Source organism: Nocardia fodinahabitans (genome assembly GCF_052983615.1).
This window is the reverse complement of sequence record NZ_JBRJJC010000002.1, coordinates 1-107,103: the sequence shown is the minus strand read 5'-3', so window position 1 is coordinate 107,103 and position 107,103 is coordinate 1. Positions and strand designations below refer to the sequence as shown.

General features: G+C 65.8%; 118 protein-coding genes and 2 pseudogenes. 81 read left to right on the top strand and 39 right to left on the bottom strand.

Annotation, left to right across the window (positions count from 1 at the left end; all coding sequences use genetic code 11):
* The first annotated feature begins 411 nt into the window (after positions 1 to 411).
* Positions 412 to 834 carry a hypothetical protein gene (locus NV348_RS36485; protein WP_447151322.1) on the top strand — a complete coding sequence of 141 codons (423 nt, stop codon included), beginning with the start codon at positions 412 to 414 and terminating at the stop codon, positions 832 to 834.
* Here NV348_RS36485 and NV348_RS36480 read toward each other — a convergent pair.
* Positions 788 to 1,036: a hypothetical protein gene (locus tag NV348_RS36480; protein WP_447151321.1), complete on the bottom strand. Its 249-nt coding sequence runs from the start codon at positions 1,034 to 1,036 to the stop codon at positions 788 to 790. The genes NV348_RS36485 and NV348_RS36480 overlap by 47 nt on opposite strands.
* 68 nt (positions 1,037 to 1,104) lie before the next feature.
* On the bottom strand, positions 1,105 to 1,236 hold the full coding sequence (locus tag NV348_RS36475; protein WP_447151320.1) for a hypothetical protein: 132 nt from the start codon (positions 1,234 to 1,236) through the stop codon (positions 1,105 to 1,107).
* 563 nt (positions 1,237 to 1,799) lie between these two features.
* On the opposite strand from NV348_RS36475, the gene NV348_RS36530 reads away from it, so the two are divergent.
* The gene (locus NV348_RS36530; RefSeq protein WP_495885086.1) at positions 1,800 to 1,904 is read left to right on the top strand and encodes a DUF8176 domain-containing protein; all 105 of its coding nucleotides are present in this window, start codon (positions 1,800 to 1,802) and stop codon (positions 1,902 to 1,904) included.
* A 958-nt stretch (positions 1,905 to 2,862) separates the two neighbouring features.
* Here NV348_RS36530 and NV348_RS36470 read toward each other — a convergent pair.
* A complete protein-coding gene (locus tag NV348_RS36470) occupies positions 2,863 to 3,090 on the bottom strand; it encodes a hypothetical protein (protein WP_447151319.1) in 228 nt (75 codons plus the stop codon).
* Between the two features lie 14 nt (positions 3,091 to 3,104).
* On the opposite strand from NV348_RS36470, the gene NV348_RS36465 reads away from it, so the two are divergent.
* The 28 genes from NV348_RS36465 to NV348_RS36330 all read left to right on the top strand — a co-directional run bounded on the left by NV348_RS36465 (position 3,105) and on the right by NV348_RS36330 (position 31,396).
* Positions 3,105 to 3,848, top strand: coding sequence for an alpha/beta fold hydrolase (locus tag NV348_RS36465; RefSeq protein WP_447151262.1), 744 nt, complete (start codon positions 3,105 to 3,107; stop codon positions 3,846 to 3,848).
* 447 nt (positions 3,849 to 4,295) lie between these two features.
* Positions 4,296 to 4,856: a DUF8175 domain-containg protein gene (locus NV348_RS36460; RefSeq protein ID WP_447151318.1), complete on the top strand. Its 561-nt coding sequence runs from the start codon at positions 4,296 to 4,298 to the stop codon at positions 4,854 to 4,856.
* Between the two features lie 12 nt (positions 4,857 to 4,868).
* Complete coding sequence (locus NV348_RS36455; protein ID WP_357370154.1) at positions 4,869 to 5,666, top strand: DUF8175 domain-containg protein; 798 nt, start codon at positions 4,869 to 4,871, stop codon at positions 5,664 to 5,666.
* Positions 5,663 to 6,070 (top strand): hypothetical protein, encoded by a 408-nt coding sequence (locus NV348_RS36450; RefSeq protein ID WP_447151317.1) that lies wholly within the window; start codon positions 5,663 to 5,665, stop codon positions 6,068 to 6,070. The genes NV348_RS36455 and NV348_RS36450 overlap by 4 nt, the downstream gene beginning before the upstream one ends.
* Complete coding sequence (locus tag NV348_RS36445) at positions 6,070 to 6,972, top strand: TrbL/VirB6 family protein (RefSeq protein WP_447151316.1); 903 nt, start codon at positions 6,070 to 6,072, stop codon at positions 6,970 to 6,972. Before NV348_RS36450 ends, NV348_RS36445 begins: the two co-directional genes overlap by 1 nt.
* Positions 6,973 to 7,087: 115 nt before the next feature.
* The gene (locus tag NV348_RS36440) at positions 7,088 to 8,044 is read left to right on the top strand and encodes an SCO6880 family protein (RefSeq protein WP_447151315.1); all 957 of its coding nucleotides are present in this window, start codon (positions 7,088 to 7,090) and stop codon (positions 8,042 to 8,044) included.
* Entirely contained in the window at positions 7,929 to 8,561 is a 633-nt protein-coding gene (locus tag NV348_RS36435; protein ID WP_447151324.1) for an SCO6880 family protein, read from the top strand. The genes NV348_RS36440 and NV348_RS36435 overlap by 116 nt, the downstream gene beginning before the upstream one ends.
* A complete protein-coding gene (locus NV348_RS36430; RefSeq protein WP_447151314.1) occupies positions 8,558 to 8,710 on the top strand; it encodes a hypothetical protein in 153 nt (50 codons plus the stop codon). Before NV348_RS36435 ends, NV348_RS36430 begins: the two co-directional genes overlap by 4 nt.
* Positions 8,707 to 10,287: a putative type IV secretion/conjugal transfer ATPase gene (locus NV348_RS36425; protein ID WP_447151313.1), complete on the top strand. Its 1,581-nt coding sequence runs from the start codon at positions 8,707 to 8,709 to the stop codon at positions 10,285 to 10,287. The genes NV348_RS36430 and NV348_RS36425 overlap by 4 nt, the downstream gene beginning before the upstream one ends.
* A 115-nt stretch (positions 10,288 to 10,402) precedes the next feature.
* The gene (locus tag NV348_RS36420; RefSeq protein ID WP_447151312.1) at positions 10,403 to 12,037 is read left to right on the top strand and encodes a VldE C-terminal domain-containing protein; all 1,635 of its coding nucleotides are present in this window, start codon (positions 10,403 to 10,405) and stop codon (positions 12,035 to 12,037) included.
* Complete coding sequence (locus NV348_RS36415; protein ID WP_447145077.1) at positions 12,034 to 12,594, top strand: hypothetical protein; 561 nt, start codon at positions 12,034 to 12,036, stop codon at positions 12,592 to 12,594. The genes NV348_RS36420 and NV348_RS36415 overlap by 4 nt, the downstream gene beginning before the upstream one ends.
* Positions 12,595 to 12,672: 78 nt before the next feature.
* Positions 12,673 to 14,187 (top strand): hypothetical protein, encoded by a 1,515-nt coding sequence (locus NV348_RS36410; protein ID WP_447151311.1) that lies wholly within the window; start codon positions 12,673 to 12,675, stop codon positions 14,185 to 14,187.
* A gap of 170 nt (positions 14,188 to 14,357) precedes the next feature.
* A complete protein-coding gene (locus NV348_RS36405; RefSeq protein WP_447145075.1) occupies positions 14,358 to 14,717 on the top strand; it encodes a hypothetical protein in 360 nt (119 codons plus the stop codon).
* Positions 14,717 to 15,739: a hypothetical protein gene (locus tag NV348_RS36400; protein ID WP_447151310.1), complete on the top strand. Its 1,023-nt coding sequence runs from the start codon at positions 14,717 to 14,719 to the stop codon at positions 15,737 to 15,739. The genes NV348_RS36405 and NV348_RS36400 overlap by 1 nt, the downstream gene beginning before the upstream one ends.
* Positions 15,720 to 16,610, top strand: a complete 891-nt coding sequence (locus NV348_RS36395) for a hypothetical protein (protein WP_447151250.1) — start codon at positions 15,720 to 15,722, stop codon at positions 16,608 to 16,610. The genes NV348_RS36400 and NV348_RS36395 overlap by 20 nt, the downstream gene beginning before the upstream one ends.
* An 81-nt stretch (positions 16,611 to 16,691) precedes the next feature.
* Complete coding sequence (locus tag NV348_RS36390; RefSeq protein ID WP_447151309.1) at positions 16,692 to 17,636, top strand: hypothetical protein; 945 nt, start codon at positions 16,692 to 16,694, stop codon at positions 17,634 to 17,636.
* Positions 17,633 to 18,619 carry a hypothetical protein gene (locus NV348_RS36385; RefSeq protein WP_447151308.1) on the top strand — a complete coding sequence of 329 codons (987 nt, stop codon included), beginning with the start codon at positions 17,633 to 17,635 and terminating at the stop codon, positions 18,617 to 18,619. The genes NV348_RS36390 and NV348_RS36385 overlap by 4 nt, the downstream gene beginning before the upstream one ends.
* The gene (locus NV348_RS36380) at positions 18,616 to 19,572 is read left to right on the top strand and encodes a hypothetical protein (RefSeq protein WP_447151307.1); all 957 of its coding nucleotides are present in this window, start codon (positions 18,616 to 18,618) and stop codon (positions 19,570 to 19,572) included. The genes NV348_RS36385 and NV348_RS36380 overlap by 4 nt, the downstream gene beginning before the upstream one ends.
* A 215-nt stretch (positions 19,573 to 19,787) precedes the next feature.
* Positions 19,788 to 21,044 carry a hypothetical protein gene (locus tag NV348_RS36375; protein WP_447151306.1) on the top strand — a complete coding sequence of 419 codons (1,257 nt, stop codon included), beginning with the start codon at positions 19,788 to 19,790 and terminating at the stop codon, positions 21,042 to 21,044.
* A gap of 76 nt (positions 21,045 to 21,120) precedes the next feature.
* The gene (locus tag NV348_RS36370) at positions 21,121 to 22,956 is read left to right on the top strand and encodes a type IV secretory system conjugative DNA transfer family protein (protein WP_447151305.1); all 1,836 of its coding nucleotides are present in this window, start codon (positions 21,121 to 21,123) and stop codon (positions 22,954 to 22,956) included.
* Between the two features lie 41 nt (positions 22,957 to 22,997).
* The gene (locus NV348_RS36365) at positions 22,998 to 23,807 is read left to right on the top strand and encodes a DUF4913 domain-containing protein (RefSeq protein ID WP_447151304.1); all 810 of its coding nucleotides are present in this window, start codon (positions 22,998 to 23,000) and stop codon (positions 23,805 to 23,807) included.
* Between the two features lie 2 nt (positions 23,808 to 23,809).
* Entirely contained in the window at positions 23,810 to 24,130 is a 321-nt protein-coding gene (locus NV348_RS36360; RefSeq protein WP_447151303.1) for a hypothetical protein, read from the top strand.
* 75 nt (positions 24,131 to 24,205) lie between these two features.
* Positions 24,206 to 24,664, top strand: coding sequence for a hypothetical protein (locus NV348_RS36355; RefSeq protein WP_447151302.1), 459 nt, complete (start codon positions 24,206 to 24,208; stop codon positions 24,662 to 24,664).
* A complete protein-coding gene (locus tag NV348_RS36350) occupies positions 24,661 to 25,572 on the top strand; it encodes a hypothetical protein (RefSeq protein ID WP_447151301.1) in 912 nt (303 codons plus the stop codon). Before NV348_RS36355 ends, NV348_RS36350 begins: the two co-directional genes overlap by 4 nt.
* Before the next feature lie 379 nt (positions 25,573 to 25,951).
* Positions 25,952 to 26,359 (top strand): hypothetical protein, encoded by a 408-nt coding sequence (locus NV348_RS36345; protein WP_447151300.1) that lies wholly within the window; start codon positions 25,952 to 25,954, stop codon positions 26,357 to 26,359.
* Complete coding sequence (locus tag NV348_RS36340; protein ID WP_447151299.1) at positions 26,334 to 28,217, top strand: CHAT domain-containing protein; 1,884 nt, start codon at positions 26,334 to 26,336, stop codon at positions 28,215 to 28,217. Before NV348_RS36345 ends, NV348_RS36340 begins: the two co-directional genes overlap by 26 nt.
* A 171-nt stretch (positions 28,218 to 28,388) precedes the next feature.
* Positions 28,389 to 29,123 carry a transposase gene (locus NV348_RS36335; RefSeq protein WP_357214212.1) on the top strand — a complete coding sequence of 245 codons (735 nt, stop codon included), beginning with the start codon at positions 28,389 to 28,391 and terminating at the stop codon, positions 29,121 to 29,123.
* A gap of 1,140 nt (positions 29,124 to 30,263) precedes the next feature.
* Positions 30,264 to 31,396, top strand: a protein-coding gene (locus NV348_RS36330) for an IS3 family transposase (RefSeq protein ID WP_447145096.1) whose coding sequence is annotated in 2 segments (ribosomal slippage) — positions 30,264 to 30,525 and positions 30,525 to 31,396 — 1,134 coding nt in all. Because the reading frame shifts where the segments join, the coding sequence is not laid out codon by codon here.
* On the opposite strand, the gene NV348_RS36325 is transcribed toward NV348_RS36330, so the two are convergent.
* The 3 genes from NV348_RS36325 to NV348_RS36315 form a co-directional block, all read right to left on the bottom strand.
* Positions 31,329 to 32,036: a hypothetical protein gene (locus tag NV348_RS36325; protein ID WP_447151298.1), complete on the bottom strand. Its 708-nt coding sequence runs from the start codon at positions 32,034 to 32,036 to the stop codon at positions 31,329 to 31,331. The two genes, NV348_RS36330 and NV348_RS36325, sit on opposite strands and share 68 nt — an antisense overlap.
* A 66-nt stretch (positions 32,037 to 32,102) precedes the next feature.
* Positions 32,103 to 33,116, bottom strand: a complete 1,014-nt coding sequence (locus NV348_RS36320) for a hypothetical protein (protein ID WP_447151297.1) — start codon at positions 33,114 to 33,116, stop codon at positions 32,103 to 32,105.
* Between the two features lie 631 nt (positions 33,117 to 33,747).
* The gene (locus NV348_RS36315; RefSeq protein WP_447151296.1) at positions 33,748 to 34,557 is read right to left on the bottom strand and encodes a hypothetical protein; all 810 of its coding nucleotides are present in this window, start codon (positions 34,555 to 34,557) and stop codon (positions 33,748 to 33,750) included.
* Between the two features lie 132 nt (positions 34,558 to 34,689).
* On the opposite strand from NV348_RS36315, the gene NV348_RS36310 reads away from it, so the two are divergent.
* From NV348_RS36310 to NV348_RS36300, 3 genes are all read left to right on the top strand, one after another.
* Complete coding sequence (locus tag NV348_RS36310) at positions 34,690 to 34,968, top strand: hypothetical protein (RefSeq protein ID WP_447151295.1); 279 nt, start codon at positions 34,690 to 34,692, stop codon at positions 34,966 to 34,968.
* Between the two features lie 291 nt (positions 34,969 to 35,259).
* Positions 35,260 to 36,549, top strand: coding sequence for a hypothetical protein (locus tag NV348_RS36305; protein ID WP_447151294.1), 1,290 nt, complete (start codon positions 35,260 to 35,262; stop codon positions 36,547 to 36,549).
* Positions 36,546 to 37,199 (top strand): GDSL-type esterase/lipase family protein, encoded by a 654-nt coding sequence (locus NV348_RS36300; protein WP_447151293.1) that lies wholly within the window; start codon positions 36,546 to 36,548, stop codon positions 37,197 to 37,199. The genes NV348_RS36305 and NV348_RS36300 overlap by 4 nt, the downstream gene beginning before the upstream one ends.
* 110 nt (positions 37,200 to 37,309) lie before the next feature.
* Here the strand turns inward: NV348_RS36300 and NV348_RS36295 are convergent, their stop codons facing one another.
* The 12 genes from NV348_RS36295 to NV348_RS36240 all read right to left on the bottom strand — a co-directional run bounded on the left by NV348_RS36295 (position 37,310) and on the right by NV348_RS36240 (position 48,177).
* Positions 37,310 to 38,008, bottom strand: coding sequence for a phosphotransferase (locus NV348_RS36295; RefSeq protein WP_447151292.1), 699 nt, complete (start codon positions 38,006 to 38,008; stop codon positions 37,310 to 37,312).
* Positions 38,005 to 38,826, bottom strand: coding sequence for a class I SAM-dependent methyltransferase (locus NV348_RS36290; protein ID WP_447151291.1), 822 nt, complete (start codon positions 38,824 to 38,826; stop codon positions 38,005 to 38,007). Before NV348_RS36290 ends, NV348_RS36295 begins: the two co-directional genes overlap by 4 nt.
* 29 nt (positions 38,827 to 38,855) lie before the next feature.
* On the bottom strand, positions 38,856 to 39,377 hold the full coding sequence (locus NV348_RS36285) for a P-loop NTPase family protein (RefSeq protein ID WP_447151290.1): 522 nt from the start codon (positions 39,375 to 39,377) through the stop codon (positions 38,856 to 38,858).
* Between the two features lie 50 nt (positions 39,378 to 39,427).
* Positions 39,428 to 40,462, bottom strand: coding sequence for a hypothetical protein (locus NV348_RS36280; protein ID WP_447151289.1), 1,035 nt, complete (start codon positions 40,460 to 40,462; stop codon positions 39,428 to 39,430).
* Positions 40,459 to 42,177, bottom strand: coding sequence for a carbamoyltransferase family protein (locus NV348_RS36275; RefSeq protein WP_447151288.1), 1,719 nt, complete (start codon positions 42,175 to 42,177; stop codon positions 40,459 to 40,461). The genes NV348_RS36280 and NV348_RS36275 overlap by 4 nt, the downstream gene beginning before the upstream one ends.
* Positions 42,174 to 43,127, bottom strand: coding sequence for a thymidylate synthase (locus NV348_RS36270; protein WP_447151287.1), 954 nt, complete (start codon positions 43,125 to 43,127; stop codon positions 42,174 to 42,176). Before NV348_RS36270 ends, NV348_RS36275 begins: the two co-directional genes overlap by 4 nt.
* Entirely contained in the window at positions 43,124 to 44,140 is a 1,017-nt protein-coding gene (locus tag NV348_RS36265) for an NAD-dependent epimerase/dehydratase family protein (RefSeq protein ID WP_447151286.1), read from the bottom strand. The genes NV348_RS36270 and NV348_RS36265 overlap by 4 nt, the downstream gene beginning before the upstream one ends.
* A gap of 188 nt (positions 44,141 to 44,328) precedes the next feature.
* Entirely contained in the window at positions 44,329 to 44,691 is a 363-nt protein-coding gene (locus NV348_RS36260; RefSeq protein ID WP_447151285.1) for a hypothetical protein, read from the bottom strand.
* Positions 44,681 to 45,577, bottom strand: coding sequence for an SAM-dependent methyltransferase (locus NV348_RS36255; protein ID WP_447151284.1), 897 nt, complete (start codon positions 45,575 to 45,577; stop codon positions 44,681 to 44,683). Before NV348_RS36255 ends, NV348_RS36260 begins: the two co-directional genes overlap by 11 nt.
* A gap of 108 nt (positions 45,578 to 45,685) precedes the next feature.
* Entirely contained in the window at positions 45,686 to 46,297 is a 612-nt protein-coding gene (locus NV348_RS36250) for a Scr1 family TA system antitoxin-like transcriptional regulator (RefSeq protein WP_447151283.1), read from the bottom strand.
* A 228-nt stretch (positions 46,298 to 46,525) separates the two neighbouring features.
* Positions 46,526 to 46,978 carry a DUF8176 domain-containing protein gene (locus tag NV348_RS36245; RefSeq protein WP_447151282.1) on the bottom strand — a complete coding sequence of 151 codons (453 nt, stop codon included), beginning with the start codon at positions 46,976 to 46,978 and terminating at the stop codon, positions 46,526 to 46,528.
* A gap of 938 nt (positions 46,979 to 47,916) precedes the next feature.
* Positions 47,917 to 48,177, bottom strand: a complete 261-nt coding sequence (locus NV348_RS36240; RefSeq protein WP_447151281.1) for a hypothetical protein — start codon at positions 48,175 to 48,177, stop codon at positions 47,917 to 47,919.
* 452 nt (positions 48,178 to 48,629) lie between these two features.
* Between NV348_RS36240 and NV348_RS36235 the strand changes: the two genes are divergently transcribed.
* From NV348_RS36235 to NV348_RS36225, 3 genes are all read left to right on the top strand, one after another.
* Positions 48,630 to 50,042: an NsdA family TPR-like regulatory protein gene (locus tag NV348_RS36235; protein WP_447151280.1), complete on the top strand. Its 1,413-nt coding sequence runs from the start codon at positions 48,630 to 48,632 to the stop codon at positions 50,040 to 50,042.
* 7 nt (positions 50,043 to 50,049) lie between these two features.
* Entirely contained in the window at positions 50,050 to 50,520 is a 471-nt protein-coding gene (locus NV348_RS36230; RefSeq protein ID WP_447151279.1) for a hypothetical protein, read from the top strand.
* Between the two features lie 477 nt (positions 50,521 to 50,997).
* A complete protein-coding gene (locus tag NV348_RS36225) occupies positions 50,998 to 51,360 on the top strand; it encodes a VOC family protein (protein WP_447151278.1) in 363 nt (120 codons plus the stop codon).
* 201 nt (positions 51,361 to 51,561) lie between these two features.
* Here the strand turns inward: NV348_RS36225 and mobF are convergent, their stop codons facing one another.
* The 16 genes from mobF to NV348_RS36145 form a co-directional block, all read right to left on the bottom strand.
* Positions 51,562 to 57,462 (bottom strand): MobF family relaxase, encoded by a 5,901-nt coding sequence (mobF, locus tag NV348_RS36220; RefSeq protein WP_447151277.1) that lies wholly within the window; start codon positions 57,460 to 57,462, stop codon positions 51,562 to 51,564.
* A 488-nt stretch (positions 57,463 to 57,950) separates the two neighbouring features.
* Positions 57,951 to 58,607: a hypothetical protein gene (locus tag NV348_RS36215; protein ID WP_447150881.1), complete on the bottom strand. Its 657-nt coding sequence runs from the start codon at positions 58,605 to 58,607 to the stop codon at positions 57,951 to 57,953.
* A gap of 216 nt (positions 58,608 to 58,823) precedes the next feature.
* Complete coding sequence (locus tag NV348_RS36210) at positions 58,824 to 59,165, bottom strand: hypothetical protein (protein WP_447150880.1); 342 nt, start codon at positions 59,163 to 59,165, stop codon at positions 58,824 to 58,826.
* A 253-nt stretch (positions 59,166 to 59,418) separates the two neighbouring features.
* Positions 59,419 to 59,688: a hypothetical protein gene (locus tag NV348_RS36205; RefSeq protein WP_447151276.1), complete on the bottom strand. Its 270-nt coding sequence runs from the start codon at positions 59,686 to 59,688 to the stop codon at positions 59,419 to 59,421.
* A gap of 553 nt (positions 59,689 to 60,241) precedes the next feature.
* Positions 60,242 to 61,819, bottom strand: a complete 1,578-nt coding sequence (locus tag NV348_RS36200) for a hypothetical protein (protein WP_447151275.1) — start codon at positions 61,817 to 61,819, stop codon at positions 60,242 to 60,244.
* Positions 61,820 to 62,192: 373 nt separating this feature from the next.
* Positions 62,193 to 62,765, bottom strand: coding sequence for a single-stranded DNA-binding protein (locus NV348_RS36195; RefSeq protein WP_447150878.1), 573 nt, complete (start codon positions 62,763 to 62,765; stop codon positions 62,193 to 62,195).
* 227 nt (positions 62,766 to 62,992) lie between these two features.
* Positions 62,993 to 64,138, bottom strand: a complete 1,146-nt coding sequence (locus NV348_RS36190) for a DUF4192 domain-containing protein (protein WP_447150877.1) — start codon at positions 64,136 to 64,138, stop codon at positions 62,993 to 62,995.
* 560 nt (positions 64,139 to 64,698) lie between these two features.
* Positions 64,699 to 65,010, bottom strand: a complete 312-nt coding sequence (locus NV348_RS36185; protein WP_447150876.1) for a hypothetical protein — start codon at positions 65,008 to 65,010, stop codon at positions 64,699 to 64,701.
* Positions 65,011 to 65,142: 132 nt separating this feature from the next.
* Positions 65,143 to 65,373 carry a hypothetical protein gene (locus tag NV348_RS36180; RefSeq protein WP_447151274.1) on the bottom strand — a complete coding sequence of 77 codons (231 nt, stop codon included), beginning with the start codon at positions 65,371 to 65,373 and terminating at the stop codon, positions 65,143 to 65,145.
* 173 nt (positions 65,374 to 65,546) lie between these two features.
* Entirely contained in the window at positions 65,547 to 66,128 is a 582-nt protein-coding gene (locus NV348_RS36175) for a hypothetical protein (protein WP_447150874.1), read from the bottom strand.
* 45 nt (positions 66,129 to 66,173) lie between these two features.
* Complete coding sequence (locus NV348_RS36170) at positions 66,174 to 66,995, bottom strand: class I SAM-dependent methyltransferase (protein WP_447150873.1); 822 nt, start codon at positions 66,993 to 66,995, stop codon at positions 66,174 to 66,176.
* A 140-nt stretch (positions 66,996 to 67,135) separates the two neighbouring features.
* Positions 67,136 to 68,551 (bottom strand): DUF3560 domain-containing protein, encoded by a 1,416-nt coding sequence (locus NV348_RS36165; protein WP_447151273.1) that lies wholly within the window; start codon positions 68,549 to 68,551, stop codon positions 67,136 to 67,138.
* A 124-nt stretch (positions 68,552 to 68,675) separates the two neighbouring features.
* Positions 68,676 to 69,236 carry a hypothetical protein gene (locus NV348_RS36160; RefSeq protein WP_447151272.1) on the bottom strand — a complete coding sequence of 187 codons (561 nt, stop codon included), beginning with the start codon at positions 69,234 to 69,236 and terminating at the stop codon, positions 68,676 to 68,678.
* Between the two features lie 73 nt (positions 69,237 to 69,309).
* A complete protein-coding gene (locus tag NV348_RS36155) occupies positions 69,310 to 69,618 on the bottom strand; it encodes a hypothetical protein (RefSeq protein ID WP_447151271.1) in 309 nt (102 codons plus the stop codon).
* A 133-nt stretch (positions 69,619 to 69,751) separates the two neighbouring features.
* On the bottom strand, positions 69,752 to 69,910 hold the full coding sequence (locus NV348_RS36150) for a hypothetical protein (RefSeq protein WP_447150870.1): 159 nt from the start codon (positions 69,908 to 69,910) through the stop codon (positions 69,752 to 69,754).
* 189 nt (positions 69,911 to 70,099) lie between these two features.
* Positions 70,100 to 71,232 (bottom strand): IS3 family transposase gene (locus NV348_RS36145; protein ID WP_447145096.1). Its coding sequence is split into 2 segments (ribosomal slippage): positions 70,100 to 70,971 and positions 70,971 to 71,232, totalling 1,134 coding nucleotides; the frame shifts between segments, so codons are not numbered across the junction.
* 102 nt (positions 71,233 to 71,334) lie between these two features.
* Here NV348_RS36145 and NV348_RS36140 point away from each other — a divergent pair.
* From NV348_RS36140 to NV348_RS36130, 3 genes are read left to right on the top strand one after another with little or no spacing between them, the layout of a single operon-like run.
* The gene (locus NV348_RS36140; protein WP_447145095.1) at positions 71,335 to 72,534 is read left to right on the top strand and encodes a hypothetical protein; all 1,200 of its coding nucleotides are present in this window, start codon (positions 71,335 to 71,337) and stop codon (positions 72,532 to 72,534) included.
* Between the two features lie 6 nt (positions 72,535 to 72,540).
* Positions 72,541 to 73,284 (top strand): IS630 family transposase, encoded by a 744-nt coding sequence (locus NV348_RS36135; RefSeq protein ID WP_447151270.1) that lies wholly within the window; start codon positions 72,541 to 72,543, stop codon positions 73,282 to 73,284.
* Between the two features lie 13 nt (positions 73,285 to 73,297).
* On the top strand, positions 73,298 to 73,594 hold the full coding sequence (locus NV348_RS36130) for a transposase (RefSeq protein ID WP_447151269.1): 297 nt from the start codon (positions 73,298 to 73,300) through the stop codon (positions 73,592 to 73,594).
* A gap of 165 nt (positions 73,595 to 73,759) precedes the next feature.
* Here NV348_RS36130 and NV348_RS36125 read toward each other — a convergent pair whose 3' ends face one another.
* The 5 genes and pseudogenes from NV348_RS36125 to NV348_RS36105 all read right to left on the bottom strand — a co-directional run bounded on the left by NV348_RS36125 (position 73,760) and on the right by NV348_RS36105 (position 76,811).
* Positions 73,760 to 74,023 (bottom strand): hypothetical protein, encoded by a 264-nt coding sequence (locus NV348_RS36125; protein ID WP_447151223.1) that lies wholly within the window; start codon positions 74,021 to 74,023, stop codon positions 73,760 to 73,762.
* A 33-nt stretch (positions 74,024 to 74,056) separates the two neighbouring features.
* Positions 74,057 to 74,218, bottom strand: a pseudogene (locus NV348_RS36120) (tyrosine-type recombinase/integrase); the annotation flags it as partial.
* A 444-nt stretch (positions 74,219 to 74,662) separates the two neighbouring features.
* The gene (locus tag NV348_RS36115; RefSeq protein WP_447151268.1) at positions 74,663 to 75,166 is read right to left on the bottom strand and encodes a hypothetical protein; all 504 of its coding nucleotides are present in this window, start codon (positions 75,164 to 75,166) and stop codon (positions 74,663 to 74,665) included.
* A gap of 78 nt (positions 75,167 to 75,244) precedes the next feature.
* On the bottom strand, positions 75,245 to 75,493 hold the full coding sequence (locus NV348_RS36110) for a hypothetical protein (RefSeq protein ID WP_447145092.1): 249 nt from the start codon (positions 75,491 to 75,493) through the stop codon (positions 75,245 to 75,247).
* Between the two features lie 499 nt (positions 75,494 to 75,992).
* On the bottom strand, positions 75,993 to 76,811 hold the full coding sequence (locus NV348_RS36105) for a helix-turn-helix domain-containing protein (RefSeq protein WP_447145091.1): 819 nt from the start codon (positions 76,809 to 76,811) through the stop codon (positions 75,993 to 75,995).
* 389 nt (positions 76,812 to 77,200) lie between these two features.
* Here NV348_RS36105 and NV348_RS36100 point away from each other — a divergent pair, with 389 nt between their 5' ends.
* From NV348_RS36100 to NV348_RS35900, 42 genes and pseudogenes are all read left to right on the top strand, one after another.
* Positions 77,201 to 77,323, top strand: coding sequence for a hypothetical protein (locus NV348_RS36100; RefSeq protein WP_447151267.1), 123 nt, complete (start codon positions 77,201 to 77,203; stop codon positions 77,321 to 77,323).
* Between the two features lie 404 nt (positions 77,324 to 77,727).
* Complete coding sequence (locus NV348_RS36095) at positions 77,728 to 78,351, top strand: hypothetical protein (protein WP_328715463.1); 624 nt, start codon at positions 77,728 to 77,730, stop codon at positions 78,349 to 78,351.
* Positions 78,348 to 79,130: a cutinase family protein gene (locus NV348_RS36090; protein ID WP_447151266.1), complete on the top strand. Its 783-nt coding sequence runs from the start codon at positions 78,348 to 78,350 to the stop codon at positions 79,128 to 79,130. The genes NV348_RS36095 and NV348_RS36090 overlap by 4 nt, the downstream gene beginning before the upstream one ends.
* Complete coding sequence (locus NV348_RS36085) at positions 79,097 to 79,579, top strand: hypothetical protein (protein WP_447151265.1); 483 nt, start codon at positions 79,097 to 79,099, stop codon at positions 79,577 to 79,579. The genes NV348_RS36090 and NV348_RS36085 overlap by 34 nt, the downstream gene beginning before the upstream one ends.
* Positions 79,576 to 80,697 (top strand): lipase family protein, encoded by a 1,122-nt coding sequence (locus NV348_RS36080; protein ID WP_447145089.1) that lies wholly within the window; start codon positions 79,576 to 79,578, stop codon positions 80,695 to 80,697. The genes NV348_RS36085 and NV348_RS36080 overlap by 4 nt, the downstream gene beginning before the upstream one ends.
* 77 nt (positions 80,698 to 80,774) lie before the next feature.
* The gene (locus NV348_RS36075; protein WP_447151264.1) at positions 80,775 to 82,316 is read left to right on the top strand and encodes a cutinase family protein; all 1,542 of its coding nucleotides are present in this window, start codon (positions 80,775 to 80,777) and stop codon (positions 82,314 to 82,316) included.
* Positions 82,317 to 82,430: 114 nt separating this feature from the next.
* Positions 82,431 to 83,111 (top strand): DUF8176 domain-containing protein, encoded by a 681-nt coding sequence (locus tag NV348_RS36070; protein ID WP_447145086.1) that lies wholly within the window; start codon positions 82,431 to 82,433, stop codon positions 83,109 to 83,111.
* Between the two features lie 419 nt (positions 83,112 to 83,530).
* Positions 83,531 to 83,761, top strand: a complete 231-nt coding sequence (locus tag NV348_RS36065; RefSeq protein WP_447145085.1) for a hypothetical protein — start codon at positions 83,531 to 83,533, stop codon at positions 83,759 to 83,761.
* Positions 83,762 to 83,763: 2 nt separating this feature from the next.
* Positions 83,764 to 84,036 carry a hypothetical protein gene (locus NV348_RS36060; protein WP_447151263.1) on the top strand — a complete coding sequence of 91 codons (273 nt, stop codon included), beginning with the start codon at positions 83,764 to 83,766 and terminating at the stop codon, positions 84,034 to 84,036.
* 27 nt (positions 84,037 to 84,063) lie between these two features.
* Complete coding sequence (locus NV348_RS36055; protein WP_447151262.1) at positions 84,064 to 84,807, top strand: alpha/beta fold hydrolase; 744 nt, start codon at positions 84,064 to 84,066, stop codon at positions 84,805 to 84,807.
* A gap of 115 nt (positions 84,808 to 84,922) precedes the next feature.
* Positions 84,923 to 85,153: a hypothetical protein gene (locus tag NV348_RS36050; RefSeq protein WP_301903560.1), complete on the top strand. Its 231-nt coding sequence runs from the start codon at positions 84,923 to 84,925 to the stop codon at positions 85,151 to 85,153.
* Positions 85,154 to 85,170: 17 nt separating this feature from the next.
* Positions 85,171 to 85,815: a DUF8175 domain-containg protein gene (locus NV348_RS36045; RefSeq protein WP_447145083.1), complete on the top strand. Its 645-nt coding sequence runs from the start codon at positions 85,171 to 85,173 to the stop codon at positions 85,813 to 85,815.
* Positions 85,816 to 85,827: 12 nt separating this feature from the next.
* On the top strand, positions 85,828 to 86,625 hold the full coding sequence (locus NV348_RS36040; RefSeq protein WP_357370154.1) for a DUF8175 domain-containg protein: 798 nt from the start codon (positions 85,828 to 85,830) through the stop codon (positions 86,623 to 86,625).
* Positions 86,622 to 88,052: a TrbL/VirB6 family protein gene (locus tag NV348_RS36035; protein WP_447151261.1), complete on the top strand. Its 1,431-nt coding sequence runs from the start codon at positions 86,622 to 86,624 to the stop codon at positions 88,050 to 88,052. Before NV348_RS36040 ends, NV348_RS36035 begins: the two co-directional genes overlap by 4 nt.
* On the top strand, positions 88,049 to 89,521 hold the full coding sequence (locus NV348_RS36030) for an SCO6880 family protein (protein WP_447151260.1): 1,473 nt from the start codon (positions 88,049 to 88,051) through the stop codon (positions 89,519 to 89,521). Before NV348_RS36035 ends, NV348_RS36030 begins: the two co-directional genes overlap by 4 nt.
* On the top strand, positions 89,518 to 89,688 hold the full coding sequence (locus NV348_RS36025; protein WP_447151259.1) for a hypothetical protein: 171 nt from the start codon (positions 89,518 to 89,520) through the stop codon (positions 89,686 to 89,688). The genes NV348_RS36030 and NV348_RS36025 overlap by 4 nt, the downstream gene beginning before the upstream one ends.
* On the top strand, positions 89,685 to 90,287 hold the full coding sequence (locus tag NV348_RS36020) for a putative type IV secretion/conjugal transfer ATPase (protein WP_447151258.1): 603 nt from the start codon (positions 89,685 to 89,687) through the stop codon (positions 90,285 to 90,287). Before NV348_RS36025 ends, NV348_RS36020 begins: the two co-directional genes overlap by 4 nt.
* Before the next feature lie 154 nt (positions 90,288 to 90,441).
* A complete protein-coding gene (locus NV348_RS36015) occupies positions 90,442 to 91,248 on the top strand; it encodes a putative type IV secretion/conjugal transfer ATPase (RefSeq protein WP_447151257.1) in 807 nt (268 codons plus the stop codon).
* Between the two features lie 237 nt (positions 91,249 to 91,485).
* Complete coding sequence (locus NV348_RS36010; protein WP_447151256.1) at positions 91,486 to 92,133, top strand: M23 family metallopeptidase; 648 nt, start codon at positions 91,486 to 91,488, stop codon at positions 92,131 to 92,133.
* Positions 92,102 to 92,170, top strand: a pseudogene (locus NV348_RS36525) (hypothetical protein); the annotation flags it as partial. The gene NV348_RS36010 and the pseudogene NV348_RS36525, both read left to right, overlap by 32 nt.
* Before the next feature lie 40 nt (positions 92,171 to 92,210).
* On the top strand, positions 92,211 to 92,987 hold the full coding sequence (locus NV348_RS36005) for a lytic transglycosylase domain-containing protein (RefSeq protein ID WP_447151255.1): 777 nt from the start codon (positions 92,211 to 92,213) through the stop codon (positions 92,985 to 92,987).
* Positions 92,988 to 92,997: 10 nt separating this feature from the next.
* Complete coding sequence (locus NV348_RS36000) at positions 92,998 to 93,558, top strand: hypothetical protein (protein ID WP_447145077.1); 561 nt, start codon at positions 92,998 to 93,000, stop codon at positions 93,556 to 93,558.
* A gap of 75 nt (positions 93,559 to 93,633) precedes the next feature.
* Positions 93,634 to 95,148 (top strand): hypothetical protein, encoded by a 1,515-nt coding sequence (locus NV348_RS35995; protein WP_447151254.1) that lies wholly within the window; start codon positions 93,634 to 93,636, stop codon positions 95,146 to 95,148.
* A gap of 170 nt (positions 95,149 to 95,318) precedes the next feature.
* On the top strand, positions 95,319 to 95,678 hold the full coding sequence (locus tag NV348_RS35990) for a hypothetical protein (RefSeq protein ID WP_447145075.1): 360 nt from the start codon (positions 95,319 to 95,321) through the stop codon (positions 95,676 to 95,678).
* Positions 95,678 to 96,151 carry a hypothetical protein gene (locus NV348_RS35985; protein WP_447151253.1) on the top strand — a complete coding sequence of 158 codons (474 nt, stop codon included), beginning with the start codon at positions 95,678 to 95,680 and terminating at the stop codon, positions 96,149 to 96,151. The genes NV348_RS35990 and NV348_RS35985 overlap by 1 nt, the downstream gene beginning before the upstream one ends.
* Entirely contained in the window at positions 96,112 to 96,399 is a 288-nt protein-coding gene (locus tag NV348_RS35980; RefSeq protein WP_447151252.1) for a hypothetical protein, read from the top strand. Before NV348_RS35985 ends, NV348_RS35980 begins: the two co-directional genes overlap by 40 nt.
* Positions 96,400 to 96,404: 5 nt before the next feature.
* Positions 96,405 to 96,701: a hypothetical protein gene (locus NV348_RS35975; protein ID WP_447151251.1), complete on the top strand. Its 297-nt coding sequence runs from the start codon at positions 96,405 to 96,407 to the stop codon at positions 96,699 to 96,701.
* Complete coding sequence (locus NV348_RS35970; protein ID WP_447151250.1) at positions 96,682 to 97,572, top strand: hypothetical protein; 891 nt, start codon at positions 96,682 to 96,684, stop codon at positions 97,570 to 97,572. Before NV348_RS35975 ends, NV348_RS35970 begins: the two co-directional genes overlap by 20 nt.
* A gap of 119 nt (positions 97,573 to 97,691) precedes the next feature.
* Positions 97,692 to 98,030, top strand: a complete 339-nt coding sequence (locus NV348_RS35965) for a hypothetical protein (RefSeq protein WP_447151249.1) — start codon at positions 97,692 to 97,694, stop codon at positions 98,028 to 98,030.
* Complete coding sequence (locus tag NV348_RS35960; protein WP_447151248.1) at positions 97,972 to 98,601, top strand: hypothetical protein; 630 nt, start codon at positions 97,972 to 97,974, stop codon at positions 98,599 to 98,601. The genes NV348_RS35965 and NV348_RS35960 overlap by 59 nt, the downstream gene beginning before the upstream one ends.
* 981 nt (positions 98,602 to 99,582) lie before the next feature.
* Positions 99,583 to 99,933, top strand: a complete 351-nt coding sequence (locus NV348_RS35955; RefSeq protein ID WP_447151247.1) for a hypothetical protein — start codon at positions 99,583 to 99,585, stop codon at positions 99,931 to 99,933.
* On the top strand, positions 99,921 to 100,538 hold the full coding sequence (locus NV348_RS35950; RefSeq protein WP_447151246.1) for a hypothetical protein: 618 nt from the start codon (positions 99,921 to 99,923) through the stop codon (positions 100,536 to 100,538). The genes NV348_RS35955 and NV348_RS35950 overlap by 13 nt, the downstream gene beginning before the upstream one ends.
* A 133-nt stretch (positions 100,539 to 100,671) precedes the next feature.
* Positions 100,672 to 101,130 (top strand): hypothetical protein, encoded by a 459-nt coding sequence (locus NV348_RS35945; protein ID WP_447151245.1) that lies wholly within the window; start codon positions 100,672 to 100,674, stop codon positions 101,128 to 101,130.
* A gap of 65 nt (positions 101,131 to 101,195) precedes the next feature.
* Complete coding sequence (locus NV348_RS35940) at positions 101,196 to 101,492, top strand: hypothetical protein (RefSeq protein ID WP_447151244.1); 297 nt, start codon at positions 101,196 to 101,198, stop codon at positions 101,490 to 101,492.
* The gene (locus NV348_RS35935) at positions 101,471 to 101,842 is read left to right on the top strand and encodes a hypothetical protein (protein WP_447151243.1); all 372 of its coding nucleotides are present in this window, start codon (positions 101,471 to 101,473) and stop codon (positions 101,840 to 101,842) included. Before NV348_RS35940 ends, NV348_RS35935 begins: the two co-directional genes overlap by 22 nt.
* Positions 101,843 to 101,883: 41 nt before the next feature.
* Complete coding sequence (locus NV348_RS35930) at positions 101,884 to 102,021, top strand: hypothetical protein (RefSeq protein ID WP_447151242.1); 138 nt, start codon at positions 101,884 to 101,886, stop codon at positions 102,019 to 102,021.
* Positions 102,022 to 102,081: 60 nt separating this feature from the next.
* Positions 102,082 to 102,663 (top strand): hypothetical protein, encoded by a 582-nt coding sequence (locus NV348_RS35925; RefSeq protein ID WP_447151241.1) that lies wholly within the window; start codon positions 102,082 to 102,084, stop codon positions 102,661 to 102,663.
* A gap of 720 nt (positions 102,664 to 103,383) precedes the next feature.
* Positions 103,384 to 103,995, top strand: coding sequence for a TraM recognition domain-containing protein (locus NV348_RS35920; protein WP_447151240.1), 612 nt, complete (start codon positions 103,384 to 103,386; stop codon positions 103,993 to 103,995).
* Positions 103,908 to 104,744 (top strand): DUF4913 domain-containing protein, encoded by an 837-nt coding sequence (locus tag NV348_RS35915; RefSeq protein WP_447151323.1) that lies wholly within the window; start codon positions 103,908 to 103,910, stop codon positions 104,742 to 104,744. The genes NV348_RS35920 and NV348_RS35915 overlap by 88 nt, the downstream gene beginning before the upstream one ends.
* 201 nt (positions 104,745 to 104,945) lie before the next feature.
* Positions 104,946 to 105,068, top strand: coding sequence for a hypothetical protein (locus NV348_RS35910; RefSeq protein ID WP_447151239.1), 123 nt, complete (start codon positions 104,946 to 104,948; stop codon positions 105,066 to 105,068).
* A gap of 724 nt (positions 105,069 to 105,792) precedes the next feature.
* Positions 105,793 to 106,080 carry a hypothetical protein gene (locus tag NV348_RS35905; RefSeq protein WP_447151238.1) on the top strand — a complete coding sequence of 96 codons (288 nt, stop codon included), beginning with the start codon at positions 105,793 to 105,795 and terminating at the stop codon, positions 106,078 to 106,080.
* A 797-nt stretch (positions 106,081 to 106,877) separates the two neighbouring features.
* The coding region (locus NV348_RS35900) for a hypothetical protein (RefSeq protein ID WP_447151237.1) at positions 106,878 to 107,103 on the top strand (226 nt) is incomplete at its 3' end.

Here is a 107,103-nt window from a genome sequence, read left to right as displayed (position 1 = left end):
GGCGCCGCCACCACCGTCGAGACCGGCGACAAGGGAGTGCTGGGCGAACCATCGAACCGGATGGTCACAAATCAGGCACGGTGGTCAAAGGCGGTCCTCGTCGTCGTCGGAGACGCGGTATGAACGACGAACTGCCCGCGGCGGTGACCGCAGCGGCCGATCAGATCAGACAACGGCGTTGAGGTGATCGAGCCAGTGCTCCATCGACCCAGATCACTGGTCGCCAAGCTACGCCAAGCGCCGCTGCGGCAGCAATTTTCGCCGAAGAGCCGGGAGACCGGTCACGAGTCCCCGCGGAAGGTGTTCGGGGATCGCGTTGCTGGCTAACCATGCGACGAGCCGCAACTGGTTCTCTGCCCGGCGCACCGACAAAGCGGAAGTTCCGTCGTCAATCGGTACGGACAGCACGCGGTGTCGAAGGTCAAGCTGACCAACATCGGATTGTCTGGCGCCGGGATCGCCGCCGGCCCTATACCGACCAGCTACGGCTCGCTGGTCAGCCGTGTAACTGATCTGTGTGTGGCTGGTGACGCCACCTGCGATGTTCAGTCCGCGAGCCCGCTGCTGGCCGCGGTCAACAACATCACCGGACAAACCGAGGGCAGGACCCGGTCGCCGCGATCATACCGTCGCCCAAGCGCTGGCCTCACCGCATTCACCACCGCGGTCAGCGTCGTCAACGACGACATCACCGGCACCAGCCTGGACCAGCTCTCCTACGCGAACCAAACTCTCGGCCAGCGCATCGCGACCGCATCCTCACCGACTGCCACCCACAACCACCGAATCAAACGCCACCTTCGGCGCGCGACAAGATCGGCACGATCAGCTTGAGCGCCGTGGTGTCGGTGGCACAGAAGGTCTTCACCGCCACGACCATCGCCGAACTTGCCGCTGTCGGGCTGTCCAACCCCGCCGCCGCCCGGTCGCGGTGCTCGGCACGAAAGTCGCTGAAGGCGGCGGTGGATCTGGCGCCACCCCAGTCGATCAGTAGCTGGGTCAACGCGGCGTTCGAACCGATCACCTCCACGATCACCGACCCCCCGACCTATACACGACCTCAGCGACCGCCCAATACAGCAACTCCACCGGGCGACGCAGCAGCTACAGCACCGTCTCGGTGACGACCAGCGGCGACACCCCACTGGCCGCGACCACCGCCTGGTTCACCGCCATCGCCCACGACCTCGCCTCCACAGACACGCCATCGAAGCAGTCGACGACGTCGAGCAGCACGACGGATTCCAGCCCACACCCAGTCCCGTCCGCAACAAAAACCCTGCCACGCAACCCGTTTTGCCTGCGGCACCGACCAGTCCGGCGGTGGCACACCCCTAGAGCCCTCTTCGGAGCACGACGGGGGCACTCGTCATCCCCCTGATCAGTGGCTCTTTCAGCGGCGTGCTCCGAAGGGCCCCAACCACCACCCAGCCAATCGAGGAGGTGAACAACATGCCCACCGACGACCTGAGCCCCCACCATGGTGCCGCCTGGCTACACAAACCCGACAGCCCAGAACCACATTCAGACGACCCCCAGCGAGTCGACCCACACGTCGACAGCCAAGCAGGACTGGGCACAACCGGGGGCTCAGCACCGCTTCCGCATCGTCGCGATCAGCGCGGCTGTCTTGAGCGTTGTCACCGGATTGGCTGCGGCCCTCGCGGTGAGCATGTCGGGCGAAAGCCGGGACCGTGCCGCCACCTCCCGACCACCTCGGCCCCCGTCGACGGGCACCACCACCACCTCTGTCGTAGTTGCCACAGAGCGGGCCTGTGCAGGGTTGGCCCGCTCAGACCGTGACGGCCGGTGCCGGTGATACCGCCGTGACCGCCGCGGGCGTGATCGCGGCGTTCGAACACGCCTACTACGTGACCCGCAGTGCTGAAAAGTCCTGCGGTTGACGAGTCCGGGGAGGCTGAGCTCGCACACGAGCCGCTGGCCGCCGCGATCACCCGCGCTGCCGATCGGCACCACCCACTGTGTCGGCGTCACCTCCATCGCGGAGAACACCGCCGAGGTCCACCAGGTGGAACTGCGTCCACGACGGCCGCCGCTTCGACTACCTGCAGGTGATCAACGTATCCGCCGTCGCCCCCGCCGGATTGGTCATCACCAACATTCAGGAAGCGAGGCAGCTGATGCATGCCTTGACCTTGCGCCAGCACCCCTCAAGCTGGGATCGGTGGTCGCCGTTTGGATCCGCCACTGTGAGCGCTCCAGATCGCGTCGCCAGTATCCGGACCGAGCCCCTGCCGACGACCCGAGCGCATCCACCGGTGAGGTCGCGATTGTCGGCGCGCACGGCGGATTGGCTTACTCGACGCTCGCTCCGGTGGTGGGCGCCAGCGGCGGACTGGTGGCAGTCCTGGCCTGGGTCCGGCGCAGACGACGCAGCGGGTCGTCGTGGCGGCGCGGCTGTGTCTGCCGGGGTTGGTCGCGTGTGCAGATCGACCACGTGAATGGCATGTCGGTACCGCTCCTGGCGGTGTCGAGATCGTCGGTGTCGTACTCAGTGCTGCCCGGCCGGGGGCGAGTACCGGCGCCGGTACCGCCGTTATCGCGCCGTGGTCGAGGACACGGCCGAACAGGTGTGGGACATCGGCTGGCACATGGCGAAGCTCATCGAACGTGAACTGGCCGAGCTCGCCGAGTTCAGCCCGTTCGACCCAGTCCCGCAACGGCGCGCCCGCCCTGACTCAAGCGGTGCCCCTCGATGTTCATCACGTCGGCAGCGAGCTCATCGACGCTCTCGCGCGCACAGCGAAAAACCCTATCGAACAACAGGATTCGGAGAGATAACCATGTCCGTTCTATCCGTGGTGGGTGACAGCGTGTCTGCGCTGGCTCAAGAGATCAAGGTCAACCCGACCATCCCGCCGGGCGGGAGACAAACTGACCAATCTGGTGGGGTACTTGTCGTGGCTGGTCATCTTGGCCGGGGTCGCAGCGCTGATCTGTGCCGGTGGCAAGTTCGGCGTGGAGCGCTGGCACGGCGGCGCGGTCGAATCCCCCCAAGATCGTGTTCGCGGCCATGGTCGGCGGCATCATCGCGACCTCCGCCATCACCATCATGAACGCCGCCGTCACCGGAGGTTCCTGACATGCAGGCACCTCAGTTCAGCCACGAATCCCCCAGCAGCGCACCAGATCCGCGCACCGTGACTATCACCGCGGCCGACGGCACAGCGTTGACGGCGACCCGCTTCGGGAAACCGGACGCCGTTTTGACCGTCGTCTACCTGCCCGCACCGCTGGCCAGCGCAGCGCACTTCTCGCCCATGATCGCGCTGATCGCCAGACATTTCAGCGCAGACATCGCGCAGTTGGTCTACGACCAGCGGGGCCACGGCAACGACCTGCCGCTGCGTCCGGGCCGGGCGGGGATGGCCCAACTGGTCGAGGACCTGAACACGGTGATCTCCCACATCGATGGTCGTGTGGTGTTGGTGGTGCATTCGCTGGCAGCGATTGTGCTGCAGGAGTGGCTCTACCGCCATCGACGAGACGAGACCCGCATCGTGGCGATCGTGGCGATCGCACCGGTCACCGAACTTCCAGACCACGCTGGGACGCTGACGGCACGCTCGACGGGGCTGCCCGCCGAGACGGCACCCGTCTCATCCACGAACTTTCCACGGCGCTGGGTGAGCACCGCCTTCGTACCGAGGCCGAGATCGAATCCGCCCGCCGCATCTTGCGTGCGTATCGGCGATGCAGGGCCGACCTGTCAGCAGTCGAAGACCTCCTGCGCGCAACGCCGACCTGGATCGTGGCCGGGCGAGCGGACCCGGTGGCTGTTTACGAGCGGGTCAAGGTGCAGGCCGAGACTGTGTGGGCCGAGATGAGCAGCGTGCGCGACGGCAGGCATGACCTCGCCCGTGCCTTTCCTTGGCTGCCAGCTGCGGCGGTGTCATCCGCGATCCAGGTCGCCCGCGACGCCGACAGGTTCGGGGGCGGCTGGTGATCGCCGAACCGCTGCCCGCGCAGGTGTTGGCGCCGCTGACACAGCTGGTGAATTGGCTGGCCTGGTTCGTGCTGCTGCTGTGCGTGGGACGCGCGACCTTCGTCGGCGGCCAACTCGCCTCCGGATCTACCGAGAAGAAGCGATCGAAGGCTTCATCGGATCCCTCGCCGCCGCCGCACTCCTCGGCTCGGCCAGTGCCCTGGCAATCGCCATCCTTCCCACCTGAAAACACAGGACATCCCTATGTCACAGAAACTTTCGGCACGCGCCCACCGGACGATCACCGTGTGGATCGTGCTCGCCATGGCGGCCATCGCCGCCACGGGCTGTGGGTGACACCGACGCCGACGAGGACCCGCGCGCACCTGCCACCACCGACGCTGCACAGCTGATCCCGAGTGGGCTGAGCTGGCGGACCTACCAAGGCATCGACCTGCCGATCGCAGTGCAAGGTCCCCGCGTGATCGATGGTGTGGTCGCCACGGACTGTGACCGGTCCCCGGTCGGAGCCGCTCTGGCCGCGATCCACGCGACCGTGCGCATGTCGGTCGCACCGGACGGTCAGTGGGCCTCGGTCGGGCAACGAATGATCGCCCCTGGCCGAGGACGCGACACCTGGGCGACAGCTCGCGCCCAGATCTCGATCACCACCCCGGCCACCGACATGGTGCCCAGGATCCTCGGCTACCTCGTCACGGCCTACGCCGACACCGAAGCGCAGGTCCAGACCTACTCGACCTATCCGGACCGCTCGATCACCCGCAACACCGCCACCGTCATCTGGGCCACCGACGGGTGGCGACTGCGACTGCCCGACACCGTCACCGAAAGCCCGGTCACCGCAGTGGATTCGGTGCCCAACGACATGGTCGCCCTGCCGAAACCGTGAGGACCAACTCTGATGCGTTCGACTCGAACCCTGCTCCTTGTGCTCAGCATCATCGCCGCTGTGGTGATCGTCGTGTTCGTCCTGACCGTCACCGGCGACGACCAGCCTGACACCGCCCAACCCTCAGTGCAGAGCGGACAGCCCACGACGACCGCCACGCCGCCGCCGACACCGTCATCAGCGCGTCCGCCAACAGTCGACATGTTCGGCAACCGTCTCGAAGTCCCAGTTGAGGAAGCCGGTGCGGCGCTGCCGCAGATCGCCGAGGATCGGATCGAAGCGACGCGATCGGATTTCCTGACCGCGGCACCGGCTCGATTGCAGTGGCAGCGAATCTGGGACGGCGCGGCCGTGCCGGTCTCAGGCAGCGACGGCCCCGCACGCATCGACGCCGGTGTGGCGGAAGGATTCGCCCACACACCCCAAGGTGCTGCATTGGCGGCGATGGACGCGATCGGGCGGGTCTACGCCGCACCGGAACCGATCTGGCGAAATGTAGTTCGGGACCGCTTTTACGGTGGCGGCGATACGTTGATCGACCAGTTCGCCCGTTCCCGGGCCAGCGCCCCGGATATGGCTCGCTACGTCACCGTCCCCGAAGGGGTGCGGGTACAGCCCGGCTACCGCGATGACCTAGCCGTGGTTCAGCTCGCGGTCCGTTCCACGAGCGGGTACGCGATCGCGACCTGGCCCATGGTCTGGGTCGAGGGCGATTGGCGCATCCGCACTCCCGACGACATTGAAACTCTCTGGCGCCCAGCCACACCCACCGCCTCAACGGCTGGATTCGGCCGCTGGAGGCAGTCGTGACCAGCATCCTCGCCGCGCCGGTCGCACCGGGAGATGGTGTCCACGCCCAACTCCCCGATCTCGCCTGTGTCGCGGTGCCCGGGATAAAGGAAGCGTGCCAACTCGCAGATGCGGCAGGGGGCGTGGCTGAGATGGCGAGCGACTCGGTGATCGGCGGCATCGCAGCCGATCTCATCGACAGCCTCGTGACGGCGCTGCGGTTGGTGATGGCCTGGTGGACGACCTTTCCGTCGCCGGAACTAACCACCTCCCAGGGCCAGCCCGCCCCGGTACTCGCCCAGATCCGCGAATACACCAGCGGCCTGCAGGTGGTGCTGTTGACGGCCGGGATCATATTCGCGGCCGCACGTCTGGCATTGGCCAAGCGGGGTGCCGCGGCGGGGAAGCTCAGGAGAGCTTTCTGATGTTGGCGCGGGCAACGTTCGGCGCGATGACGTTCGGTGTGTTGATCACCGTCGCGACTACGGCTGGCGACGAGTTCGCATCATGGGTTGTCTTCGACGCGGCCCGCGGTGACCTCGATACCGCCGTCGGTCGCATCGCCGATCCGCGGATCACGGGCAACCTCGGCTCCGGAATCCTGCTCGTTCTCAGCGTGCTCGGCTTGATCAGCTTGTTGGTTCAGCTGGTCATGCTGGTGGTTCGACAGGCTCTGCTGGTTGTGGTTGTCGCGGTGATTCCGATGGCGGCAGCAGCGTCGGGGACCGGGCCCGGTTCGCAAGCCTACAAGCGCCTGGTGGCGTGGTCGCTGGCGTTCGTGCTGTGGAAGCCGGTCGGAGCGTTGGTCTATGCGATCGCGTTCACCGTCACCGGCAGTGGTGACGAACCAGATCCCCAGATGATCTTGCTGGGGGTGATCTTGATGGTGATGAGCGTGATCGTGCTACCAGCGCTGATCCGCTTGATCGCACCAGCGGCATCCACGCTCGGAGGCGGAGGCGGAGCGGCATCAGCGCTGGTAGCGCTGGCGCGGGTATCGCCATGTCGGCTGTCGGCAGCGGCGGATCGCAGGCCAGAAAGATGTCTGAGGCTCAAAACTCTGGTCCATCGGCCGGATCATCGAGCCGGGCAGGCTCACCGCCTTCTGGGCCGAGTGGCGCTGGTGGGGCGCGGCCGATGGCAGCGAGTTCGGGATCGCCGTCTGGCGGGACAGGCTCGGCGCCGGGTGGCGGCGGGTCTGTGTCAGCAGGTCCGGTTGGGGGTGGTTCGCGTGCTGGCGGGGCTTCTGCCGCGGGTGCCGGTGGTTCGGGCAATGCGGCCGCTGCCGGTGCGATGGGCGCGGGCCCTGCGGGGGCGGCGATGTTAGGCGCCCAACTCGCAGGCGGCGCGCTGCGAGGCACTGCTTCGGCCGCTCAAAGCTCTATTCCGGAGTCGTCGCCACAGATGGATCCCGATGCACTCGGTCCCGGGGAGGTCCGGCGATGAGCACACGGATGTATGGGCGCTGGGAGCAGCCGCGCTCAGCCGGGTTCTTCGGCCTGACCTGGGGCGTTTCGCTGCTCGGTCTCGGCTTGATCATCACGGTGATGGTGTCGTTCATGATCACCCGCTCGCTGGAATTCGCAGGCGCTGTCCTGCTCGGTGCGGCAGTGGTGTTCGTCCCGCTGGCGGTGACGCGCAACGGGCGCACCGGTTGGGAACTGTTGCTGCTTCGGGTTCAGTTCGCTCGCGCTCGTTCTCGCGGCGAGCTGACCTACCGGTCCGGGCGGTTCTCCCGGCTTCCGGGTTTGGCGAAACTGCCTGGGTTGCTGGCTGATTCGCGCTTGACCGAGTACGAGACGTCGGGTGGGAAGCGGTTCGCGATGCTGCATATCCGGCGTAGCGATCACTACACGGTGATCGTGCGGGTGATCCCGCGCGGCAAGGAACTCGTTGACCAGGCCCAAATCGATTCCTGGGTTGATGGATTCGGTCAGTTCCTGGCCTCGCAAAGCCGTGGTGGAGAAGTCGTCGCGGTGACTGCGGTGTTGGACAACACCGTCGAGACCAGGTTGAAGCAAACTCGGGAAGTCGCCCGGCTGATCCGACCGAACGCCCCTGACTTCGCCAAGTCGGTGATGAGGGAAGCCGCCGCTGACAGCGGTGGGGTCGGGGTGCGGATCGAAGCTCGTATCGCGATCACCTACCGAGCGATCGGCAAAGGCCGCATCCGCCGTGACCAAGCCGAGCAAGCCCGCGAGATCGGGCAACGACTGCAATCGGTGCTATCGCAGCTCGCCCGCGCCAAGCCTACCCGCCACACCCCTATATGCGTGGGAAGTACTGGGCCTGGTCCGGAGCCGATTCGACCTCGCCTCCCAACGCGATGTCGAGGCGGCCGGGGCGCAGATCGTGGAGTCGCAGTCGTGGGATTCGGTCGGACCGCTCGCCCATCATGATCGGTGGGATCACTACGTCCACGACGGCGCCCGCTCGATCACCTGGGAAATGGACGGTGCACCCCGCGGGGCGGTGATGGAAACCGTCCTCGAAGAGCTGTTGCGTCCACGCCCGGATATCCCGCGCAAACGGGTCGCGATCGTCTACCGCCTGCATTCAGCCGCTGAAGCGACGTCGTTGGTGGACTCGGACTTCCGCGACGCGGTCGCCGCCGAACAAACCGAACGAGGGATCTCATCGGCGGCGGCGCGGATCCGGGTCGGGAACACCTCGGCCGCGCGGGAGGAGCAAGCGCGCGGGGCGGGGTTGACCCGGTTCGGGGTGTTGGTGACGGTGACCGATCACCTCGATGCAGACCTGCCCGGAATCGAAGCGTCGGTCAAAGGGATGGCGGCGGCGTCGCGGTTGACGGTGCGCCGCTGCTACGGCTACCAGGCCGCGGGGTTCGCTGCCTCCCTCGGGATCGGGCTGATCTTGCCTGAACACGCTTCCATCTCCGATCGGGTGTCGGGATGAACGCGCGCGCGGGGAGCTTCCGTCGCCGAGGCAAGCCCGCGAAAACCGAGATCGTCGAGGGCATCAGGATCCTGACCACCCTCCATCGTGGTCAGGTCGAGATGACGGCCCTGACCAGGGTGGCCTGCGCGGTTGGCGGGCACGAATGATGCTCTCGAGCGATGACCATCGACGTGCGACCGCAGCGCGCCGCCGCGACGGCGCCGCCGGTGACGGGTTCGACCTCACCGCCCCGGCGTTCACCGACCGCGGCTATACCGGTGCGGGCGGTGGCCGGGCGTCGGTGGTCCCGCGTACCCCGGAGTGGCGTGCGACGACCGTGCAGGTGGCTGGGTTGTGGCCGTTCTGCGTCGGCGCGAGCGCCCCGACCGCGGGGGTGCCGGTAGGTAGCCACTACATCACCGGCGCCCCGGTGCATTTCGACCCGATGTCGTGGTTTCTGCGGGGGTTCATCACCGCGCCGATCGCGTTCGTGTTGGCGCTCAACGGCTTCGGCAAGTCCTCGCTGATCCGACGCATCGTCGCGGGTGCGGTTGCGGCGGGGGAGACCGTGCTGTGCATGGGCGACACCAAAGGCGAATACCGCGACCTGGTCGAGCGCCTGGGTGGGCAGGTCGTCGATGTCGGCTACGGCCACGGGACCATCAACCCCCTCGATGTCGGCGCCTTGGGCGCCACCATCGACCGGCTTCCCGATGCCGATCAGCGTCGCCAGGTTATGGCGCGGGTCGAAGCGGGCCAGATCAACATCGTCGCCGGGCTGATCGAACTCGTGCGCGGCGCCCGGGTCGAAGACTACGAGGAAGTCTTACTCGCCGCCGGTCTGCGCGAGCTCTACAGCCCGGCAGGTGGTTTCACCCACCAGAACCCGCCACTGCTGGAGAACCTGCTCGCGGTGATCTCTGCCGGAGGCGAGCGGTTGCGCGCATTCGCTGAAGAAGACGACGAAATCTCCTACCGGGCCGCTACGAAGACGTTGCGTCGGTCGATGCGTGCCCTGGTCGAAGGACCGTTCGGGGCGATCTTCAACGGACCCACCTCGACCCGGCTGGATCTGTCGAGTCCCGCGATCTGCATCGACATCTCCCGTATCCCCGAAGGCGACACCAAACTGCTGGCAGCGGTCTTGATGACCTGTTGGTCGGACGGGTTCGGCGCGGTCGCCGCCGCCCACGCCCTCGCCGACGCGGGCCTGGCCCCGGCACGGACGTTCGAAGTCGTGATGGACGAGATCTGGCGTGTGCTCGGCGTCGGTGAATTCATGGTCGACCGCGTCGACGCGCTGACCCGACTCAACCGGCCCTTGGCCACCGGGCTGATCATGTGTTCCCACACCATCAAAGACCTCGCCGCCTTCGACTCCCCAGCCGCACAAGCCAAAGCGCTCGGGTTCTTCGAACGCGCCCGCGCGAAGATCATCGGCCCGGTCGGGCCCGAAGAAGCCAACCGCATCGCCGCGGTGGCCGGGATGACCGACACCGAGAAATTGTTGGTCACCTCCTGGGCGGCGCCGCGCCCACCCAGCGACGACGACCTCGATACCTCGCGACGCGAAATACCGCCGGGCACAGGGTGCTACCTGCTCAAGACCGGTGAAGCCGAAGAGCCTGGCATCCCGTTCCGGATGGTGTTCACCCCCACCGAACGCGACTCCGATATCCACAACACCAACCGCCGCTTCGACAACCTCGGCCACACCTCCGGTGGGGCGGTGAATCCGCGATGAGCACCGTCGAACCCGGTCGTCAGCGAAACCCCATCCCGAGCTCGCACACCCACGAGACCCACAGTCACCCGGTGGTGTCGCGATGAGTAGTGCCGCTCGGGCAACGGTCGCGGTCGTGGGCGCGGTCCTGATGCTGCTTGGGCTGCTGCTGTTCGCGGGCGTTGTCGAGGAGGGGGGCTGCGCGCCGTCGGCGGTGCAGAGCGGGGCGGCCTCGGCGACCGGTGACGCGAGGACGATGCCGATGGCCGAGGGCAGCTACACCTTGACCTCGGGTTTCGGGATGCGTTGGGGCACAAACCATCAGGGCCAAGACTTCGCCGCCGCGTCCAAGACTCCCATCTACGCGGTCGCCGACGGACTCGTCGTGCGGGTCGGAGCTGCCAGCGGGTTCGGGATCTGGGTGGTCATCGACCACAACATCGACGGCGAAACCGTGTCCTCGGTCTACGGTCACATGTTCGCCGACGACGTCCGTGTCGAACAAGGCCAGAACGTGCGTATCGGTCAACTGATCGCCGGCGTCGGCTACAACGGTCAAACCGTCCCCCCAGGCCCGGACGGGGCGCACCTGCATCTCGAAATCTGGACCGAAGGAGGACGATTCGGCGGCGGTACGGCCATCGACCCGATGCCGTGGCTGCTCCATGGAAATGCAGACCAGTCGACCAGTGTCGCGACATCGAGCGCGGTGTCGCCGCCGACGACATCAGTCAGCGATGCTCCCGTAGCTGGCGCCGGTGCGGCGGCAGGCTCCGAGCTGCCCGAAATGCCTGCGTCGATCGGCTTGGAGCGTGGGTTGCAGGTCGACTCGATCCGTTTGGCACGCACGATCGTTCAACGGTTCCCTCAGGTGCAGAAGATCTATGGGCAGCGTGGGGATGATCTGCCCGATCACCCCAGTGGCCGGGCGATCGACATCATGATCCCTGACCCGACATCCGGGGACGGCAATGCCCTCGGTGATCAGATCGCCGGCTTCGTTCTCACCAACTCCGTTGCACTGCGGATCGACTATTTGATCTGGCGCCAGACCTACCGTGCGGCCAGCGGCGAGTCCAACCTGATGGAAGACCGGGGCGGGGCCACCGCCAATCACATGGACCATGTCCACGTGACCACCCTGGGCGGGGGATACCCAGACGGCTCACCGATCGGCTCCGTCGCGACCAACCCACCCGGCACCAGCACAGCGTCGACGTGTGGATCCAGTGGCGGAGAGGCCGATCTCGCGCCAAACACTGTCCCCGCCGACTTGGAACCGTGGTATCGGCTGGGTGGCACCGTATGCCCGCAAATCAGCGCGTCGCTGCTCGCTGCCCAGGGCAAACAAGAATCCGGGTACCGGCGCGGGCTGACATCGTCGGCTGGTGCGCAAGGTCTGGCGCAGTTTCTGCCCGGCACCGCGACCGCTCTCGCCTCCGACGGGCAGCCGTATGTGATCGACGCCGACAGCAGCGGCGTCGCCAGCGTGTGGGACGACGGCGACGCGATCATCGGCCAAGCCCGCTACCTGTGCGACATCGCCGACCACGTCGATGCCTGGATCGAGCAGGGCAAAGTCGTCGCCCCCAACGGTGCCGTCGAGCTCTACCTCGTAGAGCTACAACGCGGGCGAATACGCCGTGCTGCGCTCGGGTGGATTTCCCACGGGTTCACCGGATTACGAAGTTCAGACCCGCCCGTATGTGGCCAGCATTCTCGCGATGGCCACCCAGATGTCGACGACGATGAGCTGAGGACACCATGGTGAACCGTCTACCTCTGTGGGCTGTGACCCTCGGTGTCGCGGCCGTCCTGATTGTGCTCGCCACGGTGCTGGTGGTCGGCGCGCAGAACAGTGAGCCCGTGCCCGGTACGCACACACCGGGTACCGCCCACGTGGAGGGGCCGGATCCCTCGGCTGCCGACGCCCGGACCGCCACCCACATGGGTTTGGCGGCCATGTTCTCCTGGCAACCACGCACCGACCCCAGCCCCGGCACCGGATTGACCCGCGCCGCACCGTGGCTGACCGGCGAACTGGCTGCCGCAGCGAACAGTGGTGTCGCGAGCGGATCGGCACCGCTGCCGGAATGGGCGCGATGGCGCGACAGCAACGACATCGTCACCGCCCTGGTCGACGCCGAGCAGACGAAAACCGACATCGCCGGGACGACGGTCGCGGCGTCGGTGACCCAGCAGGTACTCCACAGAGACGGCTCCACCACCCTCTACCGGCGGCTGCACGTCACCGCCACGGTGACAGAGACGTCGCAGGGGTGGCGGATGTCGAGCTATCGCATCAACTCGGTGACCGGCCATGGCTGACACCACCCAACCACTTTCGAGCCCGCCAGCCCGGTGCTGGCCGCGTCGCCGGAGAACAACCCCGGCAGTACACCTCCGATGCTCGTGCATCGACGGATGGCGGCGGCGATCCAGAACGTCACCGTCGATCTGATGCTGCTGGCGCGGGAACCACACAGCCGCATCCAGACTTTCCGGGATCTCTCGATCGCTGGGCGGGTCCTCAACGAACAGGCTGCGGCGATCGGGGTGCCCGCCAACTGGATCGACTTTGGACGACAAGCTGATCAGGAAGGTCGAAAAGCGACCGGGACTTCCTCGTTGCCTCCTCGCCGTCCGGTCTCGCGGTCGCTGCTGATCGCTCAGCTACACCACCAGGCCGACACACTGTGGACCATGGCCGCCGTGGGCCCGGTCCGGCGCGACCGCGGCCCGGTGAGCGCACCGGCAGCGCAGAAGCTGGGTGAGCATCTGCGGTTGCAGTGGTTGCGGGTGGCGATGGTCGCCACCGCCATCAATCTCACCGAAGCCGAAACCCGTGGCTGGTGGGCCACCGATCCGACCCACTGCCACTCACGCCAGGCCCAGATTCAGCAACAGTCGGTACCCGATCAGGGGCGTCAATGGCGTGAGCTCACCCACTTTGCGAGCGTGCGTGAAGCACGGGTCCGTGTCGCGGCGATGCGCATGGTCGGCATCGACCTCACAGCCAGTGCCCCACATCAACTACCACCTGCCCCGCATCTGCTCGAGGCTACTGCCGAGAACGCCTGGCACACCGCATCTCTGGAATCCGAAGGCGTGGGAGGTGCACGCATCGGCGCCGCGATCGCCGCCACCGGTATCGACGACGCCCACAGCATCGCAGACGGCGACACCCACGACCTGCCGCCTCCGACCAGGTCAGCGCAACACCACGTCGAACCGGATTTCTTACCCGATTGCTTCGAGGAGAGCTCCATGACAACCCATCCCACTACCCCTGGCCCGTCAGCGCCGATCACACCCGAAGACATGGTCCGCGACCGGTTGACCGACCTGTGGACCTTTGCGACTACAGAGGAATTCGACAGCCTCGCCACCGAATACGGGTTCACGACCGAAGAAATGTCGCTGCGCTACGTCGTGGCATTGTTGGATGTCGCAGGTATCGACTACCAGGGTCTGCGACAGACCGAAATCCTGTGGGCAAACTCAGGTGCCAACCTCGTGCGCAAGGCCGCGACGGGCCCGGCACTGACAGTGTGGTCGGCGGCGACCCTGCAGGCGTTCACCGTCTGCGCCCCGTCCGGTCGCATGATCTGGCACGAACGCTTCGGCACCGCCATGGTCGATGGTGTCGACGCGGCGACGGTGTCGGCAGAGAAGGCGATCGAGTTGGCCGCTCACGCTTTGCGTGAGTGGGGCGCCGAAGCCGGTGTCTTGCGGTTGAACCTGGCCCGCAGTCGCGGCCTGGACTTCGATCGGCTGCGCCGCATCGCCGCCACCGAGGGCCTGGTCCTCGATATCGCGACCGTCGCGGTCCGCAACTCGGCCGCCGAACAATGCATCGCGCCCGAACGGGTCGTTTGGCGGACGGTCGACCTGCGCGAGCTCTGGCAGAGCGCGTCATGAAACCCGCTGTGTTCGCGACTACCGCCGCAGTGGTCTTGGCGGTAACGGCGGCGAGTGGGTGCTCGACCGCGGATACGCCGGTGGTCGAACCGGTCTGCAGCGCGGAGGCCTTTCCGCCACCACACTCCGAGGTCTGGCCCTGCTCGGCATCGGATGTTCTGCGGGCCGCGGTGACCACGTTGTATCAACTGGACCCGGTGGTCGGGCTGGATGCGCGGTCGATGTTCGAGGCCACACGACCGCTGATGCGGGCCGCGTACTCGACCGACACTCGCGTGGGGACATCGCTCTGGTCGCCGATCACCGTCGCCTCGTGGCAGGACTGGGTCGAGCACCACGTGCCATTGCGGACCGAGGTTCGTCTCACCGGTGACGACCACCCGCCCGATACCGCGACCTCGTCGAGCCGGGTCCTGACAGTCACCCTGACCCCGGCCGAGCGCACACCGATCGCGTTCTCGGTGTACGCGAGATCGACGCGCCAAGGCCCGGAACGCGCGTGGCTGCTCGCCGAAATGCTGGTGCTGTGATGAACGGCGATCCGGTCGAAGAAGGTGGCCAAGCTGTCCGTCAAGGATTCCTGCAAGCGCTGCAGACCGCCCACACCACCAACGCACTGTTCCGCAGCAGAGGAGGGGAATCGCGCTCACGCGCCGAATCCGAGCAGCGATCCGCGATCGAAGCGGCCAAGAACCAACGGTCGTGGATCGAGCACCAGGCCAGGCTCGGAAATCTGGGGTCGGAGCGAGCGCTGAGCATGGCCAAGATCGACGAGGTCCGCGCACGCATCGCCAACGCAGCACAGATCACCGAGGTCGACCTCCGCCACAAAGAAGGCCAAATCACCCGCGCCGAAACAGATCTCGCACGACGCGAACACGATGGTGCGCTCTCTCGAAGACAGAGCAAGGAGCTACATACCGAACGCATCGCCGGCTACACCAACCGCGAAACCCGCGACGTGGAGCTGCACAAACTCGATTTCGAGCTCAAGAAACTGATGATCGAGATCCGGCGGCGTGCGGCTGGATTCACCGACACCTTGCACCACTCGGATGAACGAACCGGTGCAGGACAGGCAGCGGCGGCCCAGTTCGCCGCCGCAGACGCCACGCGCGACCTTTCCCCGGACGCCGAAGCCGCGGCCCAAGCCTACGAAGAACGGTTCATCGACGACACCGGCCTGGACCTCGAAGGCGTCTTGTCCGACAACGGTGCGGATCTGTCCGATCGCGGGCCTGAAGGCATAGGTGACATGGCCGGGCTTGCTGCGGATCTCACGATCACCGCGCACTTGAACGACGAATTCAACTACCTCGCAGATCATCTCGACCACACCGCCGACCCGGTCGCTGACCCGATCTTCGACGCGGAGATCGTCGAGGCCGGTGAATGGATCGAGGCTGCCGTGTCGGCCGCAGCGGTCCACGACATCGACCCCACCGCCCCCGACCCTGACTTGACCAGCGGGGGAGCAGAACCCTCGCTCGCACGCACCACGGGCAAGGAGATCGAAGTATGGCGCGATCCCGATGTGGGACGGGGCCGGTGAGATGTTCGACCCGAACCCGATCCAGGCCAAGCTACTCGCGGTCGTGCAGAACCTGGCCAGCGACAACGCGCGCCTGATCGACCAATCCCGCACCGGGGACAACGAGCAACTGTCGCCGATGGCGTTGGCTCATCTCGATATCGGGCGCCGTACCCGGGAGAACCTGGAAGTGATCGCGACCGCGGTCGGGGTGCCGAAATCGGTGATCGACTACACCCGCGCCTCCGGTGAACGCGGACACCGCTGGCAACCCGGCCAGCCCCTGCTGAGCACCGAGGCTATCGACCGCGACACCCTGCTTCGCGGACACCTGCGGGCAGTCGCGCAACTACAGATGATGGCAGGGGTCGGGGCCGCGTTCTCACGACAGGGAACCCTGCCGCGCGAGGGATTCGCCGCGTTCCGGCGGGTGATGGGTCTGAACTGGCAACGCGTCGGCGCCGTCGGGCACGCCCTAGGCCTGAGCGCCGTAGAACAACAACACGCGTGGCAACCCACCAACAGCCCGTGGACCGACCACGTCGCCCAGTCCATGGCAATGCTGGAGCGGGCAGCGTTGAGGACGCGGTGGCGGGCCGTCGTCGAGACCAACTTCGCCACGGTGTCGATGCCGGTGATGGTGCTCCAAGCCGCCGGAATCACCCCCGACGACATCAACCGCCAACTCCCCGTCCTGCCCGACCGGATGGTCGAGCTCGCCGCAGACGCCCTCGAACCCGACCCCGCGACGCGCGGCATGGGTGGGGCTGGCATCGACGCCGCGATCGAGGCCACCGGCGCCGAGTCCCAGACCGAATTCGAGCCCACCGATCACCGGCCTGCTTCGCACCCGGATCGATACCGCGGGCCCGACACGGGCCCGGGGCCGTGACCAATCGGATGCCACTGCTATCGCCCGTCACAGCCCGCCATCACAGAAAGTTCAGTGATTCAACAGGATTGGAGAAACCGGGTGAGTCATCCGCTCTCAGGTGCTGAGGATCTGCCGTCGTGGCAGCTTCGGCTGCTCGAACAAATTCAGAACTCGAGCTATGAGCACTACCGCACGCTGTTTCACGGTTACCCGCAATACTCGGCCGCCGCCAGTGGCCCGAGCATCCAGCTCGAAAACTGGCGGACCAACCTGCGGGCACTCGAAGCCGAGCGCTCCGAGATCGAGCTCCACGCCCACGGACTCGACATCCCGCAACGAATGATCGACTACGCCACCGACACCGGTGCCCGGGGAGCACGCTGGGGCGATACCCCGGAAACCGCGCTGTTGCCGATGTCCCCGCCCGGGGCGAGCACCACGCGCCTGCACCTGCTCGACCAGATCGCCGATGATGTGTGGCGCCTGGAACACACGGCGCTGGTCCGTGCGGAGTACCTGCATCGCGTCCACACCGGTGGGTTGGCCGACAACGAGCCAGGAGAACGCCAGCTCCACGACAACATGGCCGCGCTGTGGCGCCATGCCGCCGGCACCGCGGCGCTGATCGACCTCGACCCGGGTGAGGCCCACCAGTTGTGGGGCCGTGGACCCGACTCATGGCAACAGTTAGCGGAGCTGACCGCAGCCTCCTACACCGATACCGAGCTGCAGCAACGGTTCGCCGAAATGTCGTGGAAAGGAATCGAAGCCGAAGCCTCGCGCAGCTTTGACAACCTGGCGGCCAGTGCCTCCACAGATCTCGCACCGCCGACCCCGTGGGAGGTCGCCGAGCGCGCCGAACAGGCGCTAGCCGCAGCCAGCTTCGCTGACGAACTGGCCCCACGCCTTGGTCATGGCATCGGCACGGCGGTAGAAGCGACCAGCGCCGGGCTCGGCACCGACTGGGAGCCCGACCCCGATCCACAACAACACCCGCCCGGACGCGGACAGGGAGTGGGCGTCGATCAGGGGGCGGGGTCATGACCAGCGGGCGCGATCTGCACCAGGAGCCCGCACAGTGGAGCGACTGGATGCACAGGATCCAGAACCTCGCCGCTGATGTGAGCCGATTTCACGAATCGGGAACGATGTTGATCGGCGAGGCCGACCCCGCGGATCCCCCACGGCAGGTCCGGCAGCAGGCTAACCGGCTCGACGCCGCCCTCGACGACGCCGAGCAGCAGGCACGGGCCGCAGGCTTGGATCTCACGTGGATCCATGACGCGCGCACGGTGGGCTCGCAGCAAGGCGCGAGCCCGCACCCCAGTGCGGCGCGGCGGGTTCCCCTGCGCGAGCTGGGAATCGAGCGGTTCTTCCTCGACCTGCTCGACCTGGATCTGTGGCAACTCGAGCGGATGGCAGCCCTCGACTCCGCAGTCCACCTTCGAGTCGCGGCCCGCCACGGCGGTATCGCGGTCGAGTCCGCGCGCACATCCGCCCTGCTCGAGCACATGCACGTGCGGTTTTCGCGGGTCTCATCCCTAGTGGTCGGCGCGCAGATCACCTCAGAGGAAGGCGAACGGATGTGGGGCGCCGGCGCTGATGCCATGCGGCGCATGCACGCCACCGCTACCGACCAGATGAGCGACGCGCAACTACTCGAACAGTGGCAGGAGTATGCCGATGCCGACGCGAGACTGCGGATGCCCCTCTACCGGCGCCAGGACCCTGACACCGGAAAGTTCGTGGAGGACAGTCTCACTGACCTGCCGAGCCCACAACGGATGATCTCGCGAGCCGTCCTGATACGCGAAACCCGTCCACCCGAGGGCACCGAACACCCTGCCACGGAACAGGCACTCGGTGCGGCGATCGGTCAACGGCCCCAAGACGCGGATGCGATCGATGCCGGAGTGGAAGCTGCCAGCACCGACACCCACGCCGACTGGGCGCCGGATCCACGAACCGACCCTGATCCGACCATCCCCGGCTACCAGCCGGGCCACGAACTGGGGGAATGGCGATGACCAGCGCACACGAACCCTCCATGAGTCAGCGCCACGGCGAGCTCCTGCGTCGGGTCCAGAACATGGCTGCCCAGCTGCGCGAGGTGACCGACGCCGGACCGGCCATGTTCGACGACGGCGTCTCCGCAGACAGCCAACTGGTGTGGACCGAGCGACTCGAAACACTCCGCATCGAAAGCGAGCATGCCGAGTTCGAGGCGATGCTGGAAGGTGTCGATCCGGGCTGGGTCCTCGATGCCCGCGAACTCGGCAAGCGCGGCGCGAGCTCACCCTCGCCTCACGTGGTGCGCTCCCACCCCGCACGCGCTAACGAAGCGCAGGAGTTCTACCTCGACATGCTCGAGGTAGACCTGTGGAATCTGGAACGCATGGCCAGCCTGGAGGCCGCGCGGGTGAACCGGATCGCTACTGGGCGATGGAATTTCGACCACGACCCGATCGCGGCGGAGCAGTTCTCCGACAACATGGCTGCCCTGCACAACCGGGTGACGGTGCTCGCGGCCGCGGCGCAACTGACACCGGCCGAAGGTGACAGTCTGTGGGGTTCGAGCGTGGAAGGGATCCGCCGCGTGCACGCGGTCACCTTCGCCGCCTACGACGAGCAAGCCTTGGCACAGGAGTGGAACGGCTATGCCCGCGCGGATCCGGCGTTGGCGGTGCCACCGTATGTTCCGCGAGATCCCGAGACCGGCACGCCCACCGAGACCGCCACGGTGGGCCCGCCGACGCCGCGTCAGATGCTCGCCGACGCGACGAGTGCGTTGCGGGTCCAGTTCGTCGACACCGCCATCCGCGGCTCCGAATCAACCGATCTCGCCGCCGAGAGCACTGCGATCACCGCCGTGGTCGACGCGGCCCTGGGCGAGGACCGGGAGTGGATCTGGGAGCCCGACCACGACCCGGCAGCTGGGCGCGGTCGAGAGATCAGCACCGACCGCGGACCAGAACTGTAGGGCCGCAACCGCAAATCTGTGCCTTGTCGGCGCATCGGCTAGGGGGATCTGGACCGAGGCGACCGAACCTGAACCGCTGGGACTTCACACACCCGACAAGGGTGTGACGTTTTCTCGATCCGAGGAAGCACGATGCCCATCCATACCCGTGAAAACCCACCTTCTGCCTCGAACCCCGCACCGCCGTACCGCGATCGCTTCTCCGGGAGCATGCGATGAGCTGGGAAACCCGAGGAACGAGCTTTACCAACCCCGACTACTACCGCGAAGCCGCAGACCACGTCGAAGCCGAACTACGCGCCGACTTCGCCACCTACCACCAAACACGCGAGATCGCCGCCTACGGAGAAACCCCGGCCCAGGTCGTCGAACTCAATGCTCGCGCGCACGCCATCGCCCGCCAATGGCAACAGGGCGGCACGCCAGAGCATCAGCAGCTGTGGCAACAACTGGACACCGCCGTGCGGGCCTGGACTGCCAACCCTGAATCCGCCCGCGTCGAGTTCGGTCGACTCCAGCAATCGTTCATCGAGGGCGGCTCGGGTATCGACCCGAACACCGTCCGCACCCAACGACAAGCCGCGGAACTGACCGGGCACCTCGAGCCGGTCAACGACCACTCTGCCCAAGACGGTGCCCGGTGGCGGCCCCGCCACTTGAGTATGGTCCCCGACCTCGGCGCCGACGGGGCGCGCTCGGGTAGCGCAGTTGATCGCGCGCTAGGTGGACGATCCGGCGAAGAACTGAGCCTGGCCGAGATCGAGGCGATCATCAACAGCGCTGACGAGCTGCTGTCCGCCGAGGAAACTCTCGGTGATCTCGATACCGGCGAGGAAGAGATCACCGCGCTGCTGCCCGCCGAGCAACGCAACGCACCCCTCACGGACAACTTCGCCGCGACCCTCGACCAGCTCCCGGCACAGATCGCTGCCGTGCGCCGACTCCAAGACCTGACCGCTCAACACATCCGGCTGGCCGTCGAATTCGACGGAACACCCCAGGGCGGGCAGGTCCTGATCGGGCAGATGGAGCGGCTGATGGATGGTGCGCGCGAGGCCAACCGCGCTGCTCTATCCGCAGGCGCTGACCCGGACGAGATCACCAGCGCCTACCGAGCAGGGCTGTCGGGGCAGTTCTGGTCACAACAGCCCGGGGCGCCTCGGCTGGCACAGCTCGACCACGTTCTGTCCGAACGCGACAGCGCGCTGGCCGAAATCGATGGATTGCGTGCCCAGCTCGGCATTGCACCCGACCAGCCTCCGGCGCTCGCGCTGGCCGCAGGTGCAGAGACCTCCCACCACCTGAGCTCGACGGCCACCTCCGCCGCACTGGAGCCAGGTGGGGCGGTGATCTCCGGCGCGGTCGAGGCTGCCCTGCCCCATGCCGACTTCGCCGCCGAGTGGACGACCCCCGAACTCACCGGCGTCATCGACGCGCCCCCGCGCGAACACATCGTCGACCCCCAATTCTGAAAGGTCCAGGTAAATCATGTTCTCTCCCCGTGAAACCCGCCGTCGCACCAAATCCGGGATGGGTGAGGAAGCCGGCATGCTCCTCATTCTGTTGGCACTGCTCGCTGTCGTGTTCGTGCTGTGGGCGGCGTTGAAACTCGGCAGCTGGTCGGCCGGGCAGCCGATGTCATGGAACCCGTTCATCGCCTTGCTGTCGGTCCTCGCCGCAGACAAACGATGGCCCTGGCAGTCGACGCCGATCGCCGTGGTGCTGCTGTGCGCGATCGGCGCGCTGGCGGTGCGCGGGGTGCAGATGTTCACCACCGGCCGCGAGGTCGATGTGGCCGCGCGAACGATGCAACGGCCAGGCAAGATCCGCATCGCTCGCGTCGCCGACAACCTCGCCGACAACCAACGATTGCTCGCCGACGCGCCACCCGAAGTGCGAGCGAATCCGGGACCGCTGTTGGGGCGCACGGTCATCGGCGACATCGCCCTGCACGTACCCGCCGAACTCGGTGTCACAGTGACGGCCGGTCAGCGCACTGGCAAGACCGTCGCGTGGGCGATCCCGGCAGTGCTCTCAGCATGGGGGCCGTGCCTGGCCACCTCGAACAAACCGGACCTATACCGGCACACCGTGTACGGGCGCGAGCAAGTCGGCCGGGTGTGGGTATGTGACCTGCAAGCGGTGACCGGGCAGGTGGTGTGCGGGTTCTGGGTGAATCTGTTCAACCAAGTCACCGGGTTACCCGCGGCGCGAAAGCTGGCGGGGTTCTTCGTGTCCGGGTCGGCCGGTTCGGCTAATGAGATCGCCAATGCCAAGACCGATGCCTACTTCGACGGCGGCGCCCAAGAGCTGTTCGCGCTGTGTGTCTTCGCCGCCGCGTGCGCGGGCGGAGACCTGCACCATGTCGCGGAATGGCTCGGCCGCGACCAAGATCCGACCCCGGCATTGATTTTGCGCCACTACGGCCACGACCGACCCGCGGCCAGGATCGTCGAATGCCAAGGCCTCTACGCCAGACAACGTGACGGCCTCTACGACATGGCGCGAAGGTTTCTTAACGTGCTCTCCGATTCCGGGTACGCCCAGATGGTCACGCCCCCGGTTCGGAAACTGTTCCAGGTCAGCGAAACCACCGCCAAGCCCACGACCACGGCATCGAGTCGGGGCGGGAAAGTGTCCTCGATTCGCAACGGTGTCCTGATCGAGTCCACCGAGCAGGCGCGTACCCACCTGTTGCCGGAGTTCGATCCCGTCTCGTTCGTCACCTCCAACGACACCCTGTATCCGCTGTCGATGACCGGGCCTGATGGTGCCACTCCTTTGACCGCCGCGCTGGTCGGCCAAGTCCTCGAAGCCGCTCTCACTGCGGCCCGGGCCCGCCCGGACGGGCGACTGGCGACACCGTTGTTGTGTGTGCTCGACGAAGCCGCCAACTGCGCCCGAGTCAGCGAACTGCCCTCCTACTACACCTATTCGGCGGGCTGCGGGATCATCCTGATGACGATCCTCCAGGTCCTCGAACAAGGCGAAAACCTGTGGGGTGCCAATGGTTTGAAGACCATGATGGCCCAGTCGATCGAGGTCTACGGCGGCTCCATCGCCTCGCGCGACTATTTGGAGCATTGGTCAGCGATGGCCGGGCAACACGACGTCTCCGACCGCTCCCGCACCTACACACCCGGCGGGGTCCAACGCAGCCTGTCCTGGCGCGCAGAACCCATTCTCGATGTCGCGATGCTCGCCGCCCTGCCGAAAGACCGGGCCCTGGTCCGACTTCCCGGCCACGGCCCGGTCGTGGTCCGCAAAATTCCCTGGTTCGACAGCGAGTACGCGCCGCTGGTGCGCAAGTCGATGCAACGGTTCGAAGGTGGGCGGGTCTCACTGGTCAAGTCGAGCCCTTCGGCAGCGGGGGACCAGTCGTGACGAGCCCGAACGCTGCATCGACTGCCACTGCGCAGACACCGATGCCGCCGCAGTTCGGTCATTTCACCGATTTCGCGCAGGCGTGGATGTTGCCCACGATCAGCGTCCGGTTGGCGCAAGCGAACCGGGAGAACACCTTCACCTGGTGCACGCGCTGGTGGTCTCATCGCCCGGTCGCGGTGCGGGTCGCCCATCTGCACACCGCGTTCGAAGCGATGCGCCGCTCCAAAGCCGGATCGAGCCTGAGCACCTTCCTACTGAGCCACTTCGACCCGCACGTCAACCTCATCCTCGACGCGGCGAACGGCCCCCTGCACCGGTGCACTCGCACCCATCACCAGACCACCCCGTCGTTGCCGTTCGACCCCGTCCCACCTGGTTGGTTCGGCACCAAGCCTGCCGTTGTCGACGACGGTAAACCACCGAAGAAGTTCGACCACTACAGCGAATTCGCCGAACAATGGCTGCTGCCAGTGACGGCAGTAAAGATCGCCGCAAACAACCGTGAGGGCCAGTACACGTGGTGTCGGCAGTGGTGGCGACACCAAAGCGTCGCCATCCGCTTCGCAGGGCTGCACGCCTGCTTCGAGGCCGCGGTCAACGCCGACGACAAGATGGCGATGTCAGCCTTGTTCGTCCGCCACATCGACCCGCAGTTGCGCTACATCCTCGACGCCGCCAACGGCCCCCTGCACAGGTGCACACCTGACCAGCACATCGATAGCCCTGGGCTCACGAGCGACCGGGTACCGGCGAACTGGTTCGGCGCCCCCGGATCGGCCACCCCGATCGAAGCCCTCGGCTTCGCTCCGGACTTCCGGGCCTTGGCCGAGGGCGGTGATCCGCAATGAGTATGGCGAACGCGACCACAGTCCAGAAACGGGTCCTCAAGGCACTACAGAATCAAGCCGCTGACTCACAGAAGCTGCTGACCACCCAGCGCGCCAGCGGTATTGAGCCGACCCGAGACCGGACGCAGAATATCCACACGCGGGCGACGCTGCACACCGAACTCGCCGCAGCGGCCCTCGCGGGCGGGGTCCCGGCCGAGTGGGTCGATCAGGCCCGCGAACGCGGCACCAAAGCAATCCGCTGGAACACCAACCTGTTCCTACGCCGCGCCGCCCCGATCGACCGCGACGGGTTGATCGACAACCTCCGCGCCGATATCTAGCGACTAGCCCGGTTCACCGGCATTCACGCCGCCTACACCCACGGCACCGGGCGACACGACGACACCACCGCGACCGTGGACCAGACCCTCACCACGCTCTGGCGCCGATCCGCTCAGATCGGTGTCCTGCTCGGTATCGACACCGACCAAGCCCGACAGCACTGGCCCCACCAGCAATGGATGAAGCAAGCCTCGGCATCGGCGGCCGGGCAGACCCAAGCCCACCTCACCCAACACTGGCACGCGATCGCGAACACCGACATGACCAGCTACACCGCACAATCCATCGCCTTGACCGGAGCAGGGATCACACCGAACCCGACGATCGCCCCACCCGAGCCGATCGCCATACTCCACGCCCTCAGCGAACGCGATGTCGGTGTGGGTGGCCTGTTCTCCGACGCGCCAGGCGCACACATCGGTGCCGCTGTCGACGCCACGCGATCCCAGGCGGCCCACACCGACTATGACGCCGACATCACCGCACCGGTGTTCAGCGACCCCCAAATCAACTATCCCGGGATCGATCCATGAGCAGCCCCTCGGCTGTCCCGCGTCTGGTCTCCGATCTGCCCGCCCCACAGGCAGAGTCGCTCACGCTGATCCATGACCTGGCTCGCCGCGCCGGTGTCGTCCGTGGACGCCGGCAGCATGCCCCCGAACTCGTTCGCCTCGACCTTGACCGCAGCATCGCCGAGATCACCGCCGCCAGCAGGGGAGTGCCCGCGGTGTGGATCAACCAAGCTCGCGAATACGGCACCGCGAACAGGGTGTGGCGACCGACGACGGTGTTGCGCGATCCACCCAAAAATAACGTGATCCGTCGTGGGTTCGGCCGAGTCGTCGCCGACACGAACCGGCTCGTCGACATGGCCACGGTCTCGGTCCTGCGCCACCAACATCTGCAACGAGCCGGGATCGAATCAGAACCAGAACCTGCGGTGGCGCACCAGCTTCGACGGAATATGGATGCGATCCGCACGCGCATCATTCACACCGCCGCCGCGATCGGAATGAGCCCCGCCCAACGCGTCCGCGCTGTGACCGTGACCGATGCCCACCTCGCTGACCGTCTCGCCGCCCACAGACCGCTCGCCGTCGATGATCTGACCGCGCTCTGGCGTGACGTCGCCACCCCGGCGGTCGCGGCGAGTGTTCGTTCGTCGCTAGCCAGCCTGCGCCGCACCACCACCCCGCCGACAGCTGTCGAACCGGGCCTGGTGGTGCCACCGACGACACAAGAACTTCTCACCCGCGCTCGCCAGCAACTCATCGACCCCATCACAGCGGATGATCCCTCGACCACCGGGCACAGGATCGAGAACGCAGTCCACCTCGCGCTCCCGGCCACGGCAACAGAACCCGACAACGAGTCAGCCGAGCAACACCCACCGCCCAGCCAACCAACAGATCGCTCCCTCATTGCGGGCCTTGAATTGTGACAACTGAGGCTGGCCCAGCTGGTCGGAGTCGTGACTACGACCGAAGTTGTTTGGCTGCGCTACCTCGTAGATGATCCGACCGTCGGCATCCATCGCCTCAGCTTGGCCGCGCACATTTTGACGCCAGGTGGTGACCGACCCGGCTGGGTCCTGCGCCGGACTCGTCGACTGTGGTGATCGTCGTCGTTGACCATCGGAGTGGCGGTTGGTCGCTGTCCATGGGTCTGCGACGCAGATCTCCTGTAGGCCCTGCACCGGCCGATAGCGGGTTTCGGCCATCCTGCCTCGAATCGGGCGTCGACACCTCAACTGTCTGTAGTCTTGCGGAGCTACTTTACGAAACGGTTCATCGTGCTAAATATCAAGCAGGAGAAGTCAATTGACCGTAATCGTCCTTGCCGCACCGCCCGACCTCGCTGACGCATTGACCGAGGACGGGTTCGATACTTACGACGGCAACCTCCGCGGGGGCGAGGTAGTAGACCTGGTCTTCTGGACTATCGAGCACAGAGAAGTCCTCGCCGATGCGATAGCCGACACCAGGTCAGTGGTGGTTGCGTCAGCTCATGTGATAAACGCTGTGGCAGTTCTGCGGGAGTGGTTCGCGAAACGACACGCGGCGGCAGAACCAGCGCAGAACGGCGATCTGACGGTCGTTGACGACCAGGGGGGCCAGATCCCGTTGAGTGAGCTGCTGGCTGAGCTTTCAGACGATGCAGAGGTCGCCGCACGGATCGAAGCCATACTCGAGGAGCGCCGCGGTGAGATTCCGCCGCCGCAAGACTGAAAACCCGAAGCTGTTCAATCTCGGCGACATGCAGCGGCGCACCGAACGGTTGGGACCGCTTGCTGCCGCAGCACGCAAAACCCGGGATGCTGCGACGGTTACGCAGTTCTGTATGGAGCTGCGCGAGGAGATCGCGGAATTGATGCCGCATGCCGGAAGTCGAGCGGTTACGAATACCTTGGTCGATTTCATGCGCTGGTACATATTACTCCTTGCGGATCTGCCGACACCGCCATGGTCCGAGATCGGTCGATTCGGACTGGTCCAGTCCGGGTTCTATTCCCAGGCGGTCAGCGTCGACCCGCCAAACCGCGACAACATGACCATCGACGAAGTCGAGGAATATACCCAGCTGATCTACGCGTTGATGCAGGCGCAACGATCAGTACAAGATATAGCCGCCTTTGCTGCACACAAACGGGGGTTCCCGACTCATGCAGGACTTATTCTAGAATACTCGACCGGCGCCACATTTCACGCCACCCAAATTGCGACAAGCGTGCACGCGCTCGGCCCACACGGGCCTGAAGGTCATGACCAGAACATCGCCGAGCAAGTCGCTACTGAGCAATTCGAGATCGTCGGCTCCACCGCCGTCGAGGATTTCCCTTTGGACATCGGACCATTGGACCAGTCGCGTCAATTGTTTCAGGATTTTCTAGCGTCACGGATAAATAGCACATTTGACCTGCCTAAGCATCATCAACTCTTCGCCGCACATGCATGGCATTGCACGAGCTGCGCGGCCGCAGTCGCCAGCGGACGAGACCTTCTCTATATCGTATCGACACACCGTGGTTCCGCAGCCATTAGATATCCATCGCAGCTAGCGTCAAGCAGCAAGCCCGAGAGCGTCGACCTGCCTGAACTATCGATACAGCAGGTGTTGAGGTGGGCCGAGGGGCTAACGGAAATCTACGCTCGATACCGGCGGCTAGAAGTCCGAAAGAGGGACCTGCAGCGGGTCATTGACGATGTATTAGACGGAGTGGGATCACAAATAATTGCGCCTGTCCTTGAGGCCTGGCCGCAAATGGATCGTGCGTGCTTCGTGCCAGTTGGCGCGGTCGCGGCATTGCCGTTTACTGCGGCCAGTGTGAAGGGGAAGCTGGCCTGCGCGCTGCTCGACTTCACGATCGCTCCGAGCGCGATGTCTCTACATGCTGCGGATGGATACCCTATTCAGCAGATCGCGTCCGCGACGGTCGCCGTCGATCCTTCCGAAGGTAAAGACCATCTGAAGTACACCCTGATCGAAGCCGACCGGATTGCAGAGATACATCAGGTCACTGTACGCAACGTGAGGTCTGCTGCATCCGCTCCAGTCGACGAAACATATCCGGTCGATTTTCCAAGGGCGCGTTTACTCGAGAACGACGACGCAGTGCAGGAAAGTCTCCCTCCCGCATCTGCGAAGGAGCTGGTCACCACTTTGAGCCGTTGTTCGATTGCGCACCTGGCCTGCCATGGTCTAGTAACGGATTTCCCGACGCCGAATGCTCATTTGGTGCTTGGTCAAGGACTGTCCCTCAACGATTACCTCACCGGATGCGAACCTATCGCACCAGGTGGCACAGTCGTCTTGTCAGCTTGCTCGGTCGGTGGCGTAGTTCAGGGAGCGCCCTCGGAGATATTCGGATTTCCGACCGTGCTGTTGTCCTCCGGATCACGCAACGTCATCGCTCCGATTTGCCCCGTACTGGACAGCACCGAGACCGTGGAATTGATGTGTGCAATCCATCGTGGCCTAGCTCAGGGAGAAAGTCCCACTTACGCGCTCAAATCGGCAATCGAACTTTCACGCGATGCCGGTGTGTCATCGGCGATCTGGGGAATATTCAACTGCAATGGACAATAACCAGCCTATACCCAGCCGGAAAATCCTCCGATCACTCGGCGCCATAGGGCGCCTCGTCCAGGAAAGCCGCTGACCGTATGCTTTTCACCTGTCGCTAAGGGGTGTCCCGTAAGTCGTTGAACGGCAACAGGTATCGTGTCGACGGTGGTGATCTCGGCGTCCGATCCAGTGATGGTGGAGTTGTTCTCCGGGCTGCGGCCTCGCACGTTCGCTCGCCTGATCACCGGGTTGCGGCGCGAGGGCGTCGACCGGCCGCTGCGAGGTCGGCCCTGGGCGTTGTGTTTCGAAGATCGGGTGCTGCTGGTGGCCACCTACTGGCGCACGAATCTGACGATGCGGCAGCTCGCGGCGGTGTTCGGGGTGTCGAAGTCGGCCGCGGCCCGGGTGATCGAGGATCTGGGGCCGGCGTTGGCGCTGCGGCCCCGCGCCCGGTTTCCGCGGGGTGCGGTGTTGATCGTGGACGGCACCCTGGTCCCGACCCGAGATCACAAGGTCGCAGTGCCGAGTAAGAACTACCGGTACTCGACAAACCACCAGGTCGTGATCGACGCTGACACCGAACTCGTCGTCGCGCTCGGAAAACCATTGCCGGGCAACCGTAACGATTGCCGGGCATGGGCCGAGTCCGGTGCGGCCGATGCCTGCCGTAATGCGGTGGTGATCGCGGATGGCGGCTACCAGGGCACCGGTTTGATTATTCCGCACCGCCGGTCACCTGGTGTCGAGCTGCCGGAATGGAAACAGGCGCACAACAAGTCCCACCGCAAGGTCCGTGCTCGCGTCGAACACGCCTTCGCCCGGATGAAGACCTGGAAGATCTTGCGCGACTGCCGTCTTCGTGGCGACGGGGTGGGTATCGCGATGACAGGGGTGGCGAGGCTGGCCAACCTCGCCCATGCTCACTGATCCCGAATCGACGGACAAGCCGCTATCACCGATCCAGACTTACGGGACATCCCTTAGTACTACGGCCGTAAGTTGAGGTACCTCACCACGTTTCGCCCCGCCGGAGCGGCCTTCAGAGTTTGTGAGTACAACCGAATCTGCCGCGGCCACTGCGGCTGCCAGCGTAGACGATCCCTGGTCCAGCGTAGCTCAATGCCGCCGACATCGATTCGGAAGGCCTCGCACAGGCCATGCTTTACTTCGTAGCCGAGAAAACGGATGACCTGACTGCAGAGGAGATGCTCGCGGCGATCACTTCCGAAGCCGCCGACCCGCGCGCGGTGCGGGACCAGCTCCGCAGGTTGGAGTCCGATTCTGCGCTGCTCGATGAGGTATGCCTGCAGATTCTGTCCAGCGGCTGGGCATCGCCAGAGCCGGGAGTCGGGGGCGAGCGTTGCGGCCTGACCAGCCACGAACGCAGCCGCGCTGCGAAGCTCGCCCACATCGACGTTCAGCTCACCCGATGTCAAAGGTCCCCCTGTGCTCTAACCAGTTCCGCTGAACTGCCTCTTACTCCGTTGGACGCATCCCATCCCGTTTCGGTTCCACAGGGTATTCGCCCCCGGGTGAGAACCGAATCGCAGAGCCATCATCTCGTCACCCTCGTCGGTGAGGCCGGCCCGTCCACGACCTCGGGCCCACTCTCGCCGGGGATTCGACTCGATCGGGGGTGTCGAGCTGGCGGGAGAGCCGGAAGATGTCGAGCTGGCGCGCGTCCAGTCAGAGGTTCGCCCCGCGCGAGCGACCCCATTCCGTGGTAGTCGCAGGTTCGACTCCTCGGCAGGACACACAAAACATGGGCAACCGGAAAACGCCTGGTCATCGTTGCTGACTACTCGATTTGAGTGAAGCGCTTGGTTCGTTCGGTCGCCTGCCGTTCCCTTCTCGGACTGGCAGGCGACAGGCACCTCCGACGACGGGACACAGGCGACCTGGGAATCTGCACTGGTCAACTCGTAGTAGGCGTTGGCCGCGCCCTCGGCGGAGCGATGGTTTCCGCGAGTTGTGGTTTGGCCCAGATGACTGGATCCCTTTGAGCAGGTCCAGTGGTTGTGAGAGTTCTGATGCACCAGAATGGGTGCAGGAGGACGAGAACACACCATGGCACGACGACACACCCCCGAGCAGGTCATCCGGAAGCTCCGCGAAGGCGAGAAGCTGATCGGGCAGGGCTTCTCGATCGAAGAGGTCTGTAAACACCTCGAGATCTCCGACGCCTCCTGGCACCGCTGGCAAGCCCAATACGGCGGCATGAAGTCCGACGACGCGAAACGGCTCAAAGAGCTCGAACGCGAGAACGCGCGGCTGAAGAAGATGGTCGCCGAGCAAGCCCTCGATATCGACATGCTCAAGGAAGTGAACCGGGGAAACTTCTGAGCCCGGACCGACGCCGCAGAGCCGTCGTGTTTCTGCAACAACGGTTTCGGGTGTCACAGCGACGCGCGTGCGCGGTCGTGGGGCAACCCCGATCAGTGCAACGCCGACCACCCACGATCACTGAGCTCGACCGGGCTTTACGGGCGCGGTTACGCGAGATCTCGGCCAAGCACCCGCGGTGGGGATGGCGCAAAGCCCACGCACTTTGCCGCGGCGAGGGCATGGTCACCAACCACAAACGGACCCAACGGCTTTGGCGCGAGGAAGGTCTGAAACGACCATTCCGGGTCCGGAAGAAACGGCGGATCGGGGCAGGCCGCAATCAACGGTTGCGGGCAACCGCACCTGATCAGATGTGGGCGTTGGATTTCCAGGTTGATGTCACCGTCGACGGGCGCCAGGTCCGGTTCCTCAACATCGTCGATGAGTTCACGCGGGAAGCGTTGGCTACCAGAGCATTTCGGTCGTGCACGTCGGATCAGTTGGTCGGGGTGCTCGATGAGATCATCGCGGACACAGGCCGGCGGCCAGTCCATATCCGGATGGACAACGGCACGGAGATGACCGCGCACGCGATGCGGGATTGGTGCCGGTTCACCGGTGTCGACGCGTCGTTCATCGATCCGGGATCGCCGTGGCAGAACGGGATCTGCGAGTCGTTCAACGGGCGTTTCCGCGACGAGTTCTTGTCGTGCGAGGTGTTTCATTCGTTGACCGAGGTCCGTGTTCTTGCCGAGGACTGGCGGATCGAGTACAACAGTTACCGACCCCACGGGTCGTTGGGCTTTCTCAGCCCGGAAGCGTTCCGTGAGCAGTGGTCACCGACCGAGTTTCAGCAGCAGCTACAACTCGCATAGCCGGTGGACCCACCGACGGGGCCCAGTCACAGAGTGTGAGAGTCGCGATGAATCCGTCGGGTGAAGTACTGGGATAGGGCATTGACTTCCCGAGTTCAGTTCGTCGGTTCCGTGCCCGTTCGGCCAGCTTGATGGCGAGCGGCTCCATGAACGACTTCCAGATCGTATTGCGCATGAGGTAGATGTGGGCACGGAACTTCTCGGCAAGCTCCGCGTCATCCTGCGGGCCAATCTCCGGCTGTATCACCAGCCGGAGGGCGCTGGGCTCGGACGCGGCATCGATAGAGAGCAATGCGTCAACCGATTCGAACGCGGCGTCGGCGCGATGCGCGACGTGTCCATGCCGCCACTGCATGATGGTGTCGTGGAAGTCAGAAGCGGCTGAATCTCCTGATGCCGCAAACAGGGCGCTGAGGTCGATCTTTCGTCGCTGTTGGCTTTGCCCGACCCGTCCGTAGCTGACTACTGCCGACTCCCACAGGGCCCGGCGCAGGAAGAGATTCGGAGCAGTCGATGGGGTATTGCGGCGAGCTAGCAGAACCGAGTCGGCGTGAGTGAGGTCAAGCCAAGCTGAACCCCACTTTCGGAGGACGTTTGCATCGAGGCTGTCCAGTGCCACGCACTGCTCGATCGAATCCATGTTCGAATATCACCACAACCATGCCGTAGTGGAACTGAATTTGGACCCAAAGGCTGGCCGCCGCTGTCACCTTGGGGGAGGTAATACCTTTGGCTCGTTCTGCCACGCCTCGAACATTCGCAACGGGGTGTCCTCGTCCCACCGTTCGTGGGCGAACTTTCCCTCTGCTCGGCTGAGCCTGTCGGCCGCTGAATCGCCGGTGTCTCCGAGCTCGATCTGCGGAGGGAACGAGCGGGGCGCGGACAGCCCCCGCACCAGCGTCGGTATCACGACGTCGGCCACGTGCCGGTGCAGGTGCGTCAGCTCCGCTACAGGTCCTACGCGCACCGCACTGTCCGGGCGTTCGATCATCAACGCCGAATTCAGCTCCAGGCCAATCATCTTGCCCGGTGTAGTGGCTGCGAGCTCGGTACCGACCTCCAATGACCTGAAGGTCAGGTCGGTGTCTTTCATGGCCACGTCCGTCGTCGTTACGATCGTTGCGGCAGCGCAGAAGCGCAGGCTGCGGTGTTTGTCGAGGTTCGAGTAGCGCTGTAGCAGCCGCAGCGGATGCTCATACTCGACCCGCACACCTGACAGGGCGGCCATCCTCGTCGGCATGGATGGAACTTTTGAGATCGTGTCGGTGTAGGGCTGCAAGGACTCGACGCGGCGGCCCAGCTTGGTCGCAACGCCCAGCTCTGGGACTTTCCGCATCATCTTGTTCTGCCAGGCGCGGAAGTCCTGTTTGGTTGCGACGACAGGCATTTCGACAGCCCGCGCATGCGGCTCGGTGAGCTGTGTCCCGCGTTCGTTCTCCACGAGGAAGAACAGGGTGTTTTCTACCGCAGCGCGTAGGTGATGAATGGCTTCACTGAACAGCAGGGCAGCCAGCGGGGGTACGGGGCGGATGCCGACCACACGGGCCACCCACCGCCCGTCGTCCTCGTCCTGGGCAAGCTCGACTGGCCTGCTCCGGGACCAGTGCGCCGCCAGAGCACCAAGGGTCTCTGCCGCCTGGTCCACTCGGGCAAGACGAAACGAGACAGCTGCCAACGGCTCTGGAAGCCAATCGAGCACACCCGCAGCGGAATCCGTCATGCCCCGATGATTGCTCATTGAGCTACTGGATAGCGAGCAGTTTTCTCGTCGGCCCCGGGGGCTGTGGTGGTGACTAGGCTCCCCGGGTGCGCCGGGCCTGGGATCGTAAATTGCCGACGTCCGCGTCCGTCCTCGGTGCCCTCGGGAAACCCGGCTTTCGCGGCCGAGGCTCGTGACGAGATCTTGAAGGCCGTTGCCGCCGAGGCCCAAGCGATCTCCGCCAAGCAATCGGGCAAAAGTGCCGAGGCGCTGGAGGCTCTCGCCCGCGCCTACGCCCTAGTCACCGCAGGACCCACGGTCGTGACACCATCCGGTGCCGCACCCCTGACGGGGAGAGGCAAACAGATTATCTTCAGCGAAATCGCGAGGTAGATACACACTGGGCCCGGCACGGCAGTCTTCTGCAACCAACCGTGCCGGGCTCCGTCGTATCCGGGCATCCCCGGTGACCGCTCCACGCCGAGGGCTGAGTGTTGGCTCGGGTCAGCGACCGAGCTCTATCCGCCGGGGCGCCGAGCAGGTCGGCGGCTGCGGCGGGGGAGTTGCAACTGCCGGTGGCCGGGGCGCAGAGGCTCGCGCGGTGCGGCGCTTGACCTCGAGTTCGGTCATCCAACCTTTCAGTCTCACGGGGTCAGAGATGCGACGTGGCGCGCTGGTCGTACAGCGTGAACGCTTCGTTGACCATGAGCATCGCCGCGCTGGCCGCCTCGACGATCTCATTCGGGTTGGCTTCGTCCTTGCTGTACTGTCTACCGTCGTCTCCGACGAATGTGCTGGTCGGTCGACGCAGCAGAGTCGGCCAGCTCAGGCCGTGCGCGTGGCCGGACTGGGTACACCACAGCTGCGTGATGCGCCGCGCGGTGCCACCGTTGCCGGGGTCGAGATGCTCGGCCGCGGCCTCGATGACACTGGTTTCCGTCGGCTTGTCCTCGCGACGGAAGTTGAGACCCAACTCCTGAAGGGCGACCTCCTTCAGCTCGTCCATCTCGGACTCGACGTGGTCACGAGCCGCGATCGCCTTCGGGTCCGTGGGATCGGGCGGGCTGTCTCTCACGAACTTCACTAAATTGCGCATATCCTCGAAAGCCGCCCACAGCGCGCGCTCCTGGCGCTTTCGCCTTTCAGTGGGGCTCAGAATCCACACCGTTCGGGATGCGGCGAGCAGCGACGTACGTGCGAGGGTGAAGTAGCCGAGCGGCCGGTATCCGACGTTGTCGATACCGTCGATCATGAGACGTAGATGCTCAGACCCGGCTACCAAACCTTGCCGCGAGTAGAGGTACACCGGCCGCTTCGAGTGGAGGCGGTCATCGCCAAACATGGGGCTGGACGGTTCCGCAACATTCGTCCCTTCGAGCCAGTCGCGCCACACGACAGTGGCCTGACGGACCTTGTCGAGCCGGACAGTCCACTCGGGGCTGAGTTCTACGCTGCTGCTCATAAGCACGGCACCCTATCTGCGGTCACCGACTTTCCGCGCGAGGTTTTCATCCTGCCCTCGACTCGAGGGTGACACGCGGGCAGCGTGTCGTGACACGGGTCACTTGCAGCTACTAGGGCAGGGTGCGAATATATGTTCGAGGAATGGGCCGACCAGTTCGATCCGCCCTCGTACCATGTCATCGAGCCGCCGCACCGGGGGATGATCGACCTCGGCCAGTTGGTTATGGCACCGGCAAGCTTCGACGTCGGTGGCGAAGACGAGGCCGTTGTGCGCGAGGGCGGCCAGGGCGATGGCGTGTTGCCGGATCTGGGTCTCAGCTGTCGGTTGAGCGCTGTCCATTCGGGATCCGTGGGTGTGGTCGGCGTTGTCGCGGTTGCTGTTCGACCTTGGTCAGGGGTCGTGCGGTAGGTCAGGGCCAGAGGAGGCGCGGTGGTCGTGGGCTCGGTTGAGATCATCGGAGCTTCTCATTTGGTGGCCTCCTGATGCCGTGGCCGGTAGCGCGGAGCGATCAGGCGAGGTGCGTAATCGCCTGCGCGGTAGCATTTCTGATGCCCGTTATGGCTGCGAGTAACGGCGTGTGGAACCGCATAGCGGTGGGGTACCGTAGGTATTTCTGGTCCGTTTACCAGCTCAGATGCTGAAACTTTGGGGGCGGCGATGATACGAGGGCGGGGGTGGACCGGCTTCGAAGCAGCTGCGTTGCAAGAGGCGATGCGTAGATCGAACCGAGAGTTCGCCGCGCTGTTGGGTGTTGAGACGACCACTATCAACAATTGGCGTGCGGGATTGAGCGCGGTCAGACCCCGGTCCAAGGCGCAAGAGATCCTCGATACCACCTACCGGCAACGCGCCAGCCCAGAAGATCGGTTGCGGTTCGATCAGATCGTGGCCGAAGGCGAGGCGGCGTGGCGGCGACGGCATCGACCGCGAATGCGGCAGCCAGCCACGACAACCCATCCTGGCACCGGCCTGGCGTTGAACGGCTCGAGCAGTGGCTTGCCCGAGGACGGCATGTTTCAGTTGCGGCGAATCCTTATGGGCTCTATTCCGAGCACTCCACCTGGCACCGACTTGGAGTTCACAGCTGCGGTTCCCTACGTCTGGGACTTATTCTTCTCGGCTCGGTTCAGCGAAATGCAGCGGATACTGCCTGGCGTCCTGGCAAGCGCGTACAACGCAATTGAGGACACCGCGGGCGAGTCGCGGAGCCAGGCAAATATTTCGCTTGCCCAGTTGCTCCATGCCTCCTCGAACCTCTTGGGCTACGCAGGTCAGACGGACTTGGCATCCCTGGCGCTTCTCCGCGCGGATCAGTTCGCGGCTGAGAGCGGAGATAACCTGACTCGCGCTGCGATCAGAGGATCTCAGTCGTGGCTTCTGGCTAAAAACAATATGTACGACGACGCGGTCGCCCATGCTGAACGAGCGGCTGCGGAAATCGAGCCTCGTTTATCCACAGCTACACCTCGCCATATCGCCATCTGGGGAGAGCTTCTCTGCTATGCAGCGTTCGCTGCCTCACGATCAGGGGACTATCGCGAAGCGCAGAGGTTCCTCCGTTTGTGCGACGCAGCTGGGACTCAGTTGGAAGACGCCTATGTCGATAGGCCCGAGGTGTCCAACGTGTTTGGGCGCACCTCGGCTGCTAGTTTTGGTGTTATCAATGAGATGGGGGCTAGTCGGCCGCGTGAGGCTCTGAAACTTGCGGCTGCTGTCAGGAGCGGCGGCCCGGGAATTCCGCCCACCCTCCAAAGTCGCAGGCTCATCAACGTTGCCCAAGCCCAGATCCACAGCCAAGACGATGCGGGAGCCGTTGGCACCCTGCGCGACGCTTGCGCGCTGGCACCGGAATTCGTTGGTCACATCCCGCTGGCACACACTCTGACCCATGAGCTACTGGCCCGTCGAGGTCTGCAACGGCCCGATGGGCTCGACGATGTGGTCAACTACCTCGGCGTATCCGCCCAACCTCTAGGAATCCAACCTTGATTGTTAATCCTGACGCCTTTACCGTCTTGTGCTTCGGTGACTCCAACACCTTCGGCCAACCGTCTGAAGGACGCGGTCGCTGGCCAGTCGACGTGCGCTGGACTGGGCGGCTACAGCAACGTCTGGGTAGCGGATACGCCATCATCGAGGAAGGTCTCGGCGGCCGGACCACTGACCTCAACGATCCCGATCGTGACGACCGCAACGGCCGTACATACTTTCAACCCTGCCTGCGCAGCCACTCACCCTTGGACATGGTCGTGATCATGTTGGGAAACAACGATCTCAAGACCAAATTCGGGCGACAACCAGATGCGGTCGCCGTCGCCCTCGAAGGCTACCTCGGCAACGTCGAGCGCACGGCCTGGACCCGCACCGGCGCGGTTCCTGCGGTATTGCTGGTCAGTCCGATTCATCTCGACGCGAGCCAACCCAATTTCGCAGAGCAAAATTCCGAGTACGACGTTGACTCGGTATGCAAATCACGTGAACTCGGTGATGCGATACGTCGCGTCGCCGTCAGGCGCGGAGTCCTGTTCGCCGACGCGGCTACGGTGGCGCGTCCGGGTATCGACGGCGTCCACCTGAGCCGTGATTCACACGAATCGCTGTCACTTCTGATAGCCGAGAAGATCGAAGACTGTCGATAACTCGAGCTGCAAGCCAGCGAATTGGTGCTCGCCGCGGGTCGGGCGTTGGGTTGGCCGCACGGCTGGACCGTCCGACCAGAGCTGACACCACCGACGAGTACGGGGTGGTGTCAGCTCCGTTGCCAGCCCCGAGGCCGGACCGTTGGCCAGTCGTAGGTGTAGCCGTGGCGGCCGAGATAGCGGCTGGTGAGTCGGTGGTGGATCTCGGTGTAGAGCTGAAGCTGATGAATGTCGCAGTGGGCATTGGCGATGCCGGTGGTCTGTGTGTTGTAGCGGTTGAGTGTGCGCTCGATGAGGTCGTAGGTCAGCGGCCCATGGGTCATGGCGGCGCTGACAACGAGTTTGGCGAGGTCGTAGCCGAACGGTGCCAAGGTCAGGTCATCGAAGTCGATGATGGCGACCTCGTCGTCTAGGAGGATGAAGTTGCGGATGTTGCTGTCTTTGTAAAGGGCACAAGGTAGTTCTGCCTCGGCGAAGTCCGGCGGCAGCACAGTTGCACGGGGCGAGACGAAGTCGACCAGTCTCAGAGTTGTTGTCGCCTCGTATGGCCGGTCGAGTCGCGATGTATGTAGGTGTCGGGTGTATGCGGCGGTGTGGAGAACTCCGAGGGATGCGGCGACTTCCGGCAGGTCCGCAGGCTCAGGTTGGCGGCCTTCCAGATGTTCGAGAACCATGCGTGTGCCGGTGACCTCGTGTAGTTGCGGAATGCGCACTGTGGCATTGAGGCGGCGTAACCAATCATGATGTGCGCGAGCAGATTCCGCGCGACTCGGTGATGCATAGTGTTTGACGAAGGTTGTCGCGCTCATGGTTGGCTGCTCGCGGCGATGTAGGTGACGGTCGAGGTAGCCGTGAGTGGTCGATCGTGGGTTCGCCGTCGAAGTTCGGCCGCGAGGTCTCGTGGATTGGTCCCCAGCCATTGGGGCAGTTGATATTTGGGGACGGTGACGGCGTAGGCGGCGAGGTGGTCGAAGTCGGTGAACCGGAACGTATGGTCGCGGTGAATGACCTCGCTGATCTCGAGCCCGGTGGCGACGATGTCGGCGGCGTTGGCGCTGTGGAAGGTGTCGTACAGACTCGGCCGGCTGGTCGCCTGTGGGTCGAGACCGGTGTCGACCATGAGCTGGTCGATCTCGTAGTAGCTTTCGGCCGATTTGGTGGCCAGAATCGCCCGCCCGCCCGGTGCGAGGCAGCGCGCGATCTCGGCGACGACATCAGCGGGCCGTGTGGAGTGGTAGAGACAGAACGCCGCCACGAGCACGTCGAAACTGGCGTCCGGCAGCGGTAGGTGATGGAAGTCGCCGCGCACCGTCTCCACAACGAATCCGAGGTGGGCGGCGCGTTTGGCCACGGTGGACAGGAATGCCGGGGAGATGTCGACGACGGTGTGGCGGGAAGGTGTGAAAGCTTGGGCGAGAGCGAGGGTGACTGTGCCTCGGCCGCAACCGATTTCGCACACCGCCGGACTCTTCGGTGCGTGGTGTGCGGCGAGGCCGACGATGGTCGCGGTCGCGTTGTCGCCGCTGGTTTTGGCGGTGAGCAACGCGCTGGTGCGTTGCTCGGTGCGCCCGGCGTCGGCGTAGAGGCCCGCGACGGAGTCGGGATCGGTGAAGGGGGTGGAGGTCATGGACGGTTCGCCTCCGAACTATTTCGGTGTCAGCTGCTGGTGGAAGATTGAGCGCGCAGGTGGGCGAGGTAGCGGGTGGCCTGGCGGCGGCTGGTCAGCGTGACCAGCTCGACGTGCTCACCGTGTTCGGCGATCAGCTCGCGCACGCGGGGGCGCATCTGTGCGCGGTAGCCCCAGATGTAGCGCAGGAATCCCCAGGTGATGCGGTCGTAGACGCCGTCGCGGTGTTGACCGCCCCGGTAGCGCCAGCGCCGTTGCAGCACGCCGGTGATGCACGTGATCGCGGGCAGGTCGAGGAAGATGACGGTGTCGGCCGCCGCGAGTCGAATCGGCAAGGTGCCCGCGTAGTTGCCCTCGACCAGCCAGCGCGGTCCGGCGACGAGGCGCTGTTGGATGGCCTGGAATTCTTCGGCTGGCAGGGGCTTCCAGTCGGCGTCGTAGTAGACGGCGTCGAGGTGGGTCAGCGGGAGCTCGAGTAGGGCGGCGAGCTGGTTGGCGAGGTGAGTCTTGCCGCTGCCGCCGCAGCCGATGATCACGATTCGCTGGTCCACGCCCGGCGACCTTACCTGCCCCGACTTCGGCGGTTCGGGAGGCTGCCCGGTCACGACCGCGCCCCGCTCCGAGAGAGGATTCTGTCGAGGGCGTCGAGCTGGCGGGAGAGCCGGAAGATGTCGAGCTTGGCCAGGCACTGTGCCAGGAGGTCGGCGTGTGCCGGTGTTCCGGCAATGCGCCGCAGTGCCGCCAGTTCGGTGGTGATGTGTGCCGCGCTGGTGACGTGCAGCCGGGTGGGGGTGAAGTGGGGTGCGCTGCGGATGTAGGCCGGGGTCAGCGGCAGACATCCGGCAAGGACGGCTTCCGGCAGGCGCTGGGTCATCTGCCCGACTGCGGCGTAGCGATCGGGCAACAGCAGCACCGTCGCCAGGGCGTCGCCGTGGATTTGGGCGACTTGGGGGAACGGGACGCGGCCGATGAACTTCACGTGCGGCCATCTGCGGGTGTCGGCCCATTTGCCCGCGACGAGGCAATCCTGGCGTCCGCTCGCCGGGGTGGCGAAGTAGGTGTCGAAGGTGTCGTCGCGGTCGTATTGGTTGCCGACGTAGGCCAGACTCAACGGTCGAGCCCGCCGCGCGAGGGCGTCCGGGTCGGCGGTGGCGAGGGCGGTGTCGGCGACGGGGAACAGCAAGCTGACCGCGCCGTCGGTGGGATACAGCGCCGCCTCACACACGGTGACCTGGGGTGTGTGGCGTAGCGGATGACCGGTCGGTAGTTGCTGGTCTTTGTCCCACACAATCGTGGGTAGCCCGCGTCGCAGGGTGTAGTGGTCGAGCAGTTGGTGTTGCCGGTGCAGATCGCAGGTGTGGCCACGGGTACCGCAGGGTGTGGTGTTGCGACGGGGGATCGGCCACCGCCATTCCAGAAACAGCGCGTCGAGTTCAGGGAGTCCGGTGTCCCAGGTGTAGGTGCGAGTGAGGTCGGTCCCGGCTTCGATCCTGTCGCGGTCGGGCTGGAGGAACACGAGGTCGTGGCCGAGAGCGCGCAACCCGTCGATGAGGGTTCGGCGGTGGCTGCGACCTCCGTCCGGGGTGTCGGTGATCCCTGGGCCAAGGAAGCCCCAGAAGCTGTAGCCGATTCTCATTTGCTTACCCACCAGTCTTCGACCATCACCGCGTCCAGGCCACTGGCGAGCAGGCAGTCCAGTGCCATGTCGGGGGTGCCGCAGATCGGTTTGCCTTTGACGTTTAGTGAGGTGTTGATCAGGACCGGAATGCCGGTGATCTTGGCGAACTCGGTGATGACCTCTGCCAGGAACGGGTTTTGACCTTCGGTAAGGGTTTGTACGCGGGCGGTGCCGTTGGCGTGCACGATCGCCGGTATCTGTTCGCGTGCGAGTTCGGTGACCGATGAGGCGATCGACATGTACGGCGCAGGTTGGGGCAGAGTGAAGTAGTCCGACGCGGTAGCGGTGAGTGTGACGGGCGCGAACGGCCGGAACGGCTCCCGGAACTTGACGGTGTCGTTGAGTTGCTTGACGACCTCGGGGTTGGCCGGCGAGGCCAGGATCGACCGGTTGCCCAGAGCACGAGGTCCCGCCTCGAGTGGTCCGCGGAACACTCCGACGACGGCACCGGCGGCGAGGGCCCCGGCCAGATACTGGGCAGGGTGCGTGGGTTTGGTCGCGGTCAACCCGAGGCGCGGATTCTTCGACAGCACGACGTCGGCGAAGGCGGGCCCGAGGTAGCAACGGTCCTGGATGCCGGTGGCCAGTTTCCCCGTACGGTCCAGATACGCGGCGATCGCGGCACCGATCGCGGTACCGGAGTCGCCGGGAGCCGGTGGCACGTGCACTTCGTCGAACAGCCCGGATTCGACGATCTTGCCGATCGCTACACAGTTCGCTGCTACACCTCCTGAGACACACAGCAACCGTGCGTCGGTCAGTGCGCGAGCGCGAACCGCAAGGTGCACCATGACCCGCTCGGTGCGTTCTTGCAGGGCGGCGGCCAGATCGCGGTGGACCTGTTCGATGGGACCGTCGCCTCGAGGCGGGCAGCTGCGGCTGATGAACTCAGTGCTGACTCGCGCGAAGCGGCGCGAAAGGACCCGCACCGGAAACAACTCCGGGTTCAAGACGAACCCGGTGTCGGTGATCGGAATAGCGTCTCTCATCAGCGACCGGAATCGGTTGGGGTCACCGAGAGCGGCCAATGCCATGACGGTGCCCTCCTCGTCACCGCGACGCCAGCCGAGGTGTTCGGTGACCGCACCGTAGGCGTAGCCGAGGGAGGCCGGATCGTCGATGGCGTCGATGATGTCGTAGGTGCAACCGCCCCCGGGAGTGCGATGGGCGCGAGCGATGGTGGTGGTCTGGATCTCGCCGAGACTGTCGACCACCAACACAGCGGCGTCGTCGTAGCCCGAGGACGCGAACGCATACAACCCGTGCGCCCGATGATGCAGGATTTGCGAGTTCGACGCGTGCGGAAACAGCTGACCCAATCGCATTGTGCGGGTGCGTGTTCGGGCGGCGACCCGGGCGAAGCTCGCCGCACGCGGTAGCGCCCTGCCCCGTGTCTTCGGGTCTACGAAGTGTCCACCCAGCTGTCTTGTGGCGGCGAGGTAGCCGGGGGCGCGGAAGTTGTAGGCGACGGTATCGATCAACTCCGGGACGAGATCGCTTTCCTCGAGCAGCCAGTCCACTGTGTGGGCGGGGTAGTCCTTGGTGTGTTTGCTGTTGTTGAGGCGTTCTTCTTCGGCGAACCCGAGAAGGTGGCCGTCGAGGACCAGGGCAGCGGCGGAATCGTGTGTCCAGGAGCAAAATCCGAGGACCGCGCGAGGGGTGTTGGGGGTCATGATGCGTGGGCTCCTTGCTGCACCTGGATGGATGCGAGGTGGTCGTACCAGCGCTCCAGGGCCCGTGCGAGGTCACTGTCGGTGTGAGCGAGCAGGGTTCGGGCGTGGTCGCGGTGGCCGGTGGTCCAAGCTCGGTAGCTGGCCAGGATGTCGGCGAATGCCGCCCATGGCCCGGTCAATCCGCGAGTGGGTGGCGCGGTGATCGTGTTGCGCAGCACCTGGTCGGCGATGTTCCACGGGATCGCGACCTCCGGCATGACCGGGGAAGGGTCGGGATCGTGGGCGAGTTGTTCAGCGGCGCTGGCATGTTCGGCGTAGAGGTGTAGCGAGTCGATGTGGTGGTGGTATTCGCCCAACTCGGCACCGAGCCACCCAGCCAGCAGCTCCTGGATCAACGTGTTGGTGAAGATGTCGTAAGGGAACCCGAGCCACACATCTTGGCTGCGCATGGTGGTGTGCATGTGCAGGCGCCCTCGCCGCAGATAGAACCGGTAGCCCAGGGTGCAGGGGACATCGCGGTGCCCGCGAGTGTCGCGTTGCGGGTCGTAGAGCTGGATGACCGCTTGGCGGGAGTCGGGGTCTTGTTGGAGTAGCTGGCGGGTCCGGTCGAGCTGGTCGATGCCGTTCCATCGGCGCATTCGCGGCCCGTACGCGCCGCGCAGGACTCCGTCGTCGGCGTAGCGGGTCAACGCCCGGTTGTACTGGAAGATCCAGTTGTCATCCGAACCGGACAGAATCCACAGCGCCTCGGCTACCGCGAAGGCAGGATTGAGCAGCCGCAGCGGCGGCACGTCGACGAACCGCCGACGCGGCTGAGTCAATCGCAGGTGCGCGCCGAGGATTTCGGTGGTGGCCATGCCCCGAGGGCTGACCGGCTCGCCGAAATCAGTGATCGCGCGGCACGCGGACGTGAACAGAGTGTTGGCGTTGTCGGCCGTGAGCACGATCATCGCGACACCACCTCGGCGACGGCAGGCTCGGAGAACGTTTGTGGCGAGGGTTGTTTGACCATCCAGTCCAGCTGCCGGGCGATCCCCTCTCGCAGCTCGATGTGCGGTGAGTACCCGATAAGCACGCGTGCCAGCGTGAGGTCGGCGCGAGTCGCCTCCACGTCGCCGGGCCGGGGCGCTTCCATGGCGAGTGGCACTTTGCGGCCGGTGATCTGCCCGATCAGGGAGATCAGCTCGAGCATCGACACACTGGAACCACCACCGACATTAACGATCTCGGCGTCGGCGTCCTGCGGCATCGCTGCCGCGGCGAGGGTCGCGGCGACGATGTCATCGACGTAGGTGAACTCCCGTGACTGCTGGCCATCGCCATACAGCGGTACCGGAACCCCCGACAGCACCGCCGCCAACACCCGCGAGATCGCCATATCTGCTCGTTGACGGGGGCCGTAGACGGTGAAGTACCGCAGCGCGACCACGCTCGTGCTGGTGTCCGGTCTCGCAGCGTGCGCCATGCACAGGTGTTCGGCGGCGAGTTTCGTCGCGCCGTAGGGCGACATCGGATAGGTCGAGTCGCTTTCCTTGCTCGGACCTGAAGTCTGCCCATAGACACTCGAGGAGGAAGCCAGCACCAGCCGTGGGACCTGGGCGCGGTCGCAGGCAGCGAGAAGACGTTGGGTAGCAACGACATTGGAGGCCGCGTAGTCGGGGAACCTGTCGTCCCAGGAATCTCGAACGCCGGGCACCGCAGCCAGGTGGAACACGACCTGGGCGCCGGAGATCAACTCGTCGAGCTCGTCGGTGGCCAAATCAGCTTCGTGCAAGGCCAGTTGAGGATTTGTGAGCGCGTCGGCGAGATTGCGGGCAGCGACAGGGTCGGTGTGTACCGACCGACGGTCGATCGCGATCACATCTGTCTCGCGAGCGAGAAGTGCGTCGGTCAGGTGGGAACCGATGAATCCGGCCGCGCCGGTGACGACGACTCGGGTCGGGGTGGGCGATGTGGTGGTCAATTGAGGTGCCTCTACTTTCAGTTTGCACTGCCAGGCAGGCTGTGAGGTGTGGGCTGCTCGTTAACGTGAGCGGAGATCAGCTCGTGCAGCGTCGCTTTCGTCACGGTGTCGGCTGGGGCGAGGATGTGGGCGGCAACCTGGGTACGGGTGATTGATCCTGTGTCCCCTCGACCGGTCCACGAGTGCCGCTACTTGACGGTGTCGGCTTTCGTGTAGAGCGGAATCTTGCCGCTGGCGATGTCTCCCACGACGGAATGATCGTTTCGTTTCCCGCATTCGGCGCACAGACCGAACACCAACACAACGGGTGTGTCCGAGACCGTCACGTACTGAAAGCCGGAGTCCAGTACGGACGTACAGCCGGTCTCTCGCGAGACGACGATCATGGCTTGCTCGTAGGTCCAGCCCAACCGAATGAGGACCAGTACCTGCCAATCGCCCGGCCCGTGTACCGCGATCGCGGTCGTGCAGTCGTTCTCGCACACCACGCAGCCGCCGTTGCCGATCATCTTCGGCGGGTCGGTCCCTTCGTGCACCATGTCATCGGGCACCGTGCACCCCCACGGGTCGCAGCTGGCCGATGGCGGCGTAGGCGCTCAGGTCCCACGCCGCGCGATGGCGGGGCGTGAGGGCCGACAACTGCCGGACTCCGTCCCCGTCCCCGTCGTAGCTGTCGCCGTTGTTCCCGTCCCCGTCCCCGTCCCCGTCGTCTCGGTTGGGCTTGGGTTCCCACCGGTGCGGGACGACCAGTCCGGGCGCGAGCAGTTCGTACCGGGCGAACATGGCCGCCATCTCGTCTCGCCCGCGTGGGTGATAAGGAATGCCCACACCGCGAAGGGTTTCGGCGGCGGCCTGGATGTGCTGGGGGTAGAACTCGTCGGTGACGTGGGTGAGCACGAGCCATGTCCCGACCGGGAACCGCTCGGTCAAGTCGGCGAGCACGGCGGGGGCGTCGCTGATCAATTCCGCGGTGCCCGACATACACACCGCCAACGGTGCCGTCATGTCCATCACGCCCTCGATATCGCGCATGATCGCGTCGGTGTCGGTGATGTCGGTCTCGGCGAAGAACCGGGTCGGCGGTTCGTGCAGCATCGCCCGGCCGTGAGTGGCCGCGAGAACGTCAAAGTCGACGTAGAGCGTCCGGGCGGTGTCGCGGTGTTGTTCGGCGATGTCGTGAATGTTCGGTGGGTGGGGCAGACCGCACCCTAGGTCAACGAACTGCGACACCCCGTGACGCTCGGCAAGGTGCCCGACCGCGCGGCGGGTGAAACGACGGGATTCGGTGATCGCGGGCCGCAGTGTGCTGCTCGCCAGGACCTCGGCTAGCGTCTTGTCGCATTCGTAGTGGTCTTTCCCGCCGAGGAAATAGCTGTGCAGGCGCGCCAGGGTGGGCTGGTCGGGGTTCGTCGAGGATGTTGGGCGGGTGGGGGTCACGGTGTGGGCTCCTGCCGTGTCGTGTGCGACGCAAAGACCCCGATCCATTCCCGGTGCCTGTGGAACTGCGTCGAGGGTTGTTCCGGGTCTCGCGGGCGGTCGGTCGGATCAGATGCCGGAACCGGTGTGGCTGGCCAACGCGCGGACGAGGATGGCGTGGGCTTCCTCGCCGTAGACCGCCGTGGAGGCGAGCAGGCCGAAGGTTCGTTCGACCAGTTCGACCAGTTCGATGATGTCGGCGTCCTCGAGCGGATCGATGATTTGCTTGTTGTCGGCGTCGGTGGCGTAGCTGAAATCGAAACTGTCTGCTGGGGCGAGGAATTCGGCGTTGAGCGCGATGATGCCGATGCGGACGTGCGCACGGGCGGTCAAGATGTTCATGAGGTGTCTGATCTGGGTGGACATCACCTCGCAGCTGCCGACGGTGAGTCGTAGCGCGGCCTCGTCGATGAGCATGTGGAAGTCGTACCCGGGCCGGTCGAGCGCGGTCTGGCGTTGCAGCCGTGCGAGCGCGAGGGCCTCGCTGTCGTCGTCCATGCCCATCACGGCCGAGCATCTGTCGAAGAACGCATGGGCGTAGTCGTGGGTCTGCAACAGTTCCGGGAGGAGTTTGGTGCTGTAAGAGCGCTGATTGACAGTGTCGGACTCGCTGGCGATCAGAAAGCGCTGCAACGTTTCCGGCCCGCCATCGGCGGTGTCGTACCGGCTCGTGTTGACCATGGTTCTAACCTCTCCAAGTCATTTCGTTGGTTGTGATTCGGTGGAGGGTCCACCGGGTGTGGTTCGTGTGGGTCGGGTTGGCGTCCCCGGAGGCCGGGAGGTTGGTCGGCCTCCGGGGACGTTCCCCACCCTCGGATCCGACCGGCTCGGGGGGTCGCCGGATTCGGTCCGAGGTATTCAGGTGGTCTGTGCGAAAGGCCCTGAGTCAGGCCAGGGTGATCTCGCTGATCAGAGTCGCCTCGTCGACGGTGCGGGTGGTCCGGTCTGCCGGGCGATCCAGGGCTCGGTGCCGGGCCGGAACTCGGCCACGGTCACCGCCCACCGCGCCGACTCACTGCTGGTGGTCAACGGTGAGATGCTCACGCAGTGGCGGGTATCGGCAGGCGCGGCGTCGATCCCGGTCTGCAAGCGGTCACCTGTGGCGATCGCGGAGTCGGTAGTCAGGAATCGTCGCGCCTGCTCGGCGGATCGGTCCACGTAGTAGGCGTGATTGAACCCCAGGATCGCGGCCGGGCCGCTGGTGGTGTCTCCCGGGCCGGACCCGGTGACCACCCCGGTGCTGCGTTCGTCGGGGCACGCGAACTCGGTGGCGTGCGCGGCCGGGGAGGTCATCACCGCGATCGCCGCCACTGTTGTGGCTACTGCGGCGAGTGTGCACAGCACGGTCACTGCGGTCCACACAAAGCGGCCCCAAAGGGGTTGGCGTGGAGTTGATTCGAACGTGGCATACATGCGAGGTCGCTTCCGTTGGGGGCGTGGCTTCGGGAAGTTCGGAAGGTTTGGGTGGCCCCGGAGATCGCGATATCGCCTGGGAACGATTCCGGGGCCGCCTCCGCGCGGCCGGGCCGGGTGAGGGGGTCTCAGGTCCTCACCGGGGTAGGCGCGAAGGTCATTCAGTTGGTCGGAGTCGCCCCGTTGGTCGTACGGGTCAGGGCAGTAGAAACAAGCGTTCGTTGGGGAGCCGGGGCAGCCCGGCGCAGTGACCGGAGTCGACAGCCACCGTGCAGGGTCGTCGGGCGGCGATGTCTTGGACGAAGACGAGGGCGGCAGTCAGGCAGGCAGCGAAATCCATGCGCACACTGGGGAACTGGATGGTGAGGTGGACATCTGGTTCCTCCGGGCGCGGGGACCCACCGCCGGGCGTCATCGGGTGTGCTGCCTCGGTAGGCACGCTCGGGCACATTCGAGGACAACTGCCCCGGAGGGCCGGAACTTGCTGATGGCCGGGGATATCCACGTGCGAGCCATCAATGGGTCCGGCACTGGCGAGGGCAACGCAATATCGCCCTCACGGACGACGACCACCCGCGCTTGCCAGAGCTGTGCCACGACGGCGGGGTCACCGATCGGTCGGATGTCGGACCTTACGAGGAATGTCCGCATTCCGGCGCGGGGGTGGCCGATGATCGGCAACGGCGCGACTCCACGCACATCGAGGGCGGTTTTGACCCGTTGTGCCAGCTCGGTGGGCATCATCACCGCGCCGACGAGCCCGGCTTTCATCGTGATTCGCCCGGTGTCGGGGTCGATCACGGTGGGCAGTGAGCATTCGCGGCGGTAGAACTCGCACCGTGATCGTGGTGTTTCGGTGTAGGCCGTGGGTGGTGGGCTGGTCTGTGTCATCGGGACTCCTCGGGCACCGGAGTCGTCGGGGCGTGTGGCCCTGTGGTGTCGACTGTTGGCGGTGTGGGCGCGGTGGCGAGGAAACCGGCTTGGCGCATCGCCTCGAGCGCGTTGGCCAGCTCGGCGCGCGTTGGGCGGAAGGCGTGAGTGGCCTCGATGCGGGTGAGCGTGTCGGTTGAAGGGTTCGCGCTAGTACTGGATGACCGCTCCTGCCTCGCCGCGGTGGATTGCGGGTGCAGCTCGTCGGAATGTGTCATGTGCGGGCCTCTCTGGTGGCGCTTCCGACAACGAGGGGTACCTGGCCAGCGGCTTCGCTTCGGGTGCCCCGTGATCGGGTCCTGTGTTCAATCGTTGCCTGCCAGCGGCATTGCCAGGAACCGCACAGCGGTGGCGTTCCGGTGGTATTCCGGTGGCATTTCCCGGCCAGGCACTGGGAATTGCAGGTCCTCGTTGTACGCGGGACGTGTTCGTTCGTTTGAAATAAACTGCTACTGGCCAGCATTGGATCACCCGCCTACGGTTGAGTCGCTAGGAGTTCGGTTTCGCCCGTTGCCGGAGACGAGGGACGAACTGGCAGCGGGTGCCCAACCAACCTTGCTGCCCGAGCGATCATCCCGGAAGTCCACGTAGGTACACGCGACACACGCACCGGTACACGGCTGGTACACGCTGGAACACAACCCCTTTCGCCAGGGACCAGGAGTCGACTATGAAGAAGTGGACGGGAGCAGGTGCGGCGGATTTGCGTGCAGCGCTGGATCTGTCGCACGAACGCTTTTCTGTTCGCGCTGGCATCCACATCAACACGATCAAGAAGTGGTGCAAGCGACAGGAAACGATCACCCTCCGCCCTGATCACGCAGACCGGATGGAAGCCATACTCGCTGCGGCGACCCTTGAGCAGCGAGCCAAGTTCGATCAACTACAAACCCGGCGGGCAGTCGCGCCCGGCGTCTTCGAGGTCGACCCTGATCCGCCGATCTGGAAAGCGTCGTGCGAGGACGTCGCCGACGACCTCGCACGAAAGGACCTCCTCGTGGATCGCCGCGAAGCCGCGACAACGCTTGTAAGTGTTGTCGTCGGCGCGTACCTCCTCGAACCTCTCGAACGCTGGTTACGCCAACAGCGCGGGACGGCTCGACCTGTTCCGGTCATTACCGGCACCGGCAACCAAGAACTCGACGAACTCGAACACGCCGCGCGATTGTTCCGGGAGTGGGACGACAAGTTCGGCGGAGGACTACGCCGCAAAGCCGTCGTCGGCCAACTGTCCGAGGTGAACGACATGGTGGCCGCTGAAACCAACCAGGGGCGACGCCAGCGTCTCGGCCACATCCGTGCCCTGCTCGCCGAAACGGCAGCCACCATGTCCTGGGACTGCGGTGAGCAGCACACCGCGCAGGGTTACTACCTGCTCTCCGCCCGCTCCGCGCGTGACGCCGACGACCCGGGCCTGTTCGCCAACGCACTCGCCGGCCTCGCCCGCCAAATGCTGACTCTCCAACCCGAGGGCCACGGAGTGGACCGGATCGCCTACTCCCACGCGCGTGCGAACGATGCCCTCGAACTCGTGCGCCTGGCCCAGGATGTCGTCGGACGGTCGGTCACTCCGACCACTCGCGCGCTGCTGTACACCCGTGAAGCGTGGGCGTACGCCAAACTCGGGCGGCCTGCTGCATTCCATCGCGCCGCCGATAAGGCGCATGGCGCCTTCGGCGACGCCCGCCCAGCGGAGGACCCGTATTGGCTGCATTACTTCGATGCAGCGGAATTGTCGGGCACACTGGGGGGCCGTTTGCTTGAACTCGCCCGCACGCAAGCTGAGTTCGCGGACGAAGCCGCTGAGGCGATCACCTCGGCCATCACGATGCGTCGCCCTGAACGCTGGCGTTCCAGTGCGCTGGATCGCCTCGGAATCGCTGAGGCGCGGCTTATCCAAGGCGAGTACGCGGAAGCTCTCCGACTCGGCGAAGCCGCCCTCGAAGATGTCAGTAGGACAAGTTCCGATCGTGTCCGGGCGAAAGTTCTGGAGGTGTATCAGCGCACAGGCGAACACGGCACCAGCCGACCAGCGGCACAGCTGCGAGACATGCTGTACCCGCTGGTGCTGTCCCCGGCATGATGGCGACATGAGGATCAGCGTCACCGGACACATGAACATCACCCCAGCGACAGCCGAACTGGTGCGGGAAGCGGTCATCGATCTGCTCGACGGAACCCCCGATCTCGTGGGGATATCGTGCATCGCGCGCGGGGCCGACAGCGTCTTCGCCGAAGCCGTCCTCGACATCGGCGGCCAGCTGGAGGTCGTGCTGCCCTCACGCGACTATCGGGAAGCGAAGGTGAAGCCCGACCATGCCGCCCAGTTCGATGCGCTGATCGCTCGTGCCGCCAAGGTGCGAACAATGGACTTCGACAGTGCTGGCCGCGAAGCCTACGAGGCCGCGAACGAGGCGCTCGTCCAGGGCGTAGATCGGATGATCGCGGTCTGGGACAGCCAGGACGGGCAGCGCGCGGGCACCGGCACCGTGGTCGAGCTGGCGCGCAAGCACGGCATCCCGGTCGACATCATATGGCCAGAAGGCGCAGCGAGGGCATAAACCGCTCCACGAAGTCGCCGGTGCCTACGAGTTGGTTGCCGAGCTGACATCTCCCTTCTGAAAGCTGAGTGAGGTTGGCGATGACAGCCTCCGGTTGAACTTGTCTCGCAGGAGCAGCCGCTCAACCTCTTCGCAGCTCCAGCTATTGCCGGTGCAAGGCCACTTGCTTGCTGGGCGGTTGAACAGGGTGGTGAACCGGTTCAGGCGCACGGCCGAGCGAGCTCCGGGGCGGGGATCGCAGAGTTTCCGCAGTCTCGGCTCCGCGTCCACCACGCGCGTCCCGCTCGCCGTCGCCCGCGAACCGGTCGGGTCGTTCCCGCCGGGGGTGGCGGCGCAACGGTGCACACGACCGAGCCCGAGACGAGCGCTGTCGGCCGCCCGAAAAGGAGTGGAGCTTGGCCACGACTGTGCGGTTGAATGACTAGCCGCGGCGGGTCGCCGCGCGGCCCGCGCACAAGGATGACTGAGGAGTCGACGATGCCGATCGCCACACTGCGAGGCGTGACTCTGGACTGCGCCGATCCCCGGGCTCTGGCCCGGTTTTACCGAGAGCTGACAGGCATGCAGCTCGGTTATGACGCTGACGATTTCGTCGCCCTGACCGATGGTTCGGGTTGCGACCCGGGCTTCCAACGGGTCGACGGATACCGCGCCCCGCGGTGGCCCGGTCAGGACGTGCCCCAGCAGTTGCACATGGACCTCAAGGTCGAGGACCTCGACGCGGCGGAGAAGCTGGCGCTGCGATTCGGCGCGGTGAGACCGGACCACCAGCCGGGCGGAGACCGGTGGCGGGTGCTGCTGGATCCGGCCGGTCACCCGTTCTGCCTGGTCGTCGTCTGATAGCAGCAGGATAATGTTCTCCGCTCCAGCCATGTTGAGCCGGTCATGAGTTGCAGGTCGACGCGTCAGCCCGCCGATCCAGATGGGACGGGCGTGGAGAAATTTGCCATATGGGACACAAGGTGTCGGTGTCGCGGGGTCGCCCATGTTCGTTGACTGCGTCTCGCCTTGGGCGCGAATACTCGTCTGCTGATCCGTCGACTAGAGACCCAGGCCTGGCCGATGATCCGGCCCCCTGGGCTCTAGCTCATAGTGTTCCGCCACGGCGAACTCATCGGCTGTGGCCTCGTGCTGCAGCCGTGCGCTTTCCTCCAGTCGCCGTTGCAGGTCGGTCAGAGCGTGCCGCCTGTGGTGTTCTGCCTGATGGGCAGTGAGCTCGGATTCGATCCCTTGCTGTAATGCCTCGACGGTGGAATTGCGTGCGACGGTGTGCTCGACGGCGGCTCGAGCCTGTTCTTCGGTCCGCCGCGCCTCGTCGGCGGCAGCGGCGTGTTCAGCTCTGGCATTGAGTTCGTTGGCGTGCCGGTTCGCCGCGCGGGCGATGTCGCGAGCTTGCTGGTGAACGTCGCGCCGCTCGCGGTGTTCACGGGTCAAGGTGTTGATGCGGCTCTGAATCGTATTGCGCGCCGCACGTCGGATCAGCGGTAGCGCGTCGAGCGCTTCGCGTGCGGTGGCGAGCGCATCGCTGGTGGCGCGGAGCCGGCTAATGGCGCTGTCGAGTTCGTCAGCGTGCACTCGCGCGGTGTGGCGGGCGTTGTCGGCGTCATGCTGGAGCGCGACGACGGCAGGGTCGGGCTCAATGTCGAGGTTCTCGTGTCGGGTGGGTGCGAAGAACTCGGCCTCGGTGGCGATGTTGCTGAGCCGCTGGGCAAGTCCTTCGATCGCGTCGGCGAGCTCGCGATCGGAAAGGCGCTGCAAGGGATCGAGGACCGGGAGTCGTTGTTCGGTAAGCGGATTATCGGCCAGCCACTGTTGGATGACGGCGCGCCCGGCCGGGTCGAGTGCCCGCCAGTCGCGGCGCAGCATCGCCAACGCCGCTGGCGCAGGGTGTGTATCGGCGATGTGAGCGCATCGCGTGGCGAGATGATCGGCAGGGTCGTGGTCAGGAATACCTGGCCGTTCGTTGTCGCGGCAGGAGTGGCACAGTCCGTCGTCGGAGTGTCGCGGGGGCACGGGGGAACTGGCGTTGCGGGGGCGTTCGATGCTGCAGTCGACACACGGTAGGCCGACGATGGCGGGCATGGCGGCAAGGTCGTAGTCGATCGGGAAACCACCTGCGGCTGTTCGGGGACGGTCTGTCGGCGTCAGATCACGGCTGTCGAAAGGTTCGGCATCATCGCTATAGGTGTCGAAGGCATCGTTGCCCGCTGCCTGGATCGGGTCGAATACCGCCGGTGTAACTGCCGGGTCGACGTGTTCACGATGGTCGTAGACGGGATGGGAGCGGCCACGATCCTGTTCGGTGTCGCGGCGGAAGGTGTGTGGATCGGTCGAGGGTGTGCACGCGTGGATCAACGCTCGGTGTAGCGGGAATCGTTGGGCAGCCCAGCGAAGTCGAGCTCGCGCGACGGGGAAGCTGTTCTGATAGAGGGTTTCCGAGACAGCGGTGAGCACCGCGTGTTCGTCGTCGGAGAGCTCGCTTCTGAATGTTCGGAATGCGGAGACGGCGTCAGAGACTCGTCCTGTCGCGAACAGACGTGCGATGTATTCGACCCCGGTAGCGAGGTCGCCTCCACCGTGGCGACCGTCGATGTCTGCGATGAGGGCATCGTTCGTGGCTGGCGTGCTCGGTTCTGCCGCGACAACGGCGGTCGGCGGCTCGTCGTTGGCGGTTGGTGTTGGCGGTTCAGGTGCGGTCGGAGTTGGAGCCGAGGCGGCTGGTTGCGCTGTCGGGGCCTGGTGGTGGAGGACGTCGATGCGCCAGGCCAGCGCTGCGGTGAGCTGGTCAGGGCGCAGCGGGGCAGCGTCGTCGGGTTGGGCTCCTTGCAGGAGTTCGTGGGCGGTGCTGAGGAGGTCGTGGGGTGCCCAGCTGTTGGTGGCGCGTTCGACCGCGGCGACGACGCGTGGCCACGCCGCTTCGGTGGTGACTTGGTCAGCAAGAACTGTGCCGAGGATGGCTTCGAGGTCGGGCAGCCACTGTGGCCGGAGCGGATCGGCGCCGGTGGTGTCGAGCGCAGACGGTTCGAGTTGCAGGCGCGCCCACAGTGCCGCCGCGGGCATCTCATCGGGCAGCGGGTGGTGGGTGGAGGCGTCGGTGAGCAGGGTGGTGATGTCGAGTCCGGCGCGGTCGGCGAGGTCGATCTTGTCGGCCACGATCGGCCAGTAGGAGTCGGTGGTGATGCGGGGATCGATGTTGTCGACGACTTCGGCCCACCGGTTGCGCGGGAGTGACGGATCCCCGTGGGCGTCGATGATCTGTTGTTCGAGGTGCTGTTGGTGGATCCGTTCGACGTCGGTGTAGCGAGCGGGGCCGGTCGGACGAGCATCAGTGTCAGCGACATGTAAACCTGCCCTCCACACTGCGAGCTCGCCGAGCAAGGCGGGGTCGGTACCCAGCAGCGGTCGCGCCCATGGTGGTGCGGTGCTCGGTGTCCACTGGTGTGTGGTGTCGCGGATCTGTGTGGCGAGAGCGACCACGATCTGTTCGCGGGCCAGAACTGGCTCGGCGAGAGCCTGAGCGATGACACCGCTGGGGAGTCCAGGTGTCCAGGGAAGGGGCCCCGTGCCCGCGGAGTGAGCACCGGTGGGATCCAGGCGCCAGTCCAGCACCGCCGCTGGATCGTCGGCGGTGTCGAGTTCCCGTGTGCCAGCCGCAGCGCGAAGCGTGGCGATTGGATCGGCACCGGTGAGCGCAATCAAGGCGAGGTGTTGGCGCAGTACGGGGTACGCAGGACTGTCGGTCAGGTTCGGGTGAACGGAGTCGGCGGCATGGTCGAGGGCTTCGAGTCGGTCAGGACCGAGTGCGTGTTCGGCGGCCAGGCCGAGAGTGTCGAGGTAGATATCGACCGCGCGCCCGATCCGCAGTGTCGGCTCGAGAGCATCGCGCAGTTCGGTGTGTGCGGACTTTTGTGCTCCGTCGCGGGCCATCACGCGGTGCAGGATCTCGATGGCGGTGCGTGGGTAGGTGGCGGGTTGGGTGTAGATCGCGCCTTCGGCACCGTCGAGCGCGGTGACGATGTAGGTGTGGTTGGCGTGGATTCCGCGGGTCATCGCGACGTAGAACTGTTGGCGTGATTCGCGTCCGGACAGCGCGACGTGGCATGTGTCGGCGGTGATTCCCTGCGCGGAATCAATCGTTGCGGCGTACCCGAGGCGCACATGTTGGCGCACATACTCGACCGGCAGCCGCACCGTTTCGTCGCTGTCGGCGCCACGGTGGCGGTGCGAAACGGTGAGTGAGCCGTCGTTGTGGACGTTGGTCACTGTCCAGGAGTAGCCGTTGCGAACCCAGTCGTGTTTACCGAAACGCAGCTTCGGGTTATTGCGTCGCGTGCGCACGGTGTCACCGATCGAGGCGAGGAGTCCGTCGGTGAGAACGACTTCTGGTCCGGGTTCGGCGCCGGTTCGAGCGAGTCGGTCAGCGCGTGCACGGGCGTTTAGTGCCGTCACTACCTCGTGCGTAGGCGCCAGCATGACCGCGTCGCGGCCCGCGAGATCATCGGCGGCCCAAGCTTGGTAGGTGTCGTCGTAGACCGACCCGGTGTGCCCGGCATGGATGCGGTTGTTGTCCAGGTACCAGGCCAGCGCAGCGGGGTCGCCCTCGCGCAGCCCGATCGAGGCGGTCGCCTCGGCGGTCGAGGCGAACCGGACCACATGGGACAGGGTGAGGGTTTGTTCGGGGGAGGCGGCGTTCATGTCGGCGTCGGCGCCGCCGGCTTCGATCGAGGGGAGTTGTTTGTCGTCGCCGATGCAGCGCACCGTAGCCCCGCGTCCAGCCAGAAATTGCAGCAGGCATAGCCGTTTGGTGTTGCCTAGTTTGACGTGTTCGTCGACGATCACCAGGGTTCGGGAGTCGATATCGAGGACCCATTGGGGCAACGCGGGTGGATGATCACCGGCGATGGAGGGGCTGTTCGGGGTGGGGGTGTGGCGGTTGATGACGTCGAGGAGTTTGTCGACGGTCTCTGCCCGGGTGCCGATCGACTCTCCGAGCACCGCGGCCGCGGCTGCGGTGGGGGCCATCCCGAGCACGGTTCCGCCACCGGAATGCCATGCGGTGGTGAGGACTTGCATCGCGGTGGTTTTGCCGGTTCCGGCCGGGGCGTTGGCGGTATGGACACGCAGCCCTGAGGTGGCGAAGGAGGAGATGACACCGATCTGGCCGGCGTTGAGCGGGCGATCGGGGTTTGCGGTGTTGTAGTCGGAGACCGACTTGGCCACCAGTTCCGCGTCGAGAACGCGGGCGCCAGGTTCGACCGACAGCTCGATCAACGCTGCTTCGGCATCCAGGGTGGATTCGGTGGTGTAGATCTGGGAGTTCGCACGGACATGGATAGCGGTGGAGTCGTTGCGACCCAACCACGTCGGCGCTGCTCGCAGCACCGGTTGTCCGGTGAGGTCAGGGTCACCGCGTGCAACTGCTGACGGTGGTGACAGCGCTTCGGCGACAACCCTTTCCGGGATCCAGTGCCAGTCGGCTGGGGCGATTCGGCCGCGAAGTTGGCGTTCGACCTCGGCACGCAGGTTGAACACCCGCCATGTCGAACGCCGCGCCGAGACTCCGGCCAGGGCGCGCTCGGCGGCCGCGGTGATGAACGCGGCATCGGGACTCGGTCGCGGTGTCGGCGGCGCTGACATCGCGCGGGTCACGATGTTTTCGATGGTGTCGCGCCCGTCGAACAATTGCCTGGCCTGGGCGGCCCAGATGTCGCGCTGCTCAGCGAGTGAGGCCACGAGATGTTTGGTCGGGCGGGTTTCCAACGTCGCGCGATCGGACAGGTCATAGACCTCTTTCGGGGATGGTTCACGCCCGAACGTTGTCTGGAATGCTGCGGTGAGCTGGTCGAGGCGCGCGACGATCGCCGCACCCCGCTGCGACCACGAATCGATCAACTCCAGTGGGACACCGACAATTTCACGGATCTGGACCTGTTCAGGCGTGCGCCCGGGTCGGGCTTCGAACTGCAAATCGAGGTCAGCTTCGAGGTGGTGCTCGACTCGGGAGTCATAGATTTCCGAGGCGGTGACGACGGCTTCGTGCAGGGTTTTGGAGTCGATGGTGCGCCATTTGCCGTCGAGGGTGCGGACGCGGTTGGCGATCAGGACGTGGGTGTGCAGGTCGGGATCGCCTGCGCGGCTGTCGCGATGGGTGAATCCCGCGGCGACGATGCCGTCGACGTCGACCTGCCGGATCCCGTTGCGGCCCAGGCGAGTGAAGATCGCGTTGTTCTCCAACCAGTTCAACGCATCTTCGATCGCGCGCCGATGCGCGGCCTCGATCCGCTGCGAAACCTCGGGAGAGGCGAGCGCCCACAGGACGGAGACGCTCTTGACGGGGCTGAAGGTGATGTCGAAACCGGCGACGGCCGCGTGTTTCGGGCGCGAGTTCTTCGCGACCCATCCCGACAATTCCCGGGCATTCAATGGTGGGCGGTCGTACTCGTTGCGGAACATTTCTGTCGCGACTTGTGTGCGGATTCGTGCGCGTTCGTCGTCTCCGATTGCGGTGGTGGGTGGGAGGTTCTGCTCGGAATTGTGTGCGCGGAAGGCGTCGGAGCATTGTTTCCTGTACTGGGAGTGGGCTTCATAGACCGCGAACTCGTTGCCCAATTTTGATGCTTTCTCCGCGGCTCGGGTGGCTTCGCGGTCGTTGGCACCGAGGGTGATCTGGTGCGCGTAGACCCGGTCTTCGATCTGTTCGGCGTTCGGGTGGATGCCCAGTCCGAACAGTGACTTCATCTGCGACTCTGTTACTTCCTCGCCCGGTTGGATGTCGAGCGCGGCGAGGCCGGTGCCTTGCCAGCGTCCGGGTGCTTCGCCGTGGGCTGAGTAGTAGTCGGCCAGCGAGGAGCGCCCACGCGCTGTGGTGTCGTTGGCGGCGATGTTGCGTAAATAGTACTGGTATCCGTTTCCTGCAGAGACTCTGTGAATGGTTGCGACCATGCCTCCATGAAGCGGCGATAATTCGCGCTGCGCAAGGGGTGAATTTTCGAATTGGACTACGCTGCACAACTTTCGACAACTCTCGACGCGGAAGTTATCGAATTGCAATTCCTGAATGCCAGACGTCTGCTTGTTTTAAAGGGGGGAAGGGGCTGGAAGTGAGAGTGAGACGGGGTGAAGAAGGGGATGCGATGGCAGGCTGGTGGAGGCGGTGGATGGTGTGGTGAGGCGGTGCAGTGGGCGGGAGGACGGTGATGCAGGGGGGCGGCTGTCGCGGCTGGAGCGGTGGGAGCCTGGATGCTCGTGGCTGCCGCGATCACTCGATGCCGTGCGCGCGCTTACCACGGCGGCTTCGGTGTCGTATTCCGGGGACGGTCGGCGAAGTTCAGGACCAGTATTGCGGGCACAGGTGAGCCCGACTGGGGCAAGCGATCTGAGCCAGCGGGTAGGCGCCCTCGTGCCGGGTGGAGCCGAGAGCTCCGGTGGGTTCAGTCGATCCCGTCCCCGGCAGGTCGGCGGCGGGTTCCTTCGGGGGTGAAGACGAAGGAGTCTGCGAACGGGCCGGAGCCGCAGCGGATCGCGAGCAGGATCGCGTCGATGTGCATCGGCGGCCAGGTCGGTTGCGTGTCCGCATCGACACCGTTCCACAGATGGAAGATGACCATCGGATCGGACTTGTCCGCGGTTGCGTAGGCCAGCGTCTTCTCATACAGGGGGTTGGTTCCGCCGAACAGCACACTGGGTTCACCGAAGGCGTCGACGACATCGCTCCAGGAGTGGTCCTGCTCGGCGAACGGTTCGATCGAGCCGCGCAACTGGGCGTACTCGTCTGGTGTCAACGTTCGATCCAGCCTGAGCCAGCCGTGATCACGGGCAGCTTCGGCATACATCGACGGCAACGCGGACTTCAGGTTGTCCGGTAGCAGTCGTGCGAGGGCACCCTGGACGCCGGTCGGGGCGAAAGCGTTCCGATCACGCCACGACTCGTAGACCTCTTCTACGCTGTGGCCTTGGTCCTCGAGATAGAAGAGGTGGTCGAACAGTGTCCACAGGGCCGCCTCACCGCCGAACATGCCCAGTCGCCGCAGCATGTCGTTGACTTGGTCGATCAGGTACATGCGCATTTCGTGCGCCGAGCGGACCATCAGAGCGTTTCGTCTTCCTCGCGACCGCCGGGGCAGGCCCGGCAACCAACCGATACGTTATGCGCGGATCATGGTGCCATGCGCGGATCGGTCAGGTGGGACCGAGACATGGTGCCGGGGCACGCGACGCCCCGCCGTGGCGAAGTGCTGGCCTACTCGCCGAATCAGATCGAAGGCGGATGTTGTTCACGGCGGACTCCGTTCGGTTTTCGTGGATCAACCCGGCTGCGGGAGGTGGAGCCAGCCGACCGCAGCGCACGCGTAGTGACGGATACCGCGGGCATGGTCGGTGCCGAGGGCAAAGACATCCCCGACCGACAACGACCGCAGGCGCCGTCGATACCAGCGGCGGGTGTGGTGGAGGTCGCCGGGACCGGGGTGATCGTTGAGGGCGGCGAAAACTCGCTCGAGGATGGCGGGATCGTCGTCGGCGGTTGCGCGCACGGCGTGATCGAGCAGGAATCGGTCTGCCAGCAGGAAGATCCCACCGGGGCGGTAGCCGTGGATCAACGAGTGCGGATCAGTGGACAGGTACACCGTGACCATAACCGGCGGCACAGGCCGACCTCGGAGCTGGGCGAGGCGTCGGCGGCGGGCACGCAGGTACCGGGCGCGGTGGTACACAGCGGAACTCTTCGAGGTGGAAGGGAGGTGATCGGCTGGGCACCGCGAAACGCGCGGTGCCCACATGACAGGTCGGGGCGGCCAGGAAGTGGTCGATGTCGATCGTGGGACCGTCGGTCCAGGACACGATCGCTTCGCGGGCGTCCGACCAGAATCGCTCGGGCCGCAGCGTGAATGCCGCAGTGGGCTAGCGTCGTTGCAGACGCCGTCGCAGCAGGACGCTGTAGCCGGCGGTCTCGGAGGGGTCGTGCGGTGCGATGACGAGTTCGACACGTGAGCCGTCGGCGCGGCCGAGTGTGGAGCCGACCATGTTGTCGAGGGCGTAGGAGTTGTCGCGGTCGAGGTGTTCGGCGCGGGTGGTGTCGAGCATGTCGAGTGCGTCGTCGGCGGTCAGGGCATCGGCGAGGAGACGATCGGCGGCGTAGAGGGCGTAGGTCGTGGGCGACACGATGCTCATCGGGAACCGCCTGCGTCGGAGGGAGCCGGGGTGGAAGCGGTGGGTAGATGGGTGCGCCGCGGCGGGGGCACGTGATGCCAGCCCACAGGCGCGCAGGCGTAATGACGGGTGCCCAGCGCCACCACGTCGCCGACCGACAACGACCGGTTCCCGCAGCCGTACCAGTGCTCGCTGAGATACTCGTCGCCCTCGTCGGGGTGGTCGTTGAGCGCGGCGAAGATCCGATCGAGAACGACTTGATCGGAGAACTCGCGTCGAAGATCCGGCTAAGGATCGTGTAGTCGGCGGTGCGCATGGAGATGTCGAGCGCGAACCGGTCGGCACGCACGAGCTGCGAGGCGGGGGTGTAGCCGTGGACGATGGTGTGAAGGTCGGCCAGATACACGGTGACCCACACGACGCGCGCACGGCGGGCGCGTTGGCGGACGTGGCGACGTCGGGCGCGGGTGTGTCGGGGACGGTGGAACACCGAGAACCTCCGTGGGAGAAGTGGGATCGGCTGGGCACCGATCGCTCGGTGCCCAGCCGGAAATCAGTTGAACGTGAACAGGGCTCAGACTGCGGCGGGAGTCGTGGCCGCGGGTGTGTGCAGGCCGAGCCAGACCCGGCACTTGGTGCAGAACCCGTCGTCGTGGATGGGTGTGCACTGGGTGCAGCCCTCGCACCGTCCGTGCCGCATCCCGGCAGGCAGCTCTCGCCGGCCGCGGCGCGGTGAGCGCGGCGCGGGCACCGGATCGGACGCGTCACGCTCGGGCACCGCCGGCGCGCCGGGCAGATCCGGATGTTCGAGCAGGAACCGGTCGAGGACCTGAGTCATCCACTCGGGTGCTCGACGCGCGACCTCGGCGATCAACGCCCGCGCTGCGCGCGGGTAGTGCTCGGCGAAGTAGGCGCAGTAGGCGGCGGCGAGGTCACCGAGACCGAATCCCTCTGGCAGCGGTGCCAGGCCGAGAGCGCCGTCGGCCCGGCAGTGATCGCACAAGCCGTCATCGGAGCGCACCAGCCCGTCGTGGTGGTGGAGAGGACGCTGGTCGACGGCGGGGCGTTCGACAAAGCACGACACGCACCGCCAGCCGTGGACCGGGATCATCGCCTCGGCCACGTCGTCGATGCTGCTGCCGTAGTACTCGCCGGTGTCGCGTCGATCGGTGCGTGAGGCCAGCCCGGTGCGGCGCTGCGCCCAGACCATGCTGTTCTCCAGCGATTTCACCGGCGCCCCGGCGAGGGCGCGATCGAGTGTGTGCTGGTGGGCGACGAACTGGCCGTACTGGTGATCCCAGATCGCCTCGGTCAGCTCGGCCGGCTTGGGTGCGGGCTCCCCGGGATAGCGCGGCACCCATCCACGCGGGGCGTGCTCTTCGCCGATCACGCTCACCCCGCGGGCGACCAGGGCTGCCAGCTTGCGGCGCAATCGGTCCTGTCGTTGGAAGTCGGTGTCGACGAACAACGACTCGGCGACGTAGTCGGTGACGTGGTCGGGTTCGACCTCGGCGCGGCGGCGCTTGCCGCGAGTGGCCAGGCGAGCACGGATCTGCTCGGGTGAGAGCCGAGACGCGTCGGTGTCTCGCGACGGTGTCAGGTGCAGCCGCGACGTGGCGCTGCGCCAGTACCGCATGGGCTGTCGTGGCATCTCGGCGACCTCGAGCTGGACGTGCAGCTTGGCGATCTCCTCGTCGACGCTCGTGCCATACGCGGCGGCGCGGGCTTGGGCGATCTTGTCCAGGACCTGATCGTCGTGGCAGTGCAGTCCCGGGTCGGTGTCGGGCACCAGCTCGACCAACCGTTCTCGTTCGAGTTCATCGCCCTCGATCCAGCGGGCACGCAGCCGACGCAGCGCGGCCTGGTAGGGATGCAGGGTGAACACGTCGACGAGGTAGTCGAGCAGGTCCCAGTCGGCGTCGGTCGCCAGATCCAGCACGTCACGGAATGCCCGCTTGGCTGCGCGCCGATCGAGGTCGAACATGATCGCGATGTGGCCGATCGCGGTGAGGAACGCTCGCGTGCTCGGCACGGGCACCTCGGGGTCCGGGACGGGTGCGGGCGAGCTGGAATCGGGGATGGCGTACCAGTCGGCTTCGGAGGCCACGGCGCTCGTGCCGTGGTCGGTGGCGGGTGCGGCGAGAATGGTCACGGGGATCTCCTGACAGAGTCGAGATGACGGCGGCACCCGAGCGCGCTGGAACGCCACGCTTTTCGCGAAACGAGGGGTGCCGGGCTGGGGTGGGCCCAGCCGAGGGCGATAGACCAGGACGGCGGGCGACACGGCGGAGGGAACGCGCCTGGGCGTGCGGAAACGAATTCCTGTACGCGACCGCCGGATCCGGCTGGAAACGGCACGGGAATTCGTTTGCGCCGGGCGCGGGCCCGCAGCCGTGGCGCACGACGGCCTGGTAGCCCTCGAGCGGCTGGGTCCACCCCAGACCGTCACCCCGGACCCACCTCCACCGACCCGACTGCGGGGCCGGTGGAAACGAGCACGACGGCACGGACCTGGAAGCCGCCGGTCAGAAGGGCGGCTCGTCGGCGGACACGCCCGCCACGGCGCTGGCGAACACCGGGGTGGCCCACGGACCGTCTCCGGCACGGTCGCCCGCCGCGGAGTTGTCGGTCGACCACGCGTCGGCAACGGCGGCGTCGCGGCTACCGACGGAACTGGCCGGGCGAGTTCCGGATCGGCCGAATCCGTTGGTGGCCTGGTTGCCGTTGCCGTTGCCGTTGGTGCGGGTGACCTTTGCTGTGGCGTAGCGCAGGCTGGGCCCGATCTCGTCGACGTCGAGCTCGACCACCGTGCGCTTCTCGCCCTCGTTGGTCTGGAAACTGCGCTGCCTGAGCTTGCCGACCACCAGCACCCTCGCGCCCTTGCTCAGGCTTTCCGCCGCGTGCTCGGCGACCTCGCGCCACAGGTTGCACCGCATGAACAGCGGCTGTCCGTCACGCCACTGGTTGGTCGTGCGGTCGAAGACCCGCGGAGTCGAGGCGACGGTGCAGTTGGCCACCGCCGTTCCCGCGGGCGTGAACTTCAGCTCGATGTCGGAGCAGAGATTCCCGATCAGGGGAAGCATCGTTTCGCCTGCCATAACAGTCCTTTCCAATCATGAGGAGGGCAACACAGGTCCCGAAGTGCGGGAGGTTCCGATGTCGCGGAAGCGAATCGGGATCGAGCGGATCTGCGTCGACGGGTCGTAGGAGCCGTGCCGCGCAGGGGGGTGACCGGACGGCCCACCACCGGATCGCTACGAGCGCGCCGATGCCGACAGGCCCGCGGAGTTGGTTGTTGATCGCAGCGATGCCGCCCGGCGGCGGATCAGCAGATTCGGTCGTCCTCGGTCGGGCGGAGGTCGATGCCGAGATCGGCCGCGACCTGAAGCCCGAGCTGCGCGATCCTGCGGATGTTGTCGGGGTGCAGTCCTTCAGTGAGGGACACGTGGAGCAGGACTGCCATCGGATGCGACGGCTCCGCCTGCAAGGCTGCGTCGAGGCAGACCGCGGCGTGTGTGCCGTGTCTGCGGTAATAGGCGTCGTAGCCGCACAGCACCGCGGCCTCGGCTCGATCATGGCCGGTGCTGGCTCGTGCGATCAGGTGCCACAGCTGTTGGGCGGCAGGGGCCAGCGCGGTAGCGGCCAGCCCGAACATGACGTCGCGGATGGTGCGGTCACGCAGCGCGGCCACGACAGCGGCAAGATCTGCTGGAGCACAACCGGCGTCACCGAAATCAGCGATCAATGCCAACAGCCACTTCGCGGTGGCACGCTGGTGGGTGTTGCCCTGGTCGTCCACGACAGCAGCGGCCAGGCTGTCGCGGTAGCGCGTGATCGCCGGGCCGAGATGCGGTTGCACCTCGGCGGCCAGGACGGGATCCGGGTAGAGCAGTGCGGCGATTTCCTCGCGTGAACTCCGTATCTGAACGCCGTCGAGGACTTGGGCCAGCGCGATCGGCGAGGCACGGGGATCGGCCACCAATCCCGTGCCGCCCGCGTCGAGCCCTGTGCCGTGGACATCGAGCAGGCCGTGATACCGCGCGCCGCTGGTGATCGCGCGCACGAACCACGCGTTGGACAGTCCGACGGTCATTTCCCGCAGCAACCGCACGGCCACACACGCGGTCTCGGCAGCCCGGGGGCGGTCATCGACGATCACCGCCATGGCGCCGACGGCGCCTTCGTTCTCGCAGATGACATCGAGGCGGTTCACCATCTCGTCGGCGCTGGGCAGATCGGTGATGGCGTCGACGTCGAACCGAAGTGCCGAACGGACCATGCGTTCACCGGCAGGCACCCCGTCGGATCCATCGGAGCGGCGGATCAGGACCAGGATCACCGACCGGGTGGGAAAGAATCCGAGCATCGCGGGCAGGGAAGCGATCAACTCACCCGGGGCGTCGAGTTTCAACCTCCCGTCGGCCTCGGTGCCGAGGTCGGACTCTGTTGAACGTTCATCGTCGGCATTCATGAAGGTGCACTCCTTGGGAAGGCAGGGATGACGAAGGGCTGCGCAGTGAGGGCGCTGGCCTCGGCTGTGGTGGTCACCGGCGAATTGGTCGAGGGTCGTTCGTCCAGAACGGAGCCCACCGCGGACCGGAACGATCGCGGCGGCCCTGGAGACGCTCGGAGGACGTCGCGTCAGGTCTGCCCGAGCTGTGGTTCGTCGGACAGCCACCACTGCTGCTGGCAGGCGGCGGGGGTGACGAGTGATCGATTACTGTCGAACGCATGTGCGAATCGGTGGTGTGTGTATCGACGCGGCCGTATCTACGCGAGGGCACGCGGACCGAGCCCTGGCCGCGGTTCTGTCCGAACGGCCACCGCCTCGGGCCCGGCCGCGCGCTGGTGTCCGCAGTGCCGTGTCGCCGGATCGGCGGTCACCACCGCACGACCACCTGCCTCGCGTGTGGAGCGAAGATCTACAGCCCACCCGCCCACGACGACTGCGAGTGCTGAACCACCACAGACCCGACGGTCGTGCCGGGCGTCATCGATTCTGTCGTCGCCCCCCGACTGCGGATGGTTCAGTCAGCCGAACTGGTCGTAGTCACGGGGATGATCGGGGGTTTCGGCGCTGTAGGAGGCGCCCATCCCGGCAGGGAGGCGGAACCCTTCCCATATCGTCGTGATGCGCCAGCGGTGCATTCCGCGTTGTGGTCGATCGCTGATCAGGACTTGGACGATCCGTTTGCGGGCGCCGGAGATCTTGGACTCGCGCACATAGGCGACCAAGTCATGGAAGTCCTCGAAGTGCGGCCCGTAAGCGTTCCACGCGGTGTCGTAGTCGTTGCGCACCAGCAGCCGAAGCGGCATGTGGGCGGGACGGAAACGCTCCGGCATCTGCACTCCTTGCACAAGAGGTGCGGGTCATCGGGAACTGGTGGCCGGTCGCGCGTTGTCCCGGGTGATCGACATCGTGGCGAGGTCGTGGCATCGTTGCGGTCTTCATGTCGAAGATCCGCCCGCCCGGGGTCAGCGACCGGCGGTAACGTTGATCGGGCACAGGTGCCGCGCGCCGACCGGGTGGGATTCGGCGTCGGTGTAGCTCCAGTGGCGGCCGTCCCAATCCGGGAACTGTCCGCGCCAGCGCCTCATGGTGTGCTCACCGAGCGCGGCCGCCGAACCGGCGCCACCGGCACGTTCGGCGCGGTCGAACTCGGCGGCAGTCACAGTGAGAGTCGTCGGCGGGTCGATCTCGGCCATGGAAATCGCATCTCCTTCAGAGGTGAGGTTCAGGGACAGACAGATGTGGCAGGTCTCGGTGTACGACGATGTCGCCCCTCCGCCATGCAGAGCGCATCGTCGGCGAACAGGCCGAATCGTGATCCGTTCTCACGCTGGCGAATCCGGGGCAGGCCCAACGCGGGGGCTGCGGGTCAGTGGAGTCCTCGCACGGTTCGCAACTGTGTCCAGGCAGCGTCGGCTTCGCCGCGGGCGTATTGCAGGCGCTGGTAGGTGTGCTGGCGGAGGGCGCCGACGGCCTCGAGCTCGCGGGCGAGCCTTTCTCGACGTTCGTGGGTGCGATGATGCCGATAGCGGGCGGCGCGCTCGTCGGTGAGGTATTCGCCGGTGATCGCGACGACGGTGTCGATGACGAGTTCACGCCGTGTCGGCTCGACGGTGTCGAGCGGGAATCCGAGTTCGACGTGGAAGCGTCCGGGCTCGCCCAGACACACCGCGGCGGGACCGTGCCCGTGATCGCCGGGCTGGAATCGGACGAGCACCCGCGGGTACCCCAGCAGATTGCCCTCGACCCGCGGACCGAAGAACTGCGCGATGACCATCGGCCGGACCTGCGGTATCGCGTCGACGAATGGGCGGTGTTGGCCCATATCGAGGAGGACCTCACCCGACAGCGGGGCTCTGTCGGCGGCGACGAGGGTATAGGCCGCCGCGAACTCGTTCGCGAACTGGTTGGCACGGGCGTGATTGCTGGGTTCGAAACCTGCTGCGGGCATGGGGGAATCCAGGTCTCTCCTGGTCGACGGGGAATGGTGGCGCGTTCAGCTTGGACGGGCGCGACGGCTGAGTGCTCGGGTGCGCCGATCCATGCGGTCGCTACGGCGGTGCTCGGTCGCGGTGCCGGTGAAGTCGGTGGTGACGATCTCGGTGCGGGGCGGGCGCTGATGCCAGTGCGCGTCGTAGTAGGCGGTGTCGACGCTGCATCCGGGGTCCAGCTCGATGCCCGTCGCCGCAGCGAACCGGCGGTATTCGGCGTCACCGCCGTGCTCGAGCATCTGGTGCTGTCCGCTGTAGCGGAACGGTGCGCAGTTCTGCGGGATCAGGAACACTCCGTACCGTGCGAGGCGGGCGGCGACCGCGATGGCCTGGTATTCGAACCGCGGTCCGCGATAGCCAGCACTGTTGGTGCGGGGTGTGGCGGGTCCGAATGGTGGATTCGCGATCGCGGTGTCGAACAACCCCCACTGATCCCGGGCCAGGTCGAAGATGTCCGCGCACACCCATGTCGCCTCGGGAACGATCTTTCGGCCGATGGCGACGAAGTGGGGGTTGGTCTCGACACAAACCAACTCGCGCACAGACTCTCGACTGGACCCGAGTCCGGGATCGCGGCAGGCGAAGGCGAGGGCTCCGATCCCCGCGCACAGGTCGATGACCCGATCGCCGATGACATCGAGCGACAGGCAGTGCGCCAAACCGACCGGAGTGAAGAACGCCCCGTCGGTCTGCCTGGTCGTCCCGGTAGATTCCTGAAAGTGGGTGAGGACGAACAACTTCTCGTCCTCGGTGAGATCGCGACGGACACCGGCCAGGCCCAGTGCTTCCCGATGCGCGGCGGCCTGAGCGCGGGTGAGTCTGCCCATGGCGGATCGACCTCCGAGAATGTGAGGAGGCCCGACCGCGGTGAGGTCCGGGTCGGGCCGAGGATGGATGGGGAGCGAGATCGGCTTGTCGAGGTGGCCGTTGGGTGCGCGACCGAGCCGCGCAGTGCGCTCTGATCCGATCAGGTGGAGGGATTCCAGGTACGGGCTTCGACGAGACGCCGCACCTGGTTGTGGACCTCTTCGGGCCAGCACAGTGGTGCGGTCACCGCGAACTCCGGCACCGCCAACTCGACAGATTCACCACGCACGCGTCCGGGTTCGCGACGCTCGGCGCGCACCCGGACGCTGGGCGGGTCGCTGACCGGCTGGGGCGGGCTGGTGTGCCAGCCGGGCGGATGTTCCCAGATCGCGGTGTAGTGGACATCGTCGATACGCCAGGACCACGCGTCACTCGAGTGCCAACGATGGTGCTCCACGGTCGTTTTGCCGCCACGGCGTTTCGGGCGCGGTGGCAGCGAGCACGCGTCGGGCTCAGCGAAGACGTCAGGGAAACGCTCGCGAGCCTGTTCCTCGCTCATCAGGGCGGTGATGTCGTGGTAGCGGACCGGATGATCGGCGCCGATCTCACGGGCAACAGTGAGCTTGCCCGCGATGGTGTGCAGATCACCCGCGGGCCGTGAAATATTGACCACCGACACCGATTTCGCGTTCACGCGGGTGATCTGACGCCAGGATTTCCCGCCGAGGCGCACGAAGTCCCCGACCGTGAAATCCTCACGACCCCACCCCGGTGTGAGCCCCTCATCGATCTGGGACTGGCGAACACGCTTCCAGTAGGCGATCTCGCCGTCTCGCTGAGCCACCCGCGCGAGTACCCGCGTGCGATGCTCGCCGGTGGCGGCCTTGGTGGTCTCGACGTGGTGGACCTGTCCGTCGCTGTCGAGGAAGCGGCGACTGTATCCGTCGAGAAGGCGTTGATCGCCGCGCTGATCTGCCTCGAGCACGTCGATGCGATTGGCCACGGCCCGCGGCGAGTACCGGCGCTCGGTCGTGGGTTTCGCCGCCTCGGCACGCTGGTGTGCATGCTCGGCGGCACGATCGGCCAACACCGAACGCCCCCATGCCTTATCGGCGCGATCGAACGCGCGTCGGTGCCGGTGTTCGGAGTAGTGACCGACCTTGATCGGCTCGCCGAAGGGCGGCAACGCTTCGTGGGCCCGCTGGTGTGCCGTCCCTGCCGCGGCGGCTTGGGAGTCGCGTCGTGATGCCTTGTCGACCAGCGCGGAGACCCTGTCGCTCTGACGTTGGGCGCGGGCGGCCTCGGCGTCTTCGACCGCCCGCGCGGTCCGGTCGATGTCGAGCTCGACGGTGTGGTAAGCCTCGCGCAACTGCTTGGCGGTGTAGTCGATGAGGTACTGCTTGGGCTGGCGATCCCGCGAGGACACCACGATCCAGCACCCCAAGCTGCGGGCCCACCGCCAATGCCCGACCACCTTGCGCACCGCCGCCATCACTTCGTAGGTGCCGTCGCCGCGAACGGTGCCCTCAAGCAGGGTGCCGTGCTCGGCGGTGTGGACGATCGTCACTTCGGCCATGACCGGCCTCCTTCCCGTATTCGAGTACGCATGTGTGCATTGATGTGGTGTGTTCTGCCGATGGCAAATCGTTGGTTGGACAGGATCCGTCGAGGTGTCGGGTATTTGACGGCAGCGTGGCCGCTCAGGTCGAGGCCGGGTGCCCATCGCCGCGCCGGGGTGGTCGAGGACGACCCATCGCCGGGCGCCCCGGCGCGCGACGGTTCACCCGAAGCTCCTGGCATGGGTGATACATCGACTGTCCGCCCCGGATTCGTGCCGGGCCCTGCGCACGGCGGGCCCGCAGGAGCACGGTGTTGACCTTGGTGCCCGACGTCGCGAATGCGTCGGCGGGCAGTTCCTCGTGGTCACCGTGCTCGGCGATGAATTCACGCATGGCCCGAAATTTGCGTTCGGTTCGAAAGACATAGTTGCCGGGGGCGATTGCCAACAGCTGCCCGCCCTCGAGCAGAAGGTCCCACGCGGCGTAGAGGTGATCCATCCACACCGTCGGTCGATCCGGTAGAGCGAAGGGCGGGTTCATCACCACCGCTGAGAACATCGGTACCGCGGTCATGGCGAACTGCTCGAAAGTCGCCACCACGACAGTTACCCGCGGATCGCCACCGATTCCGGCGGCCCGCTCGGGATCGGGCTCGACGGCGGTGACCCGCACGTGCGGATTCGCCTCTAGGACCGCACGCACGAGCGCGCCGTCCCCGGCCGAAGGCTCCAGAACATGCGCCCCGACCTCGAGACGAGCGATATCGGAGCCCTCGCTAAGCGACCATCCGTCTGGCTACCGGGTCGGGGGTCGCGAAGTAGGCGTCCAGCACCTGCCGGTCGGTGACAGGAGTCCTGCCGTTCGCGAGGGCCGCCGCGATGACCTCGCCGGGATCGCCGGCGAATACATGGGCTTGATCCCGGCGGCTCCACCTTCCACCCATCGCCTCGACGACCTTGTTCACCTTCTTGTACTCCGCCGAGCTCAGCCGCTTCGGAAGAAGCAGTCTGTTGCCTTCGATACGTGATTGGTCCAGAATCTCCCGCACGAACTCCGAGACCGATCGAGATGTTCTGACGGCCATGTGAGGTCACCTTTCATGTGGCTGGCGCCGAGAAGACGCAGTGGGCTCGGCAGAGCACACACGGTGCGGGAAGCGAGCGACCGGCGCCGCCGGAGGTGAAAAGACTCGCAGCTCGGGTGATGCTGCCTTGCTCCTAGGCTGCCGGTTCGTCGTCGAATCCTCCGACCTCCAGGTACGCGCCGGTCGCGCTCGGTGAGAGCTCGACCAAACTCAGCCCGTCCTCGTCGATCCCGACAAACCCGGCCGGATCCAGGGTGGAAGCCCAGGCCATCAATTCCGATACCGCGAGCATTGAGACCTCCGAGGTGTGGTGCGACGAACTGTGAGTGACAAGCGCTGAACCGAGCGCCGTGGTCCACGTGGACTTGCGCCTGGCGCACCAGCGTTATCCGGTTGACGGTGAACTCGTCGGGCGGACATTCCAACCCGATCCAGGAGAGCGCTGCGGCCGGTGACTGGGCCCCGTCGGTGGGTCCACCGGCTATGCGAGTTGTAGCTGCTGCTGAAACTCGGTCGGTGACCACTGCTCACGGAACGCTTCCGGGCTGAGAAAGCCCAACGACCCGTGGGGTCGGTAACTGTTGTACTCGATCCGCCAGTCCTCGGCAAGAACACGGACCTCGGTCAACGAATGAAACACCTCGCACGACAAGAACTCGTCGCGGAAACGCCCGTTGAACGACTCGCAGATCCCGTTCTGCCACGGCGATCCCGGATCGATGAACGACGCGTCGACACCGGTGAACCGGCACCAATCCCGCATCGCGTGCGCGGTCATCTCCGTGCCGTTGTCCATCCGGATATGGACTGGCCGCCGGCCTGTGTCCGCGATGATCTCATCGAGCACCCCGACCAACTGATCCGACGTGCACGACCGAAATGCTCTGGTAGCCAACGCTTCCCGCGTGAACTCATCGACGATGTTGAGGAACCGGACCTGGCGCCCGTCGACGGTGACATCAACCTGGAAATCCAACGCCCACATCTGATCAGGTGCGGTTGCCCGCAACCGTTGATTGCGGCCTGCCCCGATCCGCCGTTTCTTCCGGACCCGGAATGGTCGTTTCAGACCTTCCTCGCGCCAAAGCCGTTGGGTCCGTTTGTGGTTGGTGACCATGCCCTCGCCGCGGCAAAGTGCGTGGGCTTTGCGCCATCCCCACCGCGGGTGCTTGGCCGAGATCTCGCGTAACCGCGCCCGTAAAGCCCGGTCGAGCTCAGTGATCGTGGGTGGTCGGCGTTGCACTGATCGGGGTTGCCCCACGACCGCGCACGCGCGTCGCTGTGACACCCGAAACCGTTGTTGCAGAAACACGACGGCTCTGCGGCGTCGGTCCGGGCTCAGAAGTTTCCCCGGTTCACTTCCTTGAGCATGTCGATATCGAGGGCTTGCTCGGCGACCATCTTCTTCAGCCGCGCGTTCTCGCGTTCGAGCTCTTTGAGCCGTTTCGCGTCGTCGGACTTCATGCCGCCGTATTGGGCTTGCCAGCGGTGCCAGGAGGCGTCGGAGATCTCGAGGTGTTTACAGACCTCTTCGATCGAGAAGCCCTGCCCGATCAGCTTCTCGCCTTCGCGGAGCTTCCGGATGACCTGCTCGGGGGTGTGTCGTCGTGCCATGGTGTGTTCTCGTCCTCCTGCACCCATTCTGGTGCATCAGAACTCTCACAACCACTGGACCTGCTCAAAGGGATCCAGTCACTTGGAGGCAACGACCTCGACGTGCTGATCGACTACGTGGCGGGCAACGCCGCCTGGAGTTTCCCGGAACTCTCTGACGAAGAGGACGATCGGGCCGCCGCAGTGGCTGCACGTAAATGGAGGGAACAGCTTTCCAGCCTCGACTGCGCACTGTTCAGCCTCCTCAATGACTCTGCAGTCGATGAGGTCGGTATCGAAGAGGCTCTCGACAACGCGCTCGCATCCTCACTCTGGACGCGAAGCGTGGCACGGAGACAAGATGCCGTTCAGATCGCCCTGCGTGCTGGTCTTTCCGCCAGAGCCCGCTTCCTATGGGATCGGACGACGGCAACTCAGCGCCGCAGCTACTTTCTCGCAGGTGTCGGTCTCGAGACTGGGCGCAAGCTCGACGAAAACGCCGACGTGTTGAATCAACATCTGAGAGATGCCGAGCGGAGCATCCTCGACGGTGATGATCACGGAGCCATCGCCGCTATCACTCAGTTCGCTGCGATCGCTCTCACAATCGAACCATTCGCACCACTCAAGCTTTCCGTCGGTTGGGAGGCGACGTTGGCGGGTTGGCTCGAAGGCAAAACCGTTGTGGAGATTGCCGCCGACGACACCTTCGACGCGCTCGAGCTGATCGAGGACACTCTCGCCTACCGATTGCCGTGGGCGATGGAGGCTGTGCGCGTTCGAGCTTCCGCCCATGAAAGTGCTGACGACGCGTGGTTGCTGATCGAGCCAGATCAAGGACATGCGGTGGCGGCGGTTGAAGCGGGAACGCTGAACCGTTCCGCAGCTCTGCTCATGAGAGCTGGTTTCTCCTCTCGGTCAGGTGCAATCGCGGCCGTTCTGTCAGAGAGTGGGCTATTCACCACCTTGGTAGAGCTTCACCTTTGGTTGGGCTCCGCAGACGTGCGTCGACATGCAGACGACGATGACTGGCCAACGCCGTCTACACACGACCTGTGGACCGGGTTCACCAACCGAAGTGTGGCGTCTGGGCAAAAGACATGGACCCACACAGTCGAATACGCGGCAGTTACCTGGTTCGATGACCACCCATCCAGCAGCGCCGCCCCGTATCGAGCCGTCTCCTACGAGGGGCAAACCTTCATCGACATGCCAGATGGGCGACGCGTGGGATTCCTGAACGAGCCGCTCAATCCGAAACGGGCTGGTCTGCTAGAGGTGTCGGGTATTGACTTGAAACTTGCTGGTTTCCTTGGTATTTGAGTGTGGGTGAGTGAGCGGGACCTGCGGCGGGTGTCACCTGCGGCGCAGGAGGTGGTGCGGTTGCGGGTGGTGGCTGCGCTGGAGTCGGGTCTGGTGGGGTCGTATCCGGAGGCGGCGGCGATGTTCGGGGTGTCGTCGCGGTCGGTGGGCACGTGGTGGCGCAAGTACCGCGACATCGGGCGGGAATCGCTTGCCGCGCCGGTGAAGTCGCGAACCGGGCGAGACGAGATGATCAGCGCCGAGGAGCGTGGCGTGTTGTTCCAGGCGATGGCCGATTACACGCCCGAGCAGCTGCTGATCGGCGGGCCGATGTGGACCCGCGCTGCGGTGGTCGACCTGATCAGGATGGTCACCGGAGTAGCGATGACCGAACAAGGCGTGGGGAAATGGCTACGGCGGCACGGGTTGTCCCCGCAGCGACCGGATCGCCGGTCCTATAGGCAGGACCAGGCGCAGGTGAGCGACTGGCTCGAGCGCGATTATCCGGCGCTCGTGGCTCGCGCCCGGGCCGAGAACGCGGTGATCGCGTGGGCCGACCAGTGCGGGCTGCGGTCGGACACCGCGCCGCCGGGCCGCAGTTGGGCGCCGGTCGGGCAGACCCCGATCGTGCGGGTCAACGGGAAGCGGCTGCGGGTGAACATCATGTCCGCCATCGCATCTCGCGGCGCGCTGTGGTTCACGGTGTTCACCGGCAAGTTCACCGCCGAGGTGTTCATCGGCTTCCTCGACCGGCTGGCTCGCCAGGCTTAGCCGGAAGGTGCACGTGATCGCCGACCGGCATCCCGTGCATCGCAGCCGGGCCGTGCGGGCCTGGCTCGCCGACCACGCCGACCGGATCGAGGTGCACTTCATGCCCGGTTACAGCCCCGAGCTGAACCCGGACGAGATCCTGAACGCGGACATCAAACGCCACGTCCATGCCGCCCGCGCCCGTACTACCGACGACCTCGCCCGCGAAACCCGCCGCTTCCTCCGCCGCCGCCAACGTCAGCCCGGCATTGTCCGCGGCTACTTCGGCGCACGACACGTCCGCTACACACGAATCGAGGAAACCGAATAGTTTCGGGTCAATATCTCCGCAGAAAATACCGTTGAGCTCAACTACAGGGGCCCGGCAGATCTATACGGATAAGTACGCGGCAACGCATTGGCCCTGCGACAGCTGATTAGACGGCAAAGCTACACCACCCGTGGCAACTGGGCCATTCACCGAGGAAGCCTGCCACTACGCGACCTGGACCCGGTAGCCATCGTCGATCGGATCCGCCGAGATGTCTATGCCCGCAGCTGCGCTGCTCAGTGACCGCTGGGGGTTCTTGCCAGTCCGGCGATGCTCTGTCGCGAACATCCGCAGCGGGATGAGCGACCGGTTGGCGAAAGCGAACACGTCACTCATCTGGAGCAGTCGCCTAGTCGCCGATGGCTCGGTCGAGGACGGCGGCTGCGGCACGGTGCGGACGACCTCGTGCATGTAGTGCTTCTGGGTCATCGAGGGATCAGTGTGGCCGAGAACATCGGCGGTCACACGGGCCGAGAGTCCGGCGTCGTCGAGGATCGTTGCTACGGCGTGGCGGAAGCTGTGCGGGGTAATGTCCTCGTCGAATCCGAGGGCTTCCCGGACACGTTGCCACGCATGGCCGACGTTCTGCGGGTCGCGCAATGTCCATACCGCCGACGGGAACACCAGATCCAGATCTTCGGACCGAGACTCCGGCGGTGAGGCCAGGCGCCGCGGCGGCCATCGCGGCCTTGCGACGCTTGAGCATCACCACGGCGAAGTCTGGCAACGCCATGGTGCCGGTGTGGTTTTTCGGATCGTTGTCGTCGGTGACACGGACCAGTCCGATGCCCGCGAGGCGGATGACTTTGCCGGTGGGGCGAAGTGTGGACTCGTCGAAGTCGATGTCAGACCACACCAGTCCGAGCATCTGGGAGCGACGTAGGCCGGTTGCGGCGTAGAGGGTGATCACGTCGGCTATGTCGGCGCCCTCGCAGTACGCAGCCACCGTCGGTGGGGTGTAGGCCTTGACCGGTTTGCCCCGCTCCCGTTCGGCCTTGGCCAGTTTGCGTGGACACGGGGTGGTGGAGACTCGCACCGAGGACAAGATGAAGCGCGACTGGTCGACGGTCAGATCGCCTGCGCCGGTGCGTCCCTTGGCTTCGACGTTCTCGGCCATCTTGGCCTCTCGAACCGGGTTGACCTCGAGGGGAGTTCGGCTGCACGCGAACCGGAACATACCCGAGAGCACGTTGCGGGCGGTTCGCATGTTCGACGGTCCTCGGGCGTGGCCGACTTCTTGTAGGAAGGCTTCGATGGTAGAGGTCGTGACTTCGAAAGGCGCCGACCGCCGAAGGCGGTGTCGAAGGTCTTGGCGGCCTCGTCGTAGCGGCTGATGGTCGAGCCGGCGCGGTTGAGGGAGATGAGGTGATCGCGATAGTGCTTCCACAGCTCGAGCACGGTGATCGAATCCGACAGTGTGTCATCGAGATCGACACGGATGTCCGCGGCTGCACTGAGAACGGCGTCGAGGGCACGTTGGCCGGTGCGGTCGGGAAGCGCGCGGCCTTGTGTGTTGAGCTTGATCGGGGAGAAGCGGGTGACGTCTCGGCGCCGACCGGAGCTGTCGCGCACATAGATGCGTGCTTTCCAGTGTCCGGGGCGATCTCGGTGAGCATCGGTTTGCCGGGAACCCCGAGAGGCCGTGGCGGTCTACCCCGTCTCATCGTCGTGCTCCTGTGGTTGGTCGTCGGGGTTCGTCAGGGCGGTTTCGAGTGCGTCGATGTCCCAACGGAATTCCTTTCCGACTCGGATGGGTTTGGGCAGCCATGTGTGCTTGCCTGGTTGGCGGGCCCACCGGCGCAGCACTTCGGGATGGATGCCGATGTGGGCGGCCGCGGACCTGGTGTTGACCCACCGGCGAAGCGTCGGCGGAGGCGGGGTCGAGGCTTCATCGCTCACCGACGTGCCTCCGGTCGTGGTCGACGTGGAGCACGGATGCGCAGTGCTGTACGCGCGGTGTCTGAGGAGGGCTGCAATCGCCGAGAGAATTGCGACTATTGGTGCGGTGTCGGCGGAGGCCGCAGCGCACAGAATTGTGATCACGTGGCGGGGCAGCGCTCAAGACACGGCAACGGTCAGAGCCGGTGCGGCACCGGAAATGCCACAGCAGATGAGCGAAGTCAGCTCGCGACGGCAGCGCTGAAGAATCCTCGCGCCCCGGGATCGGGATGGCAGTCGTATGAAATTTCATCGGACACCTTTCGGCCCGATCAGTGGCTCTTCCCATATACAGGAAAACACAAATTCGGCGATGTTCGCCACCAATTTTCTGCTGGCACCGAGAAATTGGCGCCGATTCAGGCACAGTACGACAAGCCCTCGCCCTGTGAATGATCACAGAGCTCCGACCGGCTCGAGCAGATCGGTCGCCGCTGCGCCGGTCGGATGTCGTTGGTGGCTAGTCGAGTTCGGGTCCGGAGTATTCCTCCGGTGTGGCCGTGAGGAGCTGGACATGGTGAGCGAGCATGCCGTCGGTCAGCGCCAGCTGGTAGGAGACCGGTCTGTGGTTGGCGTCGTAGGCGTGCAACGGGCACTGCGAGTCACGTCCACGGGTGACGTTCACGCTGGCTGCCCATAGTCGTCGAGCATCGCTGATCGGGGCCAGGGTGGAAACGAGCTCTTTTGCCTGCGCTGAACTCCGGTGCCTGCCCAGGGCTGATTTCAGCATCGCGACCGTCAACGAACCCTCCCCTTGGGGGTCGACGATCACGGCTTTGCTGTGACCGCTGAACATCCATATCGACGTCGAGCCGATGTCTTGGATGCCGGGAAAGGCTGTGGTGAGTAAGTCGTTGTGGGCCAACAGGTTCCCAAAGGGGTCGACGAAGGCGGCTGGGATGGTGCGGGCTTGGAGCCGCTCGAGGTTGAGCCTCAGGGACTTCTCGGCCCGGACATAGCTGCGCAATGCGTCGGGAGGTGCGAGCATGATCGGGGGCCCTGCGAGCTCACGCAGGTGGGAGGCCATCGCCTTGTCCAGGCGCCATCCGCTGATGATCCCTTCGAGAGTGTCAGGGGGCGGCTTGGACTCGCCGCGCTCGAAACGTCCCAGATGGACGGCGCTGAAGTTGACCGCTGCGGCGGCTTGGTTCTGGGTGAGTCCGAGATCGTCTCGAATCCACGCGATGGTGGTGCCGAGGTCTGGGATCGAGACCTGTGGTCGTTTGGGGGCACGTCGGCGTTGGCGTCCCTTGTGGGGCCGTGCAATTCGTTCGTTCAATTGTCTCCCCCCGGGAGTTTGTGGTGGACGTCACAGATTGCGTGGTTTGAACGCGATATTGCGATTTCGTGACGAGATCCTTTGTAGCAGAGGTCTATTCATGCGGCAAGTTAGCCAGCCCTGTCCACGCCACGTACGGGCGTGTTCATTAATAGGGTCAGACGCCCGTATCCGGTGAGATGCGGGTCACATCGGGACAGGTCTCTCGCTGGGCGGTAAAGAACATTCTTTGATAGGTCAACGCAAGTTTGCTGCGCAGAACGCATTTCCTTAACTGATCATTTTTTGATGTATCAAAACTTGATCAGTTAAGGCCCTAGCGGACCATGGACTTTCGTGGCTTGGATGGAAGACGCAAGCCAATCTTTGCATTCGAGAAAGGAAATCCCGTGGATCCCATCGTGATCGTCAGCTACATCAACGCCGGGCTGGCGCTGCTGTCCAACGGCCTGGCACTGGCTAAGCAACGTGCTGAATTTGGCCCTGCATCTGCTCTGACGCCTGCACTGTAGGGGCACCGCCCCGGTCGGGCGGCAGCCCGCCCGACCGGGCACACCCGGGCCATCGGCCCGAAATCTTCTGCCGCGCAACGCTCGCGGATCCCGTTCGTTTCCACCCTTCATCGAGAAAGGGTCTCCCCGTCATGCCCGTAAATGGCTCGACCACCCACCAAAGCGCTCCCCGCCGTCACTCTGGAATCGGTTTGGCTCGCCGTAGCAGCACCCTGCTGCTGGCAGCCGCCATCCCTGTCGCGATCGCCGTATCTTCCACGGCCACCGCCCACGCAAGCTCACCAGTCTCCACCGTGGCCGACCAAGGAGGGGTCACCAGCCCAGCCCAACCCGGCACCGAAACACCCACTCCACCACTGCCTCCCGAGCCAGTTCCCGAACCAGACCCAGAGCCGACTCCGCCGGTGTACTACGAACAACCCCAGCAAGTGCGCACCGCACCGACCCGCCCTGCCCCCGAGGTGGACGAGCCGGTAGAGCCGGTGCGAATCGAAGAACTGCACCTGCCCGTTCCGGTGGAGCCGGTCGCGCCGATTACCCCGCCGGAGAACACGATCCGGATAGGGGAGTGGCAGACACCGAGCCCCGACTGGGTTCCGGTGGAAGTGCGCGACACCATCAACAACACCGCAGCAGGCGCCGAAGCGCAGATTGCAACCGCCCTTGACTCCGTCGGTATCCCGGCGGGGCGCTCTGATCGCGTCAGCGGCGCGGTCCTGGCAGGCACGGGACTGGGCGGCGCGGCCGGTGCGACCGTGCTCGGCGCACCCGCGGCGGCGGTCGGCGCGACGGTGGGCGGGCTGATCGGCGGCACAGTCGGCGGGATCGCCGGTGCCGCACTAGGAATCGTGATCCCTGTCCCCATCATCGGACAAGCCACCAGCGGAGTCGCGGGCACCGCCCTCGGTGCTGCGGCCGGAGCCGCGGCAGGTGCGGCGATCCTCGGCGTACCTGCCGGTGCTGTCGGCGCGGCGGTCGGCGGGACGATCGGCGCCGGGTTCGGCGCGGGCGTCGGAGTCGGCCAATGACCACGAGCGCCGCAGGCCATGTCGCCGCTGTCGTCGCCGCGATGGTGGGGGCGGCGGTACTCACCGCCTCCTCACCTGCGGCTCCTGCGGTCGCGGTGCCGATCAATGGGTGCCCGGCCTTGTTCATCCTCGGTGTCCAGGGCACCGGCCAGTCGTCGCCGACCGCGGATCCGCTCGCTGACACCGGTGTCGTCGGATCGCTGATCGGGCCCGTCGCCAATGCGGTGCCAGCCCTCGTCCAGCGGGCTTATATCGGCTACGACGCCGGATTCGGTGGCATCGTCCCCGGTGGCGGCTCTGACCCGTATGTGTCCTCGGTGTCGGGCGCGCGGGCCAATCTCGACTCCGCTGCACGCCACGTCGCGCAGGTGTGCCCGGACACGATGCTCGCCGGGATCGGCTACAGCCAGGGCGCCCAAGCGATGGCGAGCTTCGCACGTGATGTCGGCGCCGGAAACGGGCCCGTTGCGGCGGAGCGCGTCGCGGGGATCGCGTTGTATGCCAACCCCGATCGCGGCGAGCTCGAACCGGTCTTTCCTGGGAGGCCGGGCCAGATCGTGCCCGACCCCGCACCCGGCACGTCGGGAGCTGCGGTTTCGACCGTGCAGGTCCTCGCGGCCCCCGCGGGGGTGCGGGCATCGCCACCACCGACGACGGATACGGAGCACTGGTCGGGCGGGTCGCCGATATTTGCAGCGACGGCGACCTCGCCTGCTCCGCTCCAGGTCAGGCCGCAGTCCTGCGTTTGGGGGCGCAGGTCTTCGCCCAAGCGGACCTGACCAACCCCCTCGCAGCGCTGAACACGCTCGGTGCTGCGCTCTCCGAGGCGCTCGGTGAGGCCTGGAACACCGTGATCCTCAGGGACTTCCAGGTTGGCGCGGGCAGTATCGACTATGCGCCACAGGCGGATTTGGGGCAGCGGCTAGTCGATGCTGGTGACCCCCGCACGTCTGTCACGGATCCCGGTGCGGCAGCTGCGCGATGGAGTGAGATCAGCGCGACGGTCATGGCGAATCCGCTAGTGCTGTTGCCGAGGTTGCTCGCCCAGCTCGGTGGCGCGTGGGGCCAGCTCGCGGCCCAGAACGCCGAGCTGGTCAACCCCGCGACGTGGCTGCGGTTCGCCGACACGGTCGGGCGCCACAACGGCTATGCCTTGACCGGCCAGTTGAACTCGGGCATCGCCTGGATGATCGCCCTCGCACACGACATCGCGGGATCCCGCTCATGACCAGCACCGGGGCGGACGAGTTCCGCGCGAACACCACGATCGGGTTCGACAACCCAGGAGAGATCCTGCGCACCCGCGAGGTCATGGTGCCCCACATCGCCGGTCTCCGGCGCGCCTGGCAGGTGATCTACACAACTAAAACCACTTTCGGTATTCCCGTGGCCGCCTCGGGCATCGTGCTGGAACCGGTTGCGTCCTCCGGTGGCGCGATCGTGGACACCCCGGTGGTGGTGTACTGCCCCACCTTTCACGGTCTGGGTGGTCGATGCGCTCCCTCTGAGCTGCTGGTCGACGGGAACGAACCCGACACGAGCAGTATCGCCGCCGCGCTCGTGCAGGGATGGACGGTCGCGGTGCCCGATGGCGTCGGGCTGGGCATCGACGGCGCTGGTCCACACCATTTCCTGGCCAAGAAGGCAGGCGCCCGGGCGGTGCTGGATCTGGCTCGCGCGGTCGTGTCCCAGCCTGCCGAAGGGAGGATCGAAGCTCCGGTAGCGGTGTGGGGCTACGCAGACGGCGGCCGTGTCGCCGCCGCTGCCGCCGAATACCAGCCCGCCTACGCTCCCGAGCTCGATCTGCGGGCCGTCGCGGCGGGTGCGGTGATCCGCGATCCCGGCGCGTTGATCAACAACCTCGATGGTGGGCCGTGGTCGGGGTTTGCCTTCGCGGGCATGGTCGGCTTGGCGCGGGCCTACTCGCACCTTCCGGTCGATCACCTACTCACCGACGCCGGCATGCGTGCAGTCCAGAGGGCCTCCGAGGCTGACCTGGCCACTTTGCTGGTGGAGTTCTTGCCTCCGCTGGCGGCATGGTGTGAGCGCCCCGACCCCTGGAACGACCCGGTCTGGAACTACATCCTCACCCGCGAAAATCTCGGTAGGAAGACACCGTTGGTGCCGGTGCATCTTTACCACGGGCTGCTCGACGGGCTGGTGCCGATCGAGTCCGGACGCGAACTGTTCGCCGAATACACCTCCCGCGACGTCGCGGTGTCCTGGTCGGAATTCGACGTAACCCACCTCGGCGCAGCCGACCTCGGAGTCCCCGACGTGTTGACCACCTTCAGGGCGGGATTCGCCCGACCACCACGCCATCAAGGCCCCAACCCGACCAACTGACGCGCCTGCCCGCGCCACCCCCTCCGGCGCGGGCAGGCCGAGCCCGCTGTCTCGACACCGAAAGGAAGCCGAATCCGATGAACCACAACACAACTCAGCGCAGAGCCTGCGCGATCGCGGCCGCATGGCTGACAGTGACGGTCATCGGCGCGGCACCAGCCCTGGCCGAGCCCACCACCAGCGCACCTCGCCCGTCGACGACATCGGGCGAACCTGCAACCTCGGCCTGTCCTGCCCTGTACGTGCTGGGCGTGCAGAGCGGTGAGGAGGGCGCCGCCACCACCGTCGAGACCGGCGACACAGGGGTGCTGGGCCAGGCCTTCGGGCGGATGGTCACCAAATCAGGCACGGTGGTCGAGCGGTCCTACATCGTCGTCGGAGACGACGTGAACACGGCGAACTACCCCGCGGCGGTGACCGCAGCGGCCGATCAGATCGAACAACGCGCCGGTGAGGTGATCGACCGGTGTCCATCGACCCAGATCGCGGTCGCCGGCTACGCCCAAGGCGCCGCTGCGGCAGCAGTTTTCGCCGAAAGGGCCGGGGGAGACCGGTCACGAGTCCCCGCGGAGAAGGTCGCGGGGATCGCGTTGCTGGCCAACCCTTCACGACGAGCCGCAACTGGTTCTCTGCCCGGCACCGACAAAGCGGAAGTTCCGTCCGCTCCAATCGGTACGGACGGCACCGCGGTGTCGAAGGTCAAGCTGACCAACATCGGATTGTCTGGCGCCGGGATCGCCGCCAGCCCTATACCGACCAGCTACGGCTCGCTGGTCGGCCGTGTAGCTGATCTGTGTGTGGCTGGTGACGCCACCTGCGATGTTCAGTCCGCGAGCCCGCTGCTGACCGCGGTCAACAACATCACCGGACAAACCGAGGGCAAGGACCCGGTCGCCGCGATCGCCACCGTCGCCCAAGCGCTGGCCTCCACCGCATTCACCACCGCGGTCGGCGTCGTCAACGACGACATCACCGGCACCAGCCTGGACCAGCTCTCCTACACACCGAACCAAACTCTCGGCCAGCGCATCGCGACCGCATCCTCACCGACTGCCACCACAACCACCGAATCCGACGCCCTGTCAGCGCTGTTCAAGATCGGCACGATCGGCTTGAGCGCCGTGGTGTCGGTGGCACAGAAGGTCTTCACCGCCACGACCATCGCCGAACTTGCCGCTGTCGGGCTGTCCAACCCCGCCGCCGCGGTCGCGGTGCTCGGCACGAAAGTCGCTGAGGCGGCGGTGGATCTGGCGCCACCCCAGTCGATCAGTAGCTGGGTCAACGCGGCGTTCGAGGCGATCACCTCCACGATCACCGACCCCCACGACCTATACACGACCTCAGCGACCGCCCAATACAGCAACTCCACCGGGCGACGCAGCAGCTACAGCACCGTCTCGGTGACGACCAGCGGCGACACCCCACTGGCCGCGACCACCGCCTGGTTCACCGCCATCGCCCACGACCTCGCCTCCACAGACACGCCATCGAAGCAGTCGACGACGTCGAGCAGCACGACGGATTCCAGCCCACACCCAGTCCCGTCCGCAACAAAAACCCCTGCCACGCAACCCGGTTTGCCTGCGGCACCGACCAGTCCGGCGGTGGCACACCCCTAGACCCCTTCGGAGCACGACGGGGGGCACTCGTCATCCCCCTGATCAGTGGCTCTTTCCAGCGGCGTGCTCCGAAGGGCCCCAACCACCACCCAACCAATCGAGGAGGTGAACAACATGCCCACCGACGACCTGAGCCCCCACCATGGTGCCGCCTGGCTACACAAACCCGACAGCCCAGAACCACATTCAGACGACCCCCAGCGAGTCGACCCACACGTCGACAGCCAAGCAGGACAGCACAACCGGGGGCCTGCGCACCGCTTCCGCATCGTCGCGATCAGCGCGGCTGTCTTGAGCGTTGTCACCGGATTGGCTGCGGCCCTCGCGGTGAGCATGTCGGGCGAAAGCCGGGACCGTGCCGCCACCTCCCCGACCACCTCGGCCCCGCCGACGGGCACCACCACCACCTCTGTCGTAGTTGCCACAGAGCGGGCCTGTGCAGGGTTGACCGCTCAGACCGTGACGGCCGGTGCCGGTGATACCGCGACCGTCGCGGGCGTGATCGCGGCGTTCGAACACGCCTACTACGTGACCCGCAGTGCTGAACAAGTCCTGCGGTTGACGAGTCCGCAGGCTGGGCTCGCACACGAACCGCTGGCCGCCGCGATCACCGCGCTGCCGATCGGCACCACCCACTGTGTCGGCGTCACCTCCATCGCGGAGAACACCGCCGAGGTCCACCTGGTGGAACTGCATCCCGACGGCCGCCGCTTCGACTACCTGCAGGTGATCAACGTATCCGCCGTCGCCCCCGCCGGATTGGTCATCACCAACATTCAGAAGCGAGGCAGCTGATGCATGCCTTGACCTTGCGCCAGCACCCCCTCGCTGGGATCGGTGGTCGCCGTTTGGATCCGGCCACTGTGAGCGCTCCAGATCGCGTCGCCAGTATCCGGACCGAGCCCCTGCCGACGACCCGAGCGCATCCACCGGTGGTCGCGATTGTCGGCGCGCACGGCGGAGCCGGCACCTCGACGCTCGCTCGGTGGTGGGCGCCAGCGGCGGACTGTGGGCAGTCCTGGCCTGGGTCGGCGCAGACGACGCAGCGGGTCGTCGTGGCGGCGCGGCTGTGTCTGCCGGGGTTGGTCGCGTGTGCAGATCGACTACGTGAATGGCATGTCGGTACCGCTCCTGGCGGTGTCGAGATCGTCGGTGTCGTACTCAGTGCTGCCCGGCCGGGGCGAGTACCGGCGCCGGTACGCCGTTATCGCGCCGTGGTCGAGGACCTGGCCGAACAGGTGTGGGACATCGGCTGGCATGACGAGCTCATCGAACGTGAACTGGCCGAGCTCGCCGAGTTCAGCCCGTTCGACCCAGTCCCGCAACGGCGCGCCCGCCTGACTCAAGCGGTGCCCCTCGATGTTCATCACGTCGGCAGCGAGCTCATCGACGCTCTCGCGCGCACAGCGAAAAACCCTATCGAACAACAGGATTCGGAGAGATAACCATGTCCGTTCTATCCGTGGTGGGTGACAGCGTGTCTGTGCTGGCCCAAGAGATCAAGGTCAACCCGACCATCCCGCCGGGCGGAGACAAACTGACCAATCTGGTGGGGTACTTGTCGTGGCTGGTCATCTTGGCCGGGGTCGCAGCGCTGATCTATGCCGGTGGCAAGTTCGGGTGGGAGCGCTGGCACGGCGGCGCGGTCGAATCCCCCAAGATCGTGTTCGCGGCCATGGTCGGCGGCATCATCGCGACCTCCGCTTCTACGCCATCATGAACGCCGCCGTCACCGGAGGTTCCTGACATGCAGGCACCTCAGTTCAGCCACGAATCCCCCAGCAGCGCACCAGATCCGCGCACCGTGACTATCACCGCGGCCGACGGCACAGCGTTGACGGCGACCCGCTTCGGGAAACCGGACGCCGTTTTGACCGTCGTCTACCTGCCCGCACCGCTGGCCAGCGCAGCGCACTTCTCGCCCATGATCGCGCTGATCGCCAGACATTTCAGCGCAGACATCGCGCAGTTGGTCTACGACCAGCGGGGCCACGGCAACGACCTGCCGCTGCGTCCGGGCCGGGCGGGGATGGCCCAACTGGTCGAGGACCTGAACACGGTGATCTCCCACATCGATGGTCGTGTGGTGTTGGTGGTGCATTCGCTGGCAGCGATTGTGCTGCAGGAGTGGCTCTACCGCCATCGACGAGACGAGACCCGCATCGTGGCGATCGTGGCGATCGCACCGGTCACCGAACTTCCAGACCACGCTGGGACGCTGACGGCACGCTCGACGGGGCTGCCCGCCGAGACGGCACCCGTCTCATCCACGAACTTTCCACGGCGCTGGGTGAGCACCGCCTTCGTACCGAGGCCGAGATCGAATCCGCCCGCCGCATCTTGCGTGCGTATCGGCGATGCAGGGCCGACCTGTCAGCAGTCGAAGACCTCCTGCGCGCAACGCCGACCTGGATCGTGGCCGGGCGAGCGGACCCGGTGGCTGTTTACGAGCGGGTCAAGGTGCAGGCCGAGACTGTGTGGGCCGAGATGAGCAGCGTGCGCGACGGCAGGCATGACCTCGCCCGTGCCTTTCCTTGGCTGCCAGCTGCGGCGGTGTCATCCGCGATCCAGGTCGCCCGCGACGCCGACAGGTTCGGGGGCGGCTGGTGATCGCCGAACCGCTGCCCGCGCAGGTGTTGGCGCCGCTGACACAGCTGGTGAATTGGCTGGCCTGGTTCGTGCTGCTGCTGTGCGTGGGACGCGCGACCTTCGTCGGCGGCCAACTCGCCCTCCGGATCTACCGAGAAGAAGCGATCGAAGGCTTCATCGGATCCCTCGCCGCCGCCGCACTCCTCGGCTCGGCCAGTGCCCTGGCAATCGCCATCCTTCCCACCTGAAAACACAGGACATCCCTATGTCACAGAAACTTTCGGCACGCGCCCACCGGACGATCACCGTGTGGATCGTGCTCGCCATGGCGGCCATCGCCGCCACGGGCTGTGGTGACACCGACGCCGACGAGGACCCGCGCGCACCTGCCACCACCGACGCTGCACAGCTGATCCCGAGTGGGCTGAGCTGGCGGACCTACCAAGGCATCGACCTGCCGATCGCAGTGCAAGGTCCCCGCGTGATCGATGGTGTGGTCGCCACGGACTGTGACCGGTCCCCGGTCGGAGCCGCTCTGGCCGCGATCCACGCGACCGTGCGCATGTCGGTCGCACCGGACGGTCAGTGGGCCTCGGTCGGGCAACGAATGATCGCCCCTGGCCGAGGACGCGACACCTGGGCGACAGCTCGCGCCCAGATCTCGATCACCACCCCGGCCACCGACATGGTGCCCAGGATCCTCGGCTACCTCGTCACGGCCTACGCCGACACCGAAGCGCAGGTCCAGACCTACTCGACCTATCCGGACCGCTCGATCACCCGCAACACCGCCACCGTCATCTGGGCCACCGACGGGTGGCGACTGCGACTGCCCGACACCGTCACCGAAAGCCCGGTCACCGCAGTGGATTCGGTGCCCAACGACATGGTCGCCCTGCCGAAACCGTGAGGACCAACTCTGATGCGTTCGACTCGAACCCTGCTCCTTGTGCTCAGCATCATCGCCGCTGTGGTGATCGTCGTGTTCGTCCTGACCGTCACCGGCGACGACCAGCCTGACACCGCCCAACCCTCAGTGCAGAGCGGACAGCCCACGACGACCGCCACGCCGCCGCCGACACCGTCATCAGCGCGTCCGCCAACAGTCGACATGTTCGGCAACCGTCTCGAAGTCCCAGTTGAGGAAGCCGGTGCGGCGCTGCCGCAGATCGCCGAGGATCGGATCGAAGCGACGCGATCGGATTTCCTGACCGCGGCACCGGCTCGATTGCAGTGGCAGCGAATCTGGGACGGCGCGGCCGTGCCGGTCTCAGGCAGCGACGGCCCCGCACGCATCGACGCCGGTGTGGCGGAAGGATTCGCCCACACACCCCAAGGTGCTGCATTGGCGGCGATGGACGCGATCGGGCGGGTCTACGCCGCACCGGAACCGATCTGGCGAAATGTAGTTCGGGACCGCTTTTACGGTGGCGGCGATACGTTGATCGACCAGTTCGCCCGTTCCCGGGCCAGCGCCCCGGATATGGCTCGCTACGTCACCGTCCCCGAAGGGGTGCGGGTACAGCCCGGCTACCGCGATGACCTAGCCGTGGTTCAGCTCGCGGTCCGTTCCACGAGCGGGTACGCGATCGCGACCTGGCCCATGGTCTGGGTCGAGGGCGATTGGCGCATCCGCACTCCCGACGACATTGAAACTCTCTGGCGCCCAGCCACACCCACCGCCTCAACGGCTGGATTCGGCCGCTGGAGGCAGTCGTGACCAGCATCCTCGCCGCGCCGGTCGCACCGGGAGATGGTGTCCACGCCCAACTCCCCGATCTCGCCTGTGTCGCGGTGCCCGGGATAAAGGAAGCGTGCCAACTCGCAGATGCGGCAGGGGGCGTGGCTGAGATGGCGAGCGACTCGGTGATCGGCGGCATCGCAGCCGATCTCATCGACAGCCTCGTGACGGCGCTGCGGTTGGTGATGGCCTGGTGGACGACCTTTCCGTCGCCGGAACTAACCACCTCCCAGGGCCAGCCCGCCCCGGTACTCGCCCAGATCCGCGAATACACCAGCGGCCTGCAGGTGGTGCTGTTGACGGCCGGGATCATATTCGCGGCCGCACGTCTGGCATTGGCCAAGCGGGGTGCCGCGGCGGGGGAAGCTCAGGAGAGCTTTCTGATGTTGGCGCGGGCAACGTTCGGCGCGATGACGTTCGGTGTGTTGATCACCGTCGCGACTACGGCTGGCGACGAGTTCGCATCATGGGTTGTCTTCGACGCGGCCCGCGGTGACCTCGATACCGCCGTCGGTCGCATCGCCGATCCGCGGATCACGGGCAACCTCGGCTCCGGAATCCTGCTCGTTCTCAGCGTGCTCGGCTTGATCAGCTTGTTGGTTCAGCTGGTCATGCTGGTGGTTCGACAGGCTCTGCTGGTTGTGGTTGTCGCGGTGATTCCGATGGCGGCAGCAGCGTCGGGGACCGGGCCCGGTTCGCAAGCCTACAAGCGCCTGGTGGCGTGGTCGCTGGCGTTCGTGCTGTGGAAGCCGGTCGGAGCGTTGGTCTATGCGATCGCGTTCACCGTCACCGGCAGTGGTGACGAACCAGATCCCCAGATGATCTTGCTGGGGGTGATCTTGATGGTGATGAGCGTGATCGTGCTACCAGCGCTGATCCGCTTGATCGCACCAGCGGCATCCACGCTCGGAGGCGGAGGCGGAGCGGCATCAGCGCTGGCCGGCGCTGGCGCGGGTATCGCCATGTCGGCTGTCGGCAGCGGCGGATCGCAGGCCAGAAAGATGTCTGAGGCTCAAAACTCTGGTCCATCGGCCGGATCATCGAGCCGGGCAGGCTCACCGCCTTCTGGGCCGAGTGGCGCTGGTGGGGCGCGGCCGATGGCAGCGAGTTCGGGATCGCCGTCTGGCGGGACAGGCTCGGCGCCGGGTGGCGGCGGGTCTGTGTCAGCAGGTCCGGTTGGGGGTGGTTCGCGTGCTGGCGGGGCTTCTGCCGCGGGTGCCGGTGGTTCGGGCAATGCGGCCGCTGCCGGTGCGATGGGCGCGGGCCCTGCGGGGGCGGCGATGTTAGGCGCCCAACTCGCAGGCGGCGCGCTGCGAGGCACTGCTTCGGCCGCTCAAAGCTCTATTCCGGAGTCGTCGCCACAGATGGATCCCGATGCACTCGGTCCCGGGGAGGTCCGGCGATGAGCACACGGATGTATGGGCGCTGGGAGCAGCCGCGCTCAGCCGGGTTCTTCGGCCTGACCTGGGGCGTTTCGCTGCTCGGTCTCGGCTTGATCATCACGGTGATGGTGTCGTTCATGATCACCCGCTCGCTGGAATTCGCAGGCGCTGTCCTGCTCGGTGCGGCAGTGGTGTTCGTCCCGCTGGCGGTGACGCGCAACGGGCGCACCGGTTGGGAACTGTTGCTGCTTCGGGTTCAGTTCGCTCGCGCTCGTTCTCGCGGCGAGCTGACCTACCGGTCCGGGCGGTTCTCCCGGCTTCCGGGTTTGGCGAAACTGCCTGGGTTGCTGGCTGATTCGCGCTTGACCGAGTACGAGACGTCGGGTGGGAAGCGGTTCGCGATGCTGCATATCCGGCGTAGCGATCACTACACGGTGATCGTGCGGGTGATCCCGCGCGGCAAGGAACTCGTTGACCAGGCCCAAATCGATTCCTGGGTTGATGGATTCGGTCAGTTCCTGGCCTCGCAAAGCCGTGGTGGAGAAGTCGTCGCGGTGACTGCGGTGTTGGACAACACCGTCGAGACCAGGTTGAAGCAAACTCGGGAAGTCGCCCGGCTGATCCGACCGAACGCCCCTGACTTCGCCAAGTCGGTGATGAGGGAAGCCGCCGCTGACAGCGGTGGGGTCGGGGTGCGGATCGAAGCTCGTATCGCGATCACCTACCGAGCGATCGGCAAAGGCCGCATCCGCCGTGACCAAGCCGAGCAAGCCCGCGAGATCGGGCAACGACTGCAATCGGTGCTATCGCAGCTCGCCCGCGCTTACCTACCCGCCACACCCCTATATGCGTGGGAAGTACTGGGCCTGGTCCGGAGCCGATTCGACCTCGCCTCCCAACGCGATGTCGAGGCGGCCGGGGCGCAGATCGTGGAGTCGCAGTCGTGGGATTCGGTCGGACCGCTCGCCCATCATGATCGGTGGGATCACTACGTCCACGACGGCGCCCGCTCGATCACCTGGGAAATGGACGGTGCACCCCGCGGGGCGGTGATGGAAACCGTCCTCGAAGAGCTGTTGCGTCCACGCCCGGATATCCCGCGCAAACGGGTCGCGATCGTCTACCGCCTGCATTCAGCCGCTGAAGCGACGTCGTTGGTGGACTCGGACTTCCGCGACGCGGTCGCCGCCGAACAAACCGAACGAGGGATCTCATCGGCGGCGGCGCGGATCCGGGTCGGGAACACCTCGGCCGCGCGGGAGGAGCAAGCGCGCGGGGCGGGGTTGACCCGGTTCGGGGTGTTGGTGACGGTGACCGATCACCTCGATGCAGACCTGCCCGGAATCGAAGCGTCGGTCAAAGGGATGGCGGCGGCGTCGCGGTTGACGGTGCGCCGCTGCTACGGCTACCAGGCCGCGGGGTTCGCTGCCTCCCTCGGGATCGGGCTGATCTTGCCTGAACACGCTTCCATCTCCGATCGGGTGTCGGGATGAACGCGCGCGCGGGGAGCTTCCGTCGCCGAGGCAAGCCCGCGAAAACCGAGATCGTCGAGGGCATCAGGATCCTGACCACCCTCCATCGTGGTCAGGTCGAGATGACGGCCCTGACCAGGGGTGGCCTGCGCGGTTGGCGGGCACGAATGATGCTCTCGAAGCGATGACCATCGACGTGCGACCGCAGCGCGCCGCCGCGACGGCGCCGCCGGTGACGGGTTCGACCTCACCGCCTCCGGCGTTCACCGACCGCGGCTATACCGGTGCGGGCGGTGGCCGGGCGTCGGTGGTCCCGCGTACCCCGGAGTGGCGTGCGACGACCGTGCAGGTGGCTGGGTTGTGGCCGTTCTGCGTCGGCGCGAGCGCCCCGACCGCGGGGGTGCCGGTAGGTAGCCACTACATCACCGGCGCCCCGGTGCATTTCGACCCGATGTCGTGGTTTCTGCGGGGGTTCATCACCGCGCCGATCGCGTTCGTGTTGGCGCTCAACGGCTTCGGCAAGTCCTCGCTGATCCGACGCATCGTCGCGGGTGCGGTTGCGGCGGGGGAGACCGTGCTGTGCATGGGCGACACCAAAGGCGAATACCGCGACCTGGTCGAGCGCCTGGGTGGGCAGGTCGTCGATGTCGGCTACGGCCACGGGACCATCAACCCCTCGATGTCGGCGCCTTGGGCGCCACCATCGACCGGCTTCCCGATGCCGATCAGCGTCGCCAGGTTATGGCGCGGGTCGAAGCGGGCCAGATCAACATCGTCGCCGGGCTGATCGAACTCGTGCGCGGCGCCCGGGTCGAAGACTACGAGGAAGTCTTACTCGCCGCCGGTCTGCGCGAGCTCTACAGCCCGGCAGGTGGTTTCACCCACCAGAACCCGCCACTGCTGGAGAACCTGCTCGCGGTGATCTCGCCGGAGGCGAGCGGTTGCGCGCATTCGCTGAAGAAGACGACGAAATCTCCTACCGGGCCGCTACGAAGACGTTGCGTCGGTCGATGCGTGCCCTGGTCGAAGGACCGTTCGGGGCGATCTTCAACGGACCCACCTCGACCCGGCTGGATCTGTCGAGTCCCGCGATCTGCATCGACATCTCCCGTATCCCCGAAGGCGACACCAAACTGCTGGCAGCGGTCTTGATGACCTGTTGGTCGGACGGGTTCGGCGCGGTCGCCGCCGCCCACGCCCTCGCCGACGCGGGCCTGGCCCCGGCACGGACGTTCGAAGTCGTGATGGACGAGATCTGGCGTGTGCTCGGCGTCGGTGAATTCATGGTCGACCGCGTCGACGCGCTGACCCGACTCAACCGGCCCTTGGCCACCGGGCTGATCATGTGTTCCCACACCATCAAAGACCTCGCCGCCTTCGACTCCCCAGCCGCACAAGCCAAAGCGCTCGGGTTCTTCGAACGCGCCCGCGCGAAGATCATCGGCCCGGTCGGGCCCGAAGAAGCCAACCGCATCGCCGCGGTGGCCGGGATGACCGACACCGAGAAATTGTTGGTCACCTCCTGGGCGGCGCCGCGCCCACCCAGCGACGACGACCTCGATACCTCGCGACGCGAAATACCGCCGGGCACAGGGTGCTACCTGCTCAAGACCGGTGAAGCCGAAGAGCCTGGCATCCCGTTCCGGATGGTGTTCACCCCCACCGAACGCGACTCCGATATCCACAACACCAACCGCCGCTTCGACAACCTCGGCCACACCTCCGGTGGGGCGGTGAATCCGCGATGAGCACCGTCGAACCCGGTCGTCAGCGAAACCCCATCCCGAGCTCGCACACCCACGAGACCCACAGTCACCCGGTGGTGTCGCGATGAGTAGTGCCGCTCGGGCAACGGTCGCGGTCGTGGGCGCGGTCCTGATGCTGCTTGGGCTGCTGCTGTTCGCGGGCGTTGTCGAGGAGGGGGGGGTTGCGCGCCGTCGGCGGTGCAGAGCGGGGCGGCCTCGGCGACCGGTGACGCGAGGACGATGCCGATGGCCGAGGGCAGCTACACCTTGACCTCGGGTTTCGGGATGCGTTGGGGCACAAACCATCAGGGCCAAGACTTCGCCGCCGCGTCCAAGACTCCCATCTACGCGGTCGCCGACGGACTCGTCGTGCGGGTCGGAGCTGCCAGCGGGTTCGGGATCTGGGTGGTCATCGACCACAACATCGACGGCGAAACCGTGTCCTCGGTCTACGGTCACATGTTCGCCGACGACGTCCGTGTCGAACAAGGCCAGAACGTGCGTATCGGTCAACTGATCGCCGGCTGTCGGCTACAACGGTCAAACCGTCCCCCCAGGCCCGGACGGGGCGCACCTGCATCTCGAAATCTGGACCGAAGGAGGACGATTCGGCGGCGGTACGGCCATCGACCCGATGCCGTGGCTGCTCCATGGAAATGCAGACCAGTCGACCAGTGTCGCGACATCGAGCGCGGTGTCGCCGCCGACGACATCAGTCAGCGATGCTCCCGTAGCTGGCGCCGGTGCGGCGGCAGGCTCCGAGCTGCCCGAAATGCCTGCGTCGATCGGCTTGGAGCGTGGGTTGCAGGTCGACTCGATCCGTTTGGCACGCACGATCGTTCAACGGTTCCCTCAGGTGCAGAAGATCTATGGGCAGCGTGGGGATGATCTGCCCGATCACCCCAGTGGCCGGGCGATCGACATCATGATCCCTGACCCGACATCCGGGGACGGCAATGCCCTCGGTGATCAGATCGCCGCATTTCGTTCTCACCAACTCCGTTGCACTGCGGATCGACTATTTGATCTGGCGCCAGACCTACCGTGCGGCCAGCGGCGAGTCCAACCTGATGGAAGACCGGGGCGGGGCCACCGCCAATCACATGGACCATGTCCACGTGACCACCCTGGGCGGGGGATACCCAGACGGCTCACCGATCGGCTCCGTCGCGACCAACCCACCCGGCACCAGCACAGCGTCGACGTGTGGATCCAGTGGCGGAGAGGCCGATCTCGCGCCAAACACTGTCCCCGCCGACTTGGAACCGTGGTATCGGCTGGGTGGCACCGTATGCCCGCAAATCAGCGCGTCGCTGCTCGCTGCCCAGGGCAAACAAGAATCCGGGTACCGGCGCGGGCTGACATCGTCGGCTGGTGCGCAAGGTCTGGCGCAGTTTCTGCCCGGCACCGCGACCGCTCTCGCCTCCGACGGGCAGCCGTATGTGATCGACGCCGACAGCAGCGGCGTCGCCAGCGTGTGGGACGACGGCGACGCGATCATCGGCCAAGCCCGCTACCTGTGCGACATCGCCGACCACGTCGATGCCTGGATCGAGCAGGGCAAAGTCGTCGCCCCCAACGGTGCCGTCGAGCTCTACCTCGCCGGCTACAACGCGGGCGAATACGCCGTGCTGCGCTCGGGTGGATTTCCCACGGGTTCACCGGATTACGAAGTTCAGACCCGCCCGTATGTGGCCAGCATTCTCGCGATGGCCACCCAGATGTCGACGACGATGAGCTGAGGACACCATGGTGAACCGTCTACCTCTGTGGGCTGTGACCCTCGGTGTCGCGGCCGTCCTGATTGTGCTCGCCACGGTGCTGGTGGTCGGCGCGCAGAACAGTGAGCCCGTGCCCGGTACGCACACACCGGGTACCGCCCACGTGGAGGGGCCGGATCCCTCGGCTGCCGACGCCCGGACCGCCACCCACATGGGTTTGGCGGCCATGTTCTCCTGGCAACCACGCACCGACCCCAGCCCCGGCACCGGATTGACCCGCGCCGCACCGTGGCTGACCGGCGAACTGGCTGCCGCAGCGAACAGTGGTGTCGCGAGCGGATCGGCACCGCTGCCGGAATGGGCGCGATGGCGCGACAGCAACGACATCGTCACCGCCCTGGTCGACGCCGAGCAGACGAAAACCGACATCGCCGGGACGACGGTCGCGGCGTCGGTGACCCAGCAGGTACTCCACAGAGACGGCTCCACCACCCTCTACCGGCGGCTGCACGTCACCGCCACGGTGACAGAGACGTCGCAGGGGTGGCGGATGTCGAGCTATCGCATCAACTCGGTGACCGGCCATGGCTGACACCACCCAACCACTGAGCCCGCCAGCCCGGTGCTGGCCGCGTCGCCGGAGAACAACCCCGGCAGTACACCTCCGATGCTCGTGCATCGACGGATGGCGGCGGCGATCCAGAACGTCACCGTCGATCTGATGCTGCTGGCGCGGGAACCACACAGCCGCATCCAGACTTTCCGGGATCTCTCGATCGCTGGGCGGGTCCTCAACGAACAGGTTGCGGCGATCGGGGTGCCCGCCAACTGGATCGACTTTGGACGACAAGCTGATCAGGAAGGTCGAAAAGCGACCGGGACTTCCTCGTTGCCTCCTCGCCGTCCGGTCTCGCGGTCGCTGCTGATCGCTCAGCTACACCACCAGGCCGACACACTGTGGACCATGGCCGCCGTGGGCCCGGTCCGGCGCGACCGCGGCCCGGTGAGCGCACCGGCAGCGCAGAAGCTGGGTGAGCATCTGCGGTTGCAGTGGTTGCGGGTGGCGATGGTCGCCACCGCCATCAATCTCACCGAAGCCGAAACCCGTGGCTGGTGGGCCACCGATCCGACCCACTGCCACTCACGCCAGGCCCAGATTCAGCAACAGTCGGTACCCGATCAGGGGCGTCAATGGCGTGAGCTCACCCACTTTGCGAGCGTGCGTGAAGCACGGGTCCGTGTCGCGGCGATGCGCATGGTCGGCATCGACCTCACAGCCAGTGCCCCACATCAACTACCACCTGCCCCGCATCTGCTCGAGGCTACTGCCGAGAACGCCTGGCACACCGCATCTCTGGAATCCGAAGGCGTGGGAGGTGCACGCATCGGCGCCGCGATCGCCGCCACCGGTATCGACGACGCCCACAGCATCGCAGACGGCGACACCCACGACCTGCCGCCTCCGACCAGGTCAGCGCAACACCACGTCGAACCGGATTTCTTACCCGATTGCTTCGAGGAGAGCTCCATGACAACCCATCCCACTACCCCTGGCCCGTCAGCGCCGATCACACCCGAAGACATGGTCCGCGACCGGTTGACCGACCTGTGGACCTTTGCGACTACAGAGGAATTCGACAGCCTCGCCACCGAATACGGGTTCACGACCGAAGAAATGTCGCTGCGCTACGTCGTGGCATTGTTGGATGTCGCAGGTATCGACTACCAGGGTCTGCGACAGACCGAAATCCTGTGGGCAAACTCAGGTGCCAACCTCGTGCGCAAGGCCGCGACGGGCCCGGCACTGACAGTGTGGTCGGCGGCGACCCTGCAGGCGTTCACCGTCTGCGCCCCGTCCGGTCGCATGATCTGGCACGAACGCTTCGGCACCGCCATGGTCGATGGTGTCGACGCGGCGACGGTGTCGGCAGAGAAGGCGATCGAGTTGGCCGCTCACGCTTTGCGTGAGTGGGGCGCCGAAGCCGGTGTCTTGCGGTTGAACCTGGCCCGCAGTCGCGGCCTGGACTTCGATCGGCTGCGCCGCATCGCCGCCACCGAGGGCCTGGTCCTCGATATCGCGACCGTCGCGGTCCGCAACTCGGCCGCCGAACAATGCATCGCGCCCGAACGGGTCGTTTGGCGGACGGTCGACCTGCGCGAGCTCTGGCAGAGCGCGTCATGAAACCCGCTGTGTTCGCGACTACCGCCGCAGTGGTCTTGGCGGTAACGGCGGCGAGTGGGTGCTCGACCGCGGATACGCCGGTGGTCGAACCGGTCTGCAGCGCGGAGGCCTTTCCGCCACCACACTCCGAGGTCTGGCCCTGCTCGGCATCGGATGTTCTGCGGGCCGCGGTGACCACGTTGTATCAACTGGACCCGGTGGTCGGGCTGGATGCGCGGTCGATGTTCGAGGCCACACGACCGCTGATGCGGGCCGCGTACTCGACCGACACTCGCGTGGGGACATCGCTCTGGTCGCCGATCACCGTCGCCTCGTGGCAGGACTGGGTCGAGCACCACGTGCCATTGCGGACCGAGGTTCGTCTCACCGGTGACGACCACCCGCCCGATACCGCGACCTCGTCGAGCCGGGTCCTGACAGTCACCCTGACCCCGGCCGAGCGCACACCGATCGCGTTCTCGGTGTACGCGAGATCGACGCGCCAAGGCCCGGAACGCGCGTGGCTGCTCGCCGAAATGCTGGTGCTGTGATGAACGGCGATCCGGTCGAAGAAGGTGGCCAAGCTGTCCGTCAAGGATTCCTGCAAGCGCTGCAGACCGCCCACACCACCAACGCACTGTTCCGCAGCAGAGGAGGGGAATCGCGCTCACGCGCCGAATCCGAGCAGCGATCCGCGATCGAAGCGGCCAAGAACCAACGGTCGTGGATCGAGCACCAGGCCAGGCTCGGAAATCTGGGGTCGGAGCGAGCGCTGAGCATGGCCAAGATCGACGAGGTCCGCGCACGCATCGCCAACGCAGCACAGATCACCGAGGTCGACCTCCGCCACAAAGAAGGCCAAATCACCCGCGCCGAAACAGATCTCGCACGACGCGAACACGATGGTGCGCTCTCTCGAAGACAGAGCAAGGAGCTACATACCGAACGCATCGCTGCAGCTACACCAACCGCGAAACCCGCGACGTGGAGCTGCACAAACTCGATTTCGAGCTCAAGAAACTGATGATCGAGATCCGGCGGCGTGCGGCTGGATTCACCGACACCTTGCACCACTCGGATGAACGAACCGGTGCAGGACAGGCAGCGGCGGCCCAGTTCGCCGCCGCAGACGCCACGCGCGACCTTCCCCGGACGCCGAAGCCGCGGCCCAAGCCTACGAAGAACGGTTCATCGACGACACCGGCCTGGACCTCGAAGGCGTCTTGTCCGACAACGGTGCGGATCTGTCCGATCGCGGGCCTGAAGGCATAGGTGACATGGCCGGGCTTGCTGCGGATCTCACGATCACCGCGCACTTGAACGACGAATTCAACTACCTCGCAGATCATCTCGACCACACCGCCGACCCGGTCGCTGACCCGATCTTCGACGCGGAGATCGTCGAGGCCGGTGAATGGATCGAGGCTGCCGTGTCGGCCGCAGCGGTCCACGACATCGACCCCACCGCCCCCGACCCTGACTTGACCAGCGGGGGAGCAGAACCCTCGCTCGCACGCACCACGGGCAAGGAGATCGAAGTATGGCGCGATCCCGATGTGGGACGGGGCCGGTGAGATGTTCGACCCGAACCCGATCCAGGCCAAGCTACTCGCGGTCGTGCAGAACCTGGCCAGCGACAACGCGCGCCTGATCGACCAATCCCGCACCGGGGACAACGAGCAACTGTCGCCGATGGCGTTGGCTCATCTCGATATCGGGCGCCGTACCCGGGAGAACCTGGAAGTGATCGCGACCGCGGTCGGGGTGCCGAAATCGGTGATCGACTACACCCGCGCCTCCGGTGAACGCGGACACCGCTGGCAACCCGGCCAGCCCCTGCTGAGCACCGAGGCTATCGACCGCGACACCCTGCTTCGCGGACACCTGCGGGCAGTCGCGCAACTACAGATGATGGCAGGGGTCGGGGCCGCGTTCTCACGACAGGGAACCCTGCCGCGCGAGGGATTCGCCGCGTTCCGGCGGGTGATGGGTCTGAACTGGCAACGCGTCGGCGCCGTCGGGCACGCCCTAGGCCTGAGCGCCGTAGAACAACAACACGCGTGGCAACCCACCAACAGCCCGTGGACCGACCACGTCGCCCAGTCCATGGCAATGCTGGAGCGGGCAGCGTTGAGGACGCGGTGGCGGGCCGTCGTCGAGACCAACTTCGCCACGGTGTCGATGCCGGTGATGGTGCTCCAAGCCGCCGGAATCACCCCCGACGACATCAACCGCCAACTCCCCGTCCTGCCCGACCGGATGGTCGAGCTCGCCGCAGACGCCCTCGAACCCGACCCCGCGACGCGCGGCATGGGTGGGGCTGGCATCGACGCCGCGATCGAGGCCACCGGCGCCGAGTCCCAGACCGAATTCGAGCCCACCGATCACCGGCCTGCTTCGCACCCGGATCGATACCGCGGGCCCGACACGGGCCCGGGGCCGTGACCAATCGGATGCCACTGCTATCGCCCGTCACAGCCCGCCATCACAGAAAGTTCAGTGATTCAACAGGATTGGAGAAACCGGGTGAGTCATCCGCTCTCAGGTGCTGAGGATCTGCCGTCGTGGCAGCTTCGGCTGCTCGAACAAATTCAGAACTCGAAAGCTATGAGCACTACCGCACGCTGTTTCACGGTTACCCGCAATACTCGGCCGCCGCCAGTGGCCCGAGCATCCAGCTCGAAAACTGGCGGACCAACCTGCGGGCACTCGAAGCCGAGCGCTCCGAGATCGAGCTCCACGCCCACGGACTCGACATCCCGCAACGAATGATCGACTACGCCACCGACACCGGTGCCCGGGGGAGCACGCTGGGGCGATACCCCGGAAACCGCGCTGTTGCCGATGTCCCCGCCCGGGGCGAGCACCACGCGCCTGCACCTGCTCGACCAGATCGCCGATGATGTGTGGCGCCTGGAACACACGGCGCTGGTCCGTGCGGAGTACCTGCATCGCGTCCACACCGGTGGGTTGGCCGACAACGAGCCAGGAGAACGCCAGCTCCACGACAACATGGCCGCGCTGTGGCGCCATGCCGCCGGCACCGCGGCGCTGATCGACCTCGACCCGGGTGAGGCCCACCAGTTGTGGGGCCGTGGACCCGACTCATGGCAACAGTTAGCGGAGCTGACCGCAGCCTCCTACACCGATACCGAGCTGCAGCAACGGTTCGCCGAAATGTCGTGGAAAGGAATCGAAGCCGAAGCCTCGCGCAGCTTTGACAACCTGGCGGCCAGTGCCTCCACAGATCTCGCACCGCCGACCCCGTGGGAGGTCGCCGAGCGCGCCGAACAGGCGCTAGCCGCAGCCAGCTTCGCTGACGAACTGGCCCCACGCCTTGGTCATGGCATCGGCACGGCGGTAGAAGCGACCAGCGCCGGGCTCGGCACCGACTGGGAGCCCGACCCCGATCCACAACAACACCCGCCCGGACGCGGACAGGGAGTGGGCGTCGATCAGGGGGCGGGGTCATGACCAGCGGGCGCGATCTGCACCAGGAGCCCGCACAGTGGAGCGACTGGATGCACAGGATCCAGAACCTCGCCGCTGATGTGAGCCGATTTCACGAATCGGGAACGATGTTGATCGGCGAGGCCGACCCCGCGGATCCCCCCACGGCAGGTCCGGCAGCAGGCTAACCGGCTCGACGCCGCCCTCGACGACGCCGAGCAGCAGGCACGGGCCGCAGGCTTGGATCTCACGTGGATCCATGACGCGCGCACGGTGGGCTCGCAGCAAGGCGCGAGCCCGCACCCCAGTGCGGCGCGGCGGGTTCCCCTGCGCGAGCTGGGAATCGAGCGGTTCTTCCTCGACCTGCTCGACCTGGATCTGTGGCAACTCGAAGCGGATGGCAGCCCTCGACTCCGCAGTCCACCTTCGAGTCGCGGCCCGCCACGGCGGTATCGCGGTCGAGTCCGCGCGCACATCCGCCCTGCTCGAGCACATGCACGTGCGGTTTTCGCGGGTCTCATCCCTAGTGGTCGGCGCGCAGATCACCTCAGAGGAAGGCGAACGGATGTGGGGCGCCGGCTGCTGATGCCATGCGGCGCATGCACGCCACCGCTACCGACCAGATGAGCGACGCGCAACTACTCGAACAGTGGCAGGAGTATGCCGATGCCGACGCGAGACTGCGGATGCCCTCTACCGGCGCCAGGACCCTGACACCGGAAAGTTCGTGGAGGACAGTCTCACTGACCTGCCGAGCCCACAACGGATGATCTCGCGAGCCGTCCTGATACGCGAAACCCGTCCACCCGAGGGCACCGAACACCCTGCCACGGAACAGGCACTCGGTGCGGCGATCGGTCAACGGCCCCAAGACGCGGATGCGATCGATGCCGGAGTGGAAGCTGCCAGCACCGACACCCACGCCGACTGGGCGCCGGATCCACGAACCGACCCTGATCCGACCATCCCCGGCTACCAGCCGGGCCACGAACTGGGGGAATGGCGATGACCAGCGCACACGAACCCTCCATGAGTCAGCGCCACGGCGAGCTCCTGCGTCGGGTCCAGAACATGGCTGCCCAGCTGCGCGAGGTGACCGACGCCGGACCGGCCATGTTCGACGACGGCGTCTCCGCAGACAGCCAACTGGTGTGGACCGAGCGACTCGAAACACTCCGCATCGAAAGCGAGCATGCCGAGTTCGAGGCGATGCTGGAAGGTGTCGATCCGGGCTGGGTCCTCGATGCCCGCGAACTCGGCAGCGCGGCGCGAGCTCACCCTCGCCTCACGTGGTGCGCTCCCACCCCGCACGCGCTAACGAAGCGCAGGAGTTCTACCTCGACATGCTCGAGGTAGACCTGTGGAATCTGGAACGCATGGCCAGCCTGGAGGCCGCGCGGGTGAACCGGATCGCTACTGGGCGATGGAATTTCGACCACGACCCGATCGCGGCGGAGCAGTTCTCCGACAACATGGCTGCCCTGCACAACCGGGTGACGGTGCTCGCGGCCGCGGCGCAACTGACACCGGCCGAAGGTGACAGTCTGTGGGGTTCGAGCGTGGAAGGGATCCGCCGCGTGCACGCGGTCACCTTCGCCGCCTACGACGAGCAAGCCTTGGCACAGGAGTGGAACGGCTATGCCCGCGCGGATCCGGCGTTGGCGGTGCCACCGTATGTTCCGCGAGATCCCGAGACCGGCACGCCCACCGAGACCGCCACGGTGGGCCCGCCGACGCCGCGTCAGATGCTCGCCGACGCGACGAGTGCGTTGCGGGTCCAGTTCGTCGACACCGCCATCCGCGGCTCCGAATCAACCGATCTCGCCGCCGAGAGCACTGCGATCACCGCCGTGGTCGACGCGGCCCTGGGCGAGGACCGGGAGTGGATCTGGGAGCCCGACCACGACCCGGCAGCTGGGCGCGGTCGAGAGATCAGCACCGACCGCGGACCAGAACTGTAGGGCCGCAACCGCAAATCTGTGCCTTGTCGGCGCATCGGCTAGGGGGATCTGGACCGAGGCGACCGAACCTGAACCGCTGGGACTTCACACACCCGACAAGGGTGTGACGTTTTCTCGATCCGGAGGAAGCACGATGCCCATCCATACCCGTGAAAACCCACCTTCTGGCCTCGAACCCCGCACCGCCGTACCGCGATCGCTTCTCCGGGAGCATGCGATGAGCTGGGAAACCCGAGGAACGAGCTTTACCAACCCCGACTACTACCGCGAAGCCGCAGACCACGTCGAAGCCGAACTACGCGCCGACTTCGCCACCTACCACCAAACACGCGAGATCGCCGCCTACGGAGAAACCCCGGCCCAGGTCGTCGAACTCAATGCTCGCGCGCACGCCATCGCCCGCCAATGGCAACAGGGCGGCACGCCAGAGCATCAGCAGCTGTGGCAACAACTGACACCGCCGTGCGGGCCTGGACTGCCAACCCTGAATCCGCCCGCGTCGAGTTCGGTCGACTCCAGCAATCGTTCATCGAGGGCGGCTCGGGTATCGACCCGAACACCGTCCGCACCCAACGACAAGCCGCGGAACTGACCGGGCACCTCGAGCCGGTCAACGACCACTCTGCCCAAGACGGTGCCCGGTGGCGGCCCCGCCACTTGAGTATGGTCCCCGACCTCGGCGCCGACGGGGCGCGCTCGGGTAGCGCAGTTGATCGCGCGCTAGGTGGACGATCCGGCGAAGAACTGAGCCTGGCCGAGATCGAGGCGATCATCAACAGCGCTGACGAGCTGCTGTCCGCCGAGGAAACTCTCGGTGATCTCGATACCGGCGAGGAAGAGATCACCGCGCTGCTGCCCGCCGAGCAACGCAACGCACCCTCACGGACAACTTCGCCGCGACCCTCGACCAGCTCCCGGCACAGATCGCTGCCGTGCGCCGACTCCAAGACCTGACCGCTCAACACATCCGGCTGGCCGTCGAATTCGACGGAACACCCCAGGGCGGGCAGGTCCTGATCGGGCAGATGGAGCGGCTGATGGATGGTGCGCGCGAGGCCAACCGCGCTGCTCTATCCGCAGGCGCTGACCCGGACGAGATCACCAGCGCCTACCGAGCAGGGCTGTCGGGGCAGTTCTGGTCACAACAGCCCGGGGCGCCTCGGCTGGCACAGCTCGACCACGTTCTGTCCGAACGCGACAGCGCGCTGGCCGAAATCGATGGATTGCGTGCCCAGCTCGGCATTGCACCCGACCAGCCTCCGGCGCTCGCGCTGGCCGCAGGTGCAGAACCTCCCACCACCTGAGCTCGACGGCCACCTCCGCCGCACTGGAGCCAGGTGGGGCGGTGATCTCCGGCGCGGTCGAGGCTGCCCTGCCCCATGCCGACTTCGCCGCCGAGTGGACGACCCCCGAACTCACCGGCGTCATCGACGCGCCCCCGCGCGAACACATCGTCGACCCCCACCCTGAAAGGTCCAGGTAAATCATGTTCTTCCCCGTGAAACCCGCCGTCGCACCAAATCCGGGATGGGTGAGGAAGCCGATGCTCCTCATTCTGTTGGCACTGCTCGCTGTCGTGTTCGTGCTGTGGGCGGCGTTGAAACTCGGCAGCTGGTCGGCCGGGCAGCCGATGTCATGGAACCCGTTCATCGCCTTGCTGTCGGTCCTCGCCGCAGACAAACGATGGCCCTGGCAGTCGACGCCGATCGCCGTGGTGCTGCTGTGCGCGATCGGCGCGCTGGCGGTGCGCGGGGTGCAGATGTTCACCACCGGCCGCGAGGTCGATGTGGCCGCGCGAACGATGCAACGGCCAGGCAAGATCCGCACCGCTCGCGTCGCCGACAACCTCGCCGACAACCAACGATTGCTCGCCGACGCGCCACCCGAAGTGCGAGCGAATCCGGGACCGCTGTTGGGGCGCACGGTCATCGGCGACATCGCCCTGCACGTACCCGCCGAACTCGGTGTCACAGTGACGGCCGGTCAGCGCACTGGCAAGACCGTCGCGTGGGCGATCCCGGCAGTGCTCTCAGCATGGGGGCCGTGCCTGCCACCCGAACAAACCGGACCTATACCGGCACACCGTGTACGGGCGCGAGCAAGTCGGCCGGGTGTGGGTATGTGACCTGCAAGCGGTGACCGGGCAGGTGGTGTGCGGGTTCTGGGTGAATCTGTTCAACCAAGTCACGGGTTACCCGCGGCGCGAAAGCTGGCGGGGTCCTTCGTGTCCGGGTCGGCCGGTTCGGCTAATGAGATCGCCAATGCCAAGACCGATGCCTACTTCGACGGCGGCGCCCAAGAGCTGTTCGCGCTGTGTGTTCGCCGCCGCGTGCGCGGGCGGAGACCTGCACCATGTCGCGGAATGGCTCGGCCGCGACCAAGATCCGACCCCGGCATTGATTTTGCGCCACTACGGCCACGACCGACCCGCGGCCAGGATCGTCGAATGCCAAGGCCTCTACGCCAGACAACGTGACGGCCTCTACGACATGGCGCGAAGGTTTAACGTGCTCTCCGATTCCGGGTACGCCCAGATGGTCACGCCCCCCGGTTCGGAAACTGTTCCAGGTCAGCGAAACCACCGCCAAGCCCACGACCACGGCATCGAGTCGGGGCGGGAAAGCGTCCTCGATTCGCAACGGTGTCCTGATCGAGTCCACCGAGCAGGCGCGTACCCACCTGTTGCCGGAGTTCGATCCCGTCTCGTCGTCACCTCCAACGACACCCTGTATCCGCTGTCGATGACCGGGCCTGATGGAGCCACTCTTGACCGCCGCGTCGGCCAAGTCCTCGAAGCCGCTCACTGGGGTGCCCGGCCTGCCCGGACGGGCGACTGGCGACACCGTTGTTGTGTGCTCGACGAAGCCGCCAACTGCGCCTGAGTCAGCGAACTGCCCTCCTACTACACCTATTCGGCGGGTTACGGATCATCCTGATGACGATCCTCCAGGTCCTCAGAACAAGGAGAAACCTGTGGGGTGCCAATGGTTTGAAGACCATGATGGCCCAGTCGATCGAGGTCTACGGCGGCTCCATCGCCTCGCGCGACTATTTGGAGCATTGGTCAGCATGGCCGGGCAACACGACGTCTCCGACCGCTCCTGCACCTACACACCCGGCGGTCCAACGCAGCCTGTCCTGGCGCGCAGAACCCATTCTCGATGTCGCGATGCTCGCCGCCCTGCCGAAAGACCGGGCCCTGGTCCGACTTCCCGGCCACGGCCCGGTCGTGGTCCGCAAAGTTCCTGGTTCGACAGCGAGTACGCGCCGCTGGTGCGCAAGTCGATGCAACGGTTCGAAGGTGGGCGGGTCCTTCACTGGTCAAGTCGAGCCCCTCGGGAAGCGGGGACCAGTCGTACGAGCCCAACGCTGCATCGACTGCCACTGCGCAGACACCGATGCCGCAGTTCAGGTCATTTCACCGATTTCGCGCAGGCGTGGATGTTGCCCACGATGAGCGTCCGGTTGGCGCAAGCGAACCGGGAGAACACCTTCACCTGGTGCACGCGTTGGTGGTCTCATCGCCCGGTCGCGGTGCGGGTCGCCCATCTGCACACCGCGTTCGAAGCGATGCGCCGCTCCAAAGCCGGATCGAGCCTGAGCACCTTCCTACTGAGCCACTTCGACCCGCAAGTCAACCTCATCCTCGACGCGGCGAACGGCCCCCTGCACCGGTGCACTCGCACCCATCACCAGACCACCCTGTCGTGCTGCCGTTCGACCCTGTCCCACTCTGGTTGGTTCGGCACCAAGCCTGCCGTTGTCGACGACGGTAAACCACCGAAGAAGTTCGACCACTACAGCGAATTCATCGAACAATGGTTGCTGCCAGTGACGGCAGTAAAGATCGCCGCAAACAACCGTGAGGGCCAGTACATGGTGTCGGCAGGGTGGCGACACCAAAGCGTCGCCATCCGCTTCGCAGGGCTGCACGCCTGCTTCGAGGCCGCGGTCAACGCCGACGACAAGATGGCGATGTCAGCCTTGTTCGTCCGCCACATCGACCCGCAGTTGCGCTACATCCTCGACGCCGCCAACAGCCCCCTGCACAGGTGCACACCCGACCAGCACATCGATAGCCCTGGGCTCACGAGCGACCGGGTACTGGCGAACTGGTTCGGCGCCCCCGGATCGGCCACCCCGATCGAAGCCCTCGGCTTCGCTCCGGACTTCCGGGCCTTGGCCGAGGGCGGTGATCCGCAATGAGTATGGCGAACGCGACCACAGTCCAGAAACGGGTCCTCAAGGCACTACAGAATCAAGCCGCTGACTCACAGAAGCTGCTGACCACCCAGCGCGCCAGCGGTATTGAGCCGACCTCGAGACCGGACGCAGAATATCCACACGCGGAGCGACGCTGCACACCGAACTCGCCGCAGCGGCCCTCGCGGGCGGGGTCCCGGCCGAGTGGTCGATCAGGCCCGCGAACGCGGCACCAAAGCAATCCGCTGGAACACCAACCTGTTCCTACGCCGCGCCGCCCTGATCGACCGCGACGGGCTGATCGACAACCTCCGCGCCGATATCTAGCGACTAGCCCGGTTCACCGGCATTCACGCCGCCTACATTCACGGCACCGGGCGACACGACACACCACCGCGACCGTGGACCAGACCCTCACCACCGCTCTGGCGCCGATCCGCTCAGATCGGTGTCCTGCTCGGTATCGACACCCGACCAAGCCTGACAGCACTGGCCCCACCAGCAATGGATGAAGCAAGCCTCGGCATCGGCGGCCGGGCAGACCCAAGCCCACCTCACCCAACACTGGCACGCGATCGCGAACACCGACATGACCAGCTACACCGCACAATCCATCGCCTTGACCGGAGCAGGGATCACACTGAACCCGACGATCGCCCCACCTCGAGCCGATCGCCATACCCCACGCCCTCAGCGAACGCGATGTCGGTGTGGGTGGCATGCCCTCCGACGCGCCAGGCGCACACATCGGTGCCGCTGTCGACGCCACGCGATCCCAGGCGGCCCACACCGACTATGACGCCGACATCACCGCACCGGTGTTCAGCGACCCCCAAATCAACTATCCCGATCGATCCATGAGAGCCCTCGGTTGTCCTGCGTCTATTCCGATCTGCCCGCCCCACAGGCAGAGTCGCTCACGCCGATCCATGACCTGGCTCGCCGCGCCGGTGTCGTCCGTGGACGCCGGCGAGCATGCCCTCGAACTCGTTCGCCTCGACCTGACCGCAGCATCGCCGAGATCACCGCCGCCAGCAGGGGAGTGCCCGCGGTGTGGATCAACCAAGCTCGCGAATACGGCACCGCGAACAGGGTGTGGCGACCGACGACGGTGTTGCGCGATCCACCCAAAAATAACGTGATCCGTCGTGGGTTCGGCCGAGTCGTCGCCGACACGAACCGGCTCGTCGACATGGCCACGGTCTCGGTCCTGCGCCACCAACATCTGCAACGAGCCGGATCGAATCAGAACCAGAACCTGCGGTGGCGCACCAGCTTCGACGGAATATGGATGCGATCCGCACGCGCATCATTCACACCGCCGCCGCGATCGGAATGAGCCCCGCCCAACGCGTCCGCGCTGTGACCGTGACCGATGCCTCACCTCGCTGACCGTCTCGCCGCCCACAGGCCCGCTCGCCGCCGATGACGACCGCGCTCTGGCGTGACGTCGCCACCTGGTGGTCGCGGCGAGTGTTCGTTCGTCGCTAGCCAGCCTGCGCCGCACCAATCATTCTCGCCGACAGCTGTCGAACCGGGCCTGGTGGTGCCACCGACACACAAGAACTTCACCCGCGCTCGCCAGCAACTCATCGACCCCATCACAGCGGATGATCCCTCGACCACCGGGCACAGGATCGAGAACGCAGTCCACCTCGCGCTCCCGGCCACGGCAACAGAACCTGACAAGAGTCAGCCGAGCAACACCCACCGCCCAGCCAACCAACAGATCGCTCCCTCATTGCGGGCCTTGAATTTGTGACAACTGAGGCTGGCCCAGCTGGTCGGAGTCGTGACTACGACCGAAGTTGTTTGGCTATAGCTACCTCGTAGATGATTCGACCGTCGCAGACCATCGCCTCAGCTTGGCCGCGCACATTTTGACGCCAGGTGGTGACCGACCCGGCTGGTCCGGCGGCCGACTCGTCGACTGTGGTGATCGCCGTCGTTGACCATCGGAGCGGCGGTTGGTCGCTGTCCATGGTCTGCGACGCAGACTTCCTGAAGTTCCCGCACCGGCCGATAGCGGGTTTCGGCCATCCTGCTGAATCGGGCGTCGACACCTCAACTGTCTGTGTCTTGCGGAGCTACTTACGAAACGGTTCATCGTGCTAAATATCGGGCAGGAGAAGTCAATTGACCGTAATCGTCCCAGCCGCACCGCCCGACCTCGCTGACGCATTGACCGAGGACGGTTCGATACTTACGACGGCAGTAGTAGACCTGGTCTTCTGGACTATCGAGCACAGAGAAGTCCTCGCCGATGCGATAGCCGACACCAGGTCAGTGGTGGTTGCGTCAGCTCATGTGATAAATGTGCTGTGGCAGTTCTGCGGGAGTGGTTCGCGAAACGACACGCGGC

Coding starts and splice junctions, on each gene's coding strand:
- NV348_RS36280 (WP_447151289.1), bottom strand. CDS start 40,462: ATGAGAATCGGCTACAGCTTCTGGGGCTTCCTTGGCCCAGGGATCACC.
- NV348_RS36440 (WP_447151315.1), top strand. CDS start 7,088: ATGAGCACACGGATGTATGGGCGCTGGGAGCAGCCGCGCTCAGCCGGG.
- NV348_RS36040 (WP_357370154.1), top strand. CDS start 85,828: ATGCGTTCGACTCGAACCCTGCTCCTTGTGCTCAGCATCATCGCCGCT.
- NV348_RS36055 (WP_447151262.1), top strand. CDS start 84,064: ATGCAGGCACCTCAGTTCAGCCACGAATCCCCCAGCAGCGCACCAGAT.
- NV348_RS36170 (WP_447150873.1), bottom strand. CDS start 66,995: ATGGGCAGACTCACCCGCGCTCAGGCCGCCGCGCATCGGGAAGCACTG.
- NV348_RS36215 (WP_447150881.1), bottom strand. CDS start 58,607: ATGGTCCGCTCGGCGCACGAAATGCGCATGTACCTGATCGACCAAGTC.
- NV348_RS36225 (WP_447151278.1), top strand. CDS start 50,998: ATGCCGATCGCCACACTGCGAGGCGTGACTCTGGACTGCGCCGATCCC.
- NV348_RS36205 (WP_447151276.1), bottom strand. CDS start 59,688: ATGAGCATCGTGTCGCCCACGACCTACGCCCTCTACGCCGCCGATCGT.
- NV348_RS36395 (WP_447151250.1), top strand. CDS start 15,720: ATGTGGGACGGGGCCGGTGAGATGTTCGACCCGAACCCGATCCAGGCC.
- NV348_RS36155 (WP_447151271.1), bottom strand. CDS start 69,618: ATGGCCGTCAGAACATCTCGATCGGTCTCGGAGTTCGTGCGGGAGATT.
- NV348_RS36025 (WP_447151259.1), top strand. CDS start 89,518: ATGAACGCGCGCGCGGGGAGCTTCCGTCGCCGAGGCAAGCCCGCGAAA.
- NV348_RS36270 (WP_447151287.1), bottom strand. CDS start 43,127: ATGATCGTGCTCACGGCCGACAACGCCAACACTCTGTTCACGTCCGCG.
- NV348_RS36380 (WP_447151307.1), top strand. CDS start 18,616: ATGACCAGCGCACACGAACCCTCCATGAGTCAGCGCCACGGCGAGCTC.
- NV348_RS36185 (WP_447150876.1), bottom strand. CDS start 65,010: ATGCCGGAGCGTTTCCGTCCCGCCCACATGCCGCTTCGGCTGCTGGTG.
- NV348_RS36275 (WP_447151288.1), bottom strand. CDS start 42,177: ATGACCCCCAACACCCCTCGCGCGGTCCTCGGATTTTGCTCCTGGACA.
- NV348_RS36030 (WP_447151260.1), top strand. CDS start 88,049: ATGAGCACACGGATGTATGGGCGCTGGGAGCAGCCGCGCTCAGCCGGG.
- NV348_RS36320 (WP_447151297.1), bottom strand. CDS start 33,116: ATGACGGATTCCGCTGCGGGTGTGCTCGATTGGCTTCCAGAGCCGTTG.
- NV348_RS36060 (WP_447151263.1), top strand. CDS start 83,764: ATGTCCGTTCTATCCGTGGTGGGTGACAGCGTGTCTGTGCTGGCCCAA.
- NV348_RS35975 (WP_447151251.1), top strand. CDS start 96,405: ATGGCCGGGCTTGCTGCGGATCTCACGATCACCGCGCACTTGAACGAC.
- NV348_RS35925 (WP_447151241.1), top strand. CDS start 102,082: ATGCTCCTCATTCTGTTGGCACTGCTCGCTGTCGTGTTCGTGCTGTGG.
- NV348_RS35970 (WP_447151250.1), top strand. CDS start 96,682: ATGTGGGACGGGGCCGGTGAGATGTTCGACCCGAACCCGATCCAGGCC.
- NV348_RS36175 (WP_447150874.1), bottom strand. CDS start 66,128: ATGCCCGCAGCAGGTTTCGAACCCAGCAATCACGCCCGTGCCAACCAG.
- NV348_RS35950 (WP_447151246.1), top strand. CDS start 99,921: ATGCTCGAGGTAGACCTGTGGAATCTGGAACGCATGGCCAGCCTGGAG.
- NV348_RS35995 (WP_447151254.1), top strand. CDS start 93,634: ATGCTCGTGCATCGACGGATGGCGGCGGCGATCCAGAACGTCACCGTC.
- NV348_RS36240 (WP_447151281.1), bottom strand. CDS start 48,177: ATGACACATTCCGACGAGCTGCACCCGCAATCCACCGCGGCGAGGCAG.
- NV348_RS35960 (WP_447151248.1), top strand. CDS start 97,972: ATGTCCCCGCCCGGGGCGAGCACCACGCGCCTGCACCTGCTCGACCAG.
- NV348_RS35985 (WP_447151253.1), top strand. CDS start 95,678: ATGAACGGCGATCCGGTCGAAGAAGGTGGCCAAGCTGTCCGTCAAGGA.
- NV348_RS36075 (WP_447151264.1), top strand. CDS start 80,775: ATGAACCACAACACAACTCAGCGCAGAGCCTGCGCGATCGCGGCCGCA.
- mobF (WP_447151277.1), bottom strand. CDS start 57,462: ATGGTCGCAACCATTCACAGAGTCTCTGCAGGAAACGGATACCAGTAC.
- NV348_RS36070 (WP_447145086.1), top strand. CDS start 82,431: ATGCCCACCGACGACCTGAGCCCCCACCATGGTGCCGCCTGGCTACAC.
- NV348_RS36250 (WP_447151283.1), bottom strand. CDS start 46,297: ATGGTCAACACGAGCCGGTACGACACCGCCGATGGCGGGCCGGAAACG.
- NV348_RS36230 (WP_447151279.1), top strand. CDS start 50,050: ATGAGGATCAGCGTCACCGGACACATGAACATCACCCCAGCGACAGCC.
- NV348_RS36385 (WP_447151308.1), top strand. CDS start 17,633: ATGACCAGCGGGCGCGATCTGCACCAGGAGCCCGCACAGTGGAGCGAC.
- NV348_RS36310 (WP_447151295.1), top strand. CDS start 34,690: ATGTTCGAGGAATGGGCCGACCAGTTCGATCCGCCCTCGTACCATGTC.
- NV348_RS36365 (WP_447151304.1), top strand. CDS start 22,998: ATGCCGCCGCAGTTCGGTCATTTCACCGATTTCGCGCAGGCGTGGATG.
- NV348_RS36400 (WP_447151310.1), top strand. CDS start 14,717: ATGAACGGCGATCCGGTCGAAGAAGGTGGCCAAGCTGTCCGTCAAGGA.
- NV348_RS36010 (WP_447151256.1), top strand. CDS start 91,486: ATGCCGATGGCCGAGGGCAGCTACACCTTGACCTCGGGTTTCGGGATG.
- NV348_RS36295 (WP_447151292.1), bottom strand. CDS start 38,008: ATGAGCGCGACAACCTTCGTCAAACACTATGCATCACCGAGTCGCGCG.
- NV348_RS36190 (WP_447150877.1), bottom strand. CDS start 64,138: ATGAATGCCGACGATGAACGTTCAACAGAGTCCGACCTCGGCACCGAG.
- NV348_RS36325 (WP_447151298.1), bottom strand. CDS start 32,036: ATGGATTCGATCGAGCAGTGCGTGGCACTGGACAGCCTCGATGCAAAC.
- NV348_RS36315 (WP_447151296.1), bottom strand. CDS start 34,557: ATGAGCAGCAGCGTAGAACTCAGCCCCGAGTGGACTGTCCGGCTCGAC.
- NV348_RS36195 (WP_447150878.1), bottom strand. CDS start 62,765: ATGGCAGGCGAAACGATGCTTCCCCTGATCGGGAATCTCTGCTCCGAC.
- NV348_RS35955 (WP_447151247.1), top strand. CDS start 99,583: ATGACCAGCGCACACGAACCCTCCATGAGTCAGCGCCACGGCGAGCTC.
- NV348_RS36370 (WP_447151305.1), top strand. CDS start 21,121: ATGCTCCTCATTCTGTTGGCACTGCTCGCTGTCGTGTTCGTGCTGTGG.
- NV348_RS36430 (WP_447151314.1), top strand. CDS start 8,558: ATGAACGCGCGCGCGGGGAGCTTCCGTCGCCGAGGCAAGCCCGCGAAA.
- NV348_RS36335 (WP_357214212.1), top strand. CDS start 28,389: ATGGTGGAGTTGTTCTCCGGGCTGCGGCCTCGCACGTTCGCTCGCCTG.
- NV348_RS36360 (WP_447151303.1), top strand. CDS start 23,810: ATGGCGAACGCGACCACAGTCCAGAAACGGGTCCTCAAGGCACTACAG.
- NV348_RS36045 (WP_447145083.1), top strand. CDS start 85,171: ATGTCACAGAAACTTTCGGCACGCGCCCACCGGACGATCACCGTGTGG.
- NV348_RS36425 (WP_447151313.1), top strand. CDS start 8,707: ATGATGCTCTCGAGCGATGACCATCGACGTGCGACCGCAGCGCGCCGC.
- NV348_RS36080 (WP_447145089.1), top strand. CDS start 79,576: ATGACCAGCACCGGGGCGGACGAGTTCCGCGCGAACACCACGATCGGG.
- NV348_RS36290 (WP_447151291.1), bottom strand. CDS start 38,826: ATGACCTCCACCCCCTTCACCGATCCCGACTCCGTCGCGGGCCTCTAC.
- NV348_RS36090 (WP_447151266.1), top strand. CDS start 78,348: ATGACCACGAGCGCCGCAGGCCATGTCGCCGCTGTCGTCGCCGCGATG.
- NV348_RS36455 (WP_357370154.1), top strand. CDS start 4,869: ATGCGTTCGACTCGAACCCTGCTCCTTGTGCTCAGCATCATCGCCGCT.
- NV348_RS36165 (WP_447151273.1), bottom strand. CDS start 68,551: ATGGCCGAAGTGACGATCGTCCACACCGCCGAGCACGGCACCCTGCTT.
- NV348_RS36465 (WP_447151262.1), top strand. CDS start 3,105: ATGCAGGCACCTCAGTTCAGCCACGAATCCCCCAGCAGCGCACCAGAT.
- NV348_RS36235 (WP_447151280.1), top strand. CDS start 48,630: ATGAAGAAGTGGACGGGAGCAGGTGCGGCGGATTTGCGTGCAGCGCTG.
- NV348_RS35945 (WP_447151245.1), top strand. CDS start 100,672: ATGCCCATCCATACCCGTGAAAACCCACCTTCTGGCCTCGAACCCCGC.
- NV348_RS36375 (WP_447151306.1), top strand. CDS start 19,788: ATGAGCTGGGAAACCCGAGGAACGAGCTTTACCAACCCCGACTACTAC.
- NV348_RS36350 (WP_447151301.1), top strand. CDS start 24,661: ATGAGCAGCCCCTCGGCTGTCCCGCGTCTGGTCTCCGATCTGCCCGCC.
- NV348_RS36020 (WP_447151258.1), top strand. CDS start 89,685: ATGACCATCGACGTGCGACCGCAGCGCGCCGCCGCGACGGCGCCGCCG.
- NV348_RS36180 (WP_447151274.1), bottom strand. CDS start 65,373: ATGGCCGAGATCGACCCGCCGACGACTCTCACTGTGACTGCCGCCGAG.
- NV348_RS36445 (WP_447151316.1), top strand. CDS start 6,070: ATGTTGGCGCGGGCAACGTTCGGCGCGATGACGTTCGGTGTGTTGATC.
- NV348_RS36150 (WP_447150870.1), bottom strand. CDS start 69,910: ATGCTCGCGGTATCGGAATTGATGGCCTGGGCTTCCACCCTGGATCCG.
- NV348_RS36125 (WP_447151223.1), bottom strand. CDS start 74,023: ATGACCCAGAAGCACTACATGCACGAGGTCGTCCGCACCGTGCCGCAG.
- NV348_RS36410 (WP_447151311.1), top strand. CDS start 12,673: ATGCTCGTGCATCGACGGATGGCGGCGGCGATCCAGAACGTCACCGTC.